General features: G+C 72.4%; 83 protein-coding genes. 16 read left to right on the forward strand and 67 right to left on the reverse strand.

Annotated features, from left to right (window positions below):
* Positions 1 to 130 precede the first annotated feature (130 nt).
* The 33 genes from Q7L73_RS16840 to Q7L73_RS17000 form a co-directional block, all read right to left on the reverse strand.
* A complete protein-coding gene (locus Q7L73_RS16840) occupies positions 131 to 793 on the reverse strand; it encodes a FadR/GntR family transcriptional regulator (protein ID WP_304692640.1) in 663 nt (220 codons plus the stop codon).
* Positions 790 to 1,581, reverse strand: a complete 792-nt coding sequence (locus Q7L73_RS16845; protein WP_304692642.1) for an SDR family oxidoreductase — start codon at positions 1,579 to 1,581, stop codon at positions 790 to 792. The genes Q7L73_RS16840 and Q7L73_RS16845 overlap by 4 nt, the downstream gene beginning before the upstream one ends.
* A gap of 4 nt (positions 1,582 to 1,585) precedes the next feature.
* A complete protein-coding gene (locus Q7L73_RS16850; RefSeq protein WP_304692644.1) occupies positions 1,586 to 2,275 on the reverse strand; it encodes a hypothetical protein in 690 nt (229 codons plus the stop codon).
* A 23-nt stretch (positions 2,276 to 2,298) separates the two neighbouring features.
* A complete protein-coding gene (locus Q7L73_RS16855; protein WP_304692645.1) occupies positions 2,299 to 3,312 on the reverse strand; it encodes an ABC transporter permease in 1,014 nt (337 codons plus the stop codon).
* Positions 3,293 to 4,207 (reverse strand): ABC transporter permease, encoded by a 915-nt coding sequence (locus Q7L73_RS16860; RefSeq protein WP_304692647.1) that lies wholly within the window; start codon positions 4,205 to 4,207, stop codon positions 3,293 to 3,295. The genes Q7L73_RS16855 and Q7L73_RS16860 overlap by 20 nt, the downstream gene beginning before the upstream one ends.
* Entirely contained in the window at positions 4,204 to 6,138 is a 1,935-nt protein-coding gene (locus tag Q7L73_RS16865; protein ID WP_304692648.1) for an ABC transporter ATP-binding protein, read from the reverse strand. Before Q7L73_RS16865 ends, Q7L73_RS16860 begins: the two co-directional genes overlap by 4 nt.
* Positions 6,139 to 6,161: 23 nt before the next feature.
* Positions 6,162 to 7,823 carry an ABC transporter substrate-binding protein gene (locus tag Q7L73_RS16870; protein WP_304692649.1) on the reverse strand — a complete coding sequence of 554 codons (1,662 nt, stop codon included), beginning with the start codon at positions 7,821 to 7,823 and terminating at the stop codon, positions 6,162 to 6,164.
* Between the two features lie 166 nt (positions 7,824 to 7,989).
* Positions 7,990 to 8,682 carry a cupin domain-containing protein gene (locus Q7L73_RS16875; protein ID WP_304692650.1) on the reverse strand — a complete coding sequence of 231 codons (693 nt, stop codon included), beginning with the start codon at positions 8,680 to 8,682 and terminating at the stop codon, positions 7,990 to 7,992.
* On the reverse strand, positions 8,666 to 9,949 hold the full coding sequence (locus tag Q7L73_RS16880; protein WP_304692651.1) for an MFS transporter: 1,284 nt from the start codon (positions 9,947 to 9,949) through the stop codon (positions 8,666 to 8,668). The genes Q7L73_RS16875 and Q7L73_RS16880 overlap by 17 nt, the downstream gene beginning before the upstream one ends.
* A gap of 15 nt (positions 9,950 to 9,964) precedes the next feature.
* Positions 9,965 to 10,705 (reverse strand): SDR family NAD(P)-dependent oxidoreductase, encoded by a 741-nt coding sequence (locus Q7L73_RS16885; protein WP_304692652.1) that lies wholly within the window; start codon positions 10,703 to 10,705, stop codon positions 9,965 to 9,967.
* Positions 10,698 to 11,873, reverse strand: a complete 1,176-nt coding sequence (locus Q7L73_RS16890; protein ID WP_304692653.1) for an ABC transporter ATP-binding protein — start codon at positions 11,871 to 11,873, stop codon at positions 10,698 to 10,700. The genes Q7L73_RS16885 and Q7L73_RS16890 overlap by 8 nt, the downstream gene beginning before the upstream one ends.
* On the reverse strand, positions 11,857 to 12,663 hold the full coding sequence (locus Q7L73_RS16895; RefSeq protein WP_304692655.1) for an ABC transporter permease: 807 nt from the start codon (positions 12,661 to 12,663) through the stop codon (positions 11,857 to 11,859). Before Q7L73_RS16895 ends, Q7L73_RS16890 begins: the two co-directional genes overlap by 17 nt.
* Positions 12,660 to 13,448 (reverse strand): ABC transporter permease, encoded by a 789-nt coding sequence (locus tag Q7L73_RS16900; protein ID WP_304692657.1) that lies wholly within the window; start codon positions 13,446 to 13,448, stop codon positions 12,660 to 12,662. The genes Q7L73_RS16895 and Q7L73_RS16900 overlap by 4 nt, the downstream gene beginning before the upstream one ends.
* Positions 13,449 to 13,606: 158 nt before the next feature.
* Entirely contained in the window at positions 13,607 to 14,701 is a 1,095-nt protein-coding gene (locus tag Q7L73_RS16905; RefSeq protein WP_304692659.1) for an extracellular solute-binding protein, read from the reverse strand.
* Positions 14,702 to 14,852: 151 nt separating this feature from the next.
* Positions 14,853 to 15,230 (reverse strand): RidA family protein, encoded by a 378-nt coding sequence (locus tag Q7L73_RS16910; RefSeq protein WP_304692661.1) that lies wholly within the window; start codon positions 15,228 to 15,230, stop codon positions 14,853 to 14,855.
* Between the two features lie 20 nt (positions 15,231 to 15,250).
* The gene (locus tag Q7L73_RS16915; RefSeq protein ID WP_304692663.1) at positions 15,251 to 16,561 is read right to left on the reverse strand and encodes an FAD-binding oxidoreductase; all 1,311 of its coding nucleotides are present in this window, start codon (positions 16,559 to 16,561) and stop codon (positions 15,251 to 15,253) included.
* Positions 16,561 to 17,352, reverse strand: a complete 792-nt coding sequence (locus tag Q7L73_RS16920) for an SDR family oxidoreductase (protein WP_304692665.1) — start codon at positions 17,350 to 17,352, stop codon at positions 16,561 to 16,563. Before Q7L73_RS16920 ends, Q7L73_RS16915 begins: the two co-directional genes overlap by 1 nt.
* A gap of 7 nt (positions 17,353 to 17,359) precedes the next feature.
* The gene (locus Q7L73_RS16925) at positions 17,360 to 17,542 is read right to left on the reverse strand and encodes a hypothetical protein (protein WP_304692667.1); all 183 of its coding nucleotides are present in this window, start codon (positions 17,540 to 17,542) and stop codon (positions 17,360 to 17,362) included.
* A 13-nt stretch (positions 17,543 to 17,555) separates the two neighbouring features.
* A complete protein-coding gene (locus tag Q7L73_RS16930; protein ID WP_304692669.1) occupies positions 17,556 to 18,134 on the reverse strand; it encodes a DUF1989 domain-containing protein in 579 nt (192 codons plus the stop codon).
* Entirely contained in the window at positions 18,127 to 18,774 is a 648-nt protein-coding gene (locus Q7L73_RS16935) for an urea carboxylase-associated family protein (protein WP_304692671.1), read from the reverse strand. The genes Q7L73_RS16930 and Q7L73_RS16935 overlap by 8 nt, the downstream gene beginning before the upstream one ends.
* Positions 18,775 to 18,784: 10 nt before the next feature.
* The gene (locus Q7L73_RS16940) at positions 18,785 to 19,537 is read right to left on the reverse strand and encodes an SDR family oxidoreductase (RefSeq protein WP_304692673.1); all 753 of its coding nucleotides are present in this window, start codon (positions 19,535 to 19,537) and stop codon (positions 18,785 to 18,787) included.
* A gap of 31 nt (positions 19,538 to 19,568) precedes the next feature.
* Positions 19,569 to 20,573: an LLM class flavin-dependent oxidoreductase gene (locus Q7L73_RS16945; protein WP_304692675.1), complete on the reverse strand. Its 1,005-nt coding sequence runs from the start codon at positions 20,571 to 20,573 to the stop codon at positions 19,569 to 19,571.
* Complete coding sequence (locus tag Q7L73_RS16950; protein ID WP_304692677.1) at positions 20,570 to 21,313, reverse strand: hypothetical protein; 744 nt, start codon at positions 21,311 to 21,313, stop codon at positions 20,570 to 20,572. The genes Q7L73_RS16945 and Q7L73_RS16950 overlap by 4 nt, the downstream gene beginning before the upstream one ends.
* 21 nt (positions 21,314 to 21,334) lie before the next feature.
* A complete protein-coding gene (locus Q7L73_RS16955) occupies positions 21,335 to 22,390 on the reverse strand; it encodes a hypothetical protein (RefSeq protein WP_304715593.1) in 1,056 nt (351 codons plus the stop codon).
* Complete coding sequence (locus Q7L73_RS16960) at positions 22,387 to 23,319, reverse strand: DUF6282 family protein (RefSeq protein WP_304692681.1); 933 nt, start codon at positions 23,317 to 23,319, stop codon at positions 22,387 to 22,389. Before Q7L73_RS16960 ends, Q7L73_RS16955 begins: the two co-directional genes overlap by 4 nt.
* A gap of 34 nt (positions 23,320 to 23,353) precedes the next feature.
* Positions 23,354 to 24,277: a dihydrodipicolinate synthase family protein gene (locus Q7L73_RS16965; RefSeq protein ID WP_304692683.1), complete on the reverse strand. Its 924-nt coding sequence runs from the start codon at positions 24,275 to 24,277 to the stop codon at positions 23,354 to 23,356.
* Between the two features lie 85 nt (positions 24,278 to 24,362).
* Positions 24,363 to 25,295 carry a DMT family transporter gene (locus Q7L73_RS16970; protein ID WP_304692747.1) on the reverse strand — a complete coding sequence of 311 codons (933 nt, stop codon included), beginning with the start codon at positions 25,293 to 25,295 and terminating at the stop codon, positions 24,363 to 24,365.
* A gap of 83 nt (positions 25,296 to 25,378) precedes the next feature.
* The gene (locus Q7L73_RS16975; protein WP_304692685.1) at positions 25,379 to 25,948 is read right to left on the reverse strand and encodes a cupin domain-containing protein; all 570 of its coding nucleotides are present in this window, start codon (positions 25,946 to 25,948) and stop codon (positions 25,379 to 25,381) included.
* Positions 25,949 to 26,312: 364 nt separating this feature from the next.
* On the reverse strand, positions 26,313 to 27,071 hold the full coding sequence (locus Q7L73_RS16980; protein ID WP_304692687.1) for an isochorismatase family protein: 759 nt from the start codon (positions 27,069 to 27,071) through the stop codon (positions 26,313 to 26,315).
* On the reverse strand, positions 27,068 to 27,739 hold the full coding sequence (locus Q7L73_RS16985) for a cupin domain-containing protein (RefSeq protein WP_304692689.1): 672 nt from the start codon (positions 27,737 to 27,739) through the stop codon (positions 27,068 to 27,070). Before Q7L73_RS16985 ends, Q7L73_RS16980 begins: the two co-directional genes overlap by 4 nt.
* A gap of 101 nt (positions 27,740 to 27,840) precedes the next feature.
* On the reverse strand, positions 27,841 to 29,256 hold the full coding sequence (locus tag Q7L73_RS16990) for an NAD(P)(+) transhydrogenase (Re/Si-specific) subunit beta (RefSeq protein WP_304692691.1): 1,416 nt from the start codon (positions 29,254 to 29,256) through the stop codon (positions 27,841 to 27,843).
* Positions 29,253 to 29,591: an NAD(P) transhydrogenase subunit alpha gene (locus tag Q7L73_RS16995; RefSeq protein ID WP_304692693.1), complete on the reverse strand. Its 339-nt coding sequence runs from the start codon at positions 29,589 to 29,591 to the stop codon at positions 29,253 to 29,255. Before Q7L73_RS16995 ends, Q7L73_RS16990 begins: the two co-directional genes overlap by 4 nt.
* Positions 29,588 to 30,697: an NAD(P) transhydrogenase subunit alpha gene (locus tag Q7L73_RS17000; RefSeq protein WP_304692695.1), complete on the reverse strand. Its 1,110-nt coding sequence runs from the start codon at positions 30,695 to 30,697 to the stop codon at positions 29,588 to 29,590. Before Q7L73_RS17000 ends, Q7L73_RS16995 begins: the two co-directional genes overlap by 4 nt.
* A 114-nt stretch (positions 30,698 to 30,811) precedes the next feature.
* Here Q7L73_RS17000 and Q7L73_RS17005 point away from each other — a divergent pair, with 114 nt between their 5' ends.
* The 7 genes from Q7L73_RS17005 to Q7L73_RS17035 all read left to right on the forward strand — a co-directional run bounded on the left by Q7L73_RS17005 (position 30,812) and on the right by Q7L73_RS17035 (position 36,842).
* Entirely contained in the window at positions 30,812 to 31,585 is a 774-nt protein-coding gene (locus Q7L73_RS17005; RefSeq protein WP_304692749.1) for an IclR family transcriptional regulator, read from the forward strand.
* Positions 31,570 to 32,241: an NADPH-dependent F420 reductase gene (gene npdG, locus Q7L73_RS17010; RefSeq protein WP_304692697.1), complete on the forward strand. Its 672-nt coding sequence runs from the start codon at positions 31,570 to 31,572 to the stop codon at positions 32,239 to 32,241. The genes Q7L73_RS17005 and npdG (Q7L73_RS17010) overlap by 16 nt, the downstream gene beginning before the upstream one ends.
* A 679-nt stretch (positions 32,242 to 32,920) precedes the next feature.
* Positions 32,921 to 33,700 carry a hypothetical protein gene (locus tag Q7L73_RS17015; RefSeq protein WP_304692699.1) on the forward strand — a complete coding sequence of 260 codons (780 nt, stop codon included), beginning with the start codon at positions 32,921 to 32,923 and terminating at the stop codon, positions 33,698 to 33,700.
* Positions 33,701 to 33,854: 154 nt separating this feature from the next.
* On the forward strand, positions 33,855 to 35,087 hold the full coding sequence (locus tag Q7L73_RS17020) for a hypothetical protein (protein WP_304692701.1): 1,233 nt from the start codon (positions 33,855 to 33,857) through the stop codon (positions 35,085 to 35,087).
* On the forward strand, positions 35,084 to 35,896 hold the full coding sequence (locus Q7L73_RS17025) for a GSU2403 family nucleotidyltransferase fold protein (RefSeq protein ID WP_304692703.1): 813 nt from the start codon (positions 35,084 to 35,086) through the stop codon (positions 35,894 to 35,896). Before Q7L73_RS17020 ends, Q7L73_RS17025 begins: the two co-directional genes overlap by 4 nt.
* A 300-nt stretch (positions 35,897 to 36,196) precedes the next feature.
* On the forward strand, positions 36,197 to 36,694 hold the full coding sequence (locus Q7L73_RS17030; RefSeq protein ID WP_304692705.1) for a hypothetical protein: 498 nt from the start codon (positions 36,197 to 36,199) through the stop codon (positions 36,692 to 36,694).
* A complete protein-coding gene (locus Q7L73_RS17035) occupies positions 36,684 to 36,842 on the forward strand; it encodes a hypothetical protein (protein WP_304692707.1) in 159 nt (52 codons plus the stop codon). The genes Q7L73_RS17030 and Q7L73_RS17035 overlap by 11 nt, the downstream gene beginning before the upstream one ends.
* Before the next feature lie 151 nt (positions 36,843 to 36,993).
* On the opposite strand, the gene Q7L73_RS17040 is transcribed toward Q7L73_RS17035, so the two are convergent.
* From Q7L73_RS17040 to Q7L73_RS17095, 12 genes are all read right to left on the reverse strand, one after another.
* Entirely contained in the window at positions 36,994 to 37,764 is a 771-nt protein-coding gene (locus Q7L73_RS17040; RefSeq protein WP_304692709.1) for an SDR family NAD(P)-dependent oxidoreductase, read from the reverse strand.
* 112 nt (positions 37,765 to 37,876) lie between these two features.
* Positions 37,877 to 38,785 (reverse strand): SDR family NAD(P)-dependent oxidoreductase, encoded by a 909-nt coding sequence (locus tag Q7L73_RS17045; RefSeq protein WP_304692711.1) that lies wholly within the window; start codon positions 38,783 to 38,785, stop codon positions 37,877 to 37,879.
* Positions 38,782 to 39,972, reverse strand: a complete 1,191-nt coding sequence (locus Q7L73_RS17050; RefSeq protein WP_304692713.1) for an acetyl-CoA acetyltransferase — start codon at positions 39,970 to 39,972, stop codon at positions 38,782 to 38,784. Before Q7L73_RS17050 ends, Q7L73_RS17045 begins: the two co-directional genes overlap by 4 nt.
* A gap of 1 nt (position 39,973) precedes the next feature.
* Positions 39,974 to 41,365 (reverse strand): hydroxymethylglutaryl-CoA synthase, encoded by a 1,392-nt coding sequence (locus tag Q7L73_RS17055; protein WP_304692715.1) that lies wholly within the window; start codon positions 41,363 to 41,365, stop codon positions 39,974 to 39,976.
* Positions 41,366 to 41,396: 31 nt separating this feature from the next.
* Entirely contained in the window at positions 41,397 to 42,452 is a 1,056-nt protein-coding gene (locus Q7L73_RS17060) for an ABC transporter ATP-binding protein (RefSeq protein ID WP_304692717.1), read from the reverse strand.
* Positions 42,452 to 43,366 (reverse strand): ABC transporter permease, encoded by a 915-nt coding sequence (locus Q7L73_RS17065; protein ID WP_304692718.1) that lies wholly within the window; start codon positions 43,364 to 43,366, stop codon positions 42,452 to 42,454. Before Q7L73_RS17065 ends, Q7L73_RS17060 begins: the two co-directional genes overlap by 1 nt.
* A gap of 15 nt (positions 43,367 to 43,381) precedes the next feature.
* Entirely contained in the window at positions 43,382 to 44,305 is a 924-nt protein-coding gene (locus tag Q7L73_RS17070) for an ABC transporter permease (protein ID WP_304692720.1), read from the reverse strand.
* A complete protein-coding gene (locus Q7L73_RS17075; protein ID WP_304692722.1) occupies positions 44,302 to 45,141 on the reverse strand; it encodes an ABC transporter ATP-binding protein in 840 nt (279 codons plus the stop codon). The genes Q7L73_RS17070 and Q7L73_RS17075 overlap by 4 nt, the downstream gene beginning before the upstream one ends.
* A gap of 2 nt (positions 45,142 to 45,143) precedes the next feature.
* The gene (locus tag Q7L73_RS17080) at positions 45,144 to 46,721 is read right to left on the reverse strand and encodes an ABC transporter substrate-binding protein (RefSeq protein ID WP_304692724.1); all 1,578 of its coding nucleotides are present in this window, start codon (positions 46,719 to 46,721) and stop codon (positions 45,144 to 45,146) included.
* 145 nt (positions 46,722 to 46,866) lie between these two features.
* Positions 46,867 to 47,226, reverse strand: a complete 360-nt coding sequence (locus Q7L73_RS17085; protein ID WP_304692726.1) for a VOC family protein — start codon at positions 47,224 to 47,226, stop codon at positions 46,867 to 46,869.
* Positions 47,223 to 48,230 carry an LLM class flavin-dependent oxidoreductase gene (locus tag Q7L73_RS17090; protein WP_304692728.1) on the reverse strand — a complete coding sequence of 336 codons (1,008 nt, stop codon included), beginning with the start codon at positions 48,228 to 48,230 and terminating at the stop codon, positions 47,223 to 47,225. The genes Q7L73_RS17085 and Q7L73_RS17090 overlap by 4 nt, the downstream gene beginning before the upstream one ends.
* A gap of 4 nt (positions 48,231 to 48,234) precedes the next feature.
* Positions 48,235 to 49,245, reverse strand: coding sequence for an enoyl-CoA hydratase/isomerase family protein (locus Q7L73_RS17095; protein ID WP_304692730.1), 1,011 nt, complete (start codon positions 49,243 to 49,245; stop codon positions 48,235 to 48,237).
* Between the two features lie 76 nt (positions 49,246 to 49,321).
* On the opposite strand from Q7L73_RS17095, the gene Q7L73_RS17100 reads away from it, so the two are divergent.
* Complete coding sequence (locus Q7L73_RS17100) at positions 49,322 to 50,041, forward strand: enoyl-CoA hydratase/isomerase family protein (RefSeq protein ID WP_304692732.1); 720 nt, start codon at positions 49,322 to 49,324, stop codon at positions 50,039 to 50,041.
* Here the strand turns inward: Q7L73_RS17100 and Q7L73_RS17105 are convergent.
* The 6 genes from Q7L73_RS17105 to Q7L73_RS17130 all read right to left on the reverse strand — a co-directional run bounded on the left by Q7L73_RS17105 (position 50,034) and on the right by Q7L73_RS17130 (position 55,874).
* Positions 50,034 to 50,507: a flavin reductase family protein gene (locus Q7L73_RS17105; RefSeq protein WP_304692734.1), complete on the reverse strand. Its 474-nt coding sequence runs from the start codon at positions 50,505 to 50,507 to the stop codon at positions 50,034 to 50,036. The genes Q7L73_RS17100 and Q7L73_RS17105 overlap by 8 nt on opposite strands.
* A complete protein-coding gene (locus Q7L73_RS17110) occupies positions 50,504 to 51,496 on the reverse strand; it encodes an LLM class flavin-dependent oxidoreductase (RefSeq protein WP_304692736.1) in 993 nt (330 codons plus the stop codon). The genes Q7L73_RS17105 and Q7L73_RS17110 overlap by 4 nt, the downstream gene beginning before the upstream one ends.
* Before the next feature lie 3 nt (positions 51,497 to 51,499).
* Positions 51,500 to 53,038, reverse strand: coding sequence for a class I adenylate-forming enzyme family protein (locus Q7L73_RS17115; protein ID WP_304692738.1), 1,539 nt, complete (start codon positions 53,036 to 53,038; stop codon positions 51,500 to 51,502).
* 86 nt (positions 53,039 to 53,124) lie between these two features.
* Complete coding sequence (locus tag Q7L73_RS17120) at positions 53,125 to 53,751, reverse strand: TetR/AcrR family transcriptional regulator (protein WP_304692740.1); 627 nt, start codon at positions 53,749 to 53,751, stop codon at positions 53,125 to 53,127.
* A gap of 28 nt (positions 53,752 to 53,779) precedes the next feature.
* Positions 53,780 to 54,790, reverse strand: coding sequence for an LLM class flavin-dependent oxidoreductase (locus Q7L73_RS17125; protein ID WP_304692742.1), 1,011 nt, complete (start codon positions 54,788 to 54,790; stop codon positions 53,780 to 53,782).
* A gap of 13 nt (positions 54,791 to 54,803) precedes the next feature.
* Positions 54,804 to 55,874 (reverse strand): LLM class flavin-dependent oxidoreductase, encoded by a 1,071-nt coding sequence (locus Q7L73_RS17130; protein ID WP_304692744.1) that lies wholly within the window; start codon positions 55,872 to 55,874, stop codon positions 54,804 to 54,806.
* 120 nt (positions 55,875 to 55,994) lie between these two features.
* Here Q7L73_RS17130 and Q7L73_RS17135 point away from each other — a divergent pair, with 120 nt between their 5' ends.
* Entirely contained in the window at positions 55,995 to 56,819 is an 825-nt protein-coding gene (locus Q7L73_RS17135; protein ID WP_304692745.1) for an enoyl-CoA hydratase/isomerase family protein, read from the forward strand.
* 99 nt (positions 56,820 to 56,918) lie between these two features.
* On the opposite strand, the gene Q7L73_RS17140 is transcribed toward Q7L73_RS17135, so the two are convergent.
* From Q7L73_RS17140 to Q7L73_RS17150, 3 genes are read right to left on the reverse strand one after another with little or no spacing between them, the layout of a single operon-like run.
* Positions 56,919 to 57,965 (reverse strand): acyl-CoA dehydrogenase family protein, encoded by a 1,047-nt coding sequence (locus Q7L73_RS17140; protein WP_304694735.1) that lies wholly within the window; start codon positions 57,963 to 57,965, stop codon positions 56,919 to 56,921.
* 24 nt (positions 57,966 to 57,989) lie between these two features.
* Positions 57,990 to 59,129, reverse strand: coding sequence for an acyl-CoA dehydrogenase family protein (locus tag Q7L73_RS17145; protein WP_304694736.1), 1,140 nt, complete (start codon positions 59,127 to 59,129; stop codon positions 57,990 to 57,992).
* A gap of 24 nt (positions 59,130 to 59,153) precedes the next feature.
* On the reverse strand, positions 59,154 to 60,692 hold the full coding sequence (locus tag Q7L73_RS17150) for an AMP-binding protein (protein ID WP_304694737.1): 1,539 nt from the start codon (positions 60,690 to 60,692) through the stop codon (positions 59,154 to 59,156).
* A gap of 96 nt (positions 60,693 to 60,788) precedes the next feature.
* Between Q7L73_RS17150 and Q7L73_RS17155 the strand changes: the two genes are divergently transcribed.
* Positions 60,789 to 61,775 (forward strand): MBL fold metallo-hydrolase, encoded by a 987-nt coding sequence (locus Q7L73_RS17155; RefSeq protein ID WP_304694739.1) that lies wholly within the window; start codon positions 60,789 to 60,791, stop codon positions 61,773 to 61,775.
* Between the two features lie 25 nt (positions 61,776 to 61,800).
* Here the strand turns inward: Q7L73_RS17155 and Q7L73_RS17160 are convergent, their stop codons facing one another.
* The 5 genes from Q7L73_RS17160 to Q7L73_RS17180 all read right to left on the reverse strand — a co-directional run bounded on the left by Q7L73_RS17160 (position 61,801) and on the right by Q7L73_RS17180 (position 66,624).
* The gene (locus Q7L73_RS17160) at positions 61,801 to 63,351 is read right to left on the reverse strand and encodes a class I adenylate-forming enzyme family protein (protein ID WP_304694741.1); all 1,551 of its coding nucleotides are present in this window, start codon (positions 63,349 to 63,351) and stop codon (positions 61,801 to 61,803) included.
* Positions 63,348 to 64,046: a nitroreductase family protein gene (locus tag Q7L73_RS17165; RefSeq protein ID WP_304694742.1), complete on the reverse strand. Its 699-nt coding sequence runs from the start codon at positions 64,044 to 64,046 to the stop codon at positions 63,348 to 63,350. Before Q7L73_RS17165 ends, Q7L73_RS17160 begins: the two co-directional genes overlap by 4 nt.
* On the reverse strand, positions 64,043 to 65,569 hold the full coding sequence (locus Q7L73_RS17170; RefSeq protein ID WP_304694743.1) for a class I adenylate-forming enzyme family protein: 1,527 nt from the start codon (positions 65,567 to 65,569) through the stop codon (positions 64,043 to 64,045). Before Q7L73_RS17170 ends, Q7L73_RS17165 begins: the two co-directional genes overlap by 4 nt.
* A complete protein-coding gene (locus tag Q7L73_RS17175) occupies positions 65,569 to 66,090 on the reverse strand; it encodes a VOC family protein (RefSeq protein WP_304694744.1) in 522 nt (173 codons plus the stop codon). Before Q7L73_RS17175 ends, Q7L73_RS17170 begins: the two co-directional genes overlap by 1 nt.
* 78 nt (positions 66,091 to 66,168) lie before the next feature.
* Entirely contained in the window at positions 66,169 to 66,624 is a 456-nt protein-coding gene (locus Q7L73_RS17180) for a MaoC family dehydratase (protein ID WP_304694746.1), read from the reverse strand.
* Between the two features lie 71 nt (positions 66,625 to 66,695).
* Between Q7L73_RS17180 and npdG (Q7L73_RS17185) the strand changes: the two genes are divergently transcribed.
* The gene (npdG, locus tag Q7L73_RS17185) at positions 66,696 to 67,376 is read left to right on the forward strand and encodes an NADPH-dependent F420 reductase (protein ID WP_304694747.1); all 681 of its coding nucleotides are present in this window, start codon (positions 66,696 to 66,698) and stop codon (positions 67,374 to 67,376) included.
* Between the two features lie 6 nt (positions 67,377 to 67,382).
* Here the strand turns inward: npdG (Q7L73_RS17185) and Q7L73_RS17190 are convergent, their stop codons facing one another.
* Entirely contained in the window at positions 67,383 to 68,960 is a 1,578-nt protein-coding gene (locus tag Q7L73_RS17190; RefSeq protein ID WP_304694748.1) for a triacylglycerol lipase, read from the reverse strand.
* A gap of 142 nt (positions 68,961 to 69,102) precedes the next feature.
* On the opposite strand from Q7L73_RS17190, the gene Q7L73_RS17195 reads away from it, so the two are divergent.
* Together Q7L73_RS17195 and Q7L73_RS17200 are read left to right on the forward strand one after the other, a co-directional pair.
* Entirely contained in the window at positions 69,103 to 70,524 is a 1,422-nt protein-coding gene (locus tag Q7L73_RS17195) for a hypothetical protein (RefSeq protein WP_304694750.1), read from the forward strand.
* Positions 70,525 to 70,583: 59 nt separating this feature from the next.
* The gene (locus tag Q7L73_RS17200; protein ID WP_304694751.1) at positions 70,584 to 71,000 is read left to right on the forward strand and encodes a hypothetical protein; all 417 of its coding nucleotides are present in this window, start codon (positions 70,584 to 70,586) and stop codon (positions 70,998 to 71,000) included.
* Positions 71,001 to 71,019: 19 nt separating this feature from the next.
* On the opposite strand, the gene Q7L73_RS17205 is transcribed toward Q7L73_RS17200, so the two are convergent.
* A complete protein-coding gene (locus Q7L73_RS17205) occupies positions 71,020 to 72,597 on the reverse strand; it encodes an AMP-binding protein (RefSeq protein WP_304694753.1) in 1,578 nt (525 codons plus the stop codon).
* Positions 72,598 to 72,682: 85 nt separating this feature from the next.
* Between Q7L73_RS17205 and Q7L73_RS17210 the strand changes: the two genes are divergently transcribed.
* The gene (locus Q7L73_RS17210; protein ID WP_304694755.1) at positions 72,683 to 73,735 is read left to right on the forward strand and encodes an NAD(P)-dependent alcohol dehydrogenase; all 1,053 of its coding nucleotides are present in this window, start codon (positions 72,683 to 72,685) and stop codon (positions 73,733 to 73,735) included.
* Between the two features lie 167 nt (positions 73,736 to 73,902).
* Complete coding sequence (locus Q7L73_RS17215; RefSeq protein WP_304694757.1) at positions 73,903 to 76,041, forward strand: choice-of-anchor J domain-containing protein; 2,139 nt, start codon at positions 73,903 to 73,905, stop codon at positions 76,039 to 76,041.
* Between the two features lie 13 nt (positions 76,042 to 76,054).
* Here Q7L73_RS17215 and Q7L73_RS17220 read toward each other — a convergent pair whose 3' ends face one another.
* The 6 genes from Q7L73_RS17220 to Q7L73_RS17245 form a co-directional block, all read right to left on the reverse strand.
* A complete protein-coding gene (locus Q7L73_RS17220; RefSeq protein ID WP_304694759.1) occupies positions 76,055 to 76,876 on the reverse strand; it encodes a CDP-alcohol phosphatidyltransferase family protein in 822 nt (273 codons plus the stop codon).
* A gap of 43 nt (positions 76,877 to 76,919) precedes the next feature.
* On the reverse strand, positions 76,920 to 78,506 hold the full coding sequence (locus Q7L73_RS17225; RefSeq protein WP_304694760.1) for an SLC13 family permease: 1,587 nt from the start codon (positions 78,504 to 78,506) through the stop codon (positions 76,920 to 76,922).
* A 10-nt stretch (positions 78,507 to 78,516) separates the two neighbouring features.
* A complete protein-coding gene (locus Q7L73_RS17230) occupies positions 78,517 to 80,190 on the reverse strand; it encodes an AbgT family transporter (protein WP_304694761.1) in 1,674 nt (557 codons plus the stop codon).
* Entirely contained in the window at positions 80,187 to 81,542 is a 1,356-nt protein-coding gene (locus Q7L73_RS17235; protein ID WP_304694762.1) for a M20/M25/M40 family metallo-hydrolase, read from the reverse strand. The genes Q7L73_RS17230 and Q7L73_RS17235 overlap by 4 nt, the downstream gene beginning before the upstream one ends.
* Before the next feature lie 104 nt (positions 81,543 to 81,646).
* The gene (locus Q7L73_RS17240) at positions 81,647 to 83,704 is read right to left on the reverse strand and encodes a choice-of-anchor D domain-containing protein (protein ID WP_304694764.1); all 2,058 of its coding nucleotides are present in this window, start codon (positions 83,702 to 83,704) and stop codon (positions 81,647 to 81,649) included.
* Positions 83,705 to 83,823: 119 nt separating this feature from the next.
* The gene (locus Q7L73_RS17245; protein ID WP_304694766.1) at positions 83,824 to 84,657 is read right to left on the reverse strand and encodes a carbon-nitrogen hydrolase family protein; all 834 of its coding nucleotides are present in this window, start codon (positions 84,655 to 84,657) and stop codon (positions 83,824 to 83,826) included.
* A 58-nt stretch (positions 84,658 to 84,715) separates the two neighbouring features.
* Here Q7L73_RS17245 and Q7L73_RS17250 point away from each other — a divergent pair, with 58 nt between their 5' ends.
* The gene (locus Q7L73_RS17250; RefSeq protein ID WP_304694767.1) at positions 84,716 to 85,798 is read left to right on the forward strand and encodes a ubiquitin-like protein; all 1,083 of its coding nucleotides are present in this window, start codon (positions 84,716 to 84,718) and stop codon (positions 85,796 to 85,798) included.
* Positions 85,799 to 85,935 lie beyond the last annotated feature (137 nt).

Consider the following 85,935-nt stretch of genomic DNA (forward strand, 5'->3'; position numbering starts at 1 on the left):
CTCATCCGGCGTATGCAGATGCGCCCGATGCGTCGAGAACGCACAGTACTTGCAATAGCACTGACACGAACGCGACAGCGAAAGCGTCAGATTGCGGCTGAAGGTGACCCGGCGGTGCCGAGGCACCGGCTTACGAGGAGCGCCCAACACGATTCCGCAGCGCGACCGCCGCCGCCGCGGCGTGAGCGTCTTGCGCAACGATCGCCGCAACGACCGCTCCGTATGGAGGTGATGTTTGGCCGGCGGCCGCCCTGACGACGTCGCTCTGGAAGCCCTCCGGCAGCGCGGCGCCGACGTTCGCATACAGCTCGATCAAGGTCCCGTTGCCGCTGGCGGTGACAATCGCGTCGCTCACGGCGAGGTCGGCAGCCGCCAGACGCTCCAGATCCCGGGCCTGCCACGCCGCGGAAGCGTTCTCGAGCAAGCGCTGAAGCTCCTCGGCTTGAGCATCGCTGCGCCGCGCGGCCGCGAGCCGGGCTGCCTCGACTTCCAGCGCGCGCTGAACCTCCTGAACCTCCCGCGACTGGGAATCGCCGATCCGACGTCGCAGCGCGCCGGCGAGCTCGTTCGTCGCTCGCAGATAGGTCCCGTCCCCCTGGCGAGGCTCGAGCATCCCAGCGTAAACGAGCGCGCGCACTGCCTCGCGCAGCGCGTTGCGGCCGATCCCGAACTGCGCGGTGAGCTGCGGCTCGGTCGGGATCCTGCTGCCGACAGTCCACGCCCCGGATTCGATTTCCGCCTTCAACGCCGAGATCGCCTGATCGACCAGCGAGGTTCGCTCGACCACGCTCATGCCGTGGGAACGACGCACCAGCCGCCGTCGATCCGCAGGTTGACGCCGGTGATGTACCGCGCTCGTTCCGAGGCGAGGAAAGTGACGGCGTCGGCGACCTCCTGCGGCATCGCGAAACGTCCCATCGGGATGAGAGCCGCCTCTTCCGCCTGAAGATCGTCTCGTGGTCTTCCGGTCGCGCGGGCGCCGGCAGCGAAGCGCTCTTCAGCCCGCTCGCCCTCGACCCACCCGGGCAGCACGTTGTTGATCCGGATCCGCTCGGGAGCCAGCTTGACCGACATGTACTTGGCGTAGCCGGTCGCGGCCAGACGCGGGACCTCCGCCGGCCGCGACTGCGGAAGCAGCCGGTGGACGCCGCACGAGGTGACGTTCACGATGCTGCCGCCGCCGCGGGCGCGCATGTGCGGGATCGCGAGCTCGGTCAGGCGGATCGCGCCCAACGCCCACATGCTCCATGCATCGGCCCACGCTTCATCGGTCTCGGCGAACGGCCTGGCGTACGTGCCGCAGGTGTTGGTGAGCAGGATGTCGAGGCCGCCGAGCCGCTCGACCGTCTGGTCGATCGCCTCGCGGCAGCTGTCGCGGTCGCGCACGTCGGTCGCGATCGCCGGGACCGGTCTGCCAGCGATTCTGGAGAGCATGGCCGCGGCCGGTCCGAGCCATTCGTCGTCGAGCGCGTAGATCGCGACCGTGACGCCCTCGCGGGCGAGCGCCTCCGCGACTGCGCGTCCGATGCCGAGGCTGCCGCCGCCGACGAGCGCGACCTTGCCCTCCAGTCTCAGGTCCATCTGTTCAGGAAGCCGCCTGGGCTCCGGCCGGGTGGTTGGCGAACTCGACGCAGCGCAGCGGCTCGATGAACTCGAACGGGCCGTGCGGCGTGCCGGCGGGGTTGAAGGTGTACGTGCCCGCGACGTGCGTCTCGTCGCCGACGTGGCAGGCGCCGGCGAGCAGGAGACAGTCCTCGTCGTAGGTGTGCAACGCGACGCCGGGGGTCACGCCGTCGAGTCTCAGGACGCGGGCGAACGAACCCGACGGGCCGCGCGTCAGGATCTTCTCGAACGCCTGGCCCGGCGTCCCGTCCGGCTTCTGCTCCCACGGCAGCGCGGCAATGTCCTCGGCCGTCAGGGCCACCTCCGGCTTGTCGAGCGCGCTGTTGACATCGCGCAGCTGCAAGACCACTGCGCCGTCCTCGCCCGCGACCGCGCGCTCGCCCGATCGCGGAGCGCGGCAGAGGTAGGAGCCGTCGACGAAGCGACGTCCGTCGAGCAGCAGCGACCCCGCGAGCACGAACGTCTCGTGCCAGCGGTCCGGGGATGCCGTCTCGATGGCAGCGCCCGCGCGGATCTCCAGGCGCAGCGTCTGGGAGCCGGCGACGGGGTCGCGGGCGAGCAGCCGCTGCTCGGCTCCGTCCCATCCCGGCACGGGGGTGGAGGCGAGGCGCGCGACGTCCTCGGGGAACAGACGGATCAGGTCTTTCGGCACTGCGAGTTCCTTCCTTCGTCGTGTCAGGTGGTCGCGAGGCGGATGCGCGGATCGACGACCCCGTAGAGCAGATCGGTGACGAGGTTGACGACGCTGTAGACGAGCGCGCCGAGCAGGATCGCCCCCTGGACGGGCGCATAGTCCTGCGCCTGGATCGACTGCGCGACCCACCCGCCGATGCCCGGCCAGTTGAAGACCGCCTCGACGAGCAGGGCGCCAGCCATCAGCTCCCCGAACCACATGCCGCTCAGCGTCAGGATCGGCAGCAGCGCGTTGGGCAGGGCGTGCCGGAACAGCACGCGCGTCTCGCTCGCGCCCTTCGCGCGAGCCGTCCGGACGTAGTCGTTGCGGTAGACGTCGATCGTGCTCCGCCGCACGATCCGCGACAGGTAGGCCGCCAACGGGATCGCGAGCGTCAACGCGGGCAGCACGAGGTGGCTGAGCGCGTTCCCGAAGGCGGCGAAGTCACCGGCGATCAACGAGTCGACGAGCAGCAAGCCGGTTGTTCTCGCCGGCATCGCGACCGTATCGTCGATCCGGCCGAACGGCGCCGGCGCGATCCCCAGCCAGGTGAAGAAGACGAGGATCAGCACGAGCCCGAGCCAGAACTGGGGCATGCCGAGACCGACGATCGCGCCTGCGCGCGAGAAGCGGTCGACCCATCGTCGCCGTCCTGCCGACAGCACGCCGATCGGGATCGCCAGCAGCAGCGCGATCGCCATCGCCGTCATCGCCAGCTCAAGCGTCGCGGGGAGACGCGCGGTCAGTTCGGCGGTGACCGTCGTGCGCGTGCGCCACGAGTAGCCGAGGTCGCCGGTCGCGAGATCGCCGACGTAGGTGCCGTACTGCTGCAGCAGCGGTCGATCGACGCCCATGTCGGCGCGCAGTGCCGAGACCGCCTGCTCGCTCGCCTGCGGCCCGAGCAGCTTGCGCGCCGGGTCGCCTGGCGCGGCTCGCAGCAGCACGAACGCGATCAGCGACGCGAAGAAGAGGACGGCGAGCGTCGCGAGGACGCGTCTAACGACGAAGCTTGCCATGAGGATCCAAGTGGTCGCGCAGGCCCTCGCCGAGAGCCATGCTGAGGGTCACGAGGGCGAGGATTCCGAGGCCGGGGAAGATCGACATCCACCACTGGCCCGAGATCAGGTAGGTGCGTCCTTCGGTGATCATGCCGCCCCATTCCGGGGTCGGCGGCTGGATGCCGAGCCCGAGGAAGCCGAGGCCGGCGATGGCGAGCACCGCGTATGCGATGCCGAGCGAGGCCTGCACCGCGACGCCGCCGAGCACCGACGGCAGCACGTGGCGGATGAGGATGTGGCCGGTCGGGGCGCCGAGCACCCGCTGGGCGTCGATGAACTCGCGCGAGCGCAGCGAGAGCACCTCGCTGCGCACCGTCCGCGCGTACCACGGCACGCCGGTGACGGCGATCGCGAGCCCGACCGAGACTGCGCCCGGACCCATCGCGACAGCGAGCGCCATTCCCATGATCAGCGCCGGGAACGCGAGCACGCCATCCAGCGCACGGCCGATCACGGCGTCGACGGGGCCGCCGACGAGGCCGGTGAACGCCCCGATGAGCGTTCCGACGACCGACGAGCAGAAGACGGCGCAGACGCCGACCGCGAGAGAGATGCGCGCCCCCACCAGGAAGCGCGCGAAGACGTCGCGCCCGAGCTCGTCGGTGCCGAACGGGTGCGTGCCGGACGGACCCTGCAGCGCACTCTGGAGGTCGACCGCCAGCGGGTCCTTCCCCCACAGCAGCGGTCCCACGAGCGCGAGCAGGAGGAAGGCGACCAGCCCCATCGCGACGGCTCGCAGCCCGGCGGCGCCCAGCGCCGCCCACGCGCGCCGTCCGCGTCCCGGCGCGGGGGCGGTCCGTCCACCGTGCGGGCCGGGCGCCGGGCGCAGCGGCTCTCGCATCGTCGCGCTCATGCCGAGGCTCCCCGCGTCGCGCCGAGCAGCGATGGCGGCAGCAGCTCCGCCTGGCGGTCAGAGAAATGGCAGGCCGCGCGATGCTGCCCGCCGTCGGCGCGTCCACCCAGGGCCGGCCGAGCGGTCGTGCAGATCTCCGGGTCGCCGAGTCTGCTCCGCAGCCAGCAGCGAGTGTGGAAGGCGCAGCCGGAGGGCGGATCGGCAGGGCTGGGCGGATCGCCGTGCAGCACGATCCGTTCACGCGCCCGCTCGCGCGCGACGTCGGCGATCGGCACCGCCGACAGCAGCGCCGCCGTGTACGGGTGCCGGGGCTCGCGGTAGATCTGCTCCGACGGTCCGCTTTCGACCACGCGGCCGAGATACATGACGGCGACCGTGTCGGCGATCTGCCGCACGACCGCGAGGTCGTGCGAGATGAAGACGTAGGCGATGCCAAGCTCCTGCTGCAGCCGCTCGAGCAGCGCGAGGATCTGCGCTTGGATCGCGACGTCGAGCGCGCTGACCGATTCGTCGAGCACGATCAGCGACGGCTCCAGTGCGAGCGCGCGGGCGATGCCGATGCGCTGGCGCTGGCCGCCGCTCAGCTCGTGCGGCAGCCGCGTCGCGAACTCCGTGCCGAGGCCCACGAGCTCCAGCAGCTCGACGACGCGTCTTCTGCGCTGCTCGCGGCCGCCGCAGAGGTCGTGCAGCGCGAGCGGCTCCTCGAGGATCCGGCCGATCCGCTGGCGCGGGTCGAGGCTCGCCTGCGGATCCTGGAAGACGAGCTGAAAGTGCCGCCGCAGGTCGCGCAGGCGGCGCGCTCTCTCGCCGCCGAGTCGCGTCCCGCCGATCGTCACCTGGCCGGCGGTCGCATCGGCGAGCTGCACGATCGCGCGCCCGAGTGTCGTCTTGCCGCAGCCGGACTCGCCGACCAGTCCGAGCGTCCTGCCGGCGCCGACCGTCAGCGAGACGTCGTCGACTGCTCGCACGTTCGTCACCTTGCGACCGATCGCGCCGCCGCGTCTGCTGAAGACGACCTCCAGCCCAGCGGTCTCGAGCGCCACCTTCCGCGCCGCGCCGTCCGGCTCGCCCCCGGCCGCCGCCGGCGCTCTCTTGGCGACGTCGAGTCGCGGCAGCGACTCCAGCAGTCTGATCGTGTAGGGGTCGCTGGGACGGCTGAGGATCTGCGCCGTCTCGCCTCGTTCCACGACCTCGCCGCGGTTCATGACGACGACGCGATCGGCGACGCGCCCCACGACGCCGAGGTCGTGCGTGATCAGCAGCACGCCCATCGACAGCTCGCGCTGCAGCTCCTGGATCAGGTCGAGGATCTGCGCCTGGACGGTGACGTCCAGCGCCGTCGTCGGCTCGTCGGCGATCAGCAAGGGCGGAGCGGACGCGAGCGCCATCGCGATCATCGCGCGCTGGCGCATCCCGCCGCTGAACTGGTGGGGGTAGTCGCGGAACCGGCGCTGCGGGTCGGGGATGCCCACCTGCGCCAGTCTGGCGACGGCGAGCCGGCGCGCCTCGCGCGTCCCGATCCGTCTGTGCAGCCGGATCGCCTCGACGATCTGGTCGCCGATCCGCTGCACCGGGTTGAGGCTCGAGAGCGGGTCCTGGAAGACCGTCCCGGCGCGCGCGCCGCGGACCAGGCGCAGCTCCTCCTCGCTCATCGCGGCACGGTCCTCGCCTGCCAGGACGGCCTCGTCCATCGACACGCGCGCTCCGGCCGGCAGCAGCCCCAGCAGCGCGAGCGCACTGACCGTCTTGCCGGAGCCGGACTCGCCGACGAGCGCGACGACCTCTCCCGCCCGCACGTCGAGGTCGACGCCGCGCACCGCGCGGACCGGGTCGTCGGCCGGTCCGAACGCGACGTTCAGCCCGCGGACCCGCAGCAGCAGGTCCCGCTCGATCTCGCCGGCCGTCGCGGCGCCCGCAGCGGAACCGGGCACCGCGGGGATGCTGCCGTTGCGGTTCACGATGCGCCGTCCACCTTCAGCTTCCGGATCACCAGCTGCTGGTCGTCGAAGTACTCGTAGCCTCTGAGCCGCGGGCTCGCGACGGCGATCGTGTCGCTCGCGAAGATCGGCAGGATCGGGTTGTCGGCGACGATCCGCTCGGAGGCCTCGCGGTAGATCTGCGCGCGGCGCTTCTGATCGGGCTCCGTGCGCCCCTCGTCGAGCAGTCTGTCGACGTCTCTGTCGCAGTATCTGGACCAGTTGAACGGGTTGCCGCACATCGCGAAGAAGCCGAGGAAGAACGCCGGGTCGTTGACCGACGAGCCGTCGCGCAGGATGTAGGCCTGCGTCTTGAAGTTGGAGACGGTGTCAGAGAAGGCCGAGGCGCTGAGCGTGTTGATCTGCACGTCGATCCCGATCTCCTTCCAGGCCGACTGCAGCGCGGTCGCCATCTGCAGCTGCTCGGTCTCGCCGCTCTTGACCGCGAGCGAGATCCGCTTGCCGGTCGCACCGGCCTGCTGGATCAGCTGCTTCGCCCGCTCGACGTCGCGCGCGGGCACGGCGAAGCCGGGATAGAACGGCATCGCGGGCGGGATCATCCCGGCGAACGCTCTCGCGTAGCCGTAGCCGAACCGCTCCTGCAGCTCGGCGTGCGGCATCGCGAGCCAGAGCGCCTCGCGCACGCGGGCGTCGTCGACCGGCGGTTTGTCGTTGTTCAGCCCGATGTACGCGTAGCGGTTGCTCGCGTTGGCGAAGATCTGCCGCCCCTGCTGCTCCAGCGATCTGAGGTCCTTGAGCCCGACGCCGTACGCGAGATCGACGTCGCCGGACGCGGTGAGCGTCTGCAGCGTAGTCGGGTCGGTGACGATCCGCATCACGACGTTCTTGGCGCCGACGGGCTCGCGCCAGTAGTTCGGGCGCGCTCTGAGGCGGACCTCGCTGTCGGGGTCGTACGACTCGAGTTCGTACGCGCCGGCGCCGGCGGTGTGACGCGCGAGCCACTCGTCGCCCGCTCTCGAGAGCCCGCCGTGCTGCGCGAGCAGTCTGCGGTCGATCGGGCCGTTGCCGCGCGAGGTCATCCGCAGCAGGAAGAGCGGGTCGCTGTGCGCGATGCGCACGCGGACTGTGTGGTCGTCGACCTTCTCGATCGATCTGAAGAGGCCCTTCTCGCCCATCGTCAACACGTACGCCTGGCAGCCGTCTCTGTCGAGCAGGCGACGGAGGCTGAAGACGACGTCGTCGGCGGTGACGGGGTTGCCGCTGGCGAACGTCGCGTCTCTGCGCAGGGAGAAGGTGTAGGTCTTGCCGTCCCTGCTGACGTTCCATCTCTCCGCGAGCGCCGGCGCGACTTCCTGCGCGCCCGACGCGTCGCGTCTGGGCGACAGCTCGATCATGTTGTCGTACGCCGCGGTGACGACGTGGTAGTCATACGGCGAGGAGCAGGCGAGCGCCGGGTCGATGTTCGTGAGCCCGGTGTTGTACGCGATGTCGAGCGTCTGCGAGCCCCCGCCCTCACCGCCGGCGGCGCCTGACGGCACGCTGCTGCCGCAGCCGGCGGCCGTCGCCGCGACGAGCGCGACGCCGACGAGCGCGACAGCGGAGCGCCGGGCTCGCCGGACGGGGCGCGAGGGCGCGGACAGGCTCCGCTTGGAGTCGAACGATCGATTGCGCAACTGCATCAGAACCAGCCTTTGCCGTGGCAGCGCAAGGCGCTCCCAGCTCCACATATCTCTCCGCCGCGGTCACGGCCCGTGGCCTCAGAATATTTAGCAGTGCTGAAATCCATATGCAAGAGGAATGTAATATTCGGGCTTGCCGCCGCTCCCTCGTGGCAACTGGAAGCCGTCAGGCGAAGTTCTTCACCTCGAGGCAGAGGTACGGCTCGCTGAACTCGAACGGCCCGTGATGCGTGCCGGGCGGGTTGTTCGTGTAGGTGCCGGCCGCGTGACGCTCGCGTCCCTCGCCCGAGAAGTAGCAGCCGTCGAGCGCCAGCATCTCCTCGCCGTGGTCGTGCAGCTCGGCGTGACGTTGGTTGGGGGCGCCGTCGCCGAGCGGCTCGATCTTCACCAGGTGGGTCTTCGAGCCGCACGGGCCCTCGACCAGCACCTTCTCGTAGAAGCCTGCGCTGCGACCCTCCATCGGGCGCCACGCCATCGCCTCGACCTGCTCCGCCGTCAGCGCGACGAACGGCTTGCGCATGCGCGTCCCGGCGTCCTCCAACTGCAGGACGTTCGCGCCCTCCGGCCCGGCTTCGATCGTGACGGCGTCGCCCGGCCGCCAGCACAGATACGAGCCGGCGCGATGGGCGCGGCCGCCGATCGACAGCTCGCCGTCGAGCACGTAGAGCTCCTGCCAGAGCCGGGCGTCGATCGGGTCCAGCCGCGCCCCGATCCCGAGCGCGAGCATCCGCGTCCGCGCGCCGCTCTCGGAGCTCGCGGCGAGCACGCGCGCCCGCACGCCCGGGTTCAGCTGCTCCCATTCGAGCGCGGCGACCTGCTCGGGCAGCAGCTGGACGGGATGGTCAACGATGGTCGGCACGGTGCCTCCTGTCTCGCCGGCGACGAGCAGACGGACCGCAGTGGTCCGCGCTCTCCTCCGGACGGGTTGAACGTGTGGATGCGGAGCCGGTCGCGAGCGCGCCGCGGCGGTGCAGGGCGACCCAGAGCGCGGCGAGCGCGATCGCCGCCGGGGCGACCGACAACGCGGCCGTGACGCCGGCGCGGTCGATCACCCAGCCGGCGGAGACCGACCCCGCGGCGACGCCCAGCACCATCGCCGAGCTGGCCCAGGCGAACGCTTCGGTCAGCAGCTCTGCCGGCGCGATCTCGCTCAGGACCTGGAACTCGGTCGAGACCGCCGGCGCGAAGGCGGAGCCAGCCAGCAGGGCGCAGGCCCCCGCTGCCGGCGCGCTGCCGGCGACGAGCAGCGGCAGCGTCGCGACCGCGAGGGCGGCGAACGCGGCCGCGTAGCGTACGACGAGGCCGGCCCGCCAACTGCGGGAGCCGTACCAGAGGCCCCCGGCGAAGCTGCCGACGCTGAACAGCGCGAGCAGCACGCCCGCGAGGCCGGGGCCCGACAGGTCGACGGCACGCGCCGAGATCCCGACCTGCAGCACGCCCCAGTAGACGCCCGCGAGCAGGATCGCGACGAGCACCGTGCGCAGCGGCGCTGAGGAGACCGCGCTGCGCCCGCCCTCGGGACGTCGCGGCGACGGGCGCGCATGCCGTACCGCCGGTACGGCGACGAAGCCGAGCGTCCCGGCGAGCGCGAAGGCCGCCGCGGCGATCAGTGCGTCCGGCGCCTCGAGCACCGCGACGGCGAGCGCCACCAGCAGCGGCCCGCTCACAAAGACGACCTCCTGCGCGATCGCGTCGAGCGCGTAGGCCGACTGGCGCAGCTCGGGCGCCGGCAGCAGCTGCGGCCACAGCGACCGCAGGCAGGCCGACACCGGAGGCAGCGTCGCGCCGACCAGCGCCGCGCCGCCGACCAGCAGGGTGCCGGAAGCGCCGAGGCGCGCCGCCAGCGAGAGCGTCAGCAGCAGAGAGCTGTGGAGCAGCGCGCACGGCAGCAGCACCTGCCGCCGTCCGCAACGGTCGGCGACGCCGCCGAGGAGCGGCAGCGCCAGCGCGCTCGCCGCCGAATAGGCGGCGACGGCCGTGCCCGCGAGCGCGAACGAGCCGGTCGCCTCGCGCACGACGATCAGGATCGCCAGCGACGTGAGCCCCATCGGCAGACGGGCGACCAGCGCCGTGGCCAGCAGCCGCGGCAGCCCCGAGACCGCGAGCACCCGCCGATACGTCAGCATCGCGCGCGAGCCGCCTCACCACGACCGCATCAGCCCACCGTCGACCGGGATCACGGTCCCCGTCAGGTAAGCCGCGCGCGCCGAGGAGAGAAAGGCGACGAGGTTGGCGATGTCGGCGGGCACGCCGAATCTGCCGGCGGGGATCGCGGCCAGATCGGCCTCCGGCGAGCGGTTCGCGTAGTACTCCTTGAAGCTGTCGGTCTCGATCCGGCCCGGCGCGATCGAGTTGACGGTGATCCCGTCGGCCGCGACCTCGCGCGCGAGCGTCATCAGCCAGCCGACGACGGCCGGACGCAGCGAGTTCGACAGCACGCGGCCGTCCTGCACCTCGCGGAAGGTCGGCGAGCCGATCGACAGCACGCGCCCCTCGCCCGAGCGCCGCAGCGCCGGCAACAGCCGTCGCGTCAACTCGACGACCGGCCACAGGACCAGGTCGATCGCCTCGTCGAGCTCGTCGCGGGTGACCGACTCCGTCGTCGCGTCGCCCGGTCCGCCGCCGTTGTGGACGAGGATGTCGAGGCCCCGGCCCCACTGCTCGATCTCCCCGACGAGCCGATCGAGGTCGGCGGGATCGGTCAGGTCGCCCGGGACCAGCAGGCATCGCTCCGCGTCCGCGGCGGCGGGCTGCCGCGGGACGCGCGCGAAGCAGATCACGTGCGCCCCCGCGGCCGCGAGCGTCTCGGCGCAGGCGCGGCCGATGCCGCGCGAGGCGCCGCAGACCAGCGCCGTGCGACCGCTCAGATCGAGGCTAAGCATGGGCCGCCGGCTCCGCACCGCCATCGGACGCGTCGAGGAAGCTCGACGCCGATCCGCTCAGCTGATCGCCGTCGGCGCTGCGCAGGAAGAGGGCGTGGCGGCTGTCCCATTGCACGTGGGCGCGCTCGCCCTCGACCGCCTCCAGCGCGACCTCGACCGGCTGCCGCGAGCGAACGATCAGGTCGTCGTCGAGCAGGACCTCGGTGACGCAATACGCGCCGAAGTAGCGGACCCGGCCGATCCTGCCGGTCAGGGAGCTGTCGAGATCTGGATCGCGCTCGCGGTTGACGCGCACGTTCTCCGGCCGCACGACCAGCATCCCGCCGCGGCCGGCCTCGGCGGCGCCGCGAGCGCGCAGGCGCAGCGACGCGCCGTTCGAGGCGAACGCGACCTCGCCGTCGCCGCTGGTCGTGACCGGGAGGCGGTTCGACTCGCCCATGAAGCGGGCGACGAACAGGTCGGCGGGCCGCTCGTAGAGGTCGTCGGACGAGCCGACCTGCGCGATCCGCCCCTCGTTGAAGATCGCCACGACATCGGACATCGTCATCGCCTCGTCCTGGTCATGGGTGACGTAGATGACGGTGATCCCCAGCTGCTCCTGGATGCGCTTGATCTCGATCTGCATCGCGTCGCGCAGCCGGCGGTCGAGCGCGGCCAGCGGCTCGTCCATCAACAGCAGCCGCGGCTCGAAGACGAGCGCGCGCGCCAGCGCCACGCGCTGCTGCTGTCCGCCGGAGAGCTCACGCGGCAGCCGCTCGCCGTAATCGGCGAGATGGACCAGCTCGAGCGCGCCGCGCACCTTCTCCCGCACCTGCGCCTTCGGGAGCCTGCGCCGTCTCAGCGGGAAGGCGACGTTGTCGGCCGCCGTCATGTGCGGGAACAGCGCGTAGTGCTGGAAGACGACGCCGATGTTGCGCTTGTGCGGCGGCAGCGAGAGGATCGAGGCGCCGTCGAGCAGGATCTCGCCCTCGTCGACGTCGGCGAAGCCGGAGATCGCGTTGAGCGTCGTCGTCTTGCCCGAGCCGCTCGGCCCGAGGAAGGTCACGAACTGGCCGGGCTCGATCGACAGGGATGTGTCGTCGACCGCGACGACAGATCCGAAGCGCTTCGTCAGGTTCTTGATCTCGACCCGGGCGCCGAGGGCCGAGGTCTCAGCGGCTGGCTGCATCGCCGGCGGCTCCCTTCTTCGTCATGACCAGGAACGCGACCGCCATCCCGAGCGCCGCGAGCGAGAGCGTGAGCGTCGACGCGACCGCCACCGTGGGGTCGACCGTGTCGGTCAGGCTCGAGTAGATCTTCACCGGCAGCGTCTGGAAGGTGGGGCTGGAGATGAACATCGCGACGACGACGTCGTCGAGCGACGCCGCGAAGGCCAACGCCGCCGCGATCGCCAGCGACCGCTTCAGCAGCGGCAGCGTCACGGTGAAGAACGCAACCGCCGGGCCGGCCCCGAGCGTGCGCGCGGCGCGCTCGAGCCCGTCGTCCAGCGATCTCAGCCCCGCCGTCACCGTGACGATCACGAACGGCAGCGCGATCAGCGAGTGCGCGATCACGAACGCCTGCAGCGTCCCGACCATTCTCGCCTCCAGGAAGATCGCGTAGAGGGCGATCGCGACGAGGACGATCGGGATGATCATCGGCGCGGTCGCCAGCGCCATCACGGCGGCTCTGCCCGGGAACCTGCCCCGCGCGAGGCCGTAGGCCGCCGCCGTGCCGATCGCGGTCGCCACGACGGTGACGATCGCCGCGACGGTGAGCGAGTGGACGATCGCATCGCGCCAGGTGACGTCGGAGAGGAGGTTCTCGTACCACCGCGTCGACCACGATCTCGGCGGGAACTCGAACGTCGCGCGGCCGTTGAAGCTCATCGGCACCGCGACCAGCGCGGGCGCGATCAGCAGCACCATCACCAGGCCGCAGAAGGCGTTGAGGGCGATCCGCCCCTTGCCGGCGCTCATCTCCCGCCTCCGCTGCCGTTGCTGAGCACCGAGCTCCAGCGGCTCGCGCGCGAGCCGAGCCACAGCAGCAGCAGCGTGACGCCGAGCAGGATCAGGCCCATCGCGCTGCCGCGCCCCCAGGCCAGCAGCTGGTTGATCTGCTGCGCGACGAGCTGTGGCAACAGGCTCTGCTGCGGCGAGCCGAGCAGCGCCGGGGTGATGTACGACCCGAGCGTGATCACGAAGACGACGAGCGAGCCGGCGACGACGCCGGGCAGCGACAGCGGCAGGTAGACGCGCGTGAAGGCCTGCGTCGGCGTCGCGCCGAGCGAGCGGGCGGCGCCCATGAGGCGGACGTCGATCTCGCGCAGCGACGCGTACAGCGGCAGGATGATGAACGGCAGGCTGATCTGGACGAGGCCGATGATCACGCCGCTCAGCGAGCCGATCATGTGGAACGGCCCGAGGCCGACCGCGCCGAGCGCGTCGTTGACCGGGCCCTTGTCCTGCAGCAGGATCACCCACGAGTAGTTGCGGGTCATCGTGCCGACGAGCAACGGCGCGATCACGGCCGCCTGCATCACGAGCCGCATCCGCCAGCCGACGACCGTCATCGCGTACGCGTACGGGTAGGCGATGACGAGGCAGGCGAGCGTCACGATCGCGGCGGTGCGGAAGGTCCGCAGCAGGACGACGCGGTTGAGCTCCTCGTCGAAGAACCAGCGGTAGTTGTCGAGCAGCGCACCGTGCCCGCCGGGGAAGTCGGAGACGCTGCGCTCGACGATCGTCGCCAGCGGATATCCCATGGCGAAGCCGAGCAGGATCAGGGACGGGATGATCAGGGCGAACTCACGGGAGAAGAGCCCTGCGAGACCGCGCCCCGCCGGCTTGGACCGGGAGGGCGGGGCCGCGCGGTTGAGGCGCTGCGCGTTCGACATGGTTCAGAAGCTCGCTCGGCCGGCCCTCAGCCTGAGATCCAGGCCGTGAAGCGCTGATTGAGCTCTTCGTAGTTGTCCGCGTACCACTGCTGATCGAACGGGATCGCGACCTCCTCGTGCTCAGGCACGGCGAGGCTGTACTTCTTGAAGAGCTCGTTCGGGTATCTCGGCTGCTTGGCATCCTTGAGTGCGGGCGAGACCGGCCACATCTCGGCAGCCTCGGTCTGCAGTCTCGGATTGAGCACGTAATTGATCACCTGGTCGACGGCGGCCCGGTTAGGTGTGCCCTCGGTGACCGTCCAGAGGTTGATGTAGATGAACGCCTGGTCCCAGATCGGCTCGATCGTGGCGCCGGCGTCGGCGGCCTGCCAGGCGGCCGAGTCGGTGTAGATGCCCATCGCGACATCGCCTGAGACCTGCTGCTGGATCGACTGCGCCAGCGTGTTGTAGACGAGCAGGTCGCCTCTGATCGAGTCCATCTTCTTGAAGGCCCGATCGAGGTCCAGCGGGTAGAGATCCTCCGGCGCGACGCCGTCGGCGAGCAGCGCGCCTTCGATGATCCCGTTGTAGTAGAAGCTCGGAACCGCCCGCTTGCCGGGGTATTTCTCGACGTCGAAGAAGTCGGCCCAGGACGACGGCGGATCATCGGCGAACGTCTTGGCGTTGTAGGCCTTGATGAACGAGCCGGCGTCGCGCGGCAGGACGCAGTCGCCGACGACGTCGCGGTACTTCTCCTTGAACATCGCCGGGTCGGATCTGATCTTCGCGAAGACCGTTCCGCACTGGGCGATCGCCATGTAGGGATCGCCGCTCGTCATGTCCCACTGGATGTTCCCGGACTCGACCTGCGTCTGCAGCTTGGCATAGTCCAGTGGCGCGTCGAAGCTCATCGAGATCCCGGTTCTCGCCTTGAACTCCGGGGTGAAGTAGACGGCCTTCATCACGTCCTCAGTCTTGCCGCCGTAGGTGGCGATCGTGACCTTGCCGCCTCTCTTGCCCGTCGCCGAGCCGCCGTCGCCGGCGTCGTCGCTGCTGCCGCAGGCGGCCAGCGCGACGGAGGCGACCGCGACGCCGGCGACCGCCGACCAGCCGCCCTTCCGCTTCCAAAGGGACTTCCTCACCGCTTCCTCCTCACCTCGACCCGTCGCGTACGCGACGGGCTCACCGGTTGTGGTCCTTAAACTTTAACCACAGTGTAGGAGAATTGCAACTGTACTTAAGTCAAAAGGTCCGCCCAGCCCTTTGGGCATGCGGCCCTCGAAGGGCCCCTGCTCAGTCGCTGCCAGCGGCGATCGCCTCGACCTCGACCTTGAAGAAGCCAAGGTCGCAGCCGACCGTCGAGCGTGCCGGCTTGGGATCGGGGAAGAACTCGGCGTAGACGGCGTCGAACGCAGCGAACTCCTCGAGATCCTGCAGGAAGACCGTCGTCTTGACGACTGCCTCCATGCTCGAGCCGGCAGCTTCGAGCACCGCCGCGAGGTTCTCCAGCGTGACGCGCGTCTGCGCGGCGATGTCGTCGCCGACAGGGTCGTCGCTGCCCGGCCGGAAGGGGCCCTGCCCGGCGGTGTAGACGACCCCGCCGCTGACGATCGCCTGCGAATACGAGCCCGAGGGCGCCGGCGTCTTGCTGGTCGTGATCTGTCGCTTCATCGTCAATGTCCCTCCGAGGTTCAGGTGGCTGCGGTCGTCCGGCGGCCGGCGCGGCGCCGCGCGATCGTCCGCAGCAGGCGCGAGAAGCGCGCCGGGTCAAACGGCCCTGCGATCGCCGGCTTGCGCCCGCTCGTGATCTCCTCCGCGAGCAGCTCGCCGGAGGCGGCCGAGATCGTCATGCCGAGCATCGAGTAGCCGGTCGCCGCGTAGGCGTTGCCGAGCCCCGGCAGGCGCCCGACCACCGGCAGCCCGTCGGGGACGATCGGCCGCGCGCCCATCCAGGCCGGCGCGGCGGAGCGCCAGTCGCCGAAGGTGTCGCGCGCGACGTCCTCCAGCGCGCGCACGCGCTCGGGGTCGGGCGAGCGACGGCGGCTGAACTCCATCGTCCCGGCAATCCGCAGACGATCGCGGTAGGGCGAGACGGCGAGGTGCGTGTCCATGTACATCAGCGCATGCCGCGGCATCCACTCCGGCTCGACGACGTCGAGGCTGTAGCCCTTGCCGGCGATCACCGGGATGTGCACGCCCAGCTCGGCGGCCAGCCCGCGCGAGGCCGGGCCGGCAGCGACGACGAGCGCGTCGGTCTCGATCGTCGCGTTGAGGCAGCGCACGGCGCGCACCCGTCCGCCGGCGAGCTCGAAGCCGCTGACCTCCCAGCGCTCGCGGATTTCGACGCCGAGCGCTCGCGCGCGGCGCGCGAGGTAGGCGAGGAAGTGGGCCGGGTCGACCTGCCAGTGATCGGCGACGTGCACCGCCTTTGCTCTGCCGACCAGCCCCGGCTCCAGCTCGCCGAGCTCGTCGTCGTCGAGCAGTCGGCCCGGCAGCTCGTGGCCCTGCTCGCGCAGCGGCGCGACGGCGGCCAGGAAGGCGCGCACCGGCTCGGCCTCGGCGGCGGCGACCATCAGCCCGGAGCGCTCAGCGGCCGGAGCGTCCTCCTCCTCGGCTAGCAGCGCGCTGACGAGCGCGAACGACGGGTAGCCGAGATGCGACATCGCCCGCACGCCCGCGGCGTAGTCGCGCGCGTTGCAGCGGCGCGCGAACGCGGCCAGCCACAGCGCCATGCCCGGGATCGAGGTCGGCGCCATGTAGAGCGCCGAGCGCCGGTCGCCGAGCGATCTCAGCCCGTACGCGACCTGGCCGGGCTCGGGCAGAGGGCCCGCCTGAGACGGGCACAGCCAGCCCGCGTTCCCCCATGAGGCGCCGCTGCCGACCGTCCCCCCGTCCACCACCGTCACCTGCACGCCGCGACGGGCGAGCGCGATCGCCGACCACAGGCCCGCGACGCCCGCGCCGACCACGACCGCCGTATCAGGCTGCTGGAACCGCCCCATCACGCGACCGGGTTCTCGCACCAGCCGCCATCGACCCGCAGGTTCGTGCCGGTGATGTACGACGCCGCGTCGGAGAACAGGAACGCGACCGCTCTGCCGATCTCTGCGGGAGTCGCGAACCGGCCCATCGGGACGGCCGCCGCCTCCTCGCGCTCGATCTCGCTCGGGCTGACGCCGCGCTTCTCCGCCTCCGCGCGGAAGCGCTCCTCGGCGCGGGGCGTCATCACCCAGCCGGGCAGGATGTTATTGACGCGGATGTTCTCGGGCGCCAGCGCGGTCGCCTCGTACTTGGCGTAGCCGGTCAGCGCCAGCCGCGGGACCTCCGAGAAGCGCGTCTCCCAGACGGTCTGGTGCACGCCGCAGGAGGTGAGGTTGACGATGCTCCCGCCGCCGCCTCTGCGCATCTCCGGGACGGCGCTGCGCATCAGCCGCATCGGGCCCATCGCCCACATCTCCCACGCGTCGGCCCAGCGCGCGTCGTCGTCCGGGAAGGGCGTTCCGTAGGAGCCCTTCATGTTCGTCAGCATGAAGTCGAGGCGGCCGAAGCGGGCGACCGTCTCGCTCACCGCGCGGTTGCAGTCGGCGGCGACGCGCACGTCGCAGGCGATCGCCAGCACCTCCTCGGCGGCGAGCTCGCTCAGCTCGGCCTGCGCCGCGCGCAGCCGCTCGTCGCCGAGCCCGTAGATCGCGAGCTTCACGCCCTCGGCCGCCAGCACCTCCGCGACGCCGAAGCCGATCCCCTCGCTGCCGCCGCCGATCAGCGCCACCCGTCCGTCGAGTCCCAGGTCCACGGCGGATTCACTCCCCGCCGGTCGTGTGCCCGAGCACGTAGACGACCTGCAGCGCCCCGCCCGCGCCGTCCGCCACCTTGACCTCGAGCAGGCGCCAACCGCGCTCCTCGCGCAGCAGGCGGTTGACCGCCGCCGTCTGCGGCGGCGGCAGCACGATCACGCGGACCTCGTCAAGACCAAGATCGCTCAACTCAACTCTCCTGTCAGTCATTCCAAGTCACCTCGATCGCGGGGACGCCCGGCTCTCCACCGGTGGTGAGCGCACATGCCGAGACGAGCACCGTGCACGGGCTCGCCGCGCTGAAGCGGACGAAGTCGCCCGCCGCGCTCGAGCCGGGCGCGAGGCCGTACCTGCCGTCGCGCTCCTCGGCCTGCTTGAAGATCCCGACCGGGTACGGGACCCACTTCTCCGGCAGCCCCTCCTGCTCCAGCCACGCGCGGAAGCTCGACCAGCAGCACGTGCCGACCGGCTCGTTCCCGAGCGCTCTGGCGATCCACGGGGTGCAGGCCTCCAGCGCGAGGTCGTGCTGCTCGTTGCTCAGCTCCTCCACACGCAGCAGTGGGCTGTACTCCTGGCTCCACAGCGTCATTCCCTCGCGCAGCGTGTAGGCGCCCTCAGCCAGCCCGGTGAGCAGCGTGGAGAGCCGCTCCCGCGGGTCGGCTGCGGCGTGGGCGACGAGCTCGGCGACCTGCCCCGCGACGAGCGCGCGCACGCTCAGCGTGTCGCCGGGAGAGAGCGCGGCGACCGCCATCGTCCCCGCCGCCAGCTTGACCTCAGGCACGGGCGGCCTCCTCCAGGATCGAGCCGACCGTCGGCCGATCTGCCTCCGATGGCCCCACCCACACGTGCAGGCGGGAGGGATTGAACGCGTTGGTCGGCGTGCGCTCCTGCGGGCAGTTGGAGGTCAGCACGACGAGGTCGGTCAGGGCGCGCAGCTCGACGTAGTCGCCGGACTCGGCCTCGGGCAGGTCGATCACATAGCTCCCGTCGGCGTCGCGCCGGATCGTCATGAACGGGCAGTAGATGTGCTGCACGTCCGCCTCCTCGGCGCCGTACGGCGCACCCGCGGCGAGCAGGTTGGTGCGGCAGTTCGGCGTGTCGGGGATGCCGAAGCGCGCGTAGTTGAGCGGCGCGCTGCAGGAGCCGCCGACGATCACTCCAGCGCCGGCGGTGCAGGCGTCGATCGCGGCGAGCGCGGTCGTGCGCTGCGAGTGCAGCACGCAGCCCGGAACCATCAGGAAGCTCTCGTTGAGCAGCTGCGAGGCGCTCGGCGAGAGCCGGTCCTGTGCGTCGTCGCGCGCCCACAGCACGATGTCGGGCACCTGCTGCCCGTCGACGACAGTGATGCGCAGCGACTCGCCGACCGCGACCTCCGAGGCCGTGTGCGCCCGCGGCGCGAGCAAGATGTCTTGTTCTGCCATCCAGACCCTCCTAACTGATCTCGCGGCTCAAGCCGCCGTCGACCGGGATGTGCGCGCCGTTGACGTACGCGCCGGCATCTGAGGCGAGGAAGCGGACCACCTCGCCGACTTCCCGCGAGGTGCCGAAGCGACGCAGCGGGATCTCCGCGAGGTCCTGCTCGCGCGAGCGGCCCTCGTAGAACGACAGCAGCGTGCGCGTCGCGATCCGCCCAGGGCCAACGGAGTTGACGGTGATGCCGAGCCCGCCCACCTCGGTGCTCAGCATCTTCAGCCAGCCCGCAGCGGCGGGCCGGAACGCGTTCGAGGTCGCCATCCCCGGGATCGGCTCGCGCACCGAGGTCGAGGTGATCGCGATCACGCGACCCGCGGGGCTGAGCTTCAGATGCGGCAGCGCCAGCTGCGTCAGCGCGACCGTCGGGAGCAGCATCCGCTCGAGGCCGAGGCGCAGCAGCTCGGCCGAGGTCGCCGTCGCGGTCGCGTCCGGCGCCCCCGCGCCGTTGTGGACGAGGATGTCAATCTTTCCGAACCTGCTCAGGGTCGTCTCGACCAGCGATCTGAGATCGCCCTCGTCGGTGAAGTCGCCGACGACCGCGAGGCCGCCGATCCGCTCGGCCTCGCGCCGCAGCTCCTCGCCGTCGTAGGCGAACATGACGACCTCCGCCCCGGCCTCGCGCAGCGCCTCGGCGATGCCGAGGCCGATGCCCGTCGAAGCTCCGCAGACGATCGCCGTCCGTCCGTCGAGGCGCGCCGGGTCGACGCTCATCCTGCTCCCTTCCATCGCAGTCATCGGGGCCTCAGCCGGCCGCCGCCAGCTCGGCGGCCAGCCGCTCGACGTCGCGCCGGCGGCGGGCCGGGTCGGTGATCCGCAGCACCACGCCGGCGCAGCCGGCGGCCTCGAACGCGCGCAGCTGCTCGACGCAGCGTGCCGGCGACCCGTGCACGGCGACGGCGAGCGCGAGCTCGCGCGGGATCGACGCGGCGATCTCCCTGCCCCGCTCGGGCGACCACGCCAGCGAGCTGCCGGCGGCACCGGCCGCTTCCTCGCCGAGCGCCTGCTCCAGCACCTGCGGCGCCATCGACAGATAGAGCCGGCCGCTCGCCTCGGCCTCCGCGGAACGGTCCTCGCCGGGCTCTTCCACGAAGGTCGGCACCCACAAGCGCGGCTGGAAGCCGGGCGCACGGGGCCGAATCCGCTCGAGGAAGGACGCGTAGAGCCGCGGCGTCAGCCCGAACGGGAGCCAGCCGTCCGCGTGTCTCGCGGTGAGCTCGAGCATGCGCGGGCCGATCGCGGCCAGCGAGACCGCCGGCGGCGCCGCGTCGGGCAGGTTGAGGAAGGCGCCGTGCAGCTGCCAGCGCCCGCCCTCGTGGTCGAAGGGGCGGTCGGGACTCGACGCGAACAGCCCGCGCATGACCTCCAGCGACTCCTCCAACCGCGAGACGGCAGCTCTGGTCGGGATGCCGAAGGCGTGCAGGTCCGGCCCGAAGCCGGTCCCGAGACCGAGGTCGAAGCGGCCGCCGGAGAGGGAGGAGAGGGTCAGCGCGCCGTGCGCGAGCACGGCCGGGTCGCGCTTCGTCGTCGAGACGACGCAGGTGCCGAACCGCAGCGTCTCGGTCGACGCCGCGACCGCGCCCAGCGTCGTGAAGACCTCGGGGACGATCCAGCTCGTGTCACGACCGGCGCCGTGGAAGTGGTCGGCGATCCACACCGACGAGATCCCCAGCCGCTCGTAGGCGACCGCCTCGGCCACCGCGTCGCGCGGCAGCCCGGGGAAGACCTGGACTCCGACATCGAAGCTCATTCAGCACCTCCTGCATGTATCGCCCACGCGTGCGGAAGCGGCAGCTCCACCAGCCGGTGGAGGCCTGGCCTGGCCTCCAGCAGCGCGGGGATCGCGTTGATCACCAACCCGGCGCGCCCGCCGTCGCGGATCGCCTCGCCCTCCATCACGAACTCGATGTTCCCGTCGCCGACGATGGAGATGCGCGCGCACGGCGTCTCCCCCTCCGATGGCAGGAAGCGCACCCCGGCCGTATCGCCGCGCAGCAGGCTGCTGAGCAGCGGGCCCGGTCCGTCGTCGAGCGAGCCGCTCGACGCGGGCACGTGGACGTCGACCCGGTCGACCGAGACGCATGCCAGCGCCAGCACGGCCGGCAGCACGTCGCGCACGAGCGCGTCCTCGCCCTCGATCAGCAGCAGCGCACTGCCCGCGGCGACGGCGGCGGCCCGGTGACGGGCCAACTCGGTCTCGCCCCAGCCCGGGCTCGGCAGCAGCACGACGGCGGAGGCCCCTGTCGCGACGACCGCCTCGACGAGCGCCGACGCCACCTCGGGCGAGGCGGGCGCGAGCAGCGCCACGTCGGCCTGCGCCTCGGCGACCGCCGCCGCGACCGTGCTCGCGTCCTGCGCCGAGACGGCGGCGACCATCTCCAGCCCCGGGTGCCGCGCCGCGGACGCAGCGATCGCGCGGCCGGTCTCGGCATCGCCGGCGCAGACGACCCGGGTCGTTGCGACCGCCCTCGTCGGACGACGAGTTCTCACAGCAGGCACGAGCGTCACCTCTCAGATGTTGGCCGCTGCGACCCGTCCCCGCGCCTCGGGCGCGTCGAACGGCGTGAGCGGCAGACTGGCGATGGTGTGGATGCCCGGCTCGGCTCTCATCAGCGCCGGGATCAGGTTGATCATCAGTGCGACGGTCGCGACGCCGCCGTCGAGCGCGGGACTGATCCGCGCACGCAGCAGATCGCCGCCGTCGAGCTCAATCAGGTCGTGGAGTGGCTCCTCGCCGTCGAGCCGGCCGAGCCGCTGCGGGTGCTCGAGGATCACACTCTGCCCCGTCGCGGCGACCGCGCGGCAGCGCTGCTCGACGCCGACGACGACGCCGCCCGGATAGGAGTGGCCGTCGAGCTCGGTCGGCCGGTCGCGCACGATCGGCTCGCAGACGTTGTCGACGATCTCCAGCGACACGCCAAGCCCGGCAGCGAGGAAGGCGACCGACGCGTCGTAGCCGACGTGGCCGTCGATCTCGCCGCGCTCGGCGGCGGCCGCGAACTGCTCGGGCGTGAGCCCGACGCCCATGCTGCGCAGCACCGTCTCGCCGAACGGCGCGAGGCTGCTCGCGCGCCGAACGCGGATGCTGCTCCATCCCGTCGTCACGGCGGTCAGGACCATCGGCAGGTAGTCCATGACATAGCCCGGGTTGGCGCCCGTGCCGACCATCGCCACCGCGCGCCGCTTGGCGAGCGTCTCCAGGCGCGCTGCCAGCTCGGCGTCGACCGCCTGCGGGTAGATCGCGTCCTCGCCGATGCAGACGACCCGCAGCCCGAGTTCGAAAGCCGCGGCGAGCGGCGCCTCGAGGTCGACGAGATGCCCGTGCGTCGCGAGCAGGACCACATCGGCCCCGCCGGCGCGGGCGACGACCTCAGCAAGGTCATCGCCCGCGACAGCGGAGTCGACTGCGCCCGGTGCCTCGCGCGCAAGCGCAGCGGCGGCCCGCTCAGCCGACCGCTGCGACACGACGCCGGCGACCGCGAGCCCCGGGGTTCGCGCGGCGACGCGCAGCGCATGGCTGCCCATCGCCCCGGTCCCCCAGTGCACGGTGCGGATCGCTGGCGTCAACCGAAGGTCCCCCGCGGCGGCGCGCCCTCGAGCACCAGCTTCACCGGGTTGACGGCGAGCATGGTGTGGGCGTCGTCCTCAGCGAGGCCGGTGTCGACGAGGCACTGCGTGTAGCTGCGCAGCGCCTCCGGCACCAGCGGGAAGACCGCCGCGCCGGCGTCGGAGGAGAGGATGCAGCGCTCCGGGCCGATCGCTCTGATCGTCTCGACGACCTCGGCCGGCGAGGCGTGACAGGGGATCGGCAGCGAGATCGACGCCGCGAACTCGATCGTCACGCCCATGTCGGCGATCTCGAGCAGGTCCTCGAGCGAGAGGTTGAGCGGCTTCCACAGCGCGTGGCCGAGCAGCATCCGTCTCGCTCTTCTGGAGACGGCGTAGCGGAAGGCGGCGAGCGTCTCCTCGCGACCGAGGTGGGCCGTTCCGATCACGACGTCGTGGCGGATGCAGATGTCGATGACCTCTCTCGCCTCGGGCAGCAGCTCGCCGTCGTCGCCGAGCGCGCCGACACCCGGGCCGCGCGTGAGGCGCTCGAAGCCCTCGTTGCCGCCGATCAGCTGCGGGCCGCCGTCGCCGGCGTCGGTCACGTCGTAGCTGCTCGCCGTGCCGAAGTAGTCGAAGTGGTTCTTGGAGTCGACCGTCGGGAACCAGACGATGCGACCGCCCATCTTGATCGCCGACTCGACCGCGAACGGGTTGAGGCCGCCGGTGTAGCGGTTCAGCACGACGCCGCCGACGACCGTCAGCTCCGGAAACGCCTTCTGCACGTCGCTCGCCTGGGCGACCGACGGCTGGAAGTGATGCTTGAGGACGAAGCCTTTCATCCCCTGTCTGAGCGCGGCCTCGGCCGTCTCGAAGGCCGTCCACGGCCGCTCGAACAGCGACGGCGCGGTGTGGACGTGGCAGTCGAATGCGCCTCTGATGTCGATCATCGGTGAGTGCTCTCCTTCATTGGGATGCCGGACCTCAGGCTGCCACGGGGGTCAGCCCGATCTCGTCCATCAGTCTGTGCAGGTAGTGGACGTCCTCCTGCGGCAGCGGGAGCAGCGGTCGACGGCAGGGACCGCCTGTGCGCCCGATCCGATCGAGACCGGCCTTGAAGATCTGGATGAAGTCGGGGCGCTCGTCCGGGCGCCCGAACATCGGCTTGATCGACGTCATGTTCACGAGCGGCAGGATCCGGTACCACTGCTCGCGCGCGGCCTCGAGCTCGCCGGCCTGCGCGAGGTTCCAGAGCTTGACCGCCTCGTGCGGCATGAAGTTGCTGACGCCCGCGACCCAGCCATCGGCGCCGCCGCAGATCGCCTCGAAGGCGCCGTAGTCCTCGCCGTAGAGGACCGGCACCGAGTCCGGCACGGTCAGCTTCAGGTCGTGGATGCGGGCCGGATCGCCGTGCGACTCCTTGACGATCTTCGCGGTGCCGTCGTTGGCCAGCTCCGCGAGGTCGGCGGTCTCGAGCGAGACACCCGAGGCAGGCGGGTTGTTGTAGACGACGAACGGGATCTCGACCGCCTCCGCGATGTCGCGGAAGTACTGCATCACCTCGCGCCGCGGCGGGCTCGAGTAATACGGCGCGACGCTCATGACGGCGTTCGCGCCGGCCGCCTCGGCGGACTTCGCGAGCCGCACCGCGATCTCGGTCGAAGTGTCCATGACGCCGATGTAGAGCGGCACGCGCCCGTCGACCCACTCGACGTACTTCGCCGCCAGGCGCTCCCGCTCAGCGGTCTCGAACGAGAAGAACTCGCCGCACGTGCCCAGCGCCAGCAGCGCGTGCACGCCGGCGTCGAGGAGCCAGTCGACGTGCTCCTTGGTGCGCGCCTCGTCGACCGCCCCGTTCTCGTCGAAGATGGTGACGCACGGGGGCATCACTCCCACAATCTCGGCCATGCAGCTCCTTTCACGCCATGACCACGACGCCACGGCCTCTCTTAAATAGAAGTGTAGAGTAACTTCAATGAGATTGCAATAGCGATCATGATCGCGCTCGCGCCTTCCGCTCCCCGCCGCCAAGCCCCCAGACGACGCCCGCGACGATTGCCGCACAGCCGACCGTCGCGCTGACGGTCAGCGGGCCGTCGCCGAGCGCCACGCCACTTGCCAGCGCCAGCATCGGCACGCCGCCGACGAACAGCCCCATCCGCTCCGCGCCAAGCGCGAGCACGGCGAAGCTCCAGCAGAGGAACGCCGCCGCCGTCACAAACAGCCCGAGGTAGGCGATGGCCGCAGCCTCGCCGCGCGTCGGAGCACCGAAGGCCGGATCGAACAGCAGCGCGGCGCAGCCGGAGACGAACGCAGCGGCGAGACAGGTCCAGGCGGCGACCCGGTGCGCGCCGAGACGGCCGAGCACGTCCCCGATCGCGACCATGAAGCCGGCCTGCAGGAGAACCGCCGCGATCGCTGCGCCGGCGCCGAGAAGCGACAGCGCGCCACCACCTGAGACGACCGCCACCCCGGCCGAGACGAGCAGCGCCGCGGCGAGGCTCCGTCGCGACGGGCGGCGCCGCTCGCTGAGCGGCGCCAACAGCGCCAGCACCACCGGCAGGCAGCCCGCGATCATCCCGACCGGCGCCGGTCCGACCTCGCGGACCGCAGCGATCATCAGCACGTTGGAGCCGACCACCCCCGCGGCGGAGAGGACGAAGATCGCGACGGTGTCGCGGCGCGCCGGCCACCGTCGCGCTCCGACCGGCAGCGCGAGGAAGAGGACGATCGCCGCGAGCGCATAGCGCATCGCCTGGCCAGTCGCGGTCGGATAGTCGCCGACCGCGTCGAACGCAATGAACGAGGTGCCGACGAAGAGGACGTCAACGAGCGCGAACGCGATGCCGACCGAGCGCGACGGCCGCCACGGCGGACCGCCGTGCGACGCCGCAGGCGTCGGCGCCTGCGCCTGCGATGAGACCATCTCCACAGTCTCACTGTAACAGTGCGACAGTGATACTGAATCCGCTGACCGCTAGCGGTCAGCGGGCCGACGCCGCGGGGGCGTCAGAACGACGGCGGCGTGATCGCCGAGATCAGCACGGCACGCTCATCGGACCGGTTCTCGACCTGATGCGACCTGCCGCTGTCGAAGGAGATGCTGTCACCGGGCCCGAGCACGTACTCGCGCCCCTCGATCGTGACGACGACCGACCCCTCGATGCAGACGGCGTTCTCCTCGCCGGGATGCGACATCGGCGCTGGATGGGTGCGCGAGCGGGGAGCGTACTCGATCCACAGGAACTCGATTTCGCGGTTGAGGTCGGGCGTCAGGAGCTCGTACTCGACGCGCGAGCGGTGGACCCGCAAGCCCTTGCGCTCGCCGCTGCGGACGATGATCCGCTTGCCGTCGAGCTCCTCGGCGCTGCCCTCCGCCTGGTCATGCTCGACGAACAGCGCGGCGATCGGGACGTCGAGCGCGGCAGCGAGACGCCGGAGCGTCGTGATCGATGGACTGGCGATGCCGCGCTCCACCTGTGAGATGAGGCTCTGCGAGACGCCGGCGCGTCTGGCCAGCTCCTGCAACGTCAATCTGCCGTCGGTCCGGATCGTCCGCAGCTGGCGACCGAGACGCACCCCGTCGAGTTCGTCGTCAGACGCGCCACCCGCCGATGGCGCCGGTGTCTGTTGCTCAGCCCCCATTTGAGGCACACCCTACCAGGGCAGCAGACGGAAAAGTTCAATGCCCGTGCAGCTCGTATGCAAACGGAGCACTGCCCGCACGTGCATACGCCGGAGACACCTCGTTATCTTTCAATAGGTTTGAAACTCCCCTGCCACCAATGTCAAACAGACTGCAAACCCAACCCGGTAGGGAGGATCCGCTACACACCGTGCCTACGCGCTCGACGACTACACCGACGTCAAGCACGTGATGATCGCCAACGGCGCCGCCTGAGACGGCGGCTGCGGGACGGCACGCCGTCCCGCAGCCCGGCGATCAGCGCGCCGGCGGCGCGCCGCCGGCCGTTCCCTTCAGGATCGGCATGCGATCGACGAACAGGTCGTCGGGCAGCGTGCCGATGTACTCGAGCACCTCGTCGATGCCGAGCACGTCGGCGTACTTCATGTGCATGTCGAAGAGGTTCACCCAGTGCGACGCCTCCGCGCGATCGAAGGTGCCCTCCTCGACGACGATCATTCTGTAGTTGTACGAGAAGCCGTCGTTGACGCTCGCGCGCACGCAGCCGCTCGTCGCGACACCACAGGTGATGATCGAGTCGGCGCCGAGGTCGGCCAGGTAGGACGGCAGCAGCGTCCCGAAGAAGGCGCTCGACTTGCCCTTCTCGATGACGACATCGGCCGGCCCCGGCTCGATCTCGCGCACGATCTGGTTGGCCCGCGCCGGCTCCAGGTCCTCGGCCTCGCGCCCGCACTTGTCCTTCCAGCGGCCCATGCCGAAGTCGCCCGCGATCGGATCCTGCGGACCGGTCGTGTAGAAGATCGGCAGCCGCCGCTCGCGCGAGGCCGCGATCAGGCGCTGGATCTGCGTGATCGCTCTCCACGCCTCCTCGCCGGCGCTGTTGTGCCATCTCTTGATCGACTCGAAGATCGGCTCGGGCCCGTCGCCCGTGAAGGCGTAGGAGACGTCGATCACGAGCAGCACCGGCCGCTCCCCGAAGCCGCCGCGCTCGCCGTAGCCGGTGAGCGGGAACAGTCTCTTGTCCCGCTCGGTGATGTACGGGTCCCAGCCGCTCATGAGTAGTTCTTGATCTCCAGGCAGGTCAGCCGCGAATCGAAGACGAACGGCCCGTCCTCCGCGCCGGCCGGCATGCACGTGTAGGTGCCGGGGCCGTAGACGCCACGATGAGAACTGCAGGCCCCGTCGAAGATCAGGACCTCCTCGTCGAAGTCGTGCAGGTCGGGCTCGGTCGTGCGCGCGCCGGGCTCGATGCGGCCGAGCGCGGTCAGCGAGCCGGAGGGCCCCTTCGAGAGCACCTTCTGCTGGAAGTCGTCGTCGCGGTACGGGATCCGCTCCCACGGCAGCGCCTCGAGCGCCTCCGCGGTCCAGGCGACTGACTCCTTGTCGAGGACGTCATTGAAATCGCGCAGCTGGAACAGCAGCGCCCCGTCGGAGGAGCTGGTGGCGGCGCGCTCCTCGCCCGGTCTCTGGCAGATGTACGAGCCGGTGCGATACGTGACGCCGCCGCGCTCGAACGCGCCTTCGAGCACGTACGTCTCCTCCCAGCGGTCGAGCGTCTCCGCCGGCAGCGTCGCGCCGGCCTCGAGCTTCAGGAACCGCGTCGCGGAGCCGAGCTCGTCATCGAGTGCGATGACCCGCTCAGCGGCTCCGGAGACCTCGGCGAGCTGCGCCCACGGGAGCGCGTCGAAGTCCTTCTGATACGCGCGGACGACCGGCTTGGCCATTCCATTCCTCCTTCACCACCAACGCGGACCATACCGCGTCGTAGAGCAGTAGAATTGTACACGCACTTCAGTAGGACTGAAGTGCGTGTACGGCGATCACGTCAGACCGTCTTGAGCTCCTCGACGATCTCGGCGACCGATCGCTTCGCGTCGCCGAACAGCATCGAGGTCTTCGCGTTGGTGAAGAGCGGGTTGTCGACGCCGGCATAGCCGGAACTCATCGACCGCTTCAGCACGACGATCGAGCCGCTCGCCTCGACGTCGAGGATCGGCATCCCGTAGATCGGGCTGTCGGGGCGCGTGCGCGCGTCCGGGTTGACGACGTCGTTGGCCCCGATCACGAGCGCCACGTCGGTGCGCGGGAACTCGCGGTTGGCCGCTTCGAGCTCCTGCAGGTGCTCGTACGGCACGTCAGCCTCGGCGAGCAGCACGTTCATGTGGCCTGGCATCCGCCCGGCGACCGGGTGGACCGCGTAGGCGACGTCGACGCCGCGCCCCTCCAGCATCGTCGCCATCTCACGCACGGCGTGCTGCGCCTGGCTGACCGCCATACCGTAACCGGGCACGACCACGACCCGTTGCGCGTACGCCATCTGGATCGCGACGTCGGCCGCCGACGTCGGGCGGACGGGCGCGGCCGGGCCGTCGCGCTCCACGCCGGCGACCGTCGTGCCGCCAAAGCCGCCGGCGACGATCGCCCGGATCGGGCGGTTCATCGCCGCCGCCATCTGCTGCGTCAGCAGCGTGCCCGACGCTCCGACGAGCATGCCGGCGACGATCAGCGCGCTGATGTCGAGCGCGACGCCGGCAGCCGCCGCCGCGAGCCCGGTGAAGGCGTTCAGGAGGCTGATCACGACGGGCATGTCGGCCCCGCCGATCGGCAACACGAGCAGAACGCCGAGCAGGCCCGAAGCGACCAGCAGGCCGACGATCGCGGCCTCCCCGCCCTCGCCCGCGACGACCGCAACCGCGCACCCGGTGGCCGCCAGGCCGACGAGCGCGTTGACAGGCGTCTGCAGCCGCCCGAGCGACTGGCTCCCGCCGCTCACGAGCCCCTGCAGCTTGCCGAACGCGACGTTCGAGCCCCAGAACGAGACGCTGCCGACGGCGGCGGAGAAGACGCTGAAGATCGCGACGTAGGTCGCGACGCCGTCGAAGCCGCTCGTGGTGCGGAACTCGACCCAGGCGATCAGCGCGACGGCGCCGCCGCCGACGCCGTTGAACAGCGCGACCAGCTGCGGCATCGCGGTCATCGCGACGCGGCGCGCCGCCGGGACGCCCGCGGCCGTGCCGAGCGCGACGCCGAGGACGACGAGGCCGAGATGTCGTGGATCGGGCACGAGCAGCGCGGCGAGCACCGAGGCGCCCATCCCGACCGCCGCGATGCGATTGCCGCGGACCGCGGTGCGCGGCCCAGTCAGGCCCATCAGGCCGAGGACGAACAGGGCGAAGCCGGCGATGTAGAGGACCGCCTGCAGGTCGCCGCTCTCGAGCACCGACGCGGACACGGGCGTCATCGCTTCTCCTCTCTCGCTCTGCCCTTGAACATCTCGAGCATGCGGTCGGTGACCAGGAAGCCGCCGACGACGTTGAGCGTCCCGAACGCGACGGCGATCACGAGCAGCACCTCATCGAGCGTCGAGGAGGCGACGCCCTCGACGAGCAGCACGAGCCCGCCCAGCACGACGATGCCGTGGATTGCGTTCGTCCCCGACATCAGCGGCGTGTGCAGCGTGTTGGGAACCTTCGAGATGACGGCATAGCCGACGAATCCCGCCAGGACCAGGATCGCCAGGTTGGTCAGCAGCGGGCTCCCGCCCCCGGCCGACGCTGCGGTCGCCAGCGCGATCATCGGGCCAGCTCCAGGTCGGCGGTCACGCACGCAGCGAGCAGGATCTCGTCGGTGAGATCGTCCCGCAGCGCGCCCGCGTCGTCGAGCACGAGGCCGAGCAGCGCCTCGACGTTGCGCGCATACAGCTGCGACGCGTGCATCGGGACCGACGCCGCGAGGTTCACCGGCGCCACGACCGCGACGCCGCCGTGATCGACGACCTCGCCGAGACGGCTCAGCTCGCAGTTGCCGCCGCGCTCGGCGGCAAGATCGACGACGACCGAGCCCGGCTGCATCCCCTCGACGGCGGCACGCGTCACGAGCAACGGCGCCGGCCGGCCTGGGATCAACGCCGTCGTGATGACCGCGTCGAAGCGCGCGATCGCGGCAGCCAGCGCGTCGCGCTGGCGCGCCTCGTCGGCATCGTCGAGAGCGCGGGCGTAGCCGCCCTGCTGCTCGGAGCGCACGCCGAGATCGAGCCATGTCGCGCCAAGCGACTCGACCTGCTCGGCGACCTCCGGACGGACGTCGAAGGCGCTCGTGCGGGCCCCCAGCCGGCGTGCCGTCGCGAGCGCCTGCAGCCCGGCGACACCCGCGCCGAGCACGAGCACGCTCGCGGGCGGAACGGTGCCGGCGGCGGTCGTCAGCATCGGCACGACGCGCGCGAGCTGCTCGGCGGCGAGCAGCGCCGCCTTGTAGCCGGCGAGGTTCGACTGCGACGACAGCGCGTCCATCGCCTGCGCACGGGTCGTCCGCGGGATCGCCTCCATCGCGTATGCCGTGACACCGGCGTCGGCCAGCTGCCTCATCCCGGCTGCTTCGTCGGCGGGCGCGAGGAATCCGGCGACGATCTGACCGGGACCGAGGCGATCGCGCTCCTCGGCAGCGAGCGACGCGACCTTGACGACGACGTCGCACTCCCACGGATCGCCGAGCGTGGCGCCCGCCTCTTTGTAGCGCTGGTCGGAGAAACGAGCTCTCGCCCCCGCTCCCGGCTCGACCACGACCTGGGCGCCGAGCCCCGTGAGCCGCTTGACCGAGTCGGGCACGAGCGCGACTCGGCGCTCGCCGGAAGCTCGTTCGACCGGCACCCCGACGCGTGCGGCGCCGGATCGTGCCTCTTCCATCTCCATCCCTTCCGTTCGTTTCGGCGACGCCGTTGCGCGCCACGACCGATGTTGCCAACATGTCTCGTTATGAGATCCTCTGTCTCAGATAGAGAGACGCCGGTCTTGAGATCGGTGTCGAACGCGACCGCCGTGCTGCGCGCCTTCGCGACGAGCCCGGAGTGGAGCGTCTCCGACCTCGCCCGCGAGACCGGCCTGCACAGAAGCGCCGTGCACCGACTCCTGCACACGCTCACCCACGGCGGGCTGCTGGAGCGCGTCGAGCCAGGCGTCTACGGCCTCGGATCCGAGCTGATCCGCCTCGGCCGACAGGCGGAGCGGCGCAACAGACTGGCGCCGCTGGCGCGCGAGCACATGGAGAAGCTGGCCGCCACGACCGGCGACTCGGTCACGCTCGTCGCGCTGCGCGGCGCGAGCGCGGTCTACGTCGACATCGTCGACGGCAGCCATCCGCTGCGCTTCTCCGTCGAGGTCGACGACGCCGTCCAACTGCACGCGGGCGCCGGCGGCCGCGCGCTGCTCGCCTTCCAGCCCGACGCCGTGATCGAGCAGGCGCTGGCGAGAAGACTGGAGCGCTACACCGAGCACACGCCGGTCGATCCCGCCGCGCTGCGCGCACGGCTGGCGGAGACGCGCGCGAGCGGCTACGCCTTCAGCGTGGGCGAGGTCACGCCGGGGTCGCGAACCGTCGCCGCCCCCGTTCGCGACCACACAGGAGCGGTCGTCGCCGCTGTCGCGATCACCACCCCGGACGTCCGCATGCCCGACGAGGAGGTGCCGCGCTTCGCGCGGCTCGTGACGTCGGCGACCACGGAGCTGTCAGAACGACTCGGCTACCGCCCAGGCGGCCCACCCACCACGAAAGGAACCAGATGGAAGCGCACGTGACGATCCTCGGAGGCACCGGCGCGCTCGGCTACGGGCTGGCGCTGCGGCTCGGCAGCGCGGGCGTCCAGGTGACGATCGGTTCCCGCGACGAGACGAGAGCGAGAGCGGCGGCCGAACGCGCCGCCGCGGCGGTCCCGCACGGCCGCTTCGACGGCGCCCGCAACGAGGAGGCGGCCGCCGGCCCCGGCACGATCGTCGCGCTGACCGTTCCGTTCGCGAGCCACGCGGCGACACTCAGAGCGGTCGCGCCGGCGCTTCGCGAGGGGCAGGTGGTGCTCGACGCGACCGTGCCGCTCGCCCCGGCGGTCGGCGGCCGCCCAACCCATCTGCTCGGCGTCTGGCACGGCTCCGCCGCGCAGCAGGCCCGCGCGCTCCTCCCCGCTCACGTCGGCGTCGTCTCGGGCCTCCACACGATCAGCGCCGTCGACCTCGAGCAGCTCGATCGTGACGTCGACCAGGACACGCTCGTCTGCGGCGACGTCAGAGAGCAGAAGGCGGTGGTGATCGAGCTCCTCGGGCGTGTGTCCGGCCTGCGCGCGATCGACGCCGGGAGACTCGAGACGAGCCGGATCACCGAGTCGCTCACCCCGCTGCTGATCGGTCTCAACATCCGCAACAGAACCCACACCGGCATCCGCATCACGGGGCTCTCGTGACCGCCAGGAGGACGAACCTCTGCGTGGAAGGGCGCCTCTGCAGGCAGGGCTGAACCCCATGCTGCGTCCGATGACACCAACCGACCACCAGCTTCTGCTGGCGTGCTCGACGTCGCTAACGCTCTGCTCCGACAACGCGATCGGGAGCGTCGGAGCAGCCGACATGCGGCCAAATGACGTCGACACCTGCCTTGCGGGGGACGCGCCGGAGGCCGGCGAGAGCAGGCACAAGGAGCCCGGCATCCGATCGCAGCGTCGATCCGGGTGACAAACCCAAACCTCGTCCGCTCGCCTCGGCGACAGCTGGGCCGGTTGAGTTTGGTCACGCCTAACGATCGCGTGACCAAACGCCCGACGAAGACCGCATAAATCCCACAGAGATCCGTGATCGGCGCTCGCCCCTCGAGGTGGCGCCGACATCAAAAGGCTCGCTAGCAACCACTTTCTCGCCTGCTAATCGCGTAGGATCGCGGGCCTCGCAAGTCTCAGTTCAAGCCTTGGACGCCACGACTGAAAATCGTCGTGTCCCAGTTCGAGTCTGGGAGTCGCCATCTCTTGAAAGCCCCGCCTTTGAGCGGGGTTTTCCTTTGGGCCGGTCTGCACTTTTGTGCATACGATATTTGATATCGTTCGATATTACGTGCTGAGAAATGTGCGTTCAGCCGAGGGACTCCGCACCATGTCGGTCCAGCTCGCGCGGCAGTCGACTCTCGCCGGACGCTGGCCGGTCGTCGTGGAGGACGACCTTGAGGCGATAGACCCGCTGACCGGCAGCCGCGAGGCGAGCTTCGCGGCACTGCGCCGCCTCGCACAGATCGTCCAGCTCGAACGCGTCCGGCGCGGCACGTACGTGATGCGCGACGAGACCGGCGTCCTGCGTGTCGACCTGTTCGCGCTGATCGACGCCGTCACGCCCGCGCCGTGCCTCATCACCGCGGGCCGTGCGCTCGCCGCGCACGACCTCAGCGATCAGCACTTCCGCACCGCGGTCGTGCTGGTCGCCAACCTCCGCCGCAACTTCGACTGGCGCGGCGACCACGTCCGCTACGTCGTGACGGACAGAGCCCGCATCTGGGGCGCCCCGCGCAACGGCGTGCAGGTCGCCACGCCCGAGCGAGCGATCCTCGACAGCCTCTTGCACCCACGCTGGGGCGTGACCTTCTCCCAGTCAGTGGAGGCGCTCGACCTCGCCCTCGCGCGCTGGCCGAGATTTCCCGCCAGACTCGCCACAGCCGCCGAGCGCTACCGCAACGCCGCAACCGCCCGCCGTCTCGGCTTCCTCGTCACCCAGCTCGCCGGCGCCGACGCCGCCCACCCATTCGAGTCGCTGCTCGGAGCGAGCCGCGCAGCCACTCCGCTTGATCCGGTGGGCGGCAGGGCCGGCGGATACGACGCTCGCTGGCGCGTTCGAGTGAACATCTCCATGGATGAACCGCGCGCCCACCGAGTCACGGGCTGATGGCGAGGCTGCGGATCCGCAGGGAGTTCGAGCTGCAGACCTCGTCGACCAGCAGGACCGCCTGACCTGATCGCGCGCGACTTTCATCCGCGGCGCCGTCCACCACCGCCTCACGGGCGATCGGCCCAGCTATTGCACTTTTGCTCATACGGGATTGCTGCTCAACGCCAAGATCGTACGACGAGAAGTACATGCCTGTTCCGACGAGAATGTTGTTCCGCATCGACCGGAACACGCGTATATCCGGAACAGAACTTTGCCCCGCGCGCTACACTTGTTCCACGGCACGGCTTGTTCCGGACACAACGGAACGCTTAGCGAGATGGAACAAACAGCCCTCGTCACTCCCACCGACCGCCAGCTCCCGACCGTCGCGGCAGACGCGGTCCGCGCGCTGCTGCCCGCCTCTTGGAAGGTCGCGGTCAGAGCAGCTCGCCGGCGTGATGTGGATGCAACGCTGCGTTTGACCGCCCCCGACGGACGCTCGGCCGATCTCGCGGTCGAGGCCAAGCAGCGCATAGAGGCGCGCGACGTTCCCTCGGTCGCGCGGCAACTGCGCGAGATCGAAGTCTCCAACGGCCTGGTCGCGGCCCGCTACCTGTCGCCGCGCGCGCGGGAGGCGCTGCGCGCTGAGGGGCTGTCCTATGTGGACGCGACCGGCAACGTGGACGTCAGCATCGACGAGCCGGCCGTCGCGCTTCGCGCCGCGGGCGCCGACCGCGACCCGTGGCGCACGCCGGAGAGTCCGCTCGGCGGCCTGCAGGGCCTGCCCGCGGCGCGCGTCGTGCGCGCGCTGGTCGACCTGCCGGCACCGTGGCGGATGCGTGAGCTGGCGGCCGCCGCCGGCACTTCGCTGGGCTCAACCGCGCGCGCGGTCGACCTGCTCGACCGCGAAGGGCTGATCGAGCGCGACAGACGCGGCACAGTCCAAGCCGCCAAGTGGGACGAGCTGCTGGAGCGCTGGGCCGCCGACTACGACCTCACCCGCGGCCGTCGCGTAATCCGGCTGCTCGCGCCACGCGGCCTCGATGCAGTAGAGCGCGCGCTGTCCGAGGTCCGCCAGCCCTACGCCGTCGGCGGCTCGCTCGCCGCCCGCTGGCAGCTCCCCTACGCCGAGCCGACGACCGCGATCGTCTACAGCCCCGACGCCGACAGACTCCAGCGCGCGCTCAGACTGACCCCCGCCCAGACACGCGCGAACGTCCTCCTGATCGAACCGCGCGACGACCTCCCCCTCGTCCGCGCTCAGCGCCAGGAGGGCGTCGCCTACACCGCCCCGTCGCAGACCGTCGCCGACCTGCTCAACGGCCCCGGCCGCAACCCCGAGGAGGGCCGCGCGCTGCTCGACTGGATGCGCGCCAACGAACGCGACTGGCGCGCGAGATGACCTACACCGCGACGACGATCGCCGCACGGCGGACGCTGCTCGACGCACTGCAGGCGCTCGAAGCCCAGCGTGACGCACTCGTGCTCGTCGGCGCCCAAGCCGTCTACCTCTACACCGGCGAAGCAGACGTCCCGATCGCGACACAGACCAAGGACAGCGACCTCGCCGTCATCCCCGCCGACCTCCACGACGCGCCGACGCTCGATGACGCGATGCGCGCGGCCGGCTTCCTCCAGGACATCACCGAGAGCCAGCCCGGCGCATGGCTCTCACCTGACGGGATCCCCGTCGAGCTGCTCGTGCCCGCCGCCCTGCACAGAGGCGGCGGCCGGCGCGGCGCCCGCATCCCGCCGCACTCCAAGCGCGCCGCCCGCACCGTCCCCGGCCTCGAAGCCGCCGCCGTCGACCACCGCACCCACACGATCGCCGCACTCGATCCCGCCGACGACCGCCGCATCGACGCCAACGTCGCATCGCCCGCCGCGCTCGTCGTCGCCAAGGTCCACAAGATCGGCGAGCGCCACGACCGCGACCCCGGCCGCCTGCTCGACAAAGACGCCCACGACCTCTACCGCCTCCTGCGCGCCGTCGACACCGACGAGATCGCCGACGGCCTCAACCGCCTCCGCTCCGACCGCACCAGCGCCGCCGTCACCAGCGACGCCCTCCGGTGGCTCCGCGACCTCGCCACCGATCCGACGGCGATCATCCCGATGATGGCCGGACGCACAGAGCAGAACGTCGGCGACCCGCAACTCGTCTCGGAGGCGACGTGGGCGCTGGTGCAGGAGCTGCTCGGAGCATCCTGAGTTCGGAACCGCCCTACTGGCGCCTCGATAGTCATCGTTTGTGAGAAGAGTCTCTCGATGCCTAGGTGCCCCTTGGCGTTTTGGCTGTCGGGATCCAGTTACAGCCGATCGAGCGACGCACAAAAGCGTCTGCATACCTCCTCTATGCCGGATTCGAGTCTGGGAGTCGCCATCTCTTGAAAGCCCCGCCTCAAAGCGGGGGTTCTTTGGGCTGATGTGGCGCTCGGGCGGGCTGCTCGGCATCGCCGTGCGCCGACGGAGCGCTTGGACGGACGGCGGGCCGGGCACGACTCTCCACAGGTGAACGACGGTGACGATCAGCGGGCCGAGGTGCCGCGCAGGCCGCGGCGGCGGGTGCGGCGGCTGGGTGACATCGACCCGACCCGCCACGGGCTCGTGCTCGCGTGGTGGGGGTTCACCGGCACCTTTGCGTTTCTGCGGCTGCTGACCTGGCTGATCCACATCAGAGTCGCGGGGCTCGGCGACGTCAGCGCCGGCGGCGTTCATCTCCACCACTACGTGTGGGGGATCCTGCTGCTGACCGTCGTGGCGGTCTTCGGGCTCGTCGACCGGGATCCGCGCACGCGCAGATGGATGGGGCTCGCGCTCGGCGTCGGCCTCGCGCTGATCGTCGACGAGATCGCCCTGCTGATCGAGCTGCGCGACGTCTACTGGCAGAAGACCGGCGCCGTCAGCGTCGGCGCCGCGGTGCTGCTGATCGGCATCGCCGGCAGCGTCCTGGTCGCCACGCGCGACGACGACCACCCGGGCAGGGATGATGGTCGGCATGAACCGTGAGTGGCATGCGGCGCATCCGATGCCGGAGCGCGCGACGTTCGAGCAGCGGGTGGCGTGGCATCGCGAGCATGCGGAGGCGTGCGGCTGCCGCAGACCGCCCGCGAGAATCGCCGCGATCCTCGCCGGCGAGCAGCGCGACGCGAGATAGCGCGGGCGCCGCGCACGCGCGGGGGCGGTCGTGGGCGCGGGCGCCGGGGCGTCGCGGGCGCACACGCGGGGGGCGTCGCGCACGCCGGGGGAGGCGTCGCGAGGCGCGTCGCGGGCGCGCGGGGTTCGTCGCGGCGCGGTCCCGCTGCCGGCTACCGCGGCGGCATCCGCAGGGCGCCGTCGAGGCGGATCGTCTCGCCGTTGAGCATCGGGTTGTCGACGACGTGCTCGACGAGCGCGGCGAACTCGTCGGGGCGGCCGAGGCGGGAGGGGAAGGGGACGGCGCGGCCGAGCTCGTCGCGGGTCGCCTGCGGAAGACCGGCGAGCATCGGGGTCTCGAAGGTGCCGGGGGCGACCGCGCAGACGCGGACGCCGATTGCGGCGAGGTCGCGGGCGGCGGGGAGGGTCATGCCGGCGACGCCGGCCTTCGAGGCGGCGTAGGCGATCTGGCCGATCTGGCCGTCGAACGCGGCGATCGAGGCGGTGCTGACGACCACGCCGCGCTCGCCGTCCTCGCCCGGCTCGTTGGCGGCCATCGCGGTGGCGGCGAGACGCAGCACGTTGAAGCTGCCGACGAGGTTGACCGCGATCACGCGCGCGAAGGCGTCGAGGTCGTGCGGGCCGTTGCGGCCGACGAGCTTCTGGCCGATCACGATCCCGGCGCAGTTGACCGCCGCGCGCAGCGGCGCCAGCTCGGTCGCCGCGGCGACCGCCGCCTGCACGTCCTCGCCGGAGGTGACGTCGGCGGCGACGAAGCGGGCCGCGGGGCCGGTCAGCGACGCCGCCAGCGCCTCGCCGCGCTGCTCGTCGAGGTCGACCAGCACGACCGCGGCGCCGCGCGCGTGCAGCCGCCGCGCGACCGCGGCGCCGAGGCCCGAGGCGGCGCCGGTGACGAGGACGGAGCAGCCGGCCAGCGCGGTCATGGCGCCACCTCGCCGAGCGCCGCGCGGAGCGTCGAGCAGCCATTCAGCGCGACCGCCGCGCCGAGGCCAGAGGCGGCGCCGGTCACGAGCGCCGAGCAGCCCGCCAGCGTCGTCACGCCGCCCCCACGCCGAGCGCGGCGCGGATCAGCGCGACCTCGCCGAGGCCGTCAGCCGGCACGACGTGGCCGTCGAGGTCGAGGATCGCGTCGAGCCGCTCCTCGATCGTCTCCGGCGTCGCGACCTCCGGGCCGACGTAGACGCCCGGCGTGACGCCGACGAAGATCCGCCCGACGCGGCCGCCACCGGCCGTCAGCACGTGGTGGGTCAGCGTGCAGCGCTCCGACGCCAGGTACGCGACGACGGCCGCGACGTGCGCGGGGTCGAAGTGGTCGGCGATGTCGCCGAGCAGGTCCGCCGTCATCCGCGTCAGCGCCGTCGGCGAGATCGCGTTGGCGGTGATGCCGAAGCGCGCGCCCTCGACCGCGAGCACGTTCATCAGGCCGAGCAGGCCGGCCTTCGCGGCCGCGTAGTTTGCCTGGCCGAAGGTGCCGAAGAGGCCGGAGGAGGAGGTCGTCAGCACGATCCGCCCGTAGCCGGCGCCCTTCATCACCTTGAAGGCCGGCACGAGCACGTTGAAGGCGCCGTTCAGATGGACGTCGAGCACCGCCTGCACGTCCTCCGGCGTCAGCTTCGCGAACGATCTGTCGCGCAGGATGCCGGCGTTGTGGACGACGACGTCGAGCCGGCCGAAGGCCGCGACCGCAGCCGCGACGATCGCCTCGCCGCCCGCGGGCGTCGCGATCGACTCGGTCGACGCCAGCGCGCGGCCGCCGGCCGCCTCGATCTCCGCCACGACCGCCTCCGCGGCGCCTGAGGCGGCGCCGTCGCCGTGGACGCTCAGGCCGACGTCGTTGACGACGACCGTCGCGCCGCGCTCGGCCAGCAGCAGCGCGTGCGCCCGCCCGATCCCGCCGCCGGCGCCCGTCACGAGGACGACGCGGTCTCTGAAGTCGATGCTCATGCGGGTTCCTCCGTCCCGACGATCGCCATGAAGGCGACGCACGCCCCTGGCTGCCCGCCGAGGTTCTGCGCCACCGCAAGTCTCACCTCCGGCAGCTGCCGCTCGCCGGCCTCGCCGCGCAGCTGCGTGAAGCACTCGAACAGCATCCGCAGGCCGGTCGCCCCGATCGGGTGGCCGAACGACTTCAGCCCGCCGTCGGGGTTGACGGCGACGGCGCCGTCGCGGTCGAAGGCGCCGTCGAGCACGTCTCTCCAGCCCTCGCCGCGCGCGGAGAAGCCGAGGTCCTCCATCAGCACCAGCTCGGTCGGCGTGAAGCAGTCGTGCACCTCCGCCAGCGCGATCTCGCTGCGCGGGTCGGTCACGCCGGCCTGGCGGTAGGCCTCCTGCGCGGAGGCGACGACCTCGGGGAAGGTCGTGAAGTCGTAGCCCTCCGCGGCGGTCCCCTCGCCGGCCCCGGAGACGAAGCCCATCCCCTTCAGATAGACCGGTCTGTCGGTGTACAGGTGCGCGTCCTCGGCGCGCACGATCAGCGCGGCGGCGGCGCCGTCGGCGACGCCGGAGCAGTCCATCACGCCGAGCGGCCCGGCGATCTTCATCGCGCCGCTGATCGCCGCTCTCGGAACCTCCTTGCGGAACTGCGCGCGCGCGTTGAGCGCGCCGTTGCGGTGGTTCTTCCAGGCGATGTGCGTGAGCGTCTCGCGCAGCTGCTCCTCGCCGACGCCGTAGCGGTCGGCGTAGGCCGGCGCGAGCAGCGAGAAGGCGCCCGGCGCGGTCCACTCGACGTCGGTGCCGTCGCTCGGCGGCCAGGTCGCGGTCAGGCCCGAGAACGACGAGTCCTTCAGCTTCTCGACGCCGGTCGCCATCACGACGTCGTAGGCGCCGGAGGCGACCGCGAAGCAGGCGTTGCGGAACGCCTCCGAGCCGGTCGCGCAGAAGTTCTCGACGCGCGTCACCGGCTTGCCGGTCATCCGCAGCGGCTTCGACAGCGTCATCCCCGACATGCCGGAGCCCTGCGTGCCGACCCAGTAGGCGTCGACGTCCGCTCTGGCGATCGCCGGCACGCTCGCCAGGCACTCCTGCACGGCGTCGACGATCAGGTCGTCGGCCGACCTGTCCCAGTGGTCGCGGAACGGGGTGCAGCCCATCCCGACGATCGCGACGCGGTCGCTCAGTCCTCTGCTCGCCATCTCACGCCGCCTCCGGCCGTGCTTTCCAGAAGTAGTTGTGGATCCCGTCCGTGCTCGACAGCCGCCGGAACGACGGCAGCAGCACGTCGCCGACCCTGATCCCCGCGGCCGGCGCGTCGGTCACCTGGACGCTGCGGCGGCCGCCGCCCTCGACGTCCACGATCGCGAGGATCAGCGGCGGCGCGGGCGTCGGCGTCAGGTGGTCGACGGTGAAGGAGACGACCCGCGCCGGCTTGTCGCGCAGCGACACCGGCTCATGCGCGTCGATCGCGCCGCAGGCGGCGCAGGCGCGGCCGGGCGGCGTCGTGACCGCGCCGCAGGCGCTGCAGCGCGCGGCGACGAGGCCGAACTTCCAGTCGCGCGTGCGCAGCGCCGGCGGCGCGGCCGGCGGCGCCGGGTCGGGCCGCTTCGCGCCGCTGATCTCGAGCAGCCCGCGCCAGCGCAGGAAGCGGTCGTAGGTGACGTAGGCGAGCGCCTGCGCCTGCTCGCGCGCGGACGGCCCGCGCCGGCCGGCGCCGGCGGGAACGTCCGCCCGCACGACGAAGGCGTCGGCGCCGTCGGCGGCCGACAGCGCGAGGATCGTCTCGCCGGCGCCGGCGCGGTCGAGCGCGTCGGCGAGCAGCAGCCCGAGGTGGGCGGCGCCGCTGGTGCCGGTGAGGCGCTCCAGCGCGGCGTCCTCGCCGTCGCCGCCGAGCGCCTTGCGCGCCGCCGCCGCGGCGCGCGGGTTGGCGCAGGCGACGACGACGTGGTCGGGCCGCTCGATGCCGGCCCGCTCCAGCGCCGCGACCGCCGCGGCGCTCGCGGCGGCGCCGAGCACGCCGGCCGAGAAGCGCTCGTCCCAGACGGTCGGGTGGGCCTCGCCGGGCGCCCGCCAGCGCTCCATCAGCTCCTCGGTCGCGGCGACGTGGGCGAGCACGCTCGCGACGACCGGCCGCCCCGCGCGAGCCGGGACGAAGGCGACCGCGGCGTCGCCGTGGGCCAGCTCGTCGGGGACGCCGGGAGCCGCGGTGCGCAGGTCGGCGGCGACGACCGCGCCGCCGCCGCGCAGCGCCAGCGCCAGCGCGCTCGCGCCCGCGCGCAGGCCGACGAGGTCGGCGGCGGCGACGGTCGCCGGCAGCTCCAGCGCGGCGTGGACGGTCGCGGCCGAGCCCTTGTCGAGGTACGGCGGCTGCGACGTCGCCAGCAGCAGCGAGGCGGCGCCGGCGATCTCGTCGGCGAGCGGCAGCGCGGCGGCGACCGCGAGCGTGACGGCGTCCTCGTCGGGGGCGGCGACCGTGCGCGCCTGCCGGCCGGGTCTGCCGGCGTCGCCGAAGGCGGTCGTCGCGAGGCCGTGGCGGGGCAGGTGGACGGCGTAGGCGCCGATCGCGCCGAGAGGCGAGGGGTCAGACGGCAAGGCAGGTCCTCCGGTCGGGCGGTCGGGCGTCTCAGCGGTCGGCGGCGGAGCCGCTCGCGGCCTGGGCCGGAGCCGGCGCCGGCGCGGCGGCGAGCGGGTGGATGCAGCGGTAACCGTCGCGCGTGCCGGCGGCGCCGCTCCAGGGAATCGGGGCGCTGCGGCAGTCGTCGTCGGCGCGCGGGCAGCGGCCGGCGAAGCGGCAGCCGCTGAAGGCGGTCGTGACGCGCGGCGCCGAGCCGTCGATCCCGCGGATCGGCCCGTCGGCGCTCCAGCTGGGGACCGCCGCCAGCAGGCCGGCGCTGTAGGGGTGGCGGGGCGCGAGCAGCACGCGCCGGGTCGGGCCGACCTCGGCCGCCTGCCCGCCGTACATCACGACGATCCGGTCGCAGAGGTCGGCCGCCAGCAGCAGGTCGTGGGTGACGAACACGAGCGCGACGCCCAGCTCGGCGACGAGGTCGCGGAAGAGCGCGACGACCTCAGCCTGCGTCGTCACGTCGAGCGCCGTCGTGCACTCGTCGGCGAGCACGATCTGCGGCTCGCTGACGACCGCCAGCGCGATCGCGACGCGCTGGCGCTGGCCGCCGGAGAGCTGGTGCGGGTAGGAGCCGAGGACCCGCTCCGGGTCGTCGATCTGCATCCGCCGCAGGACCGTCCGCATCTTCTCCGCGGCCTCGGCCTTCGACAGCTGCGGCTTGTGCGCCTTCAGCACCTCGCGCAGCTGCGAGCGGACCTTCAGGACCGGGTTGAGCGAGCGCGAGGCGTCCTGGAAGACGGTCCCGATGCGGGCGCCGCGGACGGCCTCGGTGCGGTCGACGCCGGGCGCGAGCACCTGCTCGCCGCCGACCGCGACCGCGCCGGCGGTGACCGTCACGTTCTTGTCGAGCAGGCCGATCAGCGTCCGCACGAGCGTCGTCTTGCCGGAGCCCGACTCGCCGACGACGCCGACGATCTCGCCGGGGCGCAGGTCGAGGTCGAGGCCGTCGACGAGCAGCAGCGTGTCGTCGGCCAGGCGCGCCTCGACGCGCAGGTCGTCGATCCGCAGCGCCGGCTCGGCCGCGGCCGTCTGGGGAGCAGCGGTGGCGGTCATCAGAACTTCCGCTTCTTCGGGTCGTAGTGGCTCAGCAGCGCGTCGCCGAGCAGGTTGACGAGCAGCACGACGACGGTGATCGCGAGACCCGCGAACGTCGAGATCCACCACGCCTGCGTCAGCACCTCTCTGCCGGAGGCGAGGATCTGGCCCCACGAGATGTCGGGCGGCTGGATCCCGAGGTTGAGGAAGCTGAGCGCCGACTCGACCAGGATCGCGGTGCCGACCTGCAGCGTCGCCAGCACGACGATCACGCCGGTCAGGTTCGGCAGCACGTGGCGCAGCACGATCCGCGCGCTGGAGGCGCCCGCGGCGCGCAGTCCGAGCACGAACTGCCGCTCGCGCAGCGCCATCGTCTCGGCCCGCACGACGCGCGCGCACGGCGCCCAGCCGGTCAGCGCCAGCACGACGATCAGGACGCCGAGCGAGCTGCCGCGGTTGGCGATGATCGCGAGCGCGATCAGCACGAACGGGAGCGCCAGCTGCGCCTCGATGAAGCGCGAGACGACGGTGTCGACCCAGCCGCGCTTGTAGCCCGCGAGCAGGCCGATCAAGGTGCCGGGAACGATCGCGACGACCGTGCCGACGAGGCCGATCAGCAGCGTCAGCCGGCCGCCGGTGACCAGCCGCGACAGCAGGTCGCGGCCGAGCTTGTCGGTGCCGAGCGGGTGGGACATGGAGCCGCCGTCGAGGAAGAACGGCGGCAGCAGCGTCTGGTCGAGGTGCTGTCTGTGCGGGTCGGGCAGCACGCCCAGCAGCGGCACGACGATCACGACCAGCGCGACGAAGGCGAGCGGCAGGGACAGCCACAGCACCGCGCGCGAGCGGCGGATGCGACGCGCCGTCGCGGCCGACGGCGCGATCGCCGGGGTGACGGCGGCCAGCTCGGTCGCGGTCGATTCGGTGGCGGACATCGGTTTCGCCCTCTCTCAGCGCAGGCGCGGGTCGACGACGACGTAGAGCAGGTCGACGAGCAGGTTGAGCACGACGAAGGCGACGGCGCCGACGATCACGACCGCCTGCGCGAGCGTGTAGTCGCGGAACTGGACCGCCTCCAGCGCGAGCGTCCCGAGCCCCGGCCACGAGTAGACGTACTCGACCGCGACCGCGCCCGACAGCAGCACGCCCGTCTGCAGCGCGGTGACGGTCAGCACCGGCAGCGCCGCGTTGCGCAGCGCGTGCAGGCCGACGATCCGCCGCGTGCTCAGGCCGCGCGCCCGCGCCGCGTCGATGTAGGGCTCGGCGAGCACCTCGGCCATCGAGGCGCGCGTCAGCCGCGCGATGTGCGCGAGCGGCAGCAGCGACAGCGTGATCGCCGGCAGGATCAGGTGGTCGAGCCCGCCCGACTGGCCTGACGGAAGCAATCTCAGCTGCACCGCGAAGATCAGGATCAGCATCAGCCCGAGCCAGAAGACCGGCACCGACTGGCCCAGCAGCGCGACGGTCGAGGCGGCGCGGTCCCACCACGTCCCCTCCTTCACCGCCGCCAGCGTCCCCAGCGGTACGCCGATCAGGATCGCCAGCACGATCGCGGCGACGAGCAGTTGCAGCGACTGCGGCAGGCGCGAGGAGATCAGCTCGGAGTTGGAGCGGAAGTACTGCAGCGAGTCGCCCAGCTCGCCGCGGACGGTGTCGCCGAGGTAGGTGACGTACTGCTCGGCGATCGGCTTGTCGAGCCCGAGGTCGGCGCGCATCGCGTCGATCTGCTCGCGCTGCGCGAGCGGGCCGAGGATGTTGTAGACGGGGTCGCCGGAGAGGTGCCCGAGCGCGAACGCGGCCGTCAGCGCGAGCAGCAGCGTGACGAGCGCCGCGCCGATCTTGCGGGCGCCGAAGCTGGCGAGCGAGCTGCTCATGCGGCCACCTGCGCGGTCCGCAGCGTGCGGCCGGGGACGGCCGCGATCAGCTGGCGGGTGTAGGGCTCCTGCGGCGCGTCGAGCACCGCCTGCGTCGCGCCCTGCTCGATCACTCTGCCGCGCCGCATCACGTAGACGCGGTCGGAGATCCGCCGCACGACCGAGAGGTCGTGGCTGATGAAGAGGATCGCGACGCCGGTGCTCTCGCGCAGCTCCAGCAGCAGCCGCAGCACCTCCGCCTGGACGGAGACGTCGAGGCCGGAGGTCGGCTCGTCGGCGACGAGCACGCGCGGCCGCATCAGCAGCGCGCGGGCGATGCAGACGCGCTGCGCCTGCCCGCCCGAGAGCTGGTGCGGATAGCGGTCGAGCAGGTCGGGCGACAGCCGCACCTGCGCGAGCAGGCCCGCGTCGTCGATCCAGCTCGTCCGCTGCGGCTGCAGACCGCGCAGCTCCTTGAAGCCGGCCTTGACGCTCTGGCGCGGGTCGAGCGAGCCGTGCGGGTCCTGGAAGATCACCTGCACCTCCGGGCGCAGCGCGCGGATCTGCCGCTGGCTCAGCCGCGCCAGGTCGTGGCCGAGCAGCTCGACCATCCCCGACGTGTGCGCGCCGAGGGCGGTCAGCGCCATCGCCAGCGTCGTCTTGCCGGAGCCCGACTCGCCGACGACGCTGACGACCTCGCCGGCGTCGAGGTGGAGCGAGACGCCGTCGACGGCGGCGAAGCGCTCGCCGCGCCCGCCGCCGCGGCGCTGGTGGACGACCGTCAGGTCGCTGACGCCGACGATCCGCTCGCGGCTCGCAGCCGTCACGGCCGCGCTGGTGTCGGCGTCGCGGCCCATCGTCAGCCGAGCGTGACTCTGTCGAAGTCCGGAACGTTGAGCGGGCTGTACTGCAGCCCTCTGACGCCCTTGGAGCCGATGTTGAACGTCTGGTTGTAGAGCGGCGCGTAGCAGGCGTCCTCGACGACCGCGCGCGTGTTCAGCTCGTCGTATATCGGCTGCGCGGCCTCCGCGTCGGGCTGCACGAGCGCTCTCTCGGTCAGCACGTCGAGCTCTCTGTCGGGGCAGTTGGCCGTGATCGACGTCGAGGTCATGAAGCCGTGCGCGAAGAAGTCCGGGTGCGCGACGTTGGGGACGGCGCCGAGCAGGTACATGCCGTCGATCTGGCGTCTGACGACTCTGCCGACGAGCGTGCCGTAGTCGACCGCGGTCAGTCTGACTCTGAAGCCGGCCTCCTCCAGCATCCCGGCGGTCGCCTCGGCGACGTCCTGGATGTTCGTGTACTTCGTCGGGTAGGTCAGCTCGATGCTCGGGCTCTGCCCTCTCAGCAGCGCCTTCGCCTCGTCGGCGTTCGGCGTGACCTGCTCGGCCGGCTGCTGGTCGGGCAGCATGTTGAGCATGCCGCCGGTCGCGGTCGCTCTGCCCTGGAAGATCGACTCGACGAGCGCGTCGCGGTCGATAGCCAGCTGCGCGGCTCTGCGGACGTTGACGTCGTCGAACGGCGCTCTGTCGGCCTGCAGGAAGCCGGTGATCTTGACCGCGGTCGGTATCTCGGTGACGTCGAGGCCGGCGTCGGCGGCCGACTTGGCCTGCGTCGGCGGCAGGTCGAAGGAGACGTCGGCGGCGCCGGACTGCAGCAGCGAGAGGCGCTGCTGCGCATCGGTCGCCCACGTGAAGGTGATCTCTCTGACGCCGGGCTCCTCGCCCCAGTAGTCGGGGTTGGCCGAGACCTGGATGCTGCGGCCGGGCAGCTCTCTGGTCCAGGTGAACGGGCCGGTTCCGATCGGCGCCTTCGTGAAGCCCTCGCTGCCCTGCTCGCCGTAGTATCTCGGCGGCAGCGCGAAGACCGTCGTCAGCAGGTCGACGAGGTTGACCTGCGGTCTTCTGGTCGTGACGACGACTCTGTCGCCGTCGGCTCTGACCGATCTGACGTTCGCGAAGTACGACTTGAGGATGCCGGCGGGGTTCTCGACGTTCTCTCTGATCGCGAAGGCGGCGGCAGCGGCGTCGAACGGCTCGCCGTTGGTGAAGCTGACGTCCGGGCGCACGGTCAGCTCCCAGGTCGTCGGGTTGGGGCGCGACCAGTCGGTGATGAGGCCCTCTCTGGTCGGCTGCTCGGCGTCGTCGACGCTGACGAGCGGCTCGAGCATCGTGCCCCAGACGTACTGGCCGTCGCGGGCGCTGACGATCGGGTCGAGGCCCGACGGCGGCGCGGCGAGCACGACGCGCAGATTGCCGCTGGGGGCGCCGCCCGTCGCGCCGTCGCCGCCGGCGGCGGCCGTGGTGGACGAGCCGCCGCTGCCGGCGCCGTCGCCGTCGGACGAGCCGCAGGCGGCGACGCCGACGCTGAGGGCAAGGGCCGCGGCGATGGCGAGCGCCTTGCGGGACCTCGACAGCACTGCTCCTGGGTGAGCCTTCATCTCTTCTCTCCTCCGTGAGCCCGCGACCCGGGCCCCACCACTCGATGGCGTCTCCACACGCCGTCTGGCCCGACCATACCAACCAGACGGTATCTGTCAATGACCTGCGACCGGACCGGGCGCTCCCACCGGCCCGTCCTGCCCTTCAGGAGCCTTTCGGCTCGTATGCGACGAAGACGTTGCCGGCCGGGTCCTGAAAGCCGAGCGAACGCTCGTGCTCGGTCTCCACGACATCGCCCAGCAGCGCCGTCCCGGCCTTCCGCAGGCGCGCCGAGACGGCCGCGAGATCCGCGACCCTGATCCCGACCGCGACCTTCCCGCTCGCCGGCAGCTCGGCGTCGGCGGCGACCGCCAGCGTCGTCGAGCCGCCGTCTATCGCGGCGTAGCGGTCGCCGTCCTGGAAGCGCAGCGGCAGGCCGAGCGTCTCCGTCAGGAAGGCGACCGTGCGCCCCACGTCAGCCGCGGGCAGCAGCACGTGCCCGACCCGTCCGATCGGCTCGCTCATGCGACCGTCACCTCCACGTCGACGTCCGCCCGCACCCGCGGCAGCACCTCGCGCGCGAAGCGCTCGAGGATCGCCATCGAGGTCTCGTGCGGGCAGCCGAGCCATTGGACGCGGAAGACGAAGTGGTTGAAGCCCGCGGCGGCGAAGTCCTCGATCTTCGCGACGACGTCGTCGGCCGTGCCGAAGAAGAGCGCCTTCTCCTTCAGCTCGTCCCAGAGCGTCTCGAAGTAGTCCATGCCGTACTGCACGTACTCGCCGTAGGCGGCCTTCGGGAAGGTGTCCGCGAAGGCCATCGCCTGCTCGCGCGAGTCCGCGATGAAGAGGTCGCGGTGGAGCGGGTAGGTCCGCCCCTCCGTCGCGTGGCCGGTCTCCGTCAGCGCCTGCTTGTGCGTCTGCAGGTTGCCGACCGCCCAGTTGCGCTTGACGTTGCCGGGCGCCAGCCACGAGTGGCCGAGGCGCGCGGCGCGCTCGATCCCCACCGGCGAGTTGGCGCCGATCCAGACCGGCACCGTGCCGTTGACCGGCAGCACCGAGCAGACCTGCTGCTCGAGCTGGAAGTGGTCGCCGTGGTGGGTGACGCGCTCGCCGCTCCACAGCTGCTCCATCACGCTGAGCGACTCGACCATCCGTCTCGTCCGCTGCGATCTCCTGAGCCCGAACGACTGGAACTCGTCGTCGCGGTAGCCGGAGCCGATGCCGAGCACGAACCGCCCGCCCGACAGCTGGTCGATCGAGGCGATCTCCTCGGCCCAGTGGACCGGGTGGCCGAGCGGCAGGATCAGGATGCCGGTGCCGATCTGCATCGTGCCGCTGTGGTCGATCAGGCGCGCCATCAGCGACAGCGGCTGCAGCGTCTGCAGGCTGCCGAGGTAGTGATGGATCCCGAAGACCGAGTCGAAGCCGAGGTCGCGCGCCGTCTGGGTCTGCTCGACCAGCTCGCCGATCCGCGGCGCGAGCGGCTCGCCCTTCGCGTACTGGTGATCGAGCAGGACCCCGAAGCGCATGATCTCAACCCTTCCCGTCGCCGTTGCCGTTGGGGGCTCCGTTCGCGTGCGCCTTGCTGCGCGCGTTGCTGAGGCGGAAGAAGGGAGCGACCATGTTGTCGCGATCGGCGAGCGCCTGCGCGACGCCCTTCTCGCGCCGCTCGCGCAGGAAGTTCCAGTCGTCGTCCTCGAAGACGACGTTGGTCGCCCAGCCGTGGCCGACCCAGCCGGTCATCGCGCCGAGGCCCTTGCCGCGCGCCTCCATCAGCAGCTGCATCATCGACTTGCCCATCATCAGCGAGTCGAGCGGCATCACGGCGATCGCGTCGACGTAGTCGTCGACCCATCTCTGCAGCTCGTCGGGCTCGACGACCTTCGTCACCAGCCCGGCCTCCTCGCCCTCCTGGGCGCCGAGCGGGCGCATCGTCAGCATCAGGTCCTTCATCTTCGTCAGGCCGAGCTTCTCGATCCAGTGGTACATGTCCTGCGGACCGGGGCCGAGGTAGCGGAAGGCCGGATGCGTGAAGCGCGCGTCGGGCGTCGCGATCACGATGTCGGCCGACAGCGCGATCTGGAAGTGGCCGCCGTAGCAGTAGCCCTGGACCTGGCAGACGGTCGCCTTGAGGCACTCGACGATCGGGCGCGTGAAGGCGGAGGAGAGGACGTTGCGGTCCGGCAGGATCCGCTGGCGCTGCGCCGGGCGACGGCGCGAGGCCTTGTCGGTCCCTCTCTTGTAGCCGATGTAGTGGCCCAGCTCGGCGGCGTCGGCGCCGGTGCCGAAGTGGTCGCCCTCGCCCTTGAAGACGATCACCTTGACGCGGTCGTCGGCCTCGGCCTCGCGGACGAGGTCGCCGACGCGCTCGAAGGCGGCGACGGGGATCGCGTTGAGCCGGTCCGGGCGGTCGAAGGTGATCGTCGCGACGGCGCGCTCGGGGTCGACGCCGTACTTGACGTAGCCGGCGATCGTCGCCTCGTCCACCTCCATGTGATCCGTGTCCCACTGCGCGGACAGCAGCTCGGCCTCGGTCTTCTTCACGCTCTCTCGTCTCCTCGGTCGGCGGTCGATCCCGATGGACATACCGTCTAGTCGGTATCTATACTCCCGGCTCACCATGACTGTCAAGTCGGACTTCCACCAGGGCGTCGTGACGCTCACGCTCGCGCGCCCCGAGCGCCGCAACGCGATCGACGACGCGACCGCGGCCGCGCTGCACGAGGCGCTGCGCGCGGCGACTGCCGACGATGCCTGCCGCGCGATCGTGCTCGCCGCCGAGGGGCCCGTCTTCTGCGCCGGCTGGGACCTCGCCGAGATCGCCGCGATGCGCGCGACCGGAGACCGCGCCGCGGTCGAGGCGTCGTTCGCGGCCAACCGGCGCCTGCTCGCCGACCTCGCCGCCGCGCCGCAGCCGACGATCGCCGCCGTCCAGGGCGGCGCGATGGGCTTCGGCCTCGGCCTGATCGCCCGCTGCGACCTCGCCCTCGCCGCCCGCGGCGCCGTCGTCGCGCTGCCGGAGATCGCCCACGGCGTCGTCCCCGGGATCGTGATGCTCGACCTGCTCGCGACGCTGCCGCGCAAGGTCGCGCTCGACTGGCTGCTGAGCGGCGCGCCCGTCTCCGCCGCCGACGCGCTCGCGGCCGGGCTCTTCTCGCGCCTCGTCGACGACGCCGCGCTGGCCGCCGAGACGGCCGCGCTGGCGGCAGCGATCGCCGCCCACCAGCCGGCCGCCGTGCGCGAGACGAAGGCGCTCTACGGCACGCTCGCCGCGGCGCCGCCGGAGGCCGCCGAGGAGGAGGCGGTGCGCCGCGCCGTCGACGCGCTCCTGCTCAGATGAAGCCGCCTCTGAAGAAGACGAGCGGTCGCGCGCTCGTGCCGACGGTGGCGTGAGCCACACGCCCGACCACGACGACGTGGTCGTGGATCGGCTGTTCGCTCAGCACCTCGCAGACGGCCGTCGCGACGCAGCCGTCGATCACCGGCACGCCGTGCGTGCGGTCGTGCGGGACGGCGGCGAAGCGCTCGGCCGTGGTCAGCGCTCTGTTGGCGAAGAGGCGCGACAGCGGCGCCTGGTCGGCCGCGAGCACGTTGACGGCGAAGCGGCCGCTGCGGCGGATCGCCGCGAGCGTGCGCGTCTCCTGGCCGAGGCAGACGATCAGCGACGGCGGCTCCAGCGACAGCGAGCTGAGCGCGTTGAGCGTGCAGCCGTGCGGCTCGCCGTCGGCGAGCGTCGTGACGAGGCTGACGCCGGTCGTCCAGTGGCCCATCAGGTGGCGGTGGTCGACCGCCTCGACCGCGCTCATGCGAACTCCTCTCGCAGGACGGGGATGACCTCCTCGGCGAACAGGCGGATCGAGGCGCGCGCCTGCTCCATCGGCATGCCGAGCCAGAAGGGCCGGAAGATCAGGTGGTCGAAGCCGAGCGCGCGGAAGCCGCGGATCCGCTCGATCAGGTCCTGCGGCGAGCCGAGCAGCAGCGTGTTGGCGACCAGCTCGTCGAAGCGCTCGCGCTGCCATCTCAGCGCCGGGTACTCGGCGTAGGTGTAGTACTCGCGGCGGGCGTGCGGCAGCGCCTCGGCGACCGCCTGCCCGGTCGTCGGCGCGCAGTACAGCTCGACGCCGATCGGCCGCTCCGACGGCGTTCTGCCGTACTCGGCGAGCGCCTCGTCGTAGATCCCGACGTGCTTCTGCAGATAGCTTCTGCTGGGCGAGTTGCCGGGCGCGTACCAGGCGTCGCCGAGGCGGGCGGCGCGCCGCACCGCCAGTCTCGCGCCGGCGCCGACCCAGATCGGCGGGCCGCCCGGGGTCAGCGGCGGGACGCCGATCCGCTGATCGCTGAACGACCAGATCTCGCCGTCGAAGGAGACGCGCTCGCCGCTCCACAGCGCGCGCACGATCCGGATCCCCTCGTCGAGCCGTCTGAAGCGCTCGTCGACGGGGATCCCGAACGCCTCGAACTCGTGGTCGCGGTAGCCGGCGGCGACGCCGAGCACGACGCGCCCGCCCGACAGCTGGTCGAGCGTCGCGAACTCCTCGGCGATGTGGACCGGGTGGAAGAACGGCAGCAGCAGGATGCCGGTGCCGACCGTGATCCGCTCCGTGTGCTCGATCAGCTTCGCCAGCATCGAGATCGGCTGCGGCGTCGCGAGGTTGGAGACGAAGTGGTTGATCACCCAGGCCGAGTCGTAGCCCAGCTCCTCCGCCAGCTGGACCAGCTCCGTCAGCTCCGCCACGTGGCGGCGCAGGTCGTCCTCGAACGGCCACTGGTGCGAGGCCATGATCCCGAAGCGCATCGCCTACGCCTCCGCCTCGCGGGCGCCCGCCGCGGCGAGCGCGTCGCGGCGGACCTTGCCGGCCTCGCTGCGCGGCAGCTCGTCCATGAACGCCCATTGGCGCGGCGCCTTGAAGTGGGCGAGGCGGTCGCGCACGTGCGCCAGCAGCGTCGCCGCGACGGCGTCGTCATCGTCGCCGGGAGCCGCGCCGGGCTCGCGCACGACGATCGCCTTCGGGATCTCGCCGAGCCGCTCGTCGGGGACGCCGACGACGCGCACGTCGCGCACGAGCGGATGGGCGCGCAGCTCCTCCTCGATCTCCTCGGGCCAGACCTGGAAGCCGCCGCACTTGATCATGTCGCGCTTGCGCCCGACGAGGAAGAGGACGCCGTCGGCGTCGAGGTAGCCGATGTCGCCGGAGTGGACCCAGCCGTCGCGCACCAGTTCGCCGGAGGCGGCGGCGTCGTCGACGTAGCCTCTGGTCATCTGCGAGCGGACGACGATCTCGCCGGTCTCGCCCTGCGGCAGCGCGCCGCCGTCGCCGTCGCGGATCTCCAGCTCGACGCCCTCGTAGAGGCGGCCGGCCGAGCCGGCCTTCCACAGGCCCGCCTTCATGTCGCTGGCCGTCCAGCCGGCGATGTGGCCGGTCTCGGTCGAGCCGTAGTTCATCACGATCGGGATCCCGAACGCCTGCTCGAACTGGCGCCGCAGGTGGATGCTGAGCGCCTGCCCGGCGATCAGCACCGAGCGCACGGAGGAGAGGTCGGGGTGCTGCGGCGCGTGCACGACGTCGTAGAGCATCGTCGGCAGCAGGAAGAGCGAGTCGAAGCGGTGCTGCCGCAGCAGCGCGGCGAGCGTCTCGACGCGGAAGCGCTCCCACAGCACCGCGGCGCGGCCGACGTGGAAGGCGAACAGCAGCGTGTGCTGGCCGCCGGAGTGGAACAGCGGCAGCGCGACGAGGTTGGGCGGGACGGTCGCGGGCGCGAGCGGGTAGGGGCCGGGGCGGCCCTTGGAGGCGCGCGCCAGCCGCGCCAGCGACTCCTGCACGCCGCCGTGGGTGACGCTGACCGCCTTCGGCCGGCCGGTCGTCCCGCCGGTGAAGAGGATCACCGCCTCCTCCTCGCCCTGCACGCGCGCGGCCGCCAGGTGGGCGCGCGCGTTGCCGGGCGCCGCCAGCTGGGCGGCGGTCAGCAGCGGCAGGTCGGCCGCGGCCAGCGCGGCGTCGCGCGCCTCGCCGTCGTGGTCGTCGGCGACCAGCAGCACCGGCGCGGTCTTGGCGATCGACTCGGCCAGCTCGGAGCCGTTGTAGAGGCCGCTGATCGTGACCGGGACGGCGCCGAGCTTCCAGGCGCCGAAGATCGCGAACGCCAGCTGCGGGCCGTTGGCGAGGTAGAGCGCGACCCGCTGCCCGCGCTCGACGCCGGCGGCCGCCAGCGCCCGTGCGCAGGCCGACGCCTCCGCGTCGATCTGCGCGTAGCTCCAGGCACGGCCGTCGTCGTGGTGGAGCCCGATCCGCTCGGGGTCCTCCGCGGCGCGGCGCTCCAGGTCGGTGGCGAGGTTCACGTTCCGCTCTCCCATTTCATACCGTCCAGTCGGTACTGAATCTATCGCCACGGTTGCGCGCCGTCAAGCCGACGGCGCGCGCGGCCCTACGCGCGGACGACGAGACCGTCGAGCGCGAGGCTGGCGAGGTCGTCGGCGACCTGGTCGGCCGACATCGAGCCGTCGGCGCGGTACCACTGGTGGACCCAGGCCGACATGCCGACGATCCCGAAGACGGCGACGCGCGCGGTTATGCGCGGGTCGAAGAGGCCCTGCTCGATGCCGGCGAGGACGATCTCGTCCATCGCGCGGTCGAGCTTGTCGCGCTTGCGCTTGACGTCTCTCGCCCTCGCGCCGGTCAGGTAGCGGCGCTCCTGGAAGAAGACGGCGACGTGCTGGCGGTAGTCGGTGACCGACAGGACCGACTCGCGGATCACCTCGCGCAGCTGCTCGACCGGCGACTCGACCTCGCCGAGGATCCGGTCGATCGCCTCCTGCTGCACTGCGAGGAACTGATCGTGGATCAGCGAGAGCACGTCCTCCTTGCTCTCGAAGTGGTGGTAGAAGGCGCCCTTCGTCACCTGCGCGCGCTCGACGATCTCCTGCACGGAGGTGCCGTGGAAGCCCTGATCGCCGAACAGCGCCAGCGCGCTGTCGAGCAGCAGCTGGCGCGTCTGCTCGGGGTCATAGCTGCCGCGCGTCTTTCTTCTCGGACTCTGTGTTCTCGGGGCCATAGCCGGTCGATTATGACGAACCGACCGGTCAGAATGTCGAAGTGGTGCCCGCCGTCGCGGGGGCGCTCACGCGCGGGATCACGTCCTCGCCGAAGCGCCGGATCTGCTCCAGCGCCTGCGCGTGCGGCATGCCCATGAACTGGACCCGCAGCGCGACGTCGGTGATGCCGTGCTCGCGCTCCAGCCGCTGCAGCCGCGCGACGACGCGATCGGCGTCGCCGACGACGCAGTGCTCGTCGAGATAGGAGTCGACCTCGACCTGCTGGGCGGTGTCCCACGACTTGTAGGCCGCGTACTGCTGCTCCAGATGGGGCCGGATCAGCGCGCGCGCCTCCTCCGTCGTCGCGGCGACGCACGCCTCGCGGCTCATCGGGTACGCGCGCTCCAGCGCGTGGCCGTGCTCGGCCAGCGTCGCGCGGTAGAGCCGCAGCCGCGCGGCGATCGCCTCGTCGTCGCCCTCGGGCCCGATCAGCCAGCTGGCGTCGAGTCTCGCGGCGCGTCTGATCGCCGGCTCGGCGAAGGCGCCGATCCAGATCGGCGGCCCGCCCGGCTGCACGCATCTGAGCGGCAGCGACGCGCCTCTGACGCTGCCCCACGAGCCCTCGGCGTCGACCGTCTCGCCGTTCCACAGCGCCCGCATCAGCGGCACGTACTCGCGCAGCCGCCGGATCCGATCGCCCCACTCGACGCCGAACGCCTCCGTCTCGCGTCTGCGATAGCCGGCGCCGAGGCCGACGATCATGCGCCCGCCGGAGAGCACGTCGAGCGTCGCCAGCTGCTCGGCGAGCGCGACCGGGTTGAACAGCGGCGCGAGCAGGATCCCGAAGCCGATCCGCACCCGCTCCGTCGCGTGCGCGAGGTAGCCGGCCAGCTCCAGCGGCTGCAGGAAGGCCGAGTGGGCGAGGAAGTGGTGACCGAGGAAGACGGCATCGAAGCCGAGGCGGTCGGCGAGCTGGGCCTGCTCGACGACCGCCGCCAGGCCTTCGCGCGCCGACTGCTGCGGCGGGAACTGCGCGCTGAGGAAGACGGAGACGCGCATCGTGTCGCCCAGGCTACGCCGTCGTCGCCCCGGCGACCGCCGAGGAGCCCGCCGGTGTCTGCTTGAACTGCGGGATCACCTCGGTCGCGAACTGCTCCATCGAGCGCAGCGCCTCTCTGCGGTCCATCGTCGGGATCCGCAGCCAGCCGATGTAGTGGTTGATCCCGAGCTGCTCGCGCAGCTGGTGGATCGTGTCCGCCACGCGGCCGGGGTCGCCGAAGTTGCCGCCGTGCGTGAGCGTCTGCTCCAGCGTCAGCAGGCGGACGTTCTCGGCGACCTTCTCGTAGTAGTCGCGCTCGGCCTCGATCGCCTCCTCCGAGCCCGGGATCACCTTGCCGACGGAGCGGTAGTACTCCAGCGCCGCCTGCGCGGCCGATCTGAGGCCGGACTGGCTGTCGCCGCACCACACCTGCTGCATGTACGGCAGGTCGTGCGCGTCCATCTCGTGGCCGTTGGCGGTCATCGACTCGCGGTAGAGGTCGAAGTTGCGCTTCATCAGGCCGAGCGGGGTGAAGTTCGGCGAGGTGATGATCGGCTGGCCGCGCGTGCCGCGGTCCTTGAAGTTCTCCGGCGAGACGGTGCCTTCGAGGATCAGCGGGCCGCCGGGGGTCAGCGGCCGCGGGTAGGTCGTCATGTTCTCGTATCTGAAGATCTCGCCCTCGTAGGACCAGTTCTCCTCCGTCAGCGCCAGCCGCAGGACGTCGAGCACCTCCTGGTAGCGCTGGCGCGACTGCTCCAGCGGGATGCGGAAGCCGGCGAACTCCTTCGGCTGGTAGCCGCGGCCGACGCCGATCTGCACCCGTCCGCCCGACAGCACGTCGAGCGTCGCGATGTCCTCCGCGAGCCGGACGGGGTCGTAGAACGGAAGCACGAGAACGGCGGTGCCGATCGTGATGTTCTGCGTGCGCTCCGCGATCGCCATCCCGAAGTTGATCGGGCTGCCGAGCACGCCATAGCGCGAGAAGTGATGCTCCGCCAGCCAGACCGAGTCGAAGCCGAGCTCGTCGGCGAGCGCGATCTCCTCCAGCGTCTCGTGCAGGACGCGCTGGTCCGACTCCCCTTCCCCTCCTGGGAAGAGATTCATGATTCCGAACTTCACCGTGTTCCTCCCGGGTGCCTTGCTCCGGTACGTGCTCAGCCGTAGATTCCGACTGGACGGTATGTTAGGTCGGAGTCCCGGCGATGTCAAACCGATCGGTATGAAATGACGCGAGACGCAGTCATCAGCTTCCGCCGCGGAGCGGCCCTGTGGGCCCGCATCGAGCGGCCCGAGCGCGGCAACGCCTGCGGGCCCGAGGTGATCGACGGCCTGCTCGACTGGCTCGACCGCGGCGCCGACGACGACGACGTGCGCGTCCTCGTCCTGACCGGCAGCGGCAGCGCCTTCTGCGCCGGCGCCGACATGCGCGCGGGCGCCGAGCTGCTCGCGGCCGACCGCGCCGCCGTCAGCGCGCGCGACGCCGGCGCTGCGGCCAGCGCGGGTGACGCCGCGCCCTCCTCCCTGCTCGCCTACCTCGACCGCGGGGGCGCGCTGGTCGAGGCGGTCGCGCGCGCGGCGAAGCCGGTCGTCGCCGCGGTCAACGGCGCCGCCTTCGCGGGCGGCTTCGAGCTGCTGCTGGCGGCCGACCTCGCGATCGCGGCCCGCTCGGCGCGGCTCGGCGACGCGCACGCGCGCCACGGGATCGTGCCCGGCTGGGGGTCGAGCGCGCGGCTGCCGCGGCTGATCGGCGCGCGCGCCGCCGCCGAGCTGCTGCTGAGCGGCGGCGCGATCTCCGCCGAGGAGGCCTGCCGGCTCGGGATCGTCAACGCCGTCGCCGACGACGACGCGCTCGACGCCGCGGTCGACGCGCTCGTCGCGCGCCTGAGCGTCCCGGACGCGGCGACGAGCGGCCGCATCCTCGCCCTCACCCGCGCCGCCCGTGACGGCGACGGCGCGCTCGCAGCCGGCCTCGCGCGCGAGCGCGCGACGCTCGCCGAGCACGTCGCCGCGCCGCAGTTCGCCGCGACCGTCGCGCGCTTCCTCGGCTGAGAGGGGCCGGAGCGGCGCGCTCGCACGTCGACCCGCGAGCGCGGTGGAGGCCGCGGCGCCGGCGCGCGGACGCGCCCGAGGCCGCGGGCCGCGCGCCGGTCAGGCGGCGGCCGGCTCGGCGACGGCCGCCGCGAGGCGGGCACGGCCGAGCGTGCGGCGGTGCCAGCGGCCGCTGCCGAGCCACGGATCGGAGGCGAGCGCGCGGCGGCCGAAGAGGTGCGGGTCGGCCTCGCGCGTGATGCCCATGCCGCCGTGGACCTGCGTGCAGCGCTCGGAGGCGAACAGCGCCGCCTCGCCGGCGCGCGCCTTCGCGCCGTGGACGGCTGCCGCGGCGCGCGCGTCGCCCTGCTCGACCGCCCAGGCGGCGAACAGCGTCAGGTCCCACGCCGCCTTGACGGCGACGAACGCGTCGACGAGCTGGAAGGCGACGCCCTGGAAGGAGCCGATCGGCTTGCCGAACTGCTTGCGCTCGCGCGCGTAGTCGGCGCCGAGCCGGATCGCGCCGAGGCCGGCGCCGCAGAGGTCTGCGGCGGCGACGACGGTCGCGCGCAGCAGCCCGTCCTGCAGCGGCCCGCTCGCGAGCACGGCGCGCCCGTCCAGCTCGACGTCCCAGACGGGCCGCGTGGGGTCCAGCGAGCGGCGCGCGGTCAGGCCGCCGGCCTCCAGCAGCGCGACCTCGTCGCCGAGCACCGCGACGATCGCGTCGGCGTCGCCGGCGTGCGCGACGAGCGTCTTGGCGCCGGAGGCGGCGCCGCCGGCCAGCGCGGCGCTCCAGCCGTCGGGCCCGTCGGCGGCGGCCTCGTCGGCGGCGAGCGTCCAGCGGACGCGGCCCTCGGCGGCGTCGGCGACGTCGATCCCTGCCGCGGCGGCGACCTGGATCGCCGCCGCCTGCAGCGGCAGCCGCGACGGCGCGAGCGTGCGGCCCAGCGCCTCGACCGCGATCGCGAGGTCGACGAGGCTGGAGCCGAAGCCGCCGGCCGACTCGGGCAGGCCGAGCTGGCCGTAGCCGGCCAGCAGCGCGCCGTCGAACGACGGGAACGCGAAGCCGTGCTCGAGACAGCGGCGGGCGTCGAGCAGCCCGCTCGCCGACATCTCGGCGAGCGTGCGGTCGATCTCGACCTGCTCAGGGGTGAAGGTGGCGCGCATCGTCTGGTTCTCCGGTCTCGGTGGTCAGCGCGAACGGGGGAGCGCGAGCACGCGCTCGGCGAGGATCGACTTCTGCACCTCGTCGGTGCCGCCCTCGATCGTGTGGCCGCGCGAGCGCAGGTAGTGGTGCAGCATCGAGATCGCCTGCGGCGCGTCGACGAGCGTCGCGGCCGGGCCCAGCAGCTCCATCCCGAAGCGGGTCGCGTCCTGCACCGTTCTCGCCCACAGCAGCTTGCCGACGGAGGTCTCGGGGCCGGGGCTCGCCTCCGACATCGCGCGCAGCGAGCCGATCCGCAGCGCCTCCGCGTCGGCCTCCAGCCGGCCGACGACGTCGGCGACGCCGGGGTCCTCGAGCAGGCCGCGCGCGGCGGCCGCCTCGCAGACGGCGTCGACCGCCTGTCTCGCCCACACGCACAGCGACAGCGCCAGCCCGCCGCGCTCGTACGCGAGCGTCGTGAGCGTCACCTTCCAGCCGCCGTCGACGGCGCCGAGCACGTCCTCGTCGGCGACGAAGACGTCGTCGAGGTACATCTGGTTGAACTCCGCGTCGCCGTTGGTCATCACCAGCGGGCGCACGTCGATCTGCTCCATGTCTGCGAGGAAGTAGGTGATGCCCTTGTGCTTGGGCGCGTCGCGGTCGGTGCGCGCGAGCAGCATGCACTTGCTCGCGTTGTGGGCATTGGAGGTCCAGACCTTCTCGCCGGAGATCAGCCAGCCGCCGTCGGTCTGCTTCGCGACCGTTCGCAGCGCGGCCAGGTCGGAGCCGGCGTCGGGCTCGGAGAAGCCCTGGCACCAGTACTCCTCGCTGCGCAGGATCTTGCCGAGGTAGCGCTCCTTCTGGGCCGGCGTGCCGTGGGCCATGATCGTCGGCCCGGCCAGCAGCAGCGCGACGCCGTTCTGCGCGTACGGGGTGCGGCGCTTGGCGCACTCCTCGTTGAAGATCGCCTCGAAGACGACCTCCTTGCCCTGCCCGCCGTGCTCGACGGGCCACGTCAGCCCGGTCCAGCCGCCGTCGGAGAGGCGCTGCTGCCACAGCCGCGACCAGGTCTCGCGCGCGTCCTGGTCGAGGCCCTCCTGCTCCGGGACGTCGGCCATCGCGCCGTCGAGCCAGGCGGCCGCGCGAGCGCGGAACTCGGCCTCCTCGGGGGTGTCGTTGAAGTCCATGGTCTCCTGCCGGATGGGTCGGTCTCAGGCCGGCGCGGCGAGCGTGCGCTCGGCGACCAGCCGCTGCTTGTAGAGCTTTCCGTTGGGGTCGCGCGGGAGCTGCTCGCGCAGGTGGATCGCGCGCGGGCGCTTGTGGCGCGCCAGCCGCTCGCCGCAGAAGGCGTCGAGCGCGGCGCGCAGCTGCGCGGCCGGCGGCGCGCCCGGCGCGGGCTGGACCCACGCCTCCGGCACCTCGCCGAGGTCGGCGTCGGGCACGCCCGCGACGCCGGCGTCGAGCACCGCCGGGTGCTCCAGCAGCGTCGCCTCGATCTCGGCCGGGTAGGTGTTGACGCCGCCGACGATGATCATGTCGGTGACGCGGCCGGTGAGGAAGAGGAAGCCGTCCGCGTCGACGTAGCCGCGGTCGCCGACGGTCAGCAGCCGGCCGCGCCGCACGCCCTCGGTCTTCTGCGGGTCGCGGTGGTACTCCATCCGGTCCTCGCCCTGGCGCATGTAGACGATCCCCTCCGTGCCGGCGGGGACCTCCGCGCCGTCCTCGTCGAGGATCCGCAGCTCGCTGATCGGCAGCGGCAGGCCGACGGTGCCGGGCCGCTCCAGCCACTGCTGCGGCGTCGCGACGGTCGAGCCGACCTCGGTCGAGCCGTAGTACTCGAAGACGATCGGGCCGAGCCAGTCGAGCATCGCCTGCTTGTCGGCGCGCGGGCAGGGCGCGGCGCCGTGGAGCACGTAGCGCAGCGAGCTGACGTCGTGGCCGGCGCGCGTCGCGGGGTCGAGCGCGAGCAGCCGGTGGAACTGCGTCGGCACCATATGCGTGCCGGTCACGCGCTCGCGCTGCACGGTCTCCAGGAACAGCTCCGGCGTCCAGCCCTCCATCAGCACGACCGATCCGCCGAGGTGCAGCGCACCGGAGGCCGGCGTGATGTTGGCGGTGTGGTACATCGGCGAGGTGACGCACCAGCGCTCGAAGTCGGCGCCGATCCCGAGCGCGTCGAACAGCCACTCGTAGACGTGCGCGCCGGCGTCGGCGTCCTGGCCCGAGAGCGGCCGCTTGACGCCCTTGGGCCGGCCGGTCGTGCCGCTCGTGTACTGCATCAGCGAGCCGGCTCTGGTCTGCGCCGGACGGGTCTGCGGCTGGCCGTCGAGCAGCTCGCGCAGGTCGCGCACGCCGTCGCCGCCGCCCTCGGCGAACAGCCGCGCCGGGTCGGCGACGGCCGCGCGCACGACGTCGGTCACGCGCGCGGAGCAGAGCACCGCCTGCGCCTCGCAGTCCTCGACGATGTGACGGATCTCCTCGCGGGTCAGGTGGTAGTTGACCGGGACGAGGTAGAGGCCGCTCTGCATCGCCGCGAGGTAGAGCGAGAGCATCGGGATGCCGTTGCTCATCACGCACGCGACGGTGTCGCCGACGCGCAGCCCGGCGACCTCGTGCAGGCCGTGGCTGAGGCGGTTGACCTCGGCGTCCAGCTCCCCGTAGGTGCGCCTGCTGCCGTGGGCGTCGACGACGGCGGGCCGCTCGGGCTCGGCCGCGGCCCAGGCCCAGAAGCCCATGCGCTTCTCGGTCATGCTGCTCTCTCCATCCTCGCTCTCCGTCCTCTCCGGACGGCCGCGAATCAGTCTCGCAACTTGATTCCGACCATTCGGTATGTTGTGAATATACCCATGAGCGTCCCCACCGTCCACCGCTCCGCCTTCCACAACCGCGAGGTCGGCGCCGCCGAGCTGGTGCGCGACGGCGTCTGGGCCGTCCCGCTGCCGCTGACCGGCAGCCCGGTGCTGTCGGTGATCGTCCACCTGCTGCGCCATGACGACGGCCTCGTGCTCGTCGACGCCGGCTATCCCGACGACGCCTGCTGGGAGACGCTGACGGCCGCGATCGCCGCCGCCGGCTTCGGCGTCGGCGACATCACCCACCTGCTGCTGACGCACAACCACCCCGACCACATCGGGCTCGCCGCGCGCGTGCGCGAGGCCAGCGGCGCGCCGATCGCGATCCACCCGCTCGACGCCTTCCAGCTGCAGCGCCCGCTGCGCGGCACGTTCTTCGACCAGCTCGAGCGCGAGCTGCGGCTGGCGCGGCTGCCCGCCGACGTGCTCGCCGAGATGGTCGACTCCTCGCGCCGGCTCGCCGCCCACAGCGACGACCTGCTCGTCGACGACTTCCTCGCCGACGGCCAGCTGCTGCGCTTCGGCGGGCTGGAGCTGGAGGTGCTGTGGACCCCCGGCCACGCGCGCGGCCACGTCTCGCTGCTGGACCGCGCGCGGCGGCTGCTGATCGGCGGCGACGTGATCCTGCCCGAGGGCGAGGTGCAGGTCGGCCTCGTCAGCGACGAGGACGACGACCCCGTCGCGCAGCTGCGCGACTCGCTGCGGCGGATCGCCGCGCTGCCGATCGACCTGCTGCTGCCCGGCCACCAGTACCGCTTCGACGACGTCGCGACCGTCGTCGCCCGCACGCTCGGCGAGCAGGACGCCCGCCTCGCGCGCGCCGCCGAGGTGCTCGCCCGCCGCCCCGGCGCGAGCGCCTGGGAGCTGACGACCCAGCTCGACTGGGGCCGCCCGTGGGAGCGGATCGGCCTCACCGGCCGCCGCTTCGCCGTGATGCAGGCGATGGGCTGGCAGCGCTACCTGGAGCGGCGCGCAGGCTGAGGCGGCGGCCGCCGCCGCGCCGCCGTCAGTCCGCCGCCCACGCCGGCACCAGCTCGGCGACGCGCTCGCGCAGCTCGCGCTTGAGCACCTTGCCGGACGGGTTGCGGGGCAGCTCGTCGAGCACGTAGACGGCCTTCGGGACCTTGAAGCCGCCCAGCCTCGTGCGGCAGTGCGCGACGACCGCCTCCGGGTCGAGGCCGTCGGCTCCGGCGACGAACGCGACCGGCACCTCGACCCACTGCTCGTGGGGCACGCCGATCACCGCCGCCTCCATCACCTCCGGGACCGCGTCGACGACCGCCTCGATCTCCGACGAGGCGACGTTCTCGCCGCCGCTGCGGATCATGTCCTTCAGCCGGTCGAGCACGTACAGGTAGCCGTCCTCGTCGAAGCGGCCGACGTCGCCGGTGTGGAACCAGCCGCCGCGGAAGGCGCGCGCGGTCGCCTCGGGATCGTCGAGGTAGCCGTCGCAGACCTTCGGCCCGCGCACGACGATCTCGCCCGCGACGCCGGCCGGCAGCTCGCGGTCCTGCTCGTCGACGACGCGCACGTCGACGCCGTGCAGCGGCGTGCCGACCGAGCCCTGCTTCGTCAGCATGTGGTCCATGTCGAGGTAGGTGAGGCCGTTGCAGGTCTCGGTCATCCCGTAGCCCTCGATCAGGCGCGCGTTGGGGAAGGTCTCGACCGTCTCGTGGAAGAGCGCCGGCGTCACCTGGCTGAAGATCAGCCATCTGACCGAGCGGGTGTCGCGCAGCTGGTCGGGCGGCAGCCGCCGGATCAGCGTCAGCATCGTCGCGACCATCGCCATGCCGGTGATCCGCTCGCGCTCGATCGTGTTGAGGATCGTCTGCGCGTCGAAGCGCCGCAGCAGCACCATCGTCGCGCCGACCCACCAGGTCGTGTAGCCCGGGATGTCGAGCCCGCCGACGTGGTAGAGCGGGGCGAAGTTGAGGATCCGGTCGTCCTTCGTCAGCGCCAGCTCGGCGACCTGCGCGTGCATGTTCGCGTTGACGTTGCCGTGCGTCAGCCGCGCGCCCTTCGGCCGGCTGGTCGTGCCGGAGGTGTAGAGGACGCGCTGGAGGTCGCCGTCGCCGACGGCCGCGTCCGCGACGCGCTCGTCGGCGTGCAGCGCGATCAGCTGCGCGACGGTCGGCCAGGCGGGGCCGAGGTCGCCCTCCAGCGCGACGTTCAGCCGCAGCGCCGGCAGCCGCCCGGCGAGCGCGGCCGCCGTCTGCGCGAAGGCGCTCTCGCTCGCCAGCCCGTCGGCTCTGGCGTGGTCCAGCAGCCACTCCAGCTCCTGCTCGTGGAGGCGGTAGTTGAGCGGCACCATCACCGCGCCGAGCTTCGCCAGCGCGAGGCCGAGCAGCAGGTACTCGGGCAGGTTCATCGCCAGCACCGCGATCCGCGTGCCGCGGCCGACGCCGAGCGCCTGCAGGCCGGCGGCGAGCGCGTTGACGTCGTCGTCGAGCTGGGCGTACGTCCAGCGGCGCCGCTCGAAGACGAGCGCGTCGCGGTCGGCGTAGCGGTGGCGGGCCCACGTCAGCAGGCGGCTGAGGTTCGCCGTCGGGGCGCTCATCGCGTCTCCCACGGGCCGTCCCAGCCGACGACGGTCGCGGCCGGCGCGCGGCGCGCGGCCTTGAAGTCGAGCCCCTGCGTGTAGGCGACCGGCAGCAGCGCGACCTGCGTGAACGCGTCCGGCAGCGCGAGGATCCGCGCGACCTCCTGCTCATAGTGGAGGTGGATGCAGGTCAGCGCCGAGCCGAGCCCGCGCGAGCGCAGCGCCAGCTGCAGCGACCACAGCGCCGGATAGACCGAGCCGTAGAACATGCTCGCGAACGGCCCGCGGCCGGAGTCGGGGACGCGCTCGACGGAGCCGACCAGCACCTGCGCCGGCACCTCGTGGAAGTGGTCGACGAGGTGCTGCGCGGAGACCATCGCGCGCTGCAGCGGCGCCGGCAGCTCGCGCGGCGGTTTGCCGGCGGCCTCGCGTCTGGCAGCCGAGATCCGCAGCGGCGTCAGCACGAACTCCTCGATCGCGCGGCGGTAGACGGACGCGACCGCGGCGCGCTTGTCGGCGTCCTCGATCACGACGAAGCGGGCCATCTCGCGGTTCTCGGCCATCGGCGCCTGCCGCGCGATCTCCAGGCAGCGCTCCAGCACCGCTCTCGGGACCGGTCTCGCGAGGTCGAGCCGTCTGCGCACGGCGCGGGTCGTCGTCAGCACCTCGTCGACGTGCTCCAGCAGCGGGTCGGTCACGGCGGTCGCGCTCATGCGGCCGCCTCCGCGCGCAGCTGCCGCTTCAGCACCTTGCCGGAGTCGTTGCGCGGCAGGCCGTCGACGAACGCGACGTGCTTGGGCAGCTTGAAGCGGGCGAGCTGCGCGCCGCAGTGGCGCACCAGCTCGGCCTCCGTCAGCGACGCGCCCGCGCGCAGCAGCACGAACGCCTTCGGCACCTCGTCCCACTTCGGGTCGGGGACGGCGACGACGGCGACCTCGGCGACGTCCGGGTGGTCGGCGATCACGCGCTCGATCTCGGCGCTGGCGACGTTCTCCCCGCCGGACTTGATCATGTCGCCCTTGCGGTCGGCGAACCAGAGGAAGCCGTCGGCGTCGATCGAGGCCATGTCGCCGGAGTGGAACCAGCCGTCGCGCCAGGCGCTCGCGGTCGCCTCCGGGTCGCGCCAGTAGCCGGGCGAGACCTTCGGGCCGCGCACGACGATCTCGCCGACCTCGCCGGCCGGCAGCTCGTCGCCGTGCGGGCCGACGACGCGCAGGTCCATCAGCGGGAAGGGCGTCCCCTGCGAGCCGAGCTTGCTGCGCGAGTGGGCGGCGTCGAGGTAGCAGGCGCCGTTGGTCAGCTCCGTCATCCCGAACGTGTCGATCGAGCGGACGTGCGGGAACGTCTCCTGGAAGCGGCGGCGGACGACCGGCGGGACGCCGGCGAAGATCACGAACCGCAGCGCCGACAGGTCGAAGTCGGCGAGGTCGGGCATCGCGAGCACGTCGAGCAGGATCTGCGCCGCCAGCACCATCCCGGTGATCCGCTCGCGCGCGGCCAGCGCGACGATCTCGCGGCCGGCGTAGGTCGGCGACAGGACCATCGTGCCGCCGGCGGCGAGGATCGTGTGGCCGGGCGCCTCCAGGCCGGAGACGTGGAACAGCGGCGCCGACACGAGCGTGCGGTCCTGCGGCGTCAGCTCCAGCTCCAGCAGCTGGCCGAGGATGTTGTGCGTGACGTTCCCGTTGGTGTGGATCACGCCCTTCGGGTGCGAGGTCGTGCCCGAGGTGTAGAGGATCCGCTGCACGTCGTCGAGGCCCGTCTCGGCGTCGGGGACGGGATCGCCGCCGGCGGTCGCCTCCAGCAGCGCGCCGAGCGCGTGCCAGTGGCCGGGCGCGGTCGCGCCGTGCGTGATCGTCGTGCGCATCGCGCCGAGCGACTGGACCGCGCGCGCCTTCTCCTCGAACTCCTCGTCGACGATCAGCGTCGAGAGGCCGGAGTGCTCCACGATCCAGCCCAGCTCGCGCGCGTGCAGGCGCCAGTTGAGCGGCAGCATGATCGCGCCGATGCGCGCGAGCGCGTAGATCTCGATCACGTAGGTCGCGTGGTTGCGCGCGACGATCCCGACGACGTCGCCCGGCGCGACGCCGGCGCGCGCGAGCGCGCGGGCGTGATCGTCGACGGCCGCGTCGAGCTGGCGGTAGGTCCAGCGCCGGTCGCCGTCGACGAGCGCCTCCTGCGCGGCGCGCCGGATCGTCTGGCGGCGCAGGTGGCGGGCGAGGTTGGCCGTCGGCATCAGGCCTGCTCCTGCGGCGCGCCGGCCGCTGCCGCCTGCTGCTCGCGGTAGGCCTTGACCTCCGCGCGGCTCGGCAGCGAGACGAACTCCAGCAGGTTGCCGTCGGGGTCGCGCGCGGCGAAGGCGTGGATGTGGCCGTAGTTCTCCAGCAGCACCCGTGCCGGCCGGTCGATGCACGTGCCGCCGTTGGCCTCGACCGCCGCGTGCAGCGCCTCCAGCTCCTCGCGCGGGACCTGGAAGCTGAGCAGGAAGGTGCCGAGCTGGAGGTGGCCGCTCGGCGGCGGCGCGCCCGGCCCGTCGTCCCATTGGATCAGCTCCAGCTGGCCGATCTGCGAGGGACCCTGCAGGTATTGGATACTTCCTGCGATGTCGTCCGGCAGGGCGAGCGAGCGTGCCATCTCCGGCCCGCCGACGCGAGCGCTGAGCGTGCGGCGATAGCCGAGCGCCCGTTCGTAGAACGTCGCCGCGCGCTCCAGGTCGGAGACGCTCATCGCCACGTGGTGGACTTCGCTGACGGGCACCGATCTCTCTCCTCGCTAAAACCGACCAGTCGGTATGGCACCCTAACGGGGCGTTGGCGACGGGTCAAGAGGAGCGCGTCAGGCAGCGTAGAAGCGGCCCAGCGACTCGGCCACACAGACCGGCTTGTCGGCGCCCTCGCGCTCGAAGCGCTGCTCGATCGTCGCCTGGACGCCGCCCGCGACCTCCTCGACGGCGACCAGCGTCGCGCGCATGCGGATGCGCGAGCCGACGGGGACCGGCGCCGGAAAGCGGACGCGGCCGTAGCCGTAGTTGACGCCGAAGGCGACGCCCTCGACGGCCAGCAGCTCGTCGAGGAAGCGCGGGCCGAGGCTGAGCGTCAGCAGCCCGTGGGCGATCGTCGCGCCGAACGGCGAGCCGGCCGCCCGCGCCGGGTCGACATGGATCCACTGGTGGTCGCCGGTCACCTGCGCGAAGGAGTCGATCTGCTCCTGCGTGACCGTGTGCCAGCCGCTGTGCCCGATCTCCTCGCCGGCGCTCGCGCGCAGGTCGTCGATTCCGTTGAAGGTGCGCATGACGCGAGCATACCGTGACTTCATACCAACCAGTCGTTATGTTTGTCCGCCCACCAGACAGGAGCAGCTGGATGACCAACCCCACCGTCGCGATCGTCGGCGGGACCGGCGAGCTGGGCCACGGGCTCGCCCTCCGCCTCGCGGCCGCCGGCCTGCCCGTCGCGATCGGCTCGCGCAAGCCGGAGGCGGCGCAGACCGCCGCCGAGGCGGTCCTCGCCGCCGTGCCGGCCGCGGCCGTCAGCGCGCACGTCAACGCCGACGCGGTCGCCGCCGCGGAGGTCGTCTTCGTCTGCGTCCCGTTCGCGAGTCAGGCCGCGACCCTGAGAGGGCTGAGAGCGGCGCTGCGGCCGGGGACGGTCGTCGTCGACTGCACGGTCCCGCTGGCCGCCTCCGTCGGCGGCCGGCCGACGCGGATGCTCGGCGTCTGGCAGGGCTCGGCCGCCGAGCAGGCGCGCGACCTGCTGCCGGCCGAGATCGCGCTCGTCAGCGCCCTCCACACCGTCTCCGGCGCGAAGCTCGCCGACCTCGCCCGTCCGCTTGACCAGGACGTGCTCGTCTGCGGCGACGACGGCGCGGCGAAGGCGACCGTCGCCGCGCTGGTCGAGCGGATCGGCGGCCTGCGCGCCGTCGACTGCGGCCGGCTCGAGCAGGCCCGCATCGCCGAGTCGCTGACCGCGCTCCTGATCGGCGTCAACATCCGCCACAAGACGACCGCCGGCATTCGCCTCACCGGCCTGCCGGAGCGCGGCTGAACGGCTTCAGCGCGCCAGCTGCGCGGTCGCGACCCAGCGGCGGCCGTCAGCGCCCCGCGCGATCGCGCGGACCGGGACGCGGGCGGCGGTGAGCGGGAGCAGGGCGCGGCCCGATCTCGGCAGCGCGCGCCAGCGGGCGCCGGTCTTCGTCTCGATCCGGACGGCGCGGAGGCCGCGGCCGTGGACGCTCGCTCTCACGCTCGCGCCGGTCCATCTCAGCTCCAGCGAGCGGCCGGCCGCGTCGCGGCGGACGATCAGCGCTCTGCGGCCGGGCACGACCACGCCGCCTTTGCAGCGCGGCAGCACCGCGATCCGCAGGCGTCTGGAGCCGAGCAGCGGGTGGCCGGTCAGCGAGCGGCCGCCGCAGCGGACGGGCGTGCTGCCGAGCAGCAGCGCGACGTCGCGCGGGCGTGCGGCGAAGCGGCCGCCGCTGGCGGGCGCGAGCAGCGTCGCGAAGCGGGCGCGGACGGTGCCGCTGGAGGCCGGCTCGGCGGTCGACGCGGCGGCCGCCTTCGCGCGGGCCGTGCCGGCCGCGCCGCTCGTGCCGCCGACGCACGCGCTCGTGCCCGGCGGGGAGACGATCGAGCTCTGGACGACGGTCGCGATCTGCGCGTAGTTGGTGAGCGTGTTGGGGGTGCCGAGCAGTGACGACAGCGTCGCCGAATGGACGACCGGGAAGGCGCCGCCGTCGACCGTCTGGAACGGCGCCGCGACGATCCGCTGGAGCGTCAGCGACCACGAGCTCTCGTTCAGGCCGCTCGCCTCGCCGACGACGCCGTCGTCGGGGAAGTAGTACGCCGGGACGGCCCAGCCGATCCACGACGGCAGCGAGACGTAGGTGCCGGCGATCGTCGTCACCGGGCAGCCGATCGTCTGCTGCGTGTTCCAGCCTGCGAGGTAGCTGCTCGACAGCTCCTTGACGGCGTCGTCGCCGAGGTTTCCGATCATCTGGTCGAGGATCGGCAGCACCAGCTTGCAGATCTTCTGCTCGAAGCCGGTCGTGTCGCACTGGCCGTCGTGGACGTACTCGGCCAGGTCGGCCGCATAGGAGCCGGTGTGCGGCGTTCCGAGCGTCGTCAGCGACTGGACGGTCGGCGTCGGCCCGGACGCGGTCGCGTACTGCGTGATCGCCGAGCGCGACCAGAGGCCGCCGTCGGAGTGCCCGACCAGCTGGACGCTCGTGATCCCGTAGCTGGCGCGCAGGAAGGCGAGGAAGGTCAGCAGCGCCTGGCCGTTGGCGTCGACGTCGCCGTTGGAGTCGATCGTCGCCGTGCTCGGCGGCACCGGCTGGGCCGGCGCGACGCACGGCGCCGTCGTTCTGCCGTGGTTGCCGACCGGCGCGGTGAAGACCGCGTAGCCGGCCGCCCGCAGCAGCGCGGGCGCTCCCGTCGGCGCGTCCCACGTCGGCCCCTCCTGCCCGGCGCACTGCGGCGCCGAGGAGGTGAACGGCGTCGTCGTCGTGAAGCCGGAGACGAACACGACCGCGCTGCCGGCGGCCGGCGCCGCGACGGACAGCGACGGGACGGCGGCCGCGGCGAACACGGCCGCGACAAGACAGACGAGGAGCTGACGGGTGGCGCGCATCGGCAGCACGCTACGCAAACCGCGAGTCGCTGTCGACCCGTCTCCGGTCATCTGGCCCGGCGACCAATACAATCTGCGAAACTCCATTTGATAGAGCGACTGAACCGTGGCTCGCGACTCGTAGCCCCACGATGACCGGGAGATGGACTTGCAAGGAGAAGCGATGCGTTCAGGCGGCCGATCGTCGTGGTCCGTCCGATTGGCTCATGTCCTCGTCGTCTGCGCAGCGCTGCTCGCTTTCGCGGCAGCCGGGTCCGCCAGAGCCGCCACCGTCCGGTCGCACGCCGTCGGCCCGCAGACCAAAGTAACGATCCAGCTCACGCGTCACGTCAAGCTCGTCGTGCCCAAGCACACCGTGGCGAGACGCGGGCGGATCACCGTCGTGCTGCTCCCACGACACGCGGTCTCGGTGAGAATCTCTGTGCCGTGGCGGCAACGCATCCGAGTCGTCGCCCACGCGCATGGCCGAACGCAGTCCGCACTCCTCGGCGGGATCCTCTTCACGAAGAGCGCCGGCGGTGCGTCACGCTCTGCTCACGCGGCCCTCAATCTCAATCCCCTCGGCAACGTCTGCGTCAAGCTGGCGCTCGCGGTGGGTGCTGCCGCGATCGGAACCGGCCCGTTGGACCTCGGCATCGACGGAGCCACCGTCACCGGCTGCTTGATCCGGCAAGGCCTCACGCATCTGGGGCGAGCGGTCCTGTCGAGGATCGCGTCGGCGCTCGGACACGATTGCGCCGCTGCCCTGCTGAAGTCGGGGATCAACGACGTGACCTTCTTCCGGGTCCCCGAGTGCAACCGGCCTAAGGGGCCGACCGGCCCCAGCAACGGAACGCCGCTCGTGATAGCGACGCTGCCGAACAATCCCGTGCAGGGCATACCGCTCAGTCCCCCGTCGGTACCGTCACCGACCCCGCACCCTGCGCCGACGACGCCTGCACCCGCGCCCGCATCGCCACGTTTGTCTCCAGGTGAATTCAGCGTCATGAACGCGGACGGCGGCATCTTCTGGCGCTCAGCGCCCGACTGGAATGCGGCCGTCGCCGTCGCCGGCAACGGCTTCTATCCCGGAACCGTGATCAGGATCAGCTGCTTCCAGTCGGGCACCGGGAACGTCCCCGGATCCGCGAACAGCATGTGGGAGCAAGCCAGCTGGGTCGGCGGCCCCGGTCGTGGCAGCGGTTGGATCAACGAGCACTTCATCAACGACGGAGTGGCGATCAACCAACCGACGCCCGGGGTACCGCCCTGCGCGGTGGCGGCACCTCCGCCGGCTGCGCAGACGTGGCCGGAGACCGTGGGCGGAGTCGCCCATACCTGGACGAACTACACCAACGCCGGCGGGACCGAAGGGCCTTCGATCGGAGCCGGTCAGACCGTCGCGATCGCCTGCAAGCTGCAGGGTTTTCGCGTCGCGGACGGCAACACCTGGTGGTACCGGATCGCATCGCCGCCCTGGAACGGGAACTTCCACGTCTCGGCTGACGCGTTCTACAACAACGGCGCCACCTCGGGCAGCCTGCACGGAACTCCGTTCGTCGATCCGGCCGTGCGCGACTGCTGACGTTTCAGGTGCGCGGCTCGACCCACCACGGCGTGGTGCGCGTCTGCGAGGCTGAGCCGATGGCCGACCGCGCTCGACACGACGTGCTGACGGCGGCGGCCGTCGCGGGCGTCGTCAGCGGGGTGCCGTCGACCGTGTGGACGCTGCGGGCCGGCGGCGACCTGGTGGAGAGCAGCCGGGCGGCGGGGGCGCTGCTCGTCGGCGAGCGACGTTCCGCGGGGCTGCGGCTGACCGCGGCGGTGCCGGTGCACGCCGCGCTGTCGATCGGCTGGAGCGCGCTGCTGGCGCGGACGCTGCCAGGCCGGCATGAGCCGCTGTGGGGTGCGGTGGCGGGAGCGGGAATCGCGGCGCTCGACCTGGGGCTGATCGGGCGGCGGATTCCGGCGATCGCGGCGCTGGCGCAGGGTCCGCAGTGGGCCGACCACGTCGCCTTCGGGGCGGCCGTCGGGATCGTGCTGCACGCGCGGCGGCGGTGACGCCGCGAGCGCTGCGTGGTCACTCCAGCTCGATCGCCGCGCCGGCCTGCAGCGCGGCGACCAGCTCGCTGCGCTGCAGCTTGCCGCGCGGTGAGAGCGGGAGGGCGTCGAGCGCGAAGACGCGGTGCGGGCGGCTCGGGGCGGGCAGCGTCGCGCGGGCGTGGGCACGGACCTCGGCGCGGGTGGGGAGCGCGGCGGTGAGGTCGGCGGCGGGGGCGGGCGCGGCAGGCGCGGGCGCGGCGGGCGCGGGGGCGGCGGGCGCCGGCGCGGCGGGGATGAGGACGGCGACGGGGATCTCGCCCCAGCGCGGGTCGGGGAGGGCGACGCAGGCGACGGCGGCGACGCCGGGGAGGGCGGCGAGGGCGGCCTCGACCTCGGCCGGCTCGACGTTGAGGCCGCCGGAGATGATCGTGTCGCTGGCGCGACCGGCCAGCGTGAGGCAGCCGCCGCGCAGCGTGCCGAGGTCGCCGACGGTCGCCCAGCCGCCGGAGTCGGGCCCGCCGGTCAGGCCCTGCTCGGTCAGATAGCCGCTGAACAGCATGTCGCTGCGGACGTGCACGACGCCCTGCTCGCCGTCGGGCAGCGGGCTGCCGTCGCCGGGGTCGCGGATCTCGACCTCGACGCCCGCGAACGGGCGGCCGGCGCTGCCGGGCGGTGCCGGGTCGCGGGTCGCGTCGAGCGCGACGAAGCTCAGCTCGGAGGCGCCGTAGAAATGCGCGATCGCAGCGCCCGGCGCCAGCTGCGCGAGCCGGTTGCGGGCCTGCGCTGGCCACGGCGCCGCCGACGACAGCAGCTCGCGCAGCGCCGGGTACGTGCGCTCGCCGAGCAGCTCCGCCAGCCGCACCGCCAGCGTCGGGACGAGGTACGCGTGCGTCGTCGCGGTGCCGGGCGCGAAGCTCTCCTCCAGCGGGCGCAGGTCGACCGCCGCGCCGCGCGTGAGCGCGTGCAGCGCGCCGTAGAAGTAGTGCGAGTGGTCGAGCGCTCCGGGCGCGGCCACGCGGTCGCCGGGGCCGACGTCGAAGGCGTCGTCGGAGCGGTCGAGCGTCGTCGCCCACGACGCCTGGTCGCGCACGAACAGCTTCGGCTCGCCGCTCGTGCCCGACGTCAGCCCGACGAGCAGCTCCGCCGCAGGATCCGGCGGGGGTGGGAAGGCGGCGCCCTCGGGCGGCGCGACGGCGGGCGGCGCCGCAGCGGGCGGCGCGACGGCAGGCGCGGGCCGCGTCAGCTCCTGCGGCGTTCGCAGCGGGGTGCCGAGCGGGCGCAGGGCGGCGGTGCGGGAGGCCGGGGTGACGACCAGCGCCGGCGCCGCGATCCGCAGGACGCGCGCGAGCTGCTGCTCGGTCAGGTGGCGATGCAGCAGGACGAGGCTCGTGCCGGCCGCCATCGCACCGAGCGCGACGGCGAGCGAGTCGGCGTCGGAGCGGGCCAGCAGCGCGATCCGCCGCTCGCCCGCGACCCGCGCAGCGACCGCCGCGGCCCGCCGCGCCAGTTCGCCATACCCGACCTGCTCGCCGGCCGCGACGACGGCGAGCGCGTCGGGTGCCTCCGCCGCCCGCGCGGCGAAGCGGGTGGCGAGCAACGGGGAGCCTGGCGACATCGGCGGAGCCTATGCGCACGCGGCAGGCCGCGGCGAGGCGCCGCACCAGCGGAGGCTGCCCGCGGGCCTCCTAGGATGAGCGGCGATGACTCCCTCCACCGCTCACGCAGTCGGCGCCACCGCAGCCGACGCCCCGCTCGCCCCGCTCCAGATCGAGCGGCGCGCGTGCGGCTCCGGCGACGTCCGCATCGAGATCAGCTACTGCGGCGTCTGCCACTCCGACATCCACTTCACGCGCGGCGAATGGGGCGAGATCCCCTACCCGGCGATCCCCGGCCACGAGATCACCGGCATCGTCGCCGAGGTCGGCGCCGACGTGACGCGCTTCGCTCCCGGCGATCGCGTCGGCGTCGGCTGCATGGTCAACTCCTGCCGCGAGTGCGACAACTGCGTCGCGGGCGAGGAGCAGTACTGCCTGCGCGGCAACACGCAGACGTACGGCTCGGTCGACAGAGACGGCACGATCACCTACGGCGGCTACTCCTCCCACGTCGTCGTCGACCAGGACTTCGTGCTGCGGATCCCCGACGGCCTCGCGCTCGACGTCGCCGCGCCGCTGCTGTGCGCCGGCGTCACGACCTGGTCGCCGCTGCGCCACTGGGGCGCCGGGCCGGGCAGACGGGTCGCGGTCGTCGGCCTCGGCGGGCTCGGCCACATGGCGGTCAAGTTCGCGAAGGCGCTCGGCGCCGAGGTGACCGTCCTGTCGCAGTCGCTGCGCAAGCAGGAGGACGGCCTGCGGCTCGGCGCCGACGCCTACTACGCGACCAGCGACAGAGCGACCTTCGGCGAGCTGGCCGGCCGCTTCGACCTGATCGTCAACACCGTCAGCGCGCCGCTCAGCATGGGCCGCTTCCTGCGGCTGCTGAAGACCGACGGCGCCTTCGTCAACGTCGGCGCGCCGCCGGAGCCGCTGGCGGTCCCGGTCTTCGCGCTGATCGGCCAGCGGCGCACGTTCGCCGGCTCGGCGATCGGCTCGATCCGCGAGACGCAGGAGATGCTCGACTTCTGCGCCGAGCACGCGATCGGCGCCGAGATCGAGCTGATCGGCGCCGACCGCATCAACGAGGCGTGGGAGCGCGTGCTCGCCTCCGACGTCCGCTACCGCTTCGTGATCGACAGCGCGACGCTCGGCGGCTGACGCGCAGCGACCGGCCGCCGTCGGTCGAGCAGATGGAGCGCAAGAGAGCGTTCGGCAGCATTCGTCGAGCACGCTGGTTCGGGCTTCAGTAACGGCGTCCGGCGGCCGATAGAGGGCGCCAGTACGCTGACGCCCCGCTCTCCTCGAACACGGAGGTTCGTGCCTCGATGTCCCGACGGCTGCTCGCTCTGCTCGTCACCGCCTGCACGGCGGCGCTGCTGTCTCTGTCCGGGACCGCGCAGGCCGACTTCGAGCAGGGCTTCGAGACGGGACCGTGGTTTCCCGGCTGGGAGTCGCGGAACAGCTCGTCGCCGCCCAGCCCGAGCGGCTGGACGATGGGCGCGGCCGGCAGCCCGTTCGACGCCGCCGACGGCAGCCCGGACTCGTATGTCGTCTCCGACGGGAGCACGGTCGGCTCCGGCGGCAGACTGTCGCACTGGCTGACCTCACCCGACATCATCCTGCGCGGCGGCGATCAGATCGTCTTCAAGCTGCGCGGTCCCGGCAGCCCGCTCAAGCCCGACCGGGTCGAGCTGCGGCTGGCGCGCAACGGCCCCGGAAGCCTTCCCGGGCTCGACGCGGACGGCGTCGGCGACTACGACCTGCTGCTGAAGACGATCGCCAGCGACGATCCCGACGGCTTCCCGACCGACTGGACGACGTACAGCGTCACGCTCAGCGGCAGAGACCTGCCGTCGCCGATGAGCGGCCGCTTCGCCTTCCGCCACGTCGCCGCGGACACGACGACCGCCGGCGACCTGGTCGCGATCGACAGCGTCAGATACGTCGAGGACAGAACGCCGCCGGCCGCGCCGGCCGACGCGCAGATCGTGACGCCGTCCCCGGGCACGAGCCAGAACCCGACCGTCAGAGCGACGCTCGGCGAGCCGGGCTACGTGTACTTCTTCAACACCGCGAGCTGCAGCCTCCTCGGCGGCGTCAAGGCCGTCGAAGCCCCGGACGGCGGGACGATCAGCACCGAGTACCCGCTGTCCTTCGACGCCACGAAGACGTTCTCCGTCTACGCGACCGACTACGCCGGCAACGCCTCCGAATGCGTCGAGCTGGGCAGCTACCAGCACGACGGCACCGCGCCGGTCTCGCTGCTCGACCTGCCCTCCGGCTGGCACGCCGCGCCGGTCGCGGCGAGACTGACGGCGACCGACAGAGACGCCTATGGCACCGGCGACGGCAGCGGCGTCAGCGCGATCCACTACACGAAGGGCGTCGCGCCCGCGACGCCGACGACCGCCAGCGCGACGTACGACGCCGCCGACCCGCCGCTGCTCGGCGACGGCGAGCGGATCAAGTGGTTCGCCGTCGACGTCGTCGGCAACCAGGAGGCGGTGCAGGTCTCCGACCCCGCCCAGGTCGACACGACCGCGCCGCTGACGAGCGACGCCGTGCCGAGCGGCTGGGTCGCGGTCGCGCCGGCCGCGAGACTGACCGCGACCGACGCGCAGAGCGGCGTCGCGACGACCTACTTCACGATCGGCGCCGACCCCGCGCCGCCGACGACCGCGAGCACCGTCTACAACCCGGACGCGCCGCCGACGCTCAACGACGGCGAGTCGATCCGCTACTTCAGCGTCGACGCCGTCGGCAACGCCGCGACGGCGCGCAGATCGGCCGCCGCGAGAGTCGACATGACCGCGCCGACCAGCGGCGACAGCGTCACCGGCGCGACGCTCGCCGGCCCGGTCACGCTGACCGCCGCCGATGCGCAGTCGGGCGTGGCGGCGACTCACTACACGACCGGCGTCGATCCGGCCGAGCCGACGACCGCGAGCGCCGTCTACGACCCGGCGAACCGGCCGCTGCTCGCCGCGGGCGAGCGGATCCGCTACTTCAGCGTCGACGCCGTCGGCAACGCCGAGAGAGCGCGGCTGTCGCTGGCGGTGCCGGTGCCGCCGCTCCAGCAGGTCGACCCGCCGGCGCCGCAGCCAGACCCGGGCGTGCAGCAGCCGCCGGCGAGCCCGCCCGCGTCCAGAGGCGGGACGCCGACGGCAGCGAAGCCGGCGGTCGCGCTCGCGCGCGGCGACCTGAAGGCGACCCGCGCCGGCACGGTCTCGCTGAGCGTGAGCTGCAGCGGCGCGCGCTGCAGCGGCACGCTCACGATCAAGGTCCGCAGAACGACGATCGCGAGCGCCCGCTACGCGATCGCAGCCGGCAAGCGCGCGACCGTCAGCGCGAGGCTGACGGCCGCCGGCCGCAGACTGCTCGCCAGAGCGCGCGGCGGCAGGCTCGCCGTCACCGTGACGGTCGCGGGCAGAAGCACCGCCCGCACGCTGGTGCGCGGGCGATAGCGGGCGCCGCCGTTCAGCTCATGCGCGGGCGGCGGCTCGCGCGCGGACGGCGCTCCATCCGCCGGAAGAGCGGGCCGCGCGCGGCGGCCGGCTCGGCCTGCGCCAGCTCGCGCAGGTTTCTCAGCGCGCGGGCGGTCAGCAGCAGCAGCATGCCGGCGGCGAGCGCGACGCCGGCGAGGTCGAGCGCGGTGACCGTGACGCCGAACAGCTCGACGCGCGGATCGAGGCCGAGCGCGAGGGCGGTGTTGAGCGCGATCAGGATCACGCGCACCTCGGTCGGGCCGATCAGGCCGTAGCCGATCGAGAAGCGGCCGAGCGCCTGGCTCTCGAGGTAGACGTTGACCGACAGCACCAGGTAGGCGACGCCGAGCAGCATCCCGACCGACAGCAGCATGTGCGGCGAGAGGCCGAGCCCGATCGCGATCGCGGCGGTCGCGCCCGCGTCGACGAGGTGGTCGAGGTAGTAGCCGTAGCGCGGCCGCTGGATCTCGCGCACGCGCGCGAGCGTGCCGTCGAGCGAGTCGCCGAGCCAGTGGACGACGAGCAGGCCGCTGGCGACCCACAGCCACACGTCGCTGTTGTTCGACAGTCCATACGCGACGCAGATCGCGATCGCCGCGACGATCCCGAGCAGCGTCAGGTCGTCGGGCAGCAGCCAGCGCGGCAGCCGCCGCGCGATCGCCCGCAGCACCCGCTTCTCCGGTCTGGCGAGCAGGAAGCTCGGCTCGCGGGTGGCGTTGACGCCGCGCGCCGGCGCGCCGGCGTCGGGCGCTGCGGTGGCGGTGACTCCCGCCTCGTTCGCGGACTCTGTCGACCGCCGGTCAGTAGCGTTCATGTCCTTATCTACCAGCGGTCAGCAAGCTGGTTACAGGGGCGCGTCAGAACCCCCAGATCTGCGGCACCAGCCCGACCGCGACGACGAAGAAGAGCGCCAGGAACGGCAAGCCGAAGCGCCAGTAGTCGCCGAAGCGGTAGCCGCCCGGACCCATCACCATCAGGTTGCCGGGGGTCGAGATCGGCGTCAGGAAGGCGGCCGAGCAGGCGACCGCGACGCACATCAGCAGCGGCCGCGGCGAGACGTCCAGCTCAGCCGCGGCGGCGATCGCGACCGGGATCAGGATCAGCGCCGTCGCGGTGTTGCTGACCGCGATCCCGAACAGCGCTGCGACGACGAACAACGCGGCCAGCAGCAGGTACGGGCTGCCGTCGCCGACGGCGTCGATCAGCAGCCGCGCGATGTCGTCGGCGGCGCCGGTCGACTCGATCGCGCCGGACAGCGGGATCAGGCCGGCGATCAGGATCACGGTCGGCCACGAGATCGCGCGGTACGCCTGCTCCTCGCCGATCGCGCGCGAGACCACCAGCGCGCCCGCCGCCAGCAGGCCGGCGGCCGCCGCCGGCAGCAGCCCGGTCGCCAGCAGCGCGACGAACGCCGCGAAGATCGCGAGCGTGCGGCGGGCGCCCGGCCCGAGCGCGACGAGCTGCCGCCGCACGACCGCCGGCGGGTCGACGACGAGCACCTCGTCGCGACCGCCGAGCTGCGCGTCGAGCGACTGCCACGCCCCTTCGAGCAGCAGTACGTCGCCGGCCGCGAGCGTCGCCGGCCCGCCCTCCAGCGGCTCGCCGCGACGCTGCACCGCGAGCACGACCAGCTCGCCGCTGTCGGTCGTCATGCCGGCGAAGACGCGCTCGCCGATCAGCGGGGAGCGCGGTGGCACGACGACTTCCGCGACGCCGACCTCGCGCGTGAAGAGCGACTCCGGCACCGTCCGCGCGACGACGCCGCCCGCGATCGCGTGCTGCTCGACGAGCGTGCGCGCGTGCGCGCTGAGGTCGGGCGGGACCGACCTCGCGCGGCGGTCGGGCAGCAGCCGCGGCGCGAGCAGCAGCGACAGCGCGACCGCCCCCACCGTCAGCGGCACGCCGACCAGCGCGAACGAGAAGAAGCCGAAGCGGCCGGCGCCGGCGTCGGCCGCCGCCTGCGAGGCGAGGATGTTGACCGGCGACCCCATCAGCACCAGCAGCGAGCCGGCGTGGGCGCTGAAGGCGAGCGGCATCAGCAGCCGCGACGGCGCGCGGCCGATCCGCGTGCCGATCACGACCATCATCGGCACGAGCGCGGCGACCGCGCCGTTGGGCGTGATCAGCGCCGACAGCAGCGCCGCCAGCAGCAGCGAGAAGGCGACGAGGCGCGTGCTGTCGCCGCCCGCGGCGCGCGTCAGCCGCTGGCCGGCCCAGGTCGTCACGCCGTTCGCGTCGAGCGCCTCGCTGATCACGAACAGCGAGGCGATGAACAGCACCGTCGGGTCGCCGAAGCCGGCGAGCGCCTCGCGCAGCGTGGTCACGCCCGTCGCGGCGAGCGTCAGCGCCACCGCCAGCGCCACCACGGCGACGGGGAGGCGGTTCCAGACGAACAGCGCGACCGCCGCCGCCAGGATCAGGAGCGTGACGGTCGCGTCGTCCACGGTGGCTGCGTCAGCGGATCGGCGCGCCCGGCCCGAGCGGTATCCCGAGCAGGTACCAGGCGACGAAGAACAGCACCCAGGCGACGGTCAGCACGAGCGTGTACGGGATCATCAGCGCGATCACCGTCCCGATGCCGGCGTCTCTCTGGTACCGCTGCGCGAAGACGACGATCAGCGCGAAGTACGGCATCAGCGGCGTCAGCACGTTCGTCGGCGAGTCGCCGACGCGGTAGGCGGCGAGCACGGTCTGCGGCTCGATCCCGAGCCGCAGCATCAGCGGCACGAAGATCGGCGCGAGGATCGCCCACTTCGCGATCTTCGCCGGGATCACGAAGTTGACGACGATCGTCACGACCATCACGCCGAGCAGCAGCCAGAGGTCGCCGAGGTCGAGGTCCTCGAGCACGTCGCCGAGCGAGACCGCGACCACCTGCGCGATGTTCGAGTAGTCGAAGTAGGCGATGAACTGCGCGATCAGCAGGAACAAGAAGAGCAGGCTGGCGAGGCTCGCCCACGATCTCGTGATCATGCCGAGCACATCGTTGCTGCCTCTGATCGTCCCGACCGCCTTGCCGTAGGCGATGCCGGCGGCGAGGAAGGCGGCCGAGATGATCACGATCAGGCTGCTCATGAACGGCGAGTCGCCGATGATGTCGTTCGTGTCGGGGTTGCGCAGCGGCGCGCCCGACGGCAGCGTCAGCGCGGCGACGACCGCCAGCACGAGCAGCACCGCGAGCCCCGCCCAGCGCAGGCCCTTCGCCTCCAGCGCCGCGTCGACCGCCTGCCCCTCCTCGCGCGCCAGCTCGTCCTCGTCGGCGAGCGAGCGGTCCCACGTGCCCAGTCGCGGTTCGATGATCTTCGTCGTCACGAGCGCGATCACGATCGTCAGGAAGATCGTGCAGCCGGCGCCGAAGAAGAGGTTCGCGACGAGGTCGATTCTCGTGCCGGGATCGACGAGCGCCGCCGCCTCGTTCGTTATGTCCGTGATGACCGCGTCGGCCGGGACGATCAGGATGTTGACGCCGAAGGCCGCGCTGACGGCGCCGAAGCCGGCCGCGATCCCGGCGAGCGGATGGCGCCCGACGCTCAGGAAGGCGGTCGCGGCAAGCGGGATCAGCACGAGGTAACCGGCGTCCGCGGCGATGCTGGAGACGATCCCGACGAAGACGATGATGAACGTCAGCGAGGCAGGCGTGGAGATCGCGACGAGCTTGCGGATCAGCCCGCCGACGAGGCCCGACAGCTCCGCCACGCCGACGCCGATCATCGCCACGAGGATCACGCCCATCGCCGTGAAGCCGAGGAAGTTCGGCACGAACGAGGTGAACATGAAGCGGATCCCGGTGACCGTCAGCAGGCCTCTGATGGCGAACGTCTCGGTCTCGACGTGGTAGTCGGGATGGCCGGCCGGCAGCGAGCTGACGCCGTCCTGGCTGAGCGACGCGGCGTGGCTGCCGGGGTCGATCACCTCGGAGCTGACGCTGACGCCGATCCAGTCGAGCAGCTGCGACAGCACGATCACCCCGACGCACAGCCCGAGGAAGAGGATCGCCGGGTTCGGAACCTTGTTGCCGGCCCGCTCGACCCACGCCAGCGCCCGCTGCGCGAAGCCGCCGTCGCCCGCCGCGCGCTGCTCGCCGAAGCCGCCGCTGCCGTCGACGTGCCCGCTCGTCGCGGCGCTCATCGGGCAGCGCTCCGGAACGCCTCCGCGTAGCGGCCGAGGAAGTCGGCCTCGGCGACGACCGCATGCTCGAACTCGGACAGCAGCAGCCGCTCGTCCGGCCCGTGGATGTTCGCGAACCCGTCGGCGGTGCCGACCAGCAGCGCCTCCGCGTCGGGCAGCGCCCGCGCGAGCGCGTTGACGATCGGGATCGAGCCGCCGCTGCCGGCGAGCAGCACCTCGGCGCCCCAGGCGGCCGACCAGGCGGCGCGAGCGGCGTCGTAGGCCGGCCCCTCGGTGCGGGCGGCGAAGCCGTTGCCGGTCGCGCCGGGACTGACCTGCAGCTCGATCCCGAACGGCCGCTGCGCGCGCAGGTGGCGGATCACCGCCTCCTGCGCCTCGCTCGCCTCCTGCTCGGGGTGGACGCGCACGTTGAGGACGGCGCGCGCGTACGGCGAGACGGCGTTGACGGCGTCGCCGACCGACGGCACGTCGATCCCGATCACGGAGATCGCGGGGCCCGACCAGACGCGCTCGCCGAGGTCGCCGCTGCCGATCAGCGACATGCCGTCGAGCACGGTTCCCAGCTCGCGGAAGTCTGCCTCCGGCTGCGACGGGCCGTCCCACGCGGTTCGGCGCAACCCCGCGACGGCGACGTCGCCCGCGTCGTCGTGGAGTGTCTGCAGCGCGCGCAGGAGCGCGAGCAGCGCGTCCGGCGCGGCGCCGCCGTAGAGGCCGCTGTGCTTCGCCGAGGCGAGCGTCCGCAGCTCCACGAAGACGTTCGCGGTGCCGCGCAGCGCGGTCGTCAGCGTCGGCACGCCAGGGCGGATCGATCCCATGTCGCCGATCACCATCGCGTCGGCGGCGAAGCGCTGCGGATCGGTCGCCGGATAGGCGGGCAGCTCGCCGCTGCCGATCTCCTCGTACCCCTCGATGCAGAGCTTGATGCCGACCGGCGGTCTCCCGCCCCAGGCGCGCAGCGCGCCGACGTGGGCGAGCACGTTCGACTTCGTGTCGGCGACGCCGCGGCCGTAGAGCGCGCCGTCGCGCTCGGTCGGCTCGAACGGCGGGTCGGTCCAGAGCGACGCGTCGCCGGCGGCGACGACGTCGTAGTGGCTGTAGAGCAGGACGGTCGGGGCGCCGGGCGGGGCCGGGATCTCGCCGGTCACGACCGGCGCGGTGCCCGGCAGGTCGAGCCGATCGACGGCGACGCCGGCGTCGGCGAACAGCCGCGACGTCAGCTCGAACGCCTCCAGCAACGGCGCGTCGATCACGCCAGGGGTCGAGACCGACGGGATCCGCACGAGCGCCTCCAGGTCCCGCCGCAGGTCCGGCATCAGCTCGCGTGCTCTGCTCGCGACCGACTCAGCGTCCATCAAGATGCCCCCGCAGTTGTTCCGACAGTGCGCGAGCACCTTATTCAGAAGCCCGGGGCGCGGGCAAGCGGCGCCGCCCTTCCGCGGAAGGGCGGCGCGCCGGGTCAGCCGGTGAAGGCGGGGCGTTCTGCCTGTCTCGGGGCTGCTCTTCTCTGCGCGACTCTGGCGCGCGGGATCAGCAGCGTGACGGCCTGGCGTCTGGTGACTCTCTGGCCACTGCCGAGCGTCGTGTTCACCGTCAGCGTCGTGCGCAGCTTGCGCACGCCCTTCTTCTGCTGAGCCTTCACGAACGACGCCGGCAGCTTCAGCGACAGCGTCTTCGTCTTGCCAGCCGCGACCCTGATCCCGGAGAAGCGGACCAGCACACGCGTCGTCTTGGCGGCGGCGCGGGCCTGACCGCCCGTGATCGCCAGCGTCAGCGTGCCCGACACGCTGCACGCCTGACCGGGCGGGCAGACGAGCGGCAGTCTGACGCCACCGGACTGCGTCACGATCGCCGGCTGGCTGACGCCGATCGGCGAGGAGGCGCCAACCGGGACGGCCGGGTTTCTCGGCGCAGGCATCTCAGCCGGCTTGACGGGCGTCACCGGCGCGGCCGGGGCCGGGCTCGACGGCGTCGGCGCCGGCGTCACCGGCGTCTCCGGCTTTCTCTCCTCCGGCTGGGGCTCCGGCTCCGGTCTCGCCGCGATGCCGGTGCCGGTCAGCAGGACCGGATCCGGGCGGCTCCACGTGTCGCTGTAGATCTCGATCTCGGCCGTGCGCTCGCCGAGCGCGCTCGGGGCGAACTTGACGACGACGGCGCAGCTCGCGCCCGGCGCGACCGTTCTGCCGGAGCACTGGTCGTCGAGCGCGGTGTACTCGCTGCTGCGGGGCGGACGGGCGCGCGGGAAGTACTCGGCGATGTAGACGCCGTAGGTCGCGTCGAGCGTCATGTCGGCGTCGCCGACGTTGCTGACGGTGATCGTTCTGGTCGTGCTCTTGCCCAGCTCGACCTCGCCGAACAGCACCTCAGGGGTCGGGGAGATCGCCGGCTCGCCGCCGTAGACCTGGAAGCCGATCTCGTGCGAGGAGCTGTTGTAGGTGTTGGACGAGTCGGTGTAGACGGCTCTGACGGCGTGTCTGCCGCGCTCACCGGGGATGCTCGTTCTGCACTCGGCGACGCCGGTCGACGGGTCGACCGGGACGGCCTCGCAGCCCCACTGGTTGTACGTGTCGACGGTGAAGTTGACGGTGCCCGTCGACGGAGCGGGCGTGACGACCGCTCTGAGCGTGACCGGCTTGCTCGAGATCGCTCTCGTCGTGCCGCTGAACGAGAGCGTCGTCGAGGTGCCGATCGGCTCGGGCCAGCTGACCTCGATGTACGGCGAGCCGCCCTCGGTCGTGCTCGTGCAGCCGCTGACGAGGCACCAGCTGTAGCCGCCGGCGCCGCCGCCGCCGCTGCCCGCCCCGTTGGTCGAGGCCGCGCCACCGCCGCCGCCCCACATGCCGGCGCCGCCGCCCCCGCCGCCGTAGCCGGGGCTGGAGCCGCCGTCGCCGCCTCTGAGCGAGGCGCCGTCGGTGCCGTTGTAGGTCGTGTTGTCGGCGTTTCTGCCGCGGCCGCCGACCTGGTTCTCGAACGGCCGCGCGCCGCCGCCGGCGGTGCCGACGCCGGCGCCCGCGTTGGCCTCGGTGTTGGCGGTGCCGGCGTCGCCGCCGGCGCCGCCGGCCGGGCCACCGCCGCGACCGCCGCCGCCGGCGGCGAGCACGAGCGGGGTCGTGAGGTCTCTCTCGGCGGTGATCATGCTGTAGCCGCCGCCGTCGGCGCCCATGCCGCTCGCGCCGGTGCCCTGGCTGCCGCCGCCGACGCCGAGGCAGTAGTAGAGCGGCTGGCCCGGGTTCACGTCCAGCGACGCGTTGATCTTCGCGGCGGCGCCGCCGAAGCTGCCGCCCTGCTCGCCGTGGACGACGACGTCGATTCTGTAGACGCCGGCCGGGACGGTCCACTGGTTGGCGACGACGCCACCGTTGCCGCCACACCCCCAGCTGTTCTCGAATCTGACGGATGCGGCTTGGGCGACGCCCGGGAGCGCCGTCAGCGCCAACGGCGCTGCGATGAGGAGGGACGCGACGGCAGAACGACGACGCGCCCCGCGCGACAGGGCGCGCAGGGAGAGCGGGGACATGCCCACACCATTACACGACGAACCCCGTCCAGAAGTTGTGAATTCGCAGAATTGTCAGCGTAATTCAGCTTCGCTAAAGATCGGCGCAACGCGGCCGATCATCTCGGAGGAGAAGCGTGTCAGTCGATTGATGATTGAGCGGCGCGCGTGTACACGTCCGGGCGGCGATGGGCCAGCGCCGGCAGCCGCTCGCGGATCCCGTCCTGGCGCTCCGCGTCCAGCTCGGCGAGCGCGATCCCGTCCTCGTCGGGCGCCTGCGCCAGCACCAGCCCCCACGGGTCGACGACCAGCGAGCGGCCGTAGGAGGGCATCCCGCCCGGCTCGCCCCACTGGCCGGCGGCGATCACGTAGCACTGGTTCTCGATCGCGCGCGCCCGCAGCAGCACCTCCCAGTGGTCGCGCCCGGTCGCGACGGTGAAGCAGGCCGGCACGGTCAGCAGCCGCGCGCCGTCATCGACGAGCACGCGGAACAGCTCCGGGAAGCGCAGGTCGTAACAGATCGTCAGCCCGGTCCGCCAGCCGGCGAGATCGGCCGTGACGATCTCCGTGCCGGCCTGCTCGGCCGCCGACTCGCGGTAGACCTTGCCGCCCGCCTTGACGTCGAACATGTGGATCTTGCGGTAGACGCCGGCCTCGCGACCGCCGGCGTCGAAGGCGATCGAGGCGTTCGCGAGCGTGCCGTCGGCGCGCAGCTCGGTGATCGAGCCGCCGACGACGGCGACCCCCAGCTCGCGCGCCCAGCCCTCCATCGCGGCGTAGGCGGGGCCGTCGCGCAGCGGCTCGGCGAAGCCGCGCAGCTGCTCCGGCCCGCCGACGCCGGTCCACTTCTCCGGCAGCACGACCAGCTGCGCGCCGGCCTTCGCCGCGCGCTCCACGAGCGCGCTCGCGCGGGCGACGTTCTCGTCCTTGTCGGCGCTGGCCTGCAGCTGGATCGCGGCGACACGGGTGGTCATCTCGTCAGACTACCGAGCTTAAGTTCTCGCGCTGGCGTCCGACCGAACGGAGTGAACGATGCGCCGCCTGCTGTCCCTGCTCGCCGTCTTGACGCTCCTCGCCGCCGGTCCCGGCGCCGCGAGCGCGCTCGGCATGCAGATCTTCGTCAAGACGCTGACCGGCCGCACGATCACGCTCGAGGTCGAGCCGAGCGACACGATCGAGCAGGTCAAGCAGAAGATCCAGGACAGAGAGGGGATCCCGCCTGACCAGCAGCGCCTGATCTTCGCCGGCCGGCAGCTCGAGGACGGCCGCACGCTCTCCGACTACAACATCCAGAGCCAATCGACGCTCCATCTCGTGCTCAGATTGCGCGGTGCGCCGACGCTCGTCGTCGACGGCCTCGACGGGCTCACGGCGAGCCTGCGCGGCACCGGCATCGCCGGCGCCGACCTGACGGTGCTCGACGGCGCGACCGAGCTGACGACCGTCCCGGTCGGCGACGACGGCAGCTGGGCGACGACGGTGACGCTCGCGCCCGGCCTCCACTCGCTCGTCGCGCGGCAGGTCTCCGGCACCAGCACGATCGACTCGACGGCGACCGAGGTGACGGTGACGGCGCCGCCCGATCCGCAGCCGGAGACGCCGACCGACCCGCAGGAGCCGACGCAGCCGCAGACGCCGCAGGAGCCGACGCCGAGCGCGCCCGAGCCGACGCCGCCCGCGCCCGCGCCGCCGGCGCCCGGACGCGCTGTCGTGCCTGTCCCGGCTCCACAGCCGACGCCGTCCGTCGCCGCGCCGCGGGTGACGCGCTTCGCCGTCAGCCGCCAGTGCGTGCGCCCGGCGCGCGGGAGCGGGCGCGTCGCGCTCGGCCTGCGTCTGCGCCTCGCGCGGCCGGCGGTGAGCGCCGTCGTGCGCGTCGACCGCGCGGTCGGCAGCGGCGCGCTCGCGCGCTGCCCGGCGCCGAACCCGCACCGACGCGGCTTCCAGGGCCGCTTCGCGACGGTCGAGCGGTTGACGCGCCCGCTGCAGCGCGGCGGTGAGCTGCGCCTGTCGCTGCCGCTGACGCCCGGCCTCTACCGTGTCAGAGTGCGCGTGCGCGCAGCAGACGGCAGGCTGTCGCCTCCGGTCCGCCGCTTCGTGCGCGTGCTCGGCGGCTGAGGCGCGTGCGCCCGCGCGCGACCGCCGCAGGAGGCGGCACGGCGCTCGTCGTCGCCGCGCTCGCCGCGTCCGCGTCCGCACACGCCGCCCCCGCGCCCGCCGCAACCGCCGGCGCCGCGTTCGCGCCCGCCGCCGCG

Source organism: Conexibacter sp. CPCC 205762, assembly GCF_030646155.1.
Taxonomy (GTDB): Bacteria; Actinomycetota; Thermoleophilia; order Solirubrobacterales; family Solirubrobacteraceae; genus Conexibacter.

What these genes read in the sequence shown, in the direction of transcription:
- Q7L73_RS16945 (WP_304692675.1), bottom strand. Translation starts at nt 20,573, where the DNA reads ATGAGCTTCGATGTCGGAGTCCAGGTCTTCCCCGGGCTGCCGCGCGAC.
- Q7L73_RS16860 (WP_304692647.1), bottom strand. Translation starts at nt 4,207, where the DNA reads ATGAGCGCGACGATGCGAGAGCCGCTGCGCCCGGCGCCCGGCCCGCAC.
- Q7L73_RS17165 (WP_304694742.1), bottom strand. Translation starts at nt 64,046, where the DNA reads ATGAGCGCGACCGCCGTGACCGACCCGCTGCTGGAGCACGTCGACGAG.
- Q7L73_RS17025 (WP_304692703.1), top strand. Translation starts at nt 35,084, where the DNA reads ATGACCTACACCGCGACGACGATCGCCGCACGGCGGACGCTGCTCGAC.
- Q7L73_RS17120 (WP_304692740.1), bottom strand. Translation starts at nt 53,751, where the DNA reads ATGGCCCCGAGAACACAGAGTCCGAGAAGAAAGACGCGCGGCAGCTAT.
- Q7L73_RS16885 (WP_304692652.1), bottom strand. Translation starts at nt 10,705, where the DNA reads ATGCTTAGCCTCGATCTGAGCGGTCGCACGGCGCTGGTCTGCGGCGCC.
- Q7L73_RS17205 (WP_304694753.1), bottom strand. Translation starts at nt 72,597, where the DNA reads ATGTCGCCAGGCTCCCCGTTGCTCGCCACCCGCTTCGCCGCGCGGGCG.
- Q7L73_RS16915 (WP_304692663.1), bottom strand. Translation starts at nt 16,561, where the DNA reads ATGGGGCGGTTCCAGCAGCCTGATACGGCGGTCGTGGTCGGCGCGGGC.
- Q7L73_RS16980 (WP_304692687.1), bottom strand. Translation starts at nt 27,071, where the DNA reads ATGAGCGGCTGGGACCCGTACATCACCGAGCGGGACAAGAGACTGTTC.
- Q7L73_RS16895 (WP_304692655.1), bottom strand. Translation starts at nt 12,663, where the DNA reads ATGAGCGCCGGCAAGGGGCGGATCGCCCTCAACGCCTTCTGCGGCCTG.
- Q7L73_RS16840 (WP_304692640.1), bottom strand. Translation starts at nt 793, where the DNA reads ATGAGCGTGGTCGAGCGAACCTCGCTGGTCGATCAGGCGATCTCGGCG.
- Q7L73_RS17040 (WP_304692709.1), bottom strand. Translation starts at nt 37,764, where the DNA reads ATGACCGCGCTGGCCGGCTGCTCCGTCCTCGTCACCGGCGCCGCCTCG.
- Q7L73_RS17155 (WP_304694739.1), top strand. Translation starts at nt 60,789, where the DNA reads ATGAGCGTCCCCACCGTCCACCGCTCCGCCTTCCACAACCGCGAGGTC.
- Q7L73_RS17110 (WP_304692736.1), bottom strand. Translation starts at nt 51,496, where the DNA reads ATGCGCTTCGGGATCATGGCCTCGCACCAGTGGCCGTTCGAGGACGAC.
- Q7L73_RS17100 (WP_304692732.1), top strand. Translation starts at nt 49,322, where the DNA reads ATGACTGTCAAGTCGGACTTCCACCAGGGCGTCGTGACGCTCACGCTC.
- Q7L73_RS17215 (WP_304694757.1), top strand. Translation starts at nt 73,903, where the DNA reads ATGTCCCGACGGCTGCTCGCTCTGCTCGTCACCGCCTGCACGGCGGCG.
- Q7L73_RS17070 (WP_304692720.1), bottom strand. Translation starts at nt 44,305, where the DNA reads ATGAGCAGCTCGCTCGCCAGCTTCGGCGCCCGCAAGATCGGCGCGGCG.
- Q7L73_RS17195 (WP_304694750.1), top strand. Translation starts at nt 69,103, where the DNA reads ATGGACTTGCAAGGAGAAGCGATGCGTTCAGGCGGCCGATCGTCGTGG.
- Q7L73_RS17220 (WP_304694759.1), bottom strand. Translation starts at nt 76,876, where the DNA reads ATGAACGCTACTGACCGGCGGTCGACAGAGTCCGCGAACGAGGCGGGA.
- Q7L73_RS17235 (WP_304694762.1), bottom strand. Translation starts at nt 81,542, where the DNA reads ATGGACGCTGAGTCGGTCGCGAGCAGAGCACGCGAGCTGATGCCGGAC.
- Q7L73_RS16960 (WP_304692681.1), bottom strand. Translation starts at nt 23,319, where the DNA reads ATGATCGACATCAGAGGCGCATTCGACTGCCACGTCCACACCGCGCCG.
- Q7L73_RS16870 (WP_304692649.1), bottom strand. Translation starts at nt 7,823, where the DNA reads ATGCAGTTGCGCAATCGATCGTTCGACTCCAAGCGGAGCCTGTCCGCG.
- Q7L73_RS17210 (WP_304694755.1), top strand. Translation starts at nt 72,683, where the DNA reads ATGACTCCCTCCACCGCTCACGCAGTCGGCGCCACCGCAGCCGACGCC.
- Q7L73_RS16890 (WP_304692653.1), bottom strand. Translation starts at nt 11,873, where the DNA reads ATGCAGCCAGCCGCTGAGACCTCGGCCCTCGGCGCCCGGGTCGAGATC.
- Q7L73_RS16995 (WP_304692693.1), bottom strand. Translation starts at nt 29,591, where the DNA reads ATGATCGCGCTGGCGACCGCAGCGTCGGCCGGGGGCGGGAGCCCGCTG.
- Q7L73_RS17015 (WP_304692699.1), top strand. Translation starts at nt 32,921, where the DNA reads ATGTCGGTCCAGCTCGCGCGGCAGTCGACTCTCGCCGGACGCTGGCCG.
- Q7L73_RS16940 (WP_304692673.1), bottom strand. Translation starts at nt 19,537, where the DNA reads ATGAGCGTCGACCCGGCGCGCCTCGACGGACGGACGGCGATCGTCTGC.
- Q7L73_RS17170 (WP_304694743.1), bottom strand. Translation starts at nt 65,569, where the DNA reads ATGCCGACGGCCAACCTCGCCCGCCACCTGCGCCGCCAGACGATCCGG.
- Q7L73_RS17075 (WP_304692722.1), bottom strand. Translation starts at nt 45,141, where the DNA reads ATGGGCCGCGACGCCGACACCAGCGCGGCCGTGACGGCTGCGAGCCGC.
- Q7L73_RS17035 (WP_304692707.1), top strand. Translation starts at nt 36,684, where the DNA reads ATGAACCGTGAGTGGCATGCGGCGCATCCGATGCCGGAGCGCGCGACG.
- npdG (WP_304694747.1), top strand. Translation starts at nt 66,696, where the DNA reads ATGACCAACCCCACCGTCGCGATCGTCGGCGGGACCGGCGAGCTGGGC.
- Q7L73_RS17060 (WP_304692717.1), bottom strand. Translation starts at nt 42,452, where the DNA reads ATGACCGCCACCGCTGCTCCCCAGACGGCCGCGGCCGAGCCGGCGCTG.
- Q7L73_RS17085 (WP_304692726.1), bottom strand. Translation starts at nt 47,226, where the DNA reads ATGAGCGAGCCGATCGGACGGGTCGGGCACGTGCTGCTGCCCGCGGCT.
- Q7L73_RS17065 (WP_304692718.1), bottom strand. Translation starts at nt 43,366, where the DNA reads ATGTCCGCCACCGAATCGACCGCGACCGAGCTGGCCGCCGTCACCCCG.
- Q7L73_RS17000 (WP_304692695.1), bottom strand. Translation starts at nt 30,697, where the DNA reads ATGGAAGAGGCACGATCCGGCGCCGCACGCGTCGGGGTGCCGGTCGAA.
- Q7L73_RS16935 (WP_304692671.1), bottom strand. Translation starts at nt 18,774, where the DNA reads ATGGCAGAACAAGACATCTTGCTCGCGCCGCGGGCGCACACGGCCTCG.
- Q7L73_RS16985 (WP_304692689.1), bottom strand. Translation starts at nt 27,739, where the DNA reads ATGGCCAAGCCGGTCGTCCGCGCGTATCAGAAGGACTTCGACGCGCTC.
- Q7L73_RS16900 (WP_304692657.1), bottom strand. Translation starts at nt 13,448, where the DNA reads ATGGGATATCCGCTGGCGACGATCGTCGAGCGCAGCGTCTCCGACTTC.
- Q7L73_RS17250 (WP_304694767.1), top strand. Translation starts at nt 84,716, where the DNA reads ATGCGCCGCCTGCTGTCCCTGCTCGCCGTCTTGACGCTCCTCGCCGCC.
- Q7L73_RS16965 (WP_304692683.1), bottom strand. Translation starts at nt 24,277, where the DNA reads ATGGCCGAGATTGTGGGAGTGATGCCCCCGTGCGTCACCATCTTCGAC.
- Q7L73_RS17245 (WP_304694766.1), bottom strand. Translation starts at nt 84,657, where the DNA reads ATGACCACCCGTGTCGCCGCGATCCAGCTGCAGGCCAGCGCCGACAAG.
- Q7L73_RS17200 (WP_304694751.1), top strand. Translation starts at nt 70,584, where the DNA reads ATGGCCGACCGCGCTCGACACGACGTGCTGACGGCGGCGGCCGTCGCG.
- Q7L73_RS16845 (WP_304692642.1), bottom strand. Translation starts at nt 1,581, where the DNA reads ATGGACCTGAGACTGGAGGGCAAGGTCGCGCTCGTCGGCGGCGGCAGC.
- Q7L73_RS17045 (WP_304692711.1), bottom strand. Translation starts at nt 38,785, where the DNA reads ATGAGCATCGACTTCAGAGACCGCGTCGTCCTCGTGACGGGCGCCGGC.
- Q7L73_RS17140 (WP_304694735.1), bottom strand. Translation starts at nt 57,965, where the DNA reads ATGCGCGCCACCTTCACCCCTGAGCAGGTCGAGATCGACCGCACGCTC.
- Q7L73_RS17105 (WP_304692734.1), bottom strand. Translation starts at nt 50,507, where the DNA reads ATGAGCGCGGTCGAGGCGGTCGACCACCGCCACCTGATGGGCCACTGG.
- Q7L73_RS17180 (WP_304694746.1), bottom strand. Translation starts at nt 66,624, where the DNA reads ATGCGCACCTTCAACGGAATCGACGACCTGCGCGCGAGCGCCGGCGAG.
- npdG (WP_304692697.1), top strand. Translation starts at nt 31,570, where the DNA reads ATGGAAGCGCACGTGACGATCCTCGGAGGCACCGGCGCGCTCGGCTAC.
- Q7L73_RS17125 (WP_304692742.1), bottom strand. Translation starts at nt 54,790, where the DNA reads ATGCGCGTCTCCGTCTTCCTCAGCGCGCAGTTCCCGCCGCAGCAGTCG.
- Q7L73_RS17090 (WP_304692728.1), bottom strand. Translation starts at nt 48,230, where the DNA reads ATGCGCTTCGGGGTCCTGCTCGATCACCAGTACGCGAAGGGCGAGCCG.
- Q7L73_RS17135 (WP_304692745.1), top strand. Translation starts at nt 55,995, where the DNA reads ATGACGCGAGACGCAGTCATCAGCTTCCGCCGCGGAGCGGCCCTGTGG.
- Q7L73_RS16880 (WP_304692651.1), bottom strand. Translation starts at nt 9,949, where the DNA reads ATGCTGACGTATCGGCGGGTGCTCGCGGTCTCGGGGCTGCCGCGGCTG.
- Q7L73_RS17240 (WP_304694764.1), bottom strand. Translation starts at nt 83,704, where the DNA reads ATGTCCCCGCTCTCCCTGCGCGCCCTGTCGCGCGGGGCGCGTCGTCGT.
- Q7L73_RS17230 (WP_304694761.1), bottom strand. Translation starts at nt 80,190, where the DNA reads ATGAGCGCCGCGACGAGCGGGCACGTCGACGGCAGCGGCGGCTTCGGC.
- Q7L73_RS16990 (WP_304692691.1), bottom strand. Translation starts at nt 29,256, where the DNA reads ATGACGCCCGTGTCCGCGTCGGTGCTCGAGAGCGGCGACCTGCAGGCG.
- Q7L73_RS17190 (WP_304694748.1), bottom strand. Translation starts at nt 68,960, where the DNA reads ATGCGCGCCACCCGTCAGCTCCTCGTCTGTCTTGTCGCGGCCGTGTTC.
- Q7L73_RS17080 (WP_304692724.1), bottom strand. Translation starts at nt 46,721, where the DNA reads ATGAAGGCTCACCCAGGAGCAGTGCTGTCGAGGTCCCGCAAGGCGCTC.
- Q7L73_RS17160 (WP_304694741.1), bottom strand. Translation starts at nt 63,351, where the DNA reads ATGAGCGCCCCGACGGCGAACCTCAGCCGCCTGCTGACGTGGGCCCGC.
- Q7L73_RS17150 (WP_304694737.1), bottom strand. Translation starts at nt 60,692, where the DNA reads ATGACCGAGAAGCGCATGGGCTTCTGGGCCTGGGCCGCGGCCGAGCCC.
- Q7L73_RS16910 (WP_304692661.1), bottom strand. Translation starts at nt 15,230, where the DNA reads ATGAAGCGACAGATCACGACCAGCAAGACGCCGGCGCCCTCGGGCTCG.
- Q7L73_RS16855 (WP_304692645.1), bottom strand. Translation starts at nt 3,312, where the DNA reads ATGGCAAGCTTCGTCGTTAGACGCGTCCTCGCGACGCTCGCCGTCCTC.
- Q7L73_RS17145 (WP_304694736.1), bottom strand. Translation starts at nt 59,129, where the DNA reads ATGGACTTCAACGACACCCCCGAGGAGGCCGAGTTCCGCGCTCGCGCG.
- Q7L73_RS17130 (WP_304692744.1), bottom strand. Translation starts at nt 55,874, where the DNA reads ATGAATCTCTTCCCAGGAGGGGAAGGGGAGTCGGACCAGCGCGTCCTG.
- Q7L73_RS16970 (WP_304692747.1), bottom strand. Translation starts at nt 25,295, where the DNA reads ATGGTCTCATCGCAGGCGCAGGCGCCGACGCCTGCGGCGTCGCACGGC.
- Q7L73_RS17050 (WP_304692713.1), bottom strand. Translation starts at nt 39,972, where the DNA reads ATGGCGAGCAGAGGACTGAGCGACCGCGTCGCGATCGTCGGGATGGGC.